General features: G+C 58.8%; 103 protein-coding genes and 3 pseudogenes (1 of these 106 cut by a window edge). 54 read left to right on the plus strand and 52 right to left on the minus strand.

What is annotated here, in order from left to right:
* Positions 1-401 precede the first annotated feature (401 nt).
* Both ACZ3HH_RS21370 and ACZ3HH_RS21375 read left to right on the plus strand, forming a co-directional pair.
* Positions 402-2,339, plus strand: coding sequence for an alkaline phosphatase D family protein (locus tag ACZ3HH_RS21370; protein ID WP_465807436.1), 1,938 nt, complete (start codon positions 402-404; stop codon positions 2,337-2,339).
* A 16-nt stretch (positions 2,340-2,355) separates the two neighbouring features.
* On the plus strand, positions 2,356-2,883 hold the full coding sequence (locus ACZ3HH_RS21375) for a P-loop NTPase family protein (protein WP_465807438.1): 528 nt from the start codon (positions 2,356-2,358) through the stop codon (positions 2,881-2,883).
* Between the two features lie 88 nt (positions 2,884-2,971).
* Here the strand turns inward: ACZ3HH_RS21375 and ACZ3HH_RS21380 are convergent, their stop codons facing one another.
* Positions 2,972-4,147, minus strand: a complete 1,176-nt coding sequence (locus ACZ3HH_RS21380; RefSeq protein ID WP_465807440.1) for an acetylornithine/succinylornithine family transaminase — start codon at positions 4,145-4,147, stop codon at positions 2,972-2,974.
* Between the two features lie 102 nt (positions 4,148-4,249).
* Here ACZ3HH_RS21380 and ACZ3HH_RS21385 point away from each other — a divergent pair, with 102 nt between their 5' ends.
* The 3 genes from ACZ3HH_RS21385 (at position 4,250) to ACZ3HH_RS21395 (ending at position 6,645) form a co-directional block, all read left to right on the plus strand.
* The gene (locus ACZ3HH_RS21385) at positions 4,250-5,155 is read left to right on the plus strand and encodes a LysR family transcriptional regulator (protein ID WP_465807442.1); all 906 of its coding nucleotides are present in this window, start codon (positions 4,250-4,252) and stop codon (positions 5,153-5,155) included.
* Between the two features lie 75 nt (positions 5,156-5,230).
* Positions 5,231-6,241, plus strand: coding sequence for a sensor domain-containing diguanylate cyclase (locus ACZ3HH_RS21390; protein ID WP_465807444.1), 1,011 nt, complete (start codon positions 5,231-5,233; stop codon positions 6,239-6,241).
* Complete coding sequence (locus tag ACZ3HH_RS21395; protein WP_465807867.1) at positions 6,241-6,645, plus strand: GNAT family N-acetyltransferase; 405 nt, start codon at positions 6,241-6,243, stop codon at positions 6,643-6,645. Before ACZ3HH_RS21390 ends, ACZ3HH_RS21395 begins: the two co-directional genes overlap by 1 nt.
* Before the next feature lie 8 nt (positions 6,646-6,653).
* On the opposite strand, the gene msrA is transcribed toward ACZ3HH_RS21395, so the two are convergent.
* From msrA to msrB, 3 genes are read right to left on the minus strand one after another with little or no spacing between them, the layout of a single operon-like run.
* Entirely contained in the window at positions 6,654-7,361 is a 708-nt protein-coding gene (gene msrA, locus ACZ3HH_RS21400) for a peptide-methionine (S)-S-oxide reductase MsrA (RefSeq protein WP_465807446.1), read from the minus strand.
* Between the two features lie 27 nt (positions 7,362-7,388).
* Positions 7,389-9,176: a cytochrome c biogenesis protein DipZ gene (locus ACZ3HH_RS21405; protein ID WP_465807448.1), complete on the minus strand. Its 1,788-nt coding sequence runs from the start codon at positions 9,174-9,176 to the stop codon at positions 7,389-7,391.
* A 43-nt stretch (positions 9,177-9,219) separates the two neighbouring features.
* A complete protein-coding gene (gene msrB / locus ACZ3HH_RS21410) occupies positions 9,220-9,735 on the minus strand; it encodes a peptide-methionine (R)-S-oxide reductase MsrB (RefSeq protein WP_465807450.1) in 516 nt (171 codons plus the stop codon).
* Between the two features lie 153 nt (positions 9,736-9,888).
* On the opposite strand from msrB, the gene ACZ3HH_RS21415 reads away from it, so the two are divergent.
* The 3 genes from ACZ3HH_RS21415 (at position 9,889) to ACZ3HH_RS21425 (ending at position 12,970) form a co-directional block, all read left to right on the plus strand.
* On the plus strand, positions 9,889-10,605 hold the full coding sequence (locus tag ACZ3HH_RS21415) for a response regulator transcription factor (RefSeq protein WP_367374266.1): 717 nt from the start codon (positions 9,889-9,891) through the stop codon (positions 10,603-10,605).
* Positions 10,602-12,128, plus strand: a complete 1,527-nt coding sequence (locus tag ACZ3HH_RS21420) for a sensor histidine kinase (protein WP_465807453.1) — start codon at positions 10,602-10,604, stop codon at positions 12,126-12,128. The genes ACZ3HH_RS21415 and ACZ3HH_RS21420 overlap by 4 nt, the downstream gene beginning before the upstream one ends.
* Before the next feature lie 137 nt (positions 12,129-12,265).
* Entirely contained in the window at positions 12,266-12,970 is a 705-nt protein-coding gene (locus ACZ3HH_RS21425; protein ID WP_465807455.1) for a hypothetical protein, read from the plus strand.
* A 277-nt stretch (positions 12,971-13,247) separates the two neighbouring features.
* Here the strand turns inward: ACZ3HH_RS21425 and cyoE are convergent, their stop codons facing one another.
* The 12 genes and pseudogenes from cyoE to ACZ3HH_RS21485 all read right to left on the minus strand — a co-directional run bounded on the left by cyoE (position 13,248) and on the right by ACZ3HH_RS21485 (position 24,115).
* Positions 13,248-14,135 carry a heme o synthase gene (cyoE, locus tag ACZ3HH_RS21430; RefSeq protein ID WP_465807457.1) on the minus strand — a complete coding sequence of 296 codons (888 nt, stop codon included), beginning with the start codon at positions 14,133-14,135 and terminating at the stop codon, positions 13,248-13,250.
* Positions 14,136-14,146: 11 nt separating this feature from the next.
* Entirely contained in the window at positions 14,147-14,482 is a 336-nt protein-coding gene (cyoD, locus tag ACZ3HH_RS21435; protein ID WP_008025399.1) for a cytochrome o ubiquinol oxidase subunit IV, read from the minus strand.
* Complete coding sequence (locus tag ACZ3HH_RS21440) at positions 14,483-15,109, minus strand: cytochrome o ubiquinol oxidase subunit III (protein ID WP_192346092.1); 627 nt, start codon at positions 15,107-15,109, stop codon at positions 14,483-14,485.
* Positions 15,110-15,112: 3 nt separating this feature from the next.
* Positions 15,113-17,143: a cytochrome o ubiquinol oxidase subunit I gene (gene cyoB, locus ACZ3HH_RS21445; RefSeq protein WP_465807460.1), complete on the minus strand. Its 2,031-nt coding sequence runs from the start codon at positions 17,141-17,143 to the stop codon at positions 15,113-15,115.
* A gap of 3 nt (positions 17,144-17,146) precedes the next feature.
* The gene (gene cyoA, locus ACZ3HH_RS21450) at positions 17,147-18,091 is read right to left on the minus strand and encodes a ubiquinol oxidase subunit II (RefSeq protein ID WP_367374262.1); all 945 of its coding nucleotides are present in this window, start codon (positions 18,089-18,091) and stop codon (positions 17,147-17,149) included.
* A gap of 830 nt (positions 18,092-18,921) precedes the next feature.
* A complete protein-coding gene (locus ACZ3HH_RS21455) occupies positions 18,922-19,431 on the minus strand; it encodes a disulfide bond formation protein B (RefSeq protein WP_367374261.1) in 510 nt (169 codons plus the stop codon).
* A gap of 25 nt (positions 19,432-19,456) precedes the next feature.
* Positions 19,457-19,614, minus strand: a pseudogene (locus ACZ3HH_RS21460) (ester cyclase); the annotation flags it as partial.
* 243 nt (positions 19,615-19,857) lie between these two features.
* Entirely contained in the window at positions 19,858-20,310 is a 453-nt protein-coding gene (moaE, locus tag ACZ3HH_RS21465; RefSeq protein ID WP_367374260.1) for a molybdopterin synthase catalytic subunit MoaE, read from the minus strand.
* A gap of 3 nt (positions 20,311-20,313) precedes the next feature.
* Positions 20,314-20,556 (minus strand): molybdopterin converting factor subunit 1, encoded by a 243-nt coding sequence (gene moaD / locus ACZ3HH_RS21470; protein ID WP_465807462.1) that lies wholly within the window; start codon positions 20,554-20,556, stop codon positions 20,314-20,316.
* Complete coding sequence (gene moaC / locus ACZ3HH_RS21475) at positions 20,553-21,026, minus strand: cyclic pyranopterin monophosphate synthase MoaC (protein ID WP_123358543.1); 474 nt, start codon at positions 21,024-21,026, stop codon at positions 20,553-20,555. Before moaC ends, moaD begins: the two co-directional genes overlap by 4 nt.
* Before the next feature lie 232 nt (positions 21,027-21,258).
* The gene (locus ACZ3HH_RS21480) at positions 21,259-22,653 is read right to left on the minus strand and encodes a PhoH family protein (RefSeq protein ID WP_465807464.1); all 1,395 of its coding nucleotides are present in this window, start codon (positions 22,651-22,653) and stop codon (positions 21,259-21,261) included.
* A 337-nt stretch (positions 22,654-22,990) separates the two neighbouring features.
* Positions 22,991-24,115: a polysaccharide deacetylase family protein gene (locus tag ACZ3HH_RS21485; protein ID WP_465807466.1), complete on the minus strand. Its 1,125-nt coding sequence runs from the start codon at positions 24,113-24,115 to the stop codon at positions 22,991-22,993.
* A gap of 339 nt (positions 24,116-24,454) precedes the next feature.
* Between ACZ3HH_RS21485 and yaaA the strand changes: the two genes are divergently transcribed.
* The 13 genes from yaaA to ACZ3HH_RS21550 all read left to right on the plus strand — a co-directional run bounded on the left by yaaA (position 24,455) and on the right by ACZ3HH_RS21550 (position 42,779).
* Positions 24,455-25,234 carry a peroxide stress protein YaaA gene (gene yaaA / locus ACZ3HH_RS21490; RefSeq protein WP_465807468.1) on the plus strand — a complete coding sequence of 260 codons (780 nt, stop codon included), beginning with the start codon at positions 24,455-24,457 and terminating at the stop codon, positions 25,232-25,234.
* 820 nt (positions 25,235-26,054) lie between these two features.
* Positions 26,055-27,371, plus strand: coding sequence for a nucleotide sugar dehydrogenase (locus ACZ3HH_RS21495; protein ID WP_465807470.1), 1,317 nt, complete (start codon positions 26,055-26,057; stop codon positions 27,369-27,371).
* Between the two features lie 194 nt (positions 27,372-27,565).
* Positions 27,566-29,056 carry a mannuronan synthase gene (gene alg8 / locus ACZ3HH_RS21500; RefSeq protein ID WP_465807472.1) on the plus strand — a complete coding sequence of 497 codons (1,491 nt, stop codon included), beginning with the start codon at positions 27,566-27,568 and terminating at the stop codon, positions 29,054-29,056.
* 35 nt (positions 29,057-29,091) lie between these two features.
* The gene (locus ACZ3HH_RS21505) at positions 29,092-30,261 is read left to right on the plus strand and encodes a PilZ domain-containing protein (protein ID WP_465807474.1); all 1,170 of its coding nucleotides are present in this window, start codon (positions 29,092-29,094) and stop codon (positions 30,259-30,261) included.
* Positions 30,262-30,270: 9 nt separating this feature from the next.
* Positions 30,271-31,782 (plus strand): alginate biosynthesis TPR repeat lipoprotein AlgK, encoded by a 1,512-nt coding sequence (algK, locus tag ACZ3HH_RS21510; RefSeq protein WP_465807476.1) that lies wholly within the window; start codon positions 30,271-30,273, stop codon positions 31,780-31,782.
* Positions 31,779-33,266, plus strand: a complete 1,488-nt coding sequence (locus ACZ3HH_RS21515) for an alginate export family protein (protein ID WP_465807478.1) — start codon at positions 31,779-31,781, stop codon at positions 33,264-33,266. Before algK ends, ACZ3HH_RS21515 begins: the two co-directional genes overlap by 4 nt.
* Before the next feature lie 26 nt (positions 33,267-33,292).
* On the plus strand, positions 33,293-34,882 hold the full coding sequence (gene algG, locus ACZ3HH_RS21520) for a mannuronan 5-epimerase AlgG (RefSeq protein WP_465807480.1): 1,590 nt from the start codon (positions 33,293-33,295) through the stop codon (positions 34,880-34,882).
* Positions 34,883-34,892: 10 nt separating this feature from the next.
* A complete protein-coding gene (locus ACZ3HH_RS21525; protein ID WP_460147866.1) occupies positions 34,893-36,344 on the plus strand; it encodes an alginate O-acetyltransferase in 1,452 nt (483 codons plus the stop codon).
* Positions 36,345-36,355: 11 nt separating this feature from the next.
* Complete coding sequence (locus tag ACZ3HH_RS21530) at positions 36,356-37,486, plus strand: mannuronate-specific alginate lyase (RefSeq protein ID WP_465807482.1); 1,131 nt, start codon at positions 36,356-36,358, stop codon at positions 37,484-37,486.
* Between the two features lie 212 nt (positions 37,487-37,698).
* A complete protein-coding gene (locus tag ACZ3HH_RS21535) occupies positions 37,699-39,264 on the plus strand; it encodes an MBOAT family O-acyltransferase (protein ID WP_123358533.1) in 1,566 nt (521 codons plus the stop codon).
* 11 nt (positions 39,265-39,275) lie between these two features.
* Positions 39,276-40,451 carry an alginate O-acetyltransferase gene (locus ACZ3HH_RS21540; protein WP_465807485.1) on the plus strand — a complete coding sequence of 392 codons (1,176 nt, stop codon included), beginning with the start codon at positions 39,276-39,278 and terminating at the stop codon, positions 40,449-40,451.
* A gap of 14 nt (positions 40,452-40,465) precedes the next feature.
* Positions 40,466-41,119, plus strand: coding sequence for an alginate O-acetyltransferase AlgF (locus tag ACZ3HH_RS21545; RefSeq protein WP_465807487.1), 654 nt, complete (start codon positions 40,466-40,468; stop codon positions 41,117-41,119).
* 208 nt (positions 41,120-41,327) lie between these two features.
* Positions 41,328-42,779: a mannose-1-phosphate guanylyltransferase/mannose-6-phosphate isomerase gene (locus tag ACZ3HH_RS21550; protein ID WP_223486113.1), complete on the plus strand. Its 1,452-nt coding sequence runs from the start codon at positions 41,328-41,330 to the stop codon at positions 42,777-42,779.
* Between the two features lie 81 nt (positions 42,780-42,860).
* On the opposite strand, the gene ACZ3HH_RS21555 is transcribed toward ACZ3HH_RS21550, so the two are convergent.
* Positions 42,861-45,593, minus strand: coding sequence for an RHS repeat domain-containing protein (locus tag ACZ3HH_RS21555; protein ID WP_465807489.1), 2,733 nt, complete (start codon positions 45,591-45,593; stop codon positions 42,861-42,863).
* 178 nt (positions 45,594-45,771) lie between these two features.
* Here ACZ3HH_RS21555 and ACZ3HH_RS21560 point away from each other — a divergent pair, with 178 nt between their 5' ends.
* From ACZ3HH_RS21560 to ACZ3HH_RS21570, 3 genes are all read left to right on the plus strand, one after another.
* The gene (locus ACZ3HH_RS21560; RefSeq protein ID WP_465807491.1) at positions 45,772-46,236 is read left to right on the plus strand and encodes a multidrug transporter; all 465 of its coding nucleotides are present in this window, start codon (positions 45,772-45,774) and stop codon (positions 46,234-46,236) included.
* A gap of 29 nt (positions 46,237-46,265) precedes the next feature.
* Positions 46,266-47,090 carry an SDR family oxidoreductase gene (locus tag ACZ3HH_RS21565; protein WP_465807493.1) on the plus strand — a complete coding sequence of 275 codons (825 nt, stop codon included), beginning with the start codon at positions 46,266-46,268 and terminating at the stop codon, positions 47,088-47,090.
* A gap of 160 nt (positions 47,091-47,250) precedes the next feature.
* Positions 47,251-47,649, plus strand: coding sequence for a DUF4440 domain-containing protein (locus ACZ3HH_RS21570; RefSeq protein ID WP_465807495.1), 399 nt, complete (start codon positions 47,251-47,253; stop codon positions 47,647-47,649).
* A gap of 162 nt (positions 47,650-47,811) precedes the next feature.
* On the opposite strand, the gene ACZ3HH_RS21575 is transcribed toward ACZ3HH_RS21570, so the two are convergent.
* The 4 genes from ACZ3HH_RS21575 to ACZ3HH_RS21590 all read right to left on the minus strand — a co-directional run bounded on the left by ACZ3HH_RS21575 (position 47,812) and on the right by ACZ3HH_RS21590 (position 52,784).
* Positions 47,812-48,675, minus strand: coding sequence for an efflux RND transporter periplasmic adaptor subunit (locus tag ACZ3HH_RS21575; RefSeq protein WP_123501014.1), 864 nt, complete (start codon positions 48,673-48,675; stop codon positions 47,812-47,814).
* 39 nt (positions 48,676-48,714) lie between these two features.
* Positions 48,715-48,915: a DUF1656 domain-containing protein gene (locus tag ACZ3HH_RS21580; protein WP_465807497.1), complete on the minus strand. Its 201-nt coding sequence runs from the start codon at positions 48,913-48,915 to the stop codon at positions 48,715-48,717.
* Complete coding sequence (locus ACZ3HH_RS21585; RefSeq protein WP_465807499.1) at positions 48,905-51,109, minus strand: FUSC family protein; 2,205 nt, start codon at positions 51,107-51,109, stop codon at positions 48,905-48,907. Before ACZ3HH_RS21585 ends, ACZ3HH_RS21580 begins: the two co-directional genes overlap by 11 nt.
* A gap of 175 nt (positions 51,110-51,284) precedes the next feature.
* Entirely contained in the window at positions 51,285-52,784 is a 1,500-nt protein-coding gene (locus ACZ3HH_RS21590) for an efflux transporter outer membrane subunit (RefSeq protein WP_465807501.1), read from the minus strand.
* Positions 52,785-53,143: 359 nt separating this feature from the next.
* Between ACZ3HH_RS21590 and ACZ3HH_RS21595 the strand changes: the two genes are divergently transcribed.
* The gene (locus ACZ3HH_RS21595; RefSeq protein WP_465807503.1) at positions 53,144-54,112 is read left to right on the plus strand and encodes a LysR family transcriptional regulator; all 969 of its coding nucleotides are present in this window, start codon (positions 53,144-53,146) and stop codon (positions 54,110-54,112) included.
* A gap of 17 nt (positions 54,113-54,129) precedes the next feature.
* Here the strand turns inward: ACZ3HH_RS21595 and ACZ3HH_RS21600 are convergent, their stop codons facing one another.
* The gene (locus tag ACZ3HH_RS21600; RefSeq protein ID WP_465807505.1) at positions 54,130-54,918 is read right to left on the minus strand and encodes a hypothetical protein; all 789 of its coding nucleotides are present in this window, start codon (positions 54,916-54,918) and stop codon (positions 54,130-54,132) included.
* Positions 54,915-56,258: a hypothetical protein gene (locus tag ACZ3HH_RS21605; RefSeq protein WP_465807507.1), complete on the minus strand. Its 1,344-nt coding sequence runs from the start codon at positions 56,256-56,258 to the stop codon at positions 54,915-54,917. The genes ACZ3HH_RS21600 and ACZ3HH_RS21605 overlap by 4 nt, the downstream gene beginning before the upstream one ends.
* A 520-nt stretch (positions 56,259-56,778) precedes the next feature.
* Between ACZ3HH_RS21605 and ACZ3HH_RS21610 the strand changes: the two genes are divergently transcribed.
* The 3 genes from ACZ3HH_RS21610 to ACZ3HH_RS21620 all read left to right on the plus strand — a co-directional run bounded on the left by ACZ3HH_RS21610 (position 56,779) and on the right by ACZ3HH_RS21620 (position 58,969).
* Positions 56,779-57,156: a DUF6124 family protein gene (locus ACZ3HH_RS21610; RefSeq protein ID WP_448723047.1), complete on the plus strand. Its 378-nt coding sequence runs from the start codon at positions 56,779-56,781 to the stop codon at positions 57,154-57,156.
* A 186-nt stretch (positions 57,157-57,342) separates the two neighbouring features.
* A complete protein-coding gene (locus ACZ3HH_RS21615) occupies positions 57,343-58,317 on the plus strand; it encodes a 2-hydroxyacid dehydrogenase (protein WP_465807509.1) in 975 nt (324 codons plus the stop codon).
* Between the two features lie 142 nt (positions 58,318-58,459).
* On the plus strand, positions 58,460-58,969 hold the full coding sequence (locus ACZ3HH_RS21620; protein WP_465807511.1) for a DUF2165 family protein: 510 nt from the start codon (positions 58,460-58,462) through the stop codon (positions 58,967-58,969).
* Between the two features lie 27 nt (positions 58,970-58,996).
* Here the strand turns inward: ACZ3HH_RS21620 and ACZ3HH_RS21625 are convergent, their stop codons facing one another.
* A complete protein-coding gene (locus ACZ3HH_RS21625) occupies positions 58,997-59,899 on the minus strand; it encodes a DMT family transporter (protein ID WP_465807513.1) in 903 nt (300 codons plus the stop codon).
* Positions 59,900-60,182: 283 nt separating this feature from the next.
* Between ACZ3HH_RS21625 and ACZ3HH_RS21630 the strand changes: the two genes are divergently transcribed.
* A complete protein-coding gene (locus ACZ3HH_RS21630; protein ID WP_465807515.1) occupies positions 60,183-61,058 on the plus strand; it encodes a helix-turn-helix domain-containing protein in 876 nt (291 codons plus the stop codon).
* A gap of 152 nt (positions 61,059-61,210) precedes the next feature.
* Here ACZ3HH_RS21630 and ACZ3HH_RS21635 read toward each other — a convergent pair whose 3' ends face one another.
* Entirely contained in the window at positions 61,211-61,618 is a 408-nt protein-coding gene (locus ACZ3HH_RS21635; RefSeq protein ID WP_008070486.1) for an HPF/RaiA family ribosome-associated protein, read from the minus strand.
* Positions 61,619-61,832: 214 nt separating this feature from the next.
* On the minus strand, positions 61,833-62,780 hold the full coding sequence (locus tag ACZ3HH_RS21640; RefSeq protein ID WP_007903267.1) for a LysR substrate-binding domain-containing protein: 948 nt from the start codon (positions 62,778-62,780) through the stop codon (positions 61,833-61,835).
* Between the two features lie 135 nt (positions 62,781-62,915).
* Here ACZ3HH_RS21640 and ACZ3HH_RS21645 point away from each other — a divergent pair, with 135 nt between their 5' ends.
* From ACZ3HH_RS21645 to ACZ3HH_RS21655, 3 genes are all read left to right on the plus strand, one after another.
* Positions 62,916-64,292, plus strand: a complete 1,377-nt coding sequence (locus ACZ3HH_RS21645) for an L-serine ammonia-lyase (protein WP_465807518.1) — start codon at positions 62,916-62,918, stop codon at positions 64,290-64,292.
* Positions 64,293-64,355: 63 nt separating this feature from the next.
* Positions 64,356-65,657 carry a serine/threonine transporter gene (locus ACZ3HH_RS21650; RefSeq protein ID WP_465807520.1) on the plus strand — a complete coding sequence of 434 codons (1,302 nt, stop codon included), beginning with the start codon at positions 64,356-64,358 and terminating at the stop codon, positions 65,655-65,657.
* Positions 65,658-65,946: 289 nt separating this feature from the next.
* A complete protein-coding gene (locus ACZ3HH_RS21655) occupies positions 65,947-66,264 on the plus strand; it encodes a DUF3509 domain-containing protein (RefSeq protein ID WP_465807522.1) in 318 nt (105 codons plus the stop codon).
* Here ACZ3HH_RS21655 and ACZ3HH_RS21660 read toward each other — a convergent pair.
* Positions 66,261-66,761, minus strand: coding sequence for a phosphate-starvation-inducible protein PsiE (locus tag ACZ3HH_RS21660; RefSeq protein ID WP_465807525.1), 501 nt, complete (start codon positions 66,759-66,761; stop codon positions 66,261-66,263). The two genes, ACZ3HH_RS21655 and ACZ3HH_RS21660, sit on opposite strands and share 4 nt — an antisense overlap.
* Positions 66,762-67,120: 359 nt before the next feature.
* On the opposite strand from ACZ3HH_RS21660, the pseudogene ACZ3HH_RS21665 reads away from it, so the two are divergent.
* Positions 67,121-67,375: pseudogene (locus ACZ3HH_RS21665) on the plus strand (YebG family protein); the annotation flags it as partial.
* Between the two features lie 164 nt (positions 67,376-67,539).
* Here ACZ3HH_RS21665 and ACZ3HH_RS21670 read toward each other — a convergent pair.
* The 4 genes from ACZ3HH_RS21670 to ACZ3HH_RS21685 all read right to left on the minus strand — a co-directional run bounded on the left by ACZ3HH_RS21670 (position 67,540) and on the right by ACZ3HH_RS21685 (position 71,887).
* Positions 67,540-68,643: a dihydrolipoamide acetyltransferase family protein gene (locus ACZ3HH_RS21670; protein ID WP_465807527.1), complete on the minus strand. Its 1,104-nt coding sequence runs from the start codon at positions 68,641-68,643 to the stop codon at positions 67,540-67,542.
* 28 nt (positions 68,644-68,671) lie between these two features.
* Positions 68,672-69,658 (minus strand): alpha-ketoacid dehydrogenase subunit beta, encoded by a 987-nt coding sequence (locus ACZ3HH_RS21675; RefSeq protein WP_465807529.1) that lies wholly within the window; start codon positions 69,656-69,658, stop codon positions 68,672-68,674.
* On the minus strand, positions 69,651-70,745 hold the full coding sequence (gene pdhA, locus ACZ3HH_RS21680) for a pyruvate dehydrogenase (acetyl-transferring) E1 component subunit alpha (protein WP_465807531.1): 1,095 nt from the start codon (positions 70,743-70,745) through the stop codon (positions 69,651-69,653). The genes ACZ3HH_RS21675 and pdhA overlap by 8 nt, the downstream gene beginning before the upstream one ends.
* Positions 70,746-70,867: 122 nt before the next feature.
* Positions 70,868-71,887, minus strand: coding sequence for a Glu/Leu/Phe/Val dehydrogenase family protein (locus ACZ3HH_RS21685; RefSeq protein ID WP_460147886.1), 1,020 nt, complete (start codon positions 71,885-71,887; stop codon positions 70,868-70,870).
* A 183-nt stretch (positions 71,888-72,070) separates the two neighbouring features.
* Here ACZ3HH_RS21685 and ACZ3HH_RS21690 point away from each other — a divergent pair, with 183 nt between their 5' ends.
* Entirely contained in the window at positions 72,071-72,874 is an 804-nt protein-coding gene (locus tag ACZ3HH_RS21690) for a SirB1 family protein (RefSeq protein ID WP_465807534.1), read from the plus strand.
* Between the two features lie 181 nt (positions 72,875-73,055).
* On the opposite strand, the gene maiA is transcribed toward ACZ3HH_RS21690, so the two are convergent.
* The 3 genes from maiA to hmgA are packed head-to-tail and all read right to left on the minus strand — an operon-like array spanning position 73,056 to position 76,316.
* On the minus strand, positions 73,056-73,691 hold the full coding sequence (gene maiA, locus ACZ3HH_RS21695; RefSeq protein WP_050681494.1) for a maleylacetoacetate isomerase: 636 nt from the start codon (positions 73,689-73,691) through the stop codon (positions 73,056-73,058).
* A gap of 12 nt (positions 73,692-73,703) precedes the next feature.
* Positions 73,704-75,008 carry a fumarylacetoacetase gene (gene fahA / locus ACZ3HH_RS21700; RefSeq protein WP_465807536.1) on the minus strand — a complete coding sequence of 435 codons (1,305 nt, stop codon included), beginning with the start codon at positions 75,006-75,008 and terminating at the stop codon, positions 73,704-73,706.
* Between the two features lie 3 nt (positions 75,009-75,011).
* Positions 75,012-76,316 (minus strand): homogentisate 1,2-dioxygenase, encoded by a 1,305-nt coding sequence (hmgA, locus tag ACZ3HH_RS21705; protein ID WP_465807538.1) that lies wholly within the window; start codon positions 76,314-76,316, stop codon positions 75,012-75,014.
* 163 nt (positions 76,317-76,479) lie between these two features.
* On the opposite strand from hmgA, the gene ACZ3HH_RS21710 reads away from it, so the two are divergent.
* A complete protein-coding gene (locus ACZ3HH_RS21710) occupies positions 76,480-77,268 on the plus strand; it encodes an IclR family transcriptional regulator (protein ID WP_460147890.1) in 789 nt (262 codons plus the stop codon).
* Between the two features lie 45 nt (positions 77,269-77,313).
* Here the strand turns inward: ACZ3HH_RS21710 and ACZ3HH_RS21715 are convergent, their stop codons facing one another.
* From ACZ3HH_RS21715 to ACZ3HH_RS21730, 4 genes are all read right to left on the minus strand, one after another.
* The gene (locus tag ACZ3HH_RS21715; protein WP_465807541.1) at positions 77,314-77,637 is read right to left on the minus strand and encodes a hypothetical protein; all 324 of its coding nucleotides are present in this window, start codon (positions 77,635-77,637) and stop codon (positions 77,314-77,316) included.
* A 128-nt stretch (positions 77,638-77,765) separates the two neighbouring features.
* Positions 77,766-80,318, minus strand: coding sequence for a LuxR C-terminal-related transcriptional regulator (locus ACZ3HH_RS21720; RefSeq protein WP_465807543.1), 2,553 nt, complete (start codon positions 80,316-80,318; stop codon positions 77,766-77,768).
* A gap of 140 nt (positions 80,319-80,458) precedes the next feature.
* A complete protein-coding gene (locus ACZ3HH_RS21725; RefSeq protein WP_465807545.1) occupies positions 80,459-81,826 on the minus strand; it encodes a DUF1329 domain-containing protein in 1,368 nt (455 codons plus the stop codon).
* A gap of 23 nt (positions 81,827-81,849) precedes the next feature.
* Complete coding sequence (locus ACZ3HH_RS21730; RefSeq protein WP_465807547.1) at positions 81,850-83,643, minus strand: DUF1302 domain-containing protein; 1,794 nt, start codon at positions 83,641-83,643, stop codon at positions 81,850-81,852.
* 723 nt (positions 83,644-84,366) lie between these two features.
* On the opposite strand from ACZ3HH_RS21730, the gene ACZ3HH_RS21735 reads away from it, so the two are divergent.
* Both ACZ3HH_RS21735 and ACZ3HH_RS21740 read left to right on the plus strand, forming a co-directional pair.
* Positions 84,367-86,391: an S-type pyocin domain-containing protein gene (locus ACZ3HH_RS21735; protein WP_465807549.1), complete on the plus strand. Its 2,025-nt coding sequence runs from the start codon at positions 84,367-84,369 to the stop codon at positions 86,389-86,391.
* Positions 86,388-86,648 (plus strand): hypothetical protein, encoded by a 261-nt coding sequence (locus ACZ3HH_RS21740; RefSeq protein ID WP_465807551.1) that lies wholly within the window; start codon positions 86,388-86,390, stop codon positions 86,646-86,648. Before ACZ3HH_RS21735 ends, ACZ3HH_RS21740 begins: the two co-directional genes overlap by 4 nt.
* Positions 86,649-86,699: 51 nt before the next feature.
* Here ACZ3HH_RS21740 and ACZ3HH_RS21745 read toward each other — a convergent pair whose 3' ends face one another.
* The 4 genes from ACZ3HH_RS21745 to ACZ3HH_RS21760 all read right to left on the minus strand — a co-directional run bounded on the left by ACZ3HH_RS21745 (position 86,700) and on the right by ACZ3HH_RS21760 (position 90,048).
* Entirely contained in the window at positions 86,700-87,611 is a 912-nt protein-coding gene (locus ACZ3HH_RS21745; RefSeq protein ID WP_465807553.1) for an SDR family oxidoreductase, read from the minus strand.
* A 110-nt stretch (positions 87,612-87,721) separates the two neighbouring features.
* Positions 87,722-88,624, minus strand: coding sequence for an alpha/beta fold hydrolase (locus tag ACZ3HH_RS21750; RefSeq protein ID WP_465807555.1), 903 nt, complete (start codon positions 88,622-88,624; stop codon positions 87,722-87,724).
* Positions 88,625-89,407 carry a class II aldolase/adducin family protein gene (locus tag ACZ3HH_RS21755; protein WP_465807557.1) on the minus strand — a complete coding sequence of 261 codons (783 nt, stop codon included), beginning with the start codon at positions 89,405-89,407 and terminating at the stop codon, positions 88,625-88,627.
* A gap of 185 nt (positions 89,408-89,592) precedes the next feature.
* Complete coding sequence (locus tag ACZ3HH_RS21760) at positions 89,593-90,048, minus strand: flavodoxin (RefSeq protein ID WP_465807559.1); 456 nt, start codon at positions 90,046-90,048, stop codon at positions 89,593-89,595.
* 103 nt (positions 90,049-90,151) lie between these two features.
* Here ACZ3HH_RS21760 and ACZ3HH_RS21765 point away from each other — a divergent pair, with 103 nt between their 5' ends.
* Entirely contained in the window at positions 90,152-90,628 is a 477-nt protein-coding gene (locus tag ACZ3HH_RS21765; RefSeq protein WP_465807869.1) for a PAS domain-containing protein, read from the plus strand.
* A gap of 54 nt (positions 90,629-90,682) precedes the next feature.
* Complete coding sequence (locus ACZ3HH_RS21770) at positions 90,683-91,288, plus strand: hypothetical protein (protein WP_038978999.1); 606 nt, start codon at positions 90,683-90,685, stop codon at positions 91,286-91,288.
* A gap of 3 nt (positions 91,289-91,291) precedes the next feature.
* Here the strand turns inward: ACZ3HH_RS21770 and ACZ3HH_RS21775 are convergent, their stop codons facing one another.
* Entirely contained in the window at positions 91,292-92,251 is a 960-nt protein-coding gene (locus ACZ3HH_RS21775; RefSeq protein WP_465807561.1) for a MerR family transcriptional regulator, read from the minus strand.
* Between the two features lie 206 nt (positions 92,252-92,457).
* Here ACZ3HH_RS21775 and ACZ3HH_RS21780 point away from each other — a divergent pair, with 206 nt between their 5' ends.
* From ACZ3HH_RS21780 to ACZ3HH_RS21810, 7 genes are all read left to right on the plus strand, one after another.
* Positions 92,458-93,027 (plus strand): antibiotic biosynthesis monooxygenase, encoded by a 570-nt coding sequence (locus tag ACZ3HH_RS21780; protein WP_465807563.1) that lies wholly within the window; start codon positions 92,458-92,460, stop codon positions 93,025-93,027.
* 156 nt (positions 93,028-93,183) lie between these two features.
* The gene (gene folM / locus ACZ3HH_RS21785) at positions 93,184-93,894 is read left to right on the plus strand and encodes a dihydromonapterin reductase (protein ID WP_465807565.1); all 711 of its coding nucleotides are present in this window, start codon (positions 93,184-93,186) and stop codon (positions 93,892-93,894) included.
* A 22-nt stretch (positions 93,895-93,916) separates the two neighbouring features.
* On the plus strand, positions 93,917-94,477 hold the full coding sequence (gene folE, locus ACZ3HH_RS21790) for a GTP cyclohydrolase I FolE (RefSeq protein WP_465807567.1): 561 nt from the start codon (positions 93,917-93,919) through the stop codon (positions 94,475-94,477).
* A gap of 2 nt (positions 94,478-94,479) precedes the next feature.
* Entirely contained in the window at positions 94,480-94,851 is a 372-nt protein-coding gene (gene folX, locus ACZ3HH_RS21795) for a dihydroneopterin triphosphate 2'-epimerase (RefSeq protein WP_367374202.1), read from the plus strand.
* Between the two features lie 68 nt (positions 94,852-94,919).
* Entirely contained in the window at positions 94,920-95,216 is a 297-nt protein-coding gene (locus tag ACZ3HH_RS21800) for a DUF1244 domain-containing protein (protein ID WP_018927179.1), read from the plus strand.
* Positions 95,209-95,547 (plus strand): HopJ type III effector protein, encoded by a 339-nt coding sequence (locus ACZ3HH_RS21805; RefSeq protein WP_465807571.1) that lies wholly within the window; start codon positions 95,209-95,211, stop codon positions 95,545-95,547. The genes ACZ3HH_RS21800 and ACZ3HH_RS21805 overlap by 8 nt, the downstream gene beginning before the upstream one ends.
* Positions 95,548-95,796: 249 nt before the next feature.
* Positions 95,797-97,047 (plus strand): 2-aminoadipate transaminase, encoded by a 1,251-nt coding sequence (locus tag ACZ3HH_RS21810; RefSeq protein WP_465807573.1) that lies wholly within the window; start codon positions 95,797-95,799, stop codon positions 97,045-97,047.
* A gap of 208 nt (positions 97,048-97,255) precedes the next feature.
* Here the strand turns inward: ACZ3HH_RS21810 and trxB are convergent, their stop codons facing one another.
* On the minus strand, positions 97,256-98,218 hold the full coding sequence (gene trxB / locus ACZ3HH_RS21815) for a thioredoxin-disulfide reductase (protein ID WP_465807575.1): 963 nt from the start codon (positions 98,216-98,218) through the stop codon (positions 97,256-97,258).
* 314 nt (positions 98,219-98,532) lie between these two features.
* On the opposite strand from trxB, the gene cysZ reads away from it, so the two are divergent.
* Together cysZ and ACZ3HH_RS21825 are read left to right on the plus strand one after the other, a co-directional pair.
* On the plus strand, positions 98,533-99,288 hold the full coding sequence (cysZ, locus tag ACZ3HH_RS21820; protein ID WP_465807577.1) for a sulfate transporter CysZ: 756 nt from the start codon (positions 98,533-98,535) through the stop codon (positions 99,286-99,288).
* A gap of 40 nt (positions 99,289-99,328) precedes the next feature.
* The gene (locus ACZ3HH_RS21825; protein ID WP_465807579.1) at positions 99,329-100,528 is read left to right on the plus strand and encodes a glycosyltransferase family 4 protein; all 1,200 of its coding nucleotides are present in this window, start codon (positions 99,329-99,331) and stop codon (positions 100,526-100,528) included.
* Positions 100,529-100,644: 116 nt separating this feature from the next.
* Here ACZ3HH_RS21825 and ACZ3HH_RS21830 read toward each other — a convergent pair whose 3' ends face one another.
* The 3 genes from ACZ3HH_RS21830 to ACZ3HH_RS21840 all read right to left on the minus strand — a co-directional run bounded on the left by ACZ3HH_RS21830 (position 100,645) and on the right by ACZ3HH_RS21840 (position 103,036).
* Positions 100,645-101,748: an NADH:flavin oxidoreductase gene (locus ACZ3HH_RS21830; protein WP_465807581.1), complete on the minus strand. Its 1,104-nt coding sequence runs from the start codon at positions 101,746-101,748 to the stop codon at positions 100,645-100,647.
* Positions 101,749-101,944: 196 nt separating this feature from the next.
* The gene (locus ACZ3HH_RS21835; protein WP_465807583.1) at positions 101,945-102,427 is read right to left on the minus strand and encodes a glutathione peroxidase; all 483 of its coding nucleotides are present in this window, start codon (positions 102,425-102,427) and stop codon (positions 101,945-101,947) included.
* Positions 102,428-102,550: 123 nt separating this feature from the next.
* Positions 102,551-103,036, minus strand: coding sequence for an FKBP-type peptidyl-prolyl cis-trans isomerase (locus tag ACZ3HH_RS21840; protein ID WP_007901600.1), 486 nt, complete (start codon positions 103,034-103,036; stop codon positions 102,551-102,553).
* Here ACZ3HH_RS21840 and ACZ3HH_RS21845 point away from each other — a divergent pair.
* From ACZ3HH_RS21845 to ACZ3HH_RS21855, 3 genes are all read left to right on the plus strand, one after another.
* Complete coding sequence (locus ACZ3HH_RS21845) at positions 103,005-103,343, plus strand: DUF3565 domain-containing protein (RefSeq protein ID WP_465807586.1); 339 nt, start codon at positions 103,005-103,007, stop codon at positions 103,341-103,343. The genes ACZ3HH_RS21840 and ACZ3HH_RS21845 overlap by 32 nt on opposite strands.
* Positions 103,344-103,417: 74 nt before the next feature.
* Positions 103,418-105,517 carry a phosphate acetyltransferase gene (gene pta / locus ACZ3HH_RS21850; protein WP_465807588.1) on the plus strand — a complete coding sequence of 700 codons (2,100 nt, stop codon included), beginning with the start codon at positions 103,418-103,420 and terminating at the stop codon, positions 105,515-105,517.
* On the plus strand, positions 105,518-106,426 hold the full coding sequence (locus tag ACZ3HH_RS21855) for an acyltransferase (protein WP_465807590.1): 909 nt from the start codon (positions 105,518-105,520) through the stop codon (positions 106,424-106,426).
* Between the two features lie 181 nt (positions 106,427-106,607).
* Here the strand turns inward: ACZ3HH_RS21855 and cysN are convergent, their stop codons facing one another.
* From cysN to ACZ3HH_RS21870, 3 genes are all read right to left on the minus strand, one after another.
* Positions 106,608-108,506, minus strand: a complete 1,899-nt coding sequence (cysN, locus tag ACZ3HH_RS21860) for a sulfate adenylyltransferase subunit CysN (protein WP_465807592.1) — start codon at positions 108,504-108,506, stop codon at positions 106,608-106,610.
* 9 nt (positions 108,507-108,515) lie between these two features.
* Positions 108,516-109,433 carry a sulfate adenylyltransferase subunit CysD gene (gene cysD / locus ACZ3HH_RS21865; RefSeq protein WP_008008639.1) on the minus strand — a complete coding sequence of 306 codons (918 nt, stop codon included), beginning with the start codon at positions 109,431-109,433 and terminating at the stop codon, positions 108,516-108,518.
* Between the two features lie 264 nt (positions 109,434-109,697).
* Positions 109,698-110,456 carry a Nif3-like dinuclear metal center hexameric protein gene (locus ACZ3HH_RS21870; protein WP_367374192.1) on the minus strand — a complete coding sequence of 253 codons (759 nt, stop codon included), beginning with the start codon at positions 110,454-110,456 and terminating at the stop codon, positions 109,698-109,700.
* Between the two features lie 103 nt (positions 110,457-110,559).
* On the opposite strand from ACZ3HH_RS21870, the gene algW reads away from it, so the two are divergent.
* From algW to ACZ3HH_RS21885, 3 genes and pseudogenes are all read left to right on the plus strand, one after another.
* The gene (gene algW / locus ACZ3HH_RS21875) at positions 110,560-111,720 is read left to right on the plus strand and encodes a Do family serine endopeptidase AlgW (protein ID WP_192346210.1); all 1,161 of its coding nucleotides are present in this window, start codon (positions 110,560-110,562) and stop codon (positions 111,718-111,720) included.
* 132 nt (positions 111,721-111,852) lie between these two features.
* Positions 111,853-112,167, plus strand: a pseudogene (locus tag ACZ3HH_RS21880) (TonB-dependent siderophore receptor); the annotation flags it as partial.
* Positions 112,168-112,292: 125 nt separating this feature from the next.
* Entirely contained in the window at positions 112,293-113,024 is a 732-nt protein-coding gene (locus tag ACZ3HH_RS21885) for a DUF4198 domain-containing protein (protein ID WP_465807596.1), read from the plus strand.
* A 74-nt stretch (positions 113,025-113,098) separates the two neighbouring features.
* On the opposite strand, the gene hisC is transcribed toward ACZ3HH_RS21885, so the two are convergent.
* Together hisC and hisD are read right to left on the minus strand one after the other, a co-directional pair.
* Entirely contained in the window at positions 113,099-114,151 is a 1,053-nt protein-coding gene (gene hisC / locus ACZ3HH_RS21890) for a histidinol-phosphate transaminase (protein WP_465807598.1), read from the minus strand.
* Positions 114,152-114,153: 2 nt separating this feature from the next.
* Positions 114,154-114,307: the final stretch of a histidinol dehydrogenase gene (gene hisD / locus ACZ3HH_RS21895; RefSeq protein WP_007901571.1), read on the minus strand. It continues 1,172 nt past the right edge of the window; only the last 154 of its 1,326 coding nucleotides appear in the window; the start codon falls outside the window, past its right edge — the gene reads right to left on this strand; it ends in the stop codon at positions 114,154-114,156.

Here is a 114,307-nt window from a genome sequence, read left to right on the forward strand (position 1 = left end):
AGCAGCCTCTGTTGCTGTCAAGCGGTTATTTTCAGAAGTTTTCAAAGTTTCCTTTGCAACTTCAACCACTTGCGCTTTCGATCTCTCGTTAGCGGGAGGCGAATAGTACAGCATTTTATTTCGTGGTCAACCGTCTGTTGCGATTAATTTTCCCCTTAGCAAAGCCCCTCAAGGCGAGTACTGATTTCTGCTTCTATAAGCAGCCCTTGCTTTTACTCATCGACACACCCAGATCTGGACAGGGTGAAACCAGCATGCGTCACCATTTCCCTGGCAGATGTATTGTGCGAGCGATCATCGCTTGTTACAGATTGAGGCATAAGTCATTGGCTATCAGACAATCCTCGCCACCAGCCGCGCTATCATCGCCCGCCTCTCTGCACCAAGAGCCTTGAACCCGGATGCCCGTATCTTTGCCATTGCCCGCCGATCACTCTCCTTTGCCACCGGTCCTCGTCGGCCCGCTATTACGGCGCCTGGAACCCACGAGGCTGGTGCTGTGGCTGGTGGGGTCGCGTGCGCTGCCGCTAACGCTGTGCCTGCAAGGAATCGACATCCGTCTCGACGCAGGGCAATGCACGATCATCCCGGTCGGTACTCATGCCTTCATTCATTTGATAGATGTGCCACTGGATGCCGCTCTGCCCTGCGACACATTGATCGAGTACGACCTGCTGATCACCGAAGCGGATGGCACGCCGTCGGGCATCGCCGAGTGGGCGCCGCATCTGCTGTACGGCGAAGCGCATTGCCCCAATTTCGTGCTGCGCTCGCGCATCGATCAATTGCTGCATGGTTCTTGTCGTAAACCTCACCATCCGGCGGCCGATGGTTTGCTGTGCGTCGATCGGTTGCTGGAGTCCGAGCCGGACGCTTGCAAGCGCCCCGCACTATTAATGATGAGCGGCGACCAGGTGTATGCGGATGATGTCGCGGGGCCGATGTTGCGGGCTATTCATGCCTTGATCGAGCGTCTGGGGCTGTTCGACGAACACCTCGACGGTGCGGTGGTCAGCGATAGCGCCAAACTCTACGAACACCCAGCCAGCTACTACCATCGTGCGGATTTGTTACCGGCGCTTGAGAGCAACGAAACCCTGCGCGAACGATTTTTCGGGGGAGCGCGTAAGCCGATTTTCACCAGTAGCAGCGCCGACAACCATCTGGTGACCTTCGCCGAGGTCATGGCCATGTACCTATTAGTATGGTCGCCAACGTCCTGGACACTGATCGCGCCACAACCACCGACGCTCACGCCCGAACGACGCAAGCGCTATGCCCTGGAGCAGACGCGCATCGATGCGTTCAAGAAAGGACTGAGTGGTGTGGGGCGAGCGATGGCGCATCTGCCGTGCCTGATGATTTTCGATGACCACGATATTACCGATGACTGGAATCTTTCCGCGCAATGGGAGGAAACGGCCTACGGCCATCCGTTCTCCAAGCGCATCATCGGTAACGCGCTGCTCGCTTATATGTTGTGCCAGGGTTGGGGCAACAACCCGGACGCATTTGGCAGCATGCTGGAAAAAACCCGTCTATTGAGTGACACGGGGCAAGACCATTACCTCGACAGCAACGTTCAGGATGATTTGATCGATGAGCTGCTGAGTTTTCAGAAGTGGCATTACGTGCTGTCCACTCGCCCGGCGCTGGTGGTGCTCGACACCCGAACCCGGCGCTGGCGCAGCGAGATGACTCTCAAGCAGCCGTCGGGTCTGCTGGACTGGGAAGCCCTCAGTGAACTGCAGCAGGAATTGCTCGATCATCCCTCGGCAATCATTGTTTCGCCCGCGCCGATCTTCGGGGTCAAACTGATCGAAACCGTGCAGCGTGTGTTCAGCTGGTGCGGTTATCCATTGATGGTGGACGCCGAAAACTGGATGGCCCATCGCGGCGCGGCCCAAGTGATCCTGAACATTTTCCGACACTCCCGTACTCCCGGAAACTACGTGGTGCTGTCCGGCGATGTGCATTATTCCTTCGTCTACGAAGTATTGATCCGACACCGCAAGGCCGGCCCGCGCATCTGGCAGATCACCAGCAGCGGCATCAAAAACGAATTCCCGCCCGCTCTGCTCGAATGGTTCGACCGCCTCAACCGCTGGCTCTACTCGCCCCGCTCGCCCCTCAATTGGCTGACCAAACGCCGGCGCATGCGCATTGTCCCGCACATTCCCGAACACGCCGAAGCCGGGGAACGGCTGTGGAACTCAGCAGGAATCGGCCAAGTGTTCTTCAATGAAAAGGGACAGCCGCAGGATATTTATCAATTCAATGCGGATGGATCGCCGAAGACGCGGATGATTGCGCCTGAAATTTCCGAAGCGGTTGAATGACTTTGCCCGAGTTGCCATGAGCAATTATTACCTGCACAGCATGAAGCTCACCCGAACCCTGATCATCGGCAACTCCGGCTCGGGCAAGAGTTGGCTGGCCAAACGACTGGCCGAGCACCTGCAAGTGCCCTGGATCGATCTCGACCTTATTCACTGGATATCCGATGAACACAGCATCGCTCGTCCCCGCGCCGAGGCATTGGGAATGGCACGTGTGGCGGCGAGCAAAAATCGTTGGGTTATCGAGGGTGTGTATGGCTGGATGGTCAGCGAACTTGTGGAACAGGCGACGGCGCTGATCTGGCTATGCCTGATGGACGAAGACTGCGTCAGTCATATTCGCCAGCGAGAGGCAAAGAGCGATGAGCATGACGAGTTACTGATAGCGTTACTGGAATGGGCCGGCAGCTATCGTACTCGTGAAGAGTCCAGTGGATTTGCCGCGCATCAGCGTTTGTTCGAAGGGTTTAGCGGTTCGAAACTTCAACTGATGAATCGGGATGAAGTCACGATTTTCGTCAGTACGATGCAACAAACCGACTGATCGTTCCTGATTTCACTGACGCAGATACCGATTCTGTAGGAGCTGCCGAAGGCTGCTCCTACAGGGGAATGCATTCATCCAAGAAAGGTCAGGCTGCGCTCACCGCCCGACTAACGCCTCTGACAATCATCTCCACTTCCCGCTCATCGATCGTCAGCGGTGGCAGCAGGCGAATGGTTTTTCCCCGTGTCACGTTGATCAGCAAGCCGTGATCGCGGGCTGCTATCAGGGTCAGGTCGCGAATCGGTTGTTTGAGTTCAATGCCGATCATCAAACCCTGGCCGCGAATCGCCAGAACGTTGGGGTCATCGGCCAATTCGATGCGCAATCTGGCGAGCAAGCGTTCTCCCTGCAGTTTGGCATTCTCCAGCAGCCCTTGTTCTTCAATGATCTCCAGCACGGTGCAACCGACGCGGCACGCCAGCGGATTGCCGCCGAACGTGCTGCCGTGGCTGCCGGGGGTAAACAGGTCGGCTGCTTTGCCCCGGGCCAGACAGGCACCAATAGGGATGCCGTTGCCCAGGCCTTTGGCCAGGCTCATGACGTCTGGAATGATGCCTTCGTGCTGGAACGCAAACCAGTGGCCGGTGCGGCCGATGCCAGTCTGGATTTCATCGAGCATCAGAAGCCAGGCGTGCCGGTTGCAAAGTTCACGCACCCCCTTGAGATAACCGGACGGCGCCATTTGCACACCGCTTTCGCCCTGAATCGGCTCCATCAGGATCGCCACGATGCGCCGCCCGTGGGCTTGTTGCACCGCCTCCAACGCCGCGAGGTCGCCGAACGGCACTTTAATGAAATCCCCCGGCAACTCGTTAAAGCCCAGGCGCACCGCCGGGCCGTCACTGGCGGACAAAGTGCCAAGAGTACGACCGTGAAAGGCGTTTTCCATGACCACCACCAGCGGCTGCTCGATGCCTTTGTGCCAGCCGTAAAGCCGCGCGAGTTTCAGCGCGGTTTCATTGGCTTCGGCGCCAGAGTTGCTGAAGAACGCCCGGTCCATGCCAGACAACCGAACCAGTTTCTGTGCCAGTCGCTGTTGCCAGTCGATGCTGTACAGGTTGGATGTATGCAACAGCAGACCGGCCTGTTCGCTGATGGCCGCCACAATTCGTGGATGGGAATGGCCGACGTTGGTCACCGCCACGCCCGCCACCGCGTCCAGATATTCGCGACCGGCCTGATCCCACAAGCGCGTGCCCAGGCCTTTGCTGAAACTCAGGGCCAAGGGTTGGTAGGTGCTCATCAGGCAGGCGGCGGTCATGACATCAAACTCCATTAATAGTCGGTGTTTTTGCAGTATGGTTAGCCACCTGAGCTGGATAAACACTGCAACACTTCAATCATTTTAAAGCAGAGCTTGATAATGGATTTGTTCCAGGCAATGACCGTTTACGTAAGAGTGGTGGAAGCCGGCAGCATGACCGCCGCCGCTTTGCAGTGCGAAATGTCGACGACCATGGTCGGCAATCATCTTCGGGCCCTGGAGCAACGTCTGGGTGTGCGCCTGCTCAACCGTACGACACGACGCCAGCGGCTGACGGAATTCGGCACGGCGTACTATCAGCGTTGTCTCGAGGTATTGGGGCTGGTGGCCGATTCCGAACGCCTGGCCGAACAGACCCTGGACGAACCGAGCGGCACTCTGCGCATCACTGCCCCGCTGACCTTCGGCACCGAACGACTGGCACCAGCCTTGAGCGAATTCACGCTGCGCTGTCCACAGGTCAAACTCGACGTCGTGTTGACCAACCAGCGCCTGGATCTGCTCGACAACGGTTTCGATGTGGCGATTCGCTTGGGCACTACCGAGATGTCCAACATGATCGCCCGCCCGCTCATCGACTACACAATGACTCTGTGCGCTTCGAAGGACTATCTGGTGCGCCGAGGCACTCCGGAAAAACCTACCGACCTGCAACACCATGACTGCCTGGCCTTCGCCTACCCGGCCGGAGATGACTGGCACTCGGTAGCAAAACTATGGCGCCTGAGGGGACCCGAAGGCGAAGTCATGGTGGAGGTCAGCGGACCGATGCTGATCAACAGCTCCGCGGGGCTGCATCAAGCGGCGCGAACCGGGATGGGCATCGTGATGGTGCCCGATGCCTTGGTGGAGCAGGACCTTCAGGACGGAAAACTGGTGGCCTTGATGCAGGACTACCAATTGCCAAGTAGGCCAATGAACCTGGTGTACGCCCAAGACCGCTACCGTTTGCCGAAATTGCGCAGCTTCGTCGACTTTGCGCTGCAGAGGTGGGGCAAGCACTAGCCGTGGCAATACCCCATGAACTAATCTCCTCGACTGGCGAGTCACGTTGATATCAGTTCGGCAGGGAGACCGATGATGGGTGAGGCATCGAATATCGAGCCGTTGAAGTTCAATCTGTCAGATTTTAACGAAGGCATGTTACACACCATTCTGGAACTGGTCAGCGATGGCATCTGGGACTGGAATGCCAACACTGGGTTCGTCTACCGCAACCCCGGGTGGTACGAGATGCTCGGCTATCCGCCTCATTCCCTGGATAACAACGTGCTGACCTGGGAAAACGTGATCCATCCCGACGATTATTCACGAGTCATGGCGCTGTTTGATGACTACCTGAAGCAGCGTGCACCCGGCTATCAGGCCGAGTATCGCTGCCGCATGCGGGATGGCACTTACACCTGGATCGAAGATCGCGGCTACGTGCTGGCACGTAATGCTGACGGCTCGGTGGCACGAATGGTCGGCGCGCACCGCAGTATCGAAGACAAGAAACGCTTGTTCGAAGAAATGGAACGGCGCAATCAATCCCTCGAAGCTATCGTCGAAGAACGCACCCGGGAATTGTCTCGGGTTAATCAACAGTTGCAGATTCAACTCGAAGAGAATCGCAAACTGGCGGAAACCGATGTGCTCACCTCCATCGCCAATCGCTATCGGCTGGAAAAAGCCCTGCCCCAGGAATGCGACCGCGCCCAACGCTTTCGTCAGCCCCTATCGCTGATCGCCATGGACATCGATGATTTCAAGAACATCAACGATCACTACGGCCATGCCCTGGGTGATGCGGCGTTGGTGCAGGTGATCGAGAGCGTTAAGTACTACGTGCGTGAAGGTGATTTGTTGGCCCGTTGGGGAGGCGACGAATTCATCATGATCCTGCCTAATACCTTGTTGGCCGACGCCAGGGCGCTCGCTGAAAGAATCCGCCATGGCCTTTCGAGCCTGCTGCCGGTCGGGGACTATCAAGTGACCATGAGTTTTGGCGTGGTGCAACGCTTTGAAGAAGAACAACAGACCGGGCTGCTGGCAAGAGCTGATCAGGCGCTGTATCGGTCGAAGATTGCGGGCAAGAATGTGATTTCATGATGAATGCTCCCGTGCTTATCCGTAATGTGCAGCCCTCGGACGTGGGGTCCGTGCGACTTTTTCTTGGCGAGAATGGGTGGGCTCACCGCACCGGCTCATTTGAATATTTCGCTCAGTTGATCGCTAATTCCCAATGTACAGCTCTTGCGATAAAGGACTCCCACATCGTCGGGTTTGCCCGAGGTATCACCGACGGTTTATCCAACGGTTATCTTTCGATGGTTGTCGTGTGCAGGCAAACTCGACGTGAAGGCATCGGTCGCGCGCTGGTTGAGCATGTCATGGGCGACAACACCGCCATTACCTGGGTTCTGCGAACAGGCCGTGAAGGCGCTTCGGATTTCTTTTCAAAGCTGGGCTTTGAAACGTCGACCATTACCATGGAACGCTCACGCTTGAAGTAGCCAATGCGCTATTGACCAGTCTTCACCAACACCGGTTTCGCCTGATACCTATCCGGATACAGCTGCTTCAACTGCGCCACCTTCGGCAGGTCATTGATCACGATGTAGGGATACGTCGGGTGCTCGGTCAGGAAGTCCTGATGTTCCTCCTCCGCCGGGTAGAAGCCGTTGTAGGTTTCCAGTTTGGTGACGATGGGTTTGTTGAACGAATGGGTGGCGTCGAGTTGTGCGATGTAGGCCTGGGCGACGCGTTGCTGTTCAGCGCTTTTCAGGAAAAGCGCCGATCGATACTGGGTGCCGCGATCCGGCCCCTGGCGGTTGAGTTCGGTGGGGTTGTGGGCAACCGAGAAATATATCTGCAACAGACTGCCATAGCTGACTTGAGCGGGATCGAAGGTGACTTCGACGGCCTCCGCATGACCGGTATCGCCATTGCTGACCCGCTCATACTGAGCGGTGTCGGCTGAGCCGCCCGCGTAACCGGAGACGGCGTTCTTCACCCCTTTGACGTGTTGAAACACCCCTTGGACGCCCCAGAAGCAACCGCCGGCAAAAACCGCCGTCTCGCTGTGAGCTTGAGTGTTCGCGTCGAGGGTTGGTGGCGGAATGACGACTGCCTCTTCGGTGCCTCCGAACGAGAACGCTGCGCACTGACCGATAACACTGGCGGCGGCCAATCCCAGCAGGGTGCGATGCCAGTTGAATGAGGTTTTCATGGGCTGTCTCCAGAATGAATGAGGCTATCAACCGAACGTAAACGCATACGCCGACACACCGGGATCGAGAAACTCAATGCTGAACGTCCGGTCCGTTACGCCTGCGGTCTGGCGTACCAGTTGATACAACCGCTGCTCGGTAACGCTGCCGCTGCCATCGGGCGCCACGTCGACACCGTGGGCATCACCTGGGGGCTTGCCGTCAATCAACACTTTGAAACGCACCGGTTTACCGTCAGCACCGGGGCCCAGTACCAGATGCAAATCGCGAGCGTGGAAGCGGTAGACGATACGACTGGCCGGCGCGTTTGAAACGGCCCGCTCCGGACCGACAGTCCATTGACCGTCCAGACTCCAATCATTGAGGGCCAATTGTGACGGCGGGCTGTAGACCCCCACCTTGTCCGGCACCAAATCGGTTTCAGCGGCGAAATGCTCCGCCCGTCGGTAACCGACATAGGTTTCCGGCGATTGCACTTCACTCATGTCCGGGGCGAGCTGAACACCCTCGGCGCGAGCATTGATCAGCCCGTCCGCGACCTTCGCGGCGCCCGCTTCACGCAGCAGTTGCTGAATCACTCGCTCCGATTCGGCGTATTTGCCTTCACCAAAGTGGTGATAACGAATGCGCCCCTGAGCATCGGCAAAATAGTGGGCTGGCCAGTATTGGTTGTTGAAAGCACGCCAGACCCTATAGTCGTTATCGATTGCCACCGGATAAGTGATGCCCAGGTCTTTCATGGCTTTGGTGACGTTGCCTACATCACGTTCGAAGGCAAACTCGGGCGTATGAACACCGATCACCACCAAGCCCTGATCGCGATACTTCTCGGCCCAGGCCTTCACATACGGCAGGGTGCGCAGGCAGTTGATGCAGGAGTAAGTCCAAAAATCCACCAGCACAACCTTGCCCTTCAAGGCTTGGGCAGTGAGAGGGGGTGAATTGAGCCATTGCACAGCGCCGTCCAGCGATGGAAGGTTGCCTTCAATCGGCAGTTCGCCCGGTATCTTGGCGGTCATTTTCATGCTGCCGGCGGGTTGATCGCCGCCCCGTGGAATCTGCGACATCATTGCCCCACTGTCGGTCGGCAACTTATCGACCAACCGGCTGACCAACGCCTGCTCGATGCCGCCGGTGGAGGCTGTCGAGACCCGCGCCAGAATCCCCGTATCCAGCCCCAAAGCGATCGCCGCCACACCGGCCAGCATCGCGACTCCCAAACCTCGACGCAGCCACTCGCCTGCGCCTATCGAGCGTTTCATCGCGGCGAAGACTTTACCGCCCAGCAGCAGTGCCGCGGCGAGAGAGGTGGCGGCACCGGCCGCGTAAGCCAGTAACAACAGTGTGGTGGCGATGTTTGCCCCTTGCAGCGCCGCGCCAGTCAACAGCAGGCCCAGAATCGGCCCGGCGCAGGGCGCCCAGAGCAGGCCCGTGGCGACACCGATCAGCAACGAAGCGCCGGGACGCGGCCGGGTACCGGCAGCGGCGGCTTCCGACAGCCGACCGCCGGCCGCCACCAGTGGACGCGTCAGGCGCTCGGCCAACCGAGGCAGCAACAGCGTCAGCCCGAACAGTGCAACGAACAGCAACGCGAGCCAGCGACCGTACTGATTGACTTGCACCACCCAGCCGCCGCCCACCGCCGCCAACGAGGCGACGAGCGCGAAGGTCAGCGCCATCCCCGCCAGCAGCGGCAAGCCACTCTTCATAAACGGCTGCCCGGTGCGAGCGAAGACAAAGGGCAATACCGGCAGAATGCACGGGCTGACGATCGTCAGCACACCACCGAGATAAGCGAGGACCAGAAGCCACATAACGACGACCTGCGTGAAGTGAGTGAAAGGAAGTGCCCATGGATTACGCCTGTGGCTTGAAAGTCAGCGCCAGGCCATTCATGCAATAGCGCAGACCGGTGGGCTTTGGCCCATCCTCGAAAACATGCCCCAAGTGACCGCCGCAACGGCGACAGTGGACCTCTTCGCGCAGCACGCCGAAGGAGCGGTCCTGACGGGTGGCCACCGCGTTGCCGAGCGGCGCCCAGAAACTCGGCCATCCAGTGCGGCTGTCGAACTTGGTGTCGGAAGAAAACAACGGCAGATCACAACCGGCGCAGGCGAAAACGCCTTTCCGATGCTCATTGTTCAGCGGGCTGCTGTAGGCCCGTTCGGTGCCCTCTTCGCGCAGGATCTCGTACTGCTCGAAGCTAAGCAGTGCGCGCCATTCGCTATCGCTGTGAGTCACTTCAAAAACCTCGACCGCGCGGGCCTCGTCGACCAATGCAACGCTTGCGGAAAATTTTGGCAATACACCGATCACCAGGGCTGCAGCCCCCAGCCCGCCGCTTGCTACAAGAAACTGTCGCCGTGAAAACATGGGCCTTCTCCAAAATTCCAGGTGCCTTGCATGGAACACAGCCTAGGCTTGAGTTGATCGCCAAATCCTCACGAGGAGTTAAACAATTCGTGATAACTCAGCCTCAGGAAAACCCGCACAATGTGTTCATTGCGTCACAAAGGATTGAGCTCCATGGAACAGACCAAACGCGTCCTGGTGGTCGAGGACGACCTGCATATCGCCGACCTTATCTGTCTGCATCTTCGTGATGAGCAGTTCGAGGTGGTGCACTGCGCCGACGGCGATGAGGGCATGCGACTGCTGCAGCAAGGAAGCTGGGATGCACTGATCCTCGACCTGATGTTGCCCGGCGTCGACGGCCTGGAAATCTGCCGCCGCGCCCGGGCCATGGCTCGCTACACACCGATCATCATCACCAGTGCACGCTCCAGCGAGGTCCATCGAATTCTGGGGCTGGAACTCGGTGCCGACGACTACTTGGCCAAACCCTTTTCCATTCTAGAACTGGTGGCACGGGTCAAGGCATTACTGCGACGGGTCGACGCCATGGCCCGTAACCTGAAAATGGACGCTGGCAGCCTGATCAGCGATGGCCTGTCCATCGACCCGATCACACGTGAAGTATCCCTCGATGGCCGTCGTCTTGACCTCACGCCCCGAGAGTTCGACCTGCTGTACTTTTTCGTCCGCCAGCCCGGCAAGGTCTTCTCGCGCATGGACCTGCTCAACGCTGTGTGGGGCTATAGCCATGAAGGCTACGAGCACACGGTCAACACCCACATCAACCGCCTGCGGGCCAAGATCGAGACCGATCCGGCGCAACCGGCGCGCATCCTCACGGTGTGGGGTCGTGGTTACAAATTCGCGACGAGCGGAGAGCAGCCATGAGATTGACCCTGACCCAACGCCTGTCCCTGGTGTTCGCCGTGCTGTTGCTGGTGTGCTGCGGTACCTCGGCATGGATGCAGGTGCGCTCCAACCACATGCATGAACTGGAAGTGGTGCAGGGGTTGTCGCGGGATCTGGCGCAACACATTGCCCACGACACCGTGCTGATGGACCGCAATGGCCCGATGCCCAATGCCGTGCGCGAATTGTTCAGCCAGCTGATGCTGGTCAACCCAAGTGTCGAGGTCTATCTGCTGGACACCGGGGGGCGAATTGTCGGCAGCGCCGCGCCCGAAGGCCGAATACGCCGGGAACGAGTCGATCTGGCGCCGATCCAGCGTTTGCTCAAAGGCGAGGCCCTTCCGATTCTCGGCGACGATCCGCGCAGCGTCGATGGCAGCAAGGTTTTCAGCGCCGCGCCATTGCGGGTCAATGGTCAATCGGCCGGTTATCTCTATGTGGTGTTGCTGAGCGAAGAGCGCGACCGCTTCGCCGAACGCGGCGCCACCAGCGCAGCGCTCAATACCGCATTGTTATCCATTGGGCTGGTAGCGTTGCTCTGCCTGATTGCCGGCCTCACGGCATTTGGCCTGATCACCCGGCCATTGCGCCGCTTGACCGAGAAAGTCAGTCAGTTCGATATCAATGGCGTTCCGTCGGAGCAGCCCGTCTCGCCCGAGCCAGAGCCGGTAGAAAAGGCCGCCAGCCACGATGAAATTGCCGTACTCGACGCCGCCTTCCGACAGATGCAAGCGCGCCTCGGCGAACAATGGCGCTCGCTGACCCGCCAGGATCAGGAGCGTCGCGAACTGGTGGCGAACATCTCCCACGACCTGCGCACACCGCTGGCCTCGTTGCACGGTTACCTGGAAACCCTGTCGCTCAAGGACGCCACGTTGTCCCCCGCCGACCGCCGCCGCTATCTGGGGATCGCCCTGGATCAAAGCCGCAAGGTTGGCGGCCTGGCGCAATCATTGTTGGAACTGGTGCGACTGGAGCACGGTTTCGTGCAACCGGTGCCGGAGCGCTTCTCCCTGACCGATCTGGTGCAGGACATCTTTCAGAAATTCGAGCTCAGCGCCGAAGCGCGCCAGATTGAACTCAAGGCCAGCTTCGCCCCCAACGTCGCGGTGGCCTGTGCCGACCTGGGGCTGATCGAGCGGGTGCTGACCAATCTGGTCGACAACGCCCTGCGCCATACTCCCCCGGGCGGAGAAATCGAACTCAGCCTGCGCCCTCAAGGGCCTTTCATCGAAGTAACCGTCAGCGACACCGGCCCCGGCATCGCCCCCGAGTTACGCGAAGGTCTGTTCCTGCGTCCGTTCAACATTGGCGGCGCACGACGCGATGGAGGACTGGGGCTGCGGATCGTGCACCGGATCCTGCAATTGCACGGTCGCGAGATCGAATTGATCGATGTGCCCGGACGCGGCGCGACCTTTCGCTTCTCCTTGCCGGTAGATGAGCAAACGGCGGAACAATGGGTGGTTCGCTCGATGAATATAAATTCGATGGGGCAATAGTCGACAGCGTTGGCAAAAATGCTGACCAGCCGCCTGTTCATCCGTGACAACACAGCCTCGGTCCAATAGATTAGGCGGCCTGAAAAGGCCTCGTGCTTTCTCGCCTCAATCCAAGTTAAAGAAGTAGTGAAATTTCAATGTCCGATTCCAATACCGCTGAATCCGTAGTCACCTTGTCGTCCAAAGCGGAATACGAAAACTCCATCAATCTTTCACAGCATGTGCCTCAGGCCAAGACGATCAGCGAGATGGTCCTGGACGCTTTTCAATCCACCCGGGAAAGCGACCAGATCCGCGAGCTGCGCGCCGCGATTCGCCAGGCTCATGACAGCTTCGACGACGACAAAGCCTACGATTTGATGGGCGAACTCAAGCAACTGAAAGACGCCGAAGCAGCCGACATCGCCGCCCTGGAAGATCTGAGCAGCAAATTCTCGATCAGCCGCATTCTGTCCAGCTTCAAGGACGACCCGGCATTTCAGGAAATCGTTTATGGCCTGGCGCTGAAGGTACTGAACCAGACCCACCAAGCCATCAGCAACCCAAGCAGCGGCAAGAGCAAAGCGGCTCGCACCAAAAAAGAAGTCGAAGTGTTCACCATCAGCAAAGACGGCATCAGCGTCACCCTGCCCCTGCGCACCCCGCGCTCGCGCCTGAACGTTGACCGTGAAGCCCTGGAATTCCTGGGCTTCACTTTCGTCGGCGAAGGCGAAGAAGCGGAGCTGGAAAGCGAAACGTTCCTGGACAATGCCGGAGCCGAACAAGCGGTCAACCGCAAGAACATCATCACCGCGCTTCAGCAACAAACCGCGTTCGACGGCTACAGCATCGCCGCGCAGTAACGCTCAACGCTGCACATAAAAATCCCCGCCATCAGAGCGGGGATTTTTATTACCTGTTCGCCTGATTAACATTTTTTCTGATGCACTGCGGAGCACCCATCGCGAGCAGGCTCGCTCCCACAGGGGTTCAGCGTCGAGCACAAAAGTGGCGACAACACCGATCCAGTGTGGGAGCGAGCCTGCTCGCGATAGGGACGACACGGTCCGTCAAATAGAACCCAACAAAAAGCCCCGCCATTCTCTCGAAGGCGGGGCTGTTCTTTACAGCATCCGAAGCTTAAGGCGCGTAAGTCAGCAACAGCTCACTCGGCACTTTAAAATCCAGCGACATCATCACGCTCAACGCAGTAATGGTGAAGATCGAGAACACGAACAGCTTGCGTGCCCAGACCGTGTCATCCACTGCCTTGTAACCGGTCCAGGCCATGTACAACCAGTACATGCCCATGGCAGCGGCGACGGCGAGGTAGCTCATGCCGGCGTAGCCGCTGAAGGTCAGCATCAAGGTCGCCACGAGGAACGCCAGGATGTAGAGCAGGATGTGCTTCTTGGCCACTTGAATCCCGCGCTTCACCGGCAACACCGGAATCGATGCGGCCAGGTAATCGTTGAAGCGGAAGATTGCGATGGCGTAGGAATGCGGCATCTGCCACAGACTGAACATCACCAACAGCGTCAGTGCGGCCATGTCGAAGCTGTTAGTCACAGCGACGTAGCCAATCACCGGCGGCATCGCTCCCGACAGACTGCCCACTAGCGTGCCGTGAACCGACTTGCGCTTGAGGTACAGGCTGTAGAAGCCGACGTAGATGACAAAACCGATCACCGCGAACAGTGCAGCCAACGGGTTGGCCACCTTGTACAACAGTGCAACGCCGAAAACACCAAGGATGGTCGCAAAAACCAGGGCCAGTTTCAGGGAGATCAAACCCTGGACCAGCACCCGGTTCTTGGTGCGTTCCATCTTCAGGTCGATGTCGCGGTCGATGCAATTGTTGAACACGCAACCGGAAGCCACCACCAGGGACGTGCCGATCATGGCGGCCAGGAAGATGGCCAGATCGACATGCCCTTTGGAGGCCAGGAAAAATCCGCCTGCCACTGAAAGCACGTTACCGAAAATGATCCCCGGTTTGGTGATTTGGATAAAGTGCTTCAAGGACATCCGGACTTACCTCAGTGCGCCATCATGTTGGTGTGGATGCTGAACATGATCCACAGCGACAAGCCTACCAACAGGACGATTACGATCGCGGCGAAAACAAACGCAATGACGTTGTTACGCTGCGCCGCCGAACGGTCCAGGTGGAGGAAGTACACCAGGTGCACCAGCACCTGGATGACTGCGAAGGCCAGTACGATCCACAGGGTCAGGGCTTTCGGCAGCGACGGGTACATCACCAGGCCGAAAGGAATGACGGTCAGGATCACCGACAGGATGAAACCGATAGCATAGGATTTGACGCTGCCGTGGCCGGCGTCGTGGCTATCATGGGAATGAGCGTTAGCCATTTACATAGTCCCCATCAGATAAACAACGGTGAATACGCAGATCCACACCACGTCCAGGAAGTGCCAGAACAGACTCAGGCAGCTCAGACGGGTCTTGTTGGTCGCCGTCAGGCCGTTTTTCTGCACCTGGTACATCATGATCGCCATCCAGATCAGACCGCTGGTCACGTGCAGACCGTGGGTGCCGACCAGGGTGAAGAACCCGGACAGGAAGCCGCTGCGGCTAGGACCGAAGCCCTCGGAGATCAGCATGTGGAACTCGTTGATCTCCATGCCGATGAAGCCGGCACCGAACATGAAGGTCAGGGCCAGCCAGCCCAGGACCTGGTTCTTCTTGCCCTTGAACAACGCCAGCATGGCGAAGCCGTAGGTGATCGAACTGAACAGCAGCAGAGCGGTTTCGCCCAGTACGTATGGCAGTTCGAAGATGTCGTGGCCCGACGGGCCACCCGCTACGTTGTTAACCAGTACCGCGTACGCCGCGAAGATCGACGCAAACAGGATGCAGTCGGTCATCAGGTAGAGCCAGAAACCGAATACGGTCATCTCGCCCGAGTCGTGGTGATGGTCATCATGCCCATGTCCATCGACATGGGTGTGTCCAGCATTGGTCACTAAGTTCGACATGGTTTAAGCCTGTTCCAACGAGGTTTCAACACGGGTGGCGGTGGCTGGAACTTTCCCGGCCGCTACCAGACGCTTGTGCTGCTCGGCTTCGATGCGCTCGATCACGTCGACCGGCACCATATAGCCTTGATCATCACGGGCCGCGTGGATCACGAAGTAGATCACGGTGCCGGCCAGGCCAGCGATTGCCAGCCACCAGATGTGCCAGATCATCGCGAAACCGAACACGGTCAACAGAGCCCCCATGACCACACCGGTCGCGGTGTTGTTTGGCATGTGGATCGGCTCGTACCGGGCCGGGGCCTTGTACGCGGTGCCGTTTTCCTTGGCTTCGGTGAACGGGTCGATGCTGTCTGCTTTCGGCAGCACGGCAAAGTTGTAGAACGGTGGTGGCGACGAGGTCGACCACTCCAGCGTGTGGGCATTCCACGGGTCGCCGTGTTCGCACATGTTCTCTGGCTTGTTGCGATCACGCACGCTGACGTACAGCTGGATCAGCTGGCAGGCGATACCGAAGGCAATCATCACCGCACCGAACATGGCAACGTACAGGTACGGTACCCACTCAGGGTTGGTGGTGGCGTTCAGACGACGGGTCATGCCCATGAAGCCCAGTACGTAGAGCGGCATGAATGCGACGAAGAAGCCGGTGATCCAGAACCAGAACGCTGCCTTGCCCCAGCCTTCGTGCAGCTTGAAGCCGAACGCTTTCGGGAAGTAGAAGGCGAAACCTGCGATGTAACCGAATACCGCGCCGCCGATGATCACGTTATGGAAGTGCGCGATCACGAACAGGCTATTGTGCAGGACGAAGTCAGCACCCGGGATGGCCAGCAGTACGCCGGTCATGCCGCCGATAGCGAAGGTCACCATGAAGCCCAGGGTCCACAGCACCTGGCTGGTGAAACGCAGACGGCCCTGGTAGATGGTGAACAGCCAGTTGAATAGCTTCACCCCCGTCGGGATCGAAATCAGCATCGTCGCCAGACCGAAGAAGGCGTTGACGCTGGCACCCGAACCCATGGTGAAGAAGTGGTGCAGCCAAACCATGAAGCCCAGGATCGAGATCGCGCCCGATGCGTAGACCATCGAGTGGTGGCCGAACAGACGCTTGCCGGTGAAGGTCGAGATGACTTCGGAGAAGATCCCGAACGCCGGCAGAATCAGGATGTAAACCTCGGGGTGACCCCAAGCCCAGAACAGGTTGACGTACATCATTGGATTGCCACCAAGTTCATTGGTGAAAATGTGGAAATCCATGTAACGGTCAAGCGTCAGCAGTGCCAGGGTAGCGGTCAGGATCGGGAACGAAGCCACGATCAGGACGTTGGCCCAGGTGCAGGTCCAGGTGAAGATCGGCATGTCCATCAGCTTCATGCCAGGGGTACGCATTTTCAGAACGGTGGCCAGGAAGTTGACCCCCGTCAGCGTCGTACCTAACCCGGATAGCTGTAGCGCCCAGATGTAGTAATCCATCCCCACGCCCGGGCTGTATTGCAGGCCCGACAGCGGCGGATAAGCAACCCAACCGGTCTTGGCGAATTCGCCAACGCCCAGGGACAGGTTGATCAGCACTACGCCGGAAACCAGCAGCCAGAAGCTCAGGGAGTTCAGGAACGGGTAGGCAACGTCACGCGCGCCGATCTGCAACGGCACTGCAAGGTTCATCAGGCCGGTGAAGAATGGCATCGCCATGAAGATGATCATGATCACACCGTGAGCGGTGAAGATCTGGTCATAGTGTTCAGGTGGCAGGTAGCCAGGCGAACCCTCGGTGGCCATGGCCAACTGGGTACGCATCATGATGGCGTCGGCAAAACCGCGCAGCAGCATGACCATGGCGACGATGATGTACATCACGCCGATTTTCTTGTGGTCGACCGAGGTCAACCACTCGGTCCACAAATAAGTCCACTTCTTGAAGTAGGTGATTGCAGCGAACAGCGCCAGACCACCGAGCGCGATCATGGCGATGGTTATCATCACGATCGGTTCGTGGAACGGGACCGCTTCCCAACTTAATTTACCAAACATCGTTTACTCCTCTGCCCCGGCAGCTGAATGCGAACTCATGTCCATCCCTTCCATATGGGCCACTTCTTTGTCTTTCTTCTCGTGATGCATCGGCTTGCCTGGTTTCATGCCTTCGTACTTGTCGACGATGGTCTGGAACAGGTTCGGCGTGAACGAGGAGTAGAGCTCGACTGGGTTGTTCTGGCTTTGCTTGGCAAGGGCTTCGTATTCAGCTTTTTCAAGCTGTTTAGGTGCCTTTTTGACTTCGCTTACCCAGGCATCGAAATCTTCCTGAGAGGTGGCGATAGCTTTGAACTTCATACCGGTGAAACCCGCGCCGCTGTAGTTGGCGGAGATACCGTCCATCTCAGCGTTCTGGTTGGCGATCAGGTGCAGTTTGGTCTGCATGCCCGCCATCGCGTAGATCTGGCCGCCCAGAGCTGGGATGAAGAACGAGTTCATCACAGCGTCGGAAGTGATCTTGAAGTTGATCGGGGTGTGCGCCGGGAACACGATCTTGTTGACCGTGGCGATGCCTTGTTCCGGGTAGATGAACAGCCACTTCCAGTCCAGCGCGACCACTTCAATGGTGATTGGCTTGACGTCGGATTCCAGTGGCTTGTAAGGATCCAGTGCGTGGGTCGATTTGTAGGTGACGTAACCCAGGGCAATGATGATCAGTACCGGAATAGTCCACACCGCGATTTCGATCTTGGTGGAGTGCGACCATTTTGGCGTGTAGACGGCGTCCTTGTTGGAAGCGCGGTATTTCCAGGCGAACGCGAAGGTCATGAAGATAACCGGCACGACGACCAACAGCATCAGCAGCGTTGCGGTGATGATCAGGTTTCGCTCATCCAGGCCGACCTGGCCCTTGGGATCGAGCAAGGTCATGTTGCAGCCTCCCAGCAACAACGTGCCGAGCAGCGGCAATAAGCCTAGTAGTCTGGGGTACCTGTTTTTACTCATCTCACGACCTCTAAAGCAGCTTGCGCAATGCAGTTGGGTTTTGATCGCCAACACTTCACCCTGCCAAGGGTTGGCATTTTTCTTGGATTGAATAAGGGCCTGCCCGTCGCGCGTCAGACGCTGTTCGACAATTGCTGGGCCTGCGGTGAGTTCTTATTCGAATTCGTGGTCAAGGGCCTTGTTACAGACCAATTCCATTTGGTGCGGATAGTCGGAAGGCACCGACACCTGGGAGTCGCATGAAGCCATCAGGCCTCTCGACACCCTAGTTCTGCTCATGCACCTGAGTAAGGGTGAGCAGTGCCGGGAATTCAGTGCGGGCGATTGTAGATATGTAACGATTCATAAACCATGTCTCATCCCGAAATAATTTTTATCCGATCCAGCAACAATCATTAACGGCTTTTGCAAAAGTGCGCCATGGTATCGAAATCCATTCTCAACAAAAACACCAAAAAATGTAGGTCTACCACACGAAGTTCAGACAGTTTCCAAGGCTCTGTGCTCGCCTTAGACCCAGCTCTACCCCCTATGTGACAAGGGCTTTGGCAATTCGCCAGGCCCTGTTAAAACTGCCTGTTTCGACTGACGAGCGCTGAAACCGGCAGCGCCTGGAAGAGCTGGTTTTTAGTGCGAAGCGATGCCCTGAATCAGCGATTTGAAATGCCTTGCGACACTCAAGCTGTGACAACATGTCGCACACGTGTCACACCCTTTCTTGTCGAGCATCAAGGTCTTTTTACCTGACCTGCGAATATGCAAAACGCCCCGGCCTCTCAACGAGAACCGGGGCGTTTTTTTTGTTTCCTGCAACGGTACGGCGTAAAGCCTCAGCGCAGCGCTTTGCGGTTGCGCGAAGTGAGCAGCGGCACCAGCACCACGATCAGCACGAACGACAGCAGCGCCCACTGTGCCAGGGACAAGCCCAGGATCGGCGGGTACGGCGTGGAGCAAAAACCGTCGACCTGGAAGCCCAGCGGGAAGATCTTCGCCAGCGGCAGACCATCGACGATGGGTTGCAGCACATCAATGCCGCAACTGACCGCCGGGTAAAACTGGGTATAGACGTGATGCCCGGCCACCCCGGCGCCTGCAATGGCGCAGATCACCACCAACACCTCGAACAGCGTGACGCTGCGGCGGGTGCGCATCGCCGCGCCGATAAAGGCAAACAGCGCAACCAGCAACAATGCGTAGCGTTGCAGGATGCACAGCGGGCATGGCGCCTCGCCCAGAGCCACTTGCATGTACAGCGCGCCACCGATCAGCGCCAGGCAAATTATGCCCAGCAACACCAGATAGCGCCGTTCACGTCCCAACCGCATCGTTTCCTCGCTCATCGCGTTTCCCTTTTGTGTCCGTGGATCAGCTCGTCGGCGGCTGCGCTTGCAGCTGCTGCATCAAGCTGATGTTGTCTTCTTCGATATGCCAACTGGCGGCAATGCGACCGTTGTCGATCTGATATCGGTTGCCCGGAAGTCTACACGCAGGCCCTGACCTTTGAGAGCCTTGGCCGCCCCTGAAACCGGCCTTCGGGTGGCAATGCTGCGCACTTACGAGAGTCTTGAGCCAGTGAGAAACCTGTGGCGAGGGAGCTTGCTCCCGCTTGAGTGCGTAGCACTCAGATATTTGGGGCCGCTACGCAGCCCAACGCGAGCAAGCTCGCTCGCCACAAACCAACATCGGGAATAAACGATAAACCGGTTAAGAACGGATTAACTTTCTAGTGTTTTTCAAGAATCGAACCCGTGAAGACGGATCGGTTGCTACTGCTTCCACCGATCTGCCGCCGCATGATCGCTGTCACGCCCTTCCACCCAACGCGGCCCATCACCGGTGTTTTCTTTCTTCCAGAACGGCGCGCGGGTTTTCAGGTAGTCCATGACAAAGGCACAGGCATCGAACGCCGCCTGACGGTGAGCGCTGGCGGCGCCGACGAAGACGATCGGCTCGCCCGGCTCCAGCGCGCCGATGCGGTGCAACACTTCCAGTTTCAACAGCGGCCAGCGCTGCTCGGCCTCCACGGCAATCTTGCCCAGGGCTTTTTCGGTCATGCCCGGGTAGTGCTCAAGGAACATCCCGGCGACGTCGAGGCCGTCATTGAAGTCGCGCACGTAGCCGACAAAACTCACCACCGCGCCGACGCCCACATTAGCCGCGTGCATGGCGTTGACTTCAGCGCCCGGGTCGAACGGCGTGGGCTGCACACGAATCGCCATGGTTCAGCCCCCGGTCACGGTCGGAAAAAAAGCCACTTCATCGCCATCGCTCACCGGTTCGTCAAGCTGGCAGAGGTCTTCGTTGCGGGCGCACATCAGGTTCTGTTCGCTCAGCACCTCGGCACCGTCGCGTTGAGCCAGCAGCGCGCGCACATCATCGACCGTGGAAAATTCACCTTCGACCTTCACCGAGTCCACGCCGAGCGCTTCACGGTAACGGGCAAAAAACTTCACAGTAACGTTCATGGCTGATCCGCCTGGAAATGGCCGCTCTTGCCGCCGAGTTTCTCCAGCAGCCGCACGCTCTCGATGGTCATGCCACGATCCACGGCCTTGCACATGTCATAGATGGTCAGCGCCGCAACGCTGGCGGCGGTCAGCGCTTCCATTTCGACGCCGGTCTGCCCGGACAACTTGCAGCACGCCACGATGCGCACGGTGTCGTCGCCTTCGGCACTGAGTTCGACCTTGACGCCGGTAAGCATCAACGGGTGGCACAGAGGAATCAGATCGCTGGTTTTCTTCGCCGCCTGGATGCCGGCGATCCGCGCCACGGCGAACACGTCGCCCTTGGGATGGCCGCCAGTGACGATCATCTGCAGGGTTTCGGGCAGCATGCGCACCAGCGCTTGGGCCGTCGCTTCACGGAACGTCACGGTTTTTTCAGTGACATCGACCATATGGGCGCGACCTTGGGAATCGAGATGAGTCAGCACAGGGATACTCCTGATCAGGAGCACCGATTGTAAACCCGTGGGTCAATTGTCCGCACGTTTGATTATGCGTTTACACCGAACCCTGTGGGAGCGTGGCTTGCCCGCGATGCAGACACTGCGGTTCAACAGGAACATCTCGGTGAGGCCATCGCGGGCAAGCCCGCTCCCACAGGGTTATTCGTCGGGCATAAAAAAACCGGGCGGCCATCAGGCCGCCCGGTTCTGGTGAGGGTTACAGATGCGATTCGGCGTATTCGGCCAGAATCGAACGTGGCACCCCTTGCAGGGTGATGTGCACACCGTTGGGGAAGTCCTTGAAGCGTTCGGTCAAGTACGTCAGCCCGGAGCTGGTCGCGGACAGGTAAGGGGTATCGATCTGCGCCAGGTTGCCCAGGCACACCACTTTGGAACCGGCGCCGGCACGGGTGATGATGGTTTTCATCTGGTGCGGCGTGAGGTTCTGGCATTCATCGATCAGGATCAGACTCTGCTGGAAGCTGCGGCCTCGAATGTAGTTGAGGGATTTGAACTGCAACGGCACTTTGCTGAGGATGTAGTCGACGCTGCCATGGGTGTTTTCGTCATCCATGTGCAAGGCTTCGAGGTTGTCGGTGATGGCGCCCAGCCAAGGCTCCATTTTTTCCGCTTCAGTGCCGGGCAGGAAACCGATCTCCTGGTCCAGGCCCTGCACGCTACGGGTCGCGATGATCCGGCGATAGCGTTTGCTGACCATGGTCTGCTCGATCGCCGCCGCCAGTGCGAGGATGGTTTTACCGGAACCTGCTGCCCCGGTCAGGTTGACCAGGTGGATATCCGGATCGAGCAAGGCGTACAGCGCCAGGCTTTGATAGATGTCACGCGGTTTCAGGCCCCAGGCTTCCTGGTGCAACAGGGGTTCCTGATGCAGGTCGAGAATCAGCAGCTTGTCTTCCTCGATCTCCTTGATCCAGCCGACAAAGCCCTGTTCATCGATGATGAACTCGTTGACGTGTACCGCTGGCAGGTTGTCGATCAACTGCACCTGGTGCCAGGTGCGGCCATGGTCCTGACGGGTGTCGACATTCCTCACACGGTCCCAGAAGGAGCCGGTCATGTTGTGATAACCGTTGGGCAGCAGCGACACGTCGTCAACCAGTTGATCGGTGCTGTAGTCCTCGGCCGCAATCCCGCAAGCCCGGGCCTTGAGGCGCATGTTGATGTCTTTGGTGACCAACACCACGGGCAGCTTTGGTTCACGCGCGTGCAGATCGATCAACTGGTTGATGATGATGTTGTCGTTCAGGTGCTCGGGCAGAATGATGTTCGGCTCAGTGCGCTTGCTCATCAGAATTGACAGCAAACCCTTGGGCCCACTCTTGCCGCGCTGGATCGGTACGCCGAGTTCGACGTCTTCGGGGCTGGCATCGCCCAAAGTCTTGTCGATCAGGCGAATCGCCTGACGGCATTCCGCGGCAACGCTGTGATGCCCGCTCTTGAGCTTGTCCAGCTCTTCAAGCACGGTCATCGGGATGGCGACGTGGTGTTCTTCGAAATTAAGCAGGGCGTTTGGATCGTGAATCAATACGTTGGTATCGAGTACATAAAGGATTGGCTGGTTGGAAGAAGGGCTACGTCCGTGATCATCCATACTCGGTCACCTTTGTGGGAGCCAGTCGACGCAGTACCATGACAGTGCTGCGCCTCGAAGTGGCCGCCGAATTCACCTGCGAGGAGTCAAGTGAACTGCACACAAACTGGGGTCTTGGGAGACGCCACCTGTGTTGCAGGTTTCGGCGGTCTGTCTTCGTAATACTCCAAAACACATGACAGAAAAAAGCACTTTGACGTTTTTTTGAAGTTTATTTTTCAGAGTGACGAATAGCCCTTGGCGTGCAGGCAATGTGCCGTTAAAGTCGGAAGTCCGCCTGCACCGATTTCTCTCTGGAAATCGCCCTTCCCCCAATGTTTACGGCCTTTTGCAGTTTTCAGCGAAACGCGTCCTGACAGTCTGCCCAACCGATCCCGCTTGGCGCCGTTTGCGTGATGAGCCAGGGCATCGCCGTTTTCAGCGCATCCTGCTTCACATTGAAATTGATCACCCCGTGCCGCCACAGCAGCATCAGGGTTAACACCCGTTGTGCGCTCTGGCTGCCCTTGAGCTTGCCGGCGCCGTCCTGGGCATCGATGTCCCACAACGCCACCTGCAAGCCTTGGGACGTGAAGAAGCCTTCAGCATCGGATCGACGTTGACCATCGGGCGGGCGAAACAACGGCACGTAATTCTCCGGCAGCTTGCCTTTAACCAGCTCGACGCTGCGTTGCACCGAGTCCTGCCAGTCTTGCCAATGGCTGTGGGAGCGGAACTCCCAGCCTTGCACGCCAACGCATTGCTGCGAATAAGTCCCTTGCAGGCTGGCCACCGAACGCTCGGCCAGACGGGCCTGAATATCCTTGCCGAGGACGAAAAACGTAGCGCTCATGTTCGATTTGCGCAGGTACTCGGTGACCCAGGCCGTGTTATCTGGCGTGGCATTGGCGGCGCTGTCGAAGGTCAGCAGGAACAGCCGGTCATTCATGGCATCGCCATTGCGCTCATAGTCGCCAAAACGATCGACTTCGCTGCTGGTCTGCGGAAACAGCGCGGCCTTGCGCAACTGCTCGTCCAGGTATTGCGCGTGGAACAACCGGCTCGGCTCGGCCCACTTGATGTAATAGCTGTCGTCGCTCACCTGAAACTTGGCCGCTTGTTCACGCAAGGTAGCCATGTCCTCGACCAGGAAACAGAAGGAGGCATCCTGATCGCAACTCTGCTGGGCGAAGTTGTAATTGGTCAGCAGACGCTGCCACATGCGTTGGCGCATCTGGTTGATCGACTCCAGATTGAGGGTGCGCAGGCCCAGGCGTTGAGCCAGGCTCGCTTCATCCAGCGATTCACTGGCCAGCAGAACGCGGGCAAACATGAGGATTTCGGCCCGCGAGGCGACGTCGAACAACGTCGGGCTGCTGAGCTGCTCAGGCCAGGCGCTGCGATCCAGCGTCGCCACATCGCCCGGCGCCGCCATGGCGCCAAAGCTCAAGAGCCAGGCCGAGAATAGAAAAACGATACGCAATGGGATGTCTCCATAACAAAACCCGCGCGGCACTATAGCCGATCGCGCTCACATTCCCGCAGCAACACCGAACTCATTGTGGCGAGGGAGCTTGTCGGAACGCCGCACCGTCCCGTTGGGCTGTGAAGCAGCCCTCAAACCAACAAATACATTCCCTCAGAAAAACAAATGCGCCTGTATTGCGACCGCTTCGCGCTCGAGCGGGAGCAAGCTCCCTCGCCACAGGATCTCCCTCTGCCACAAAACCTGGTTACACCACCGATCACCTATGGGCTTGATAGCTGGAGTCAACACAGACAACCCCCTAGAATCGCCGCCACGATTAAAGGAGACGACTTCATGCTGATGGTGATTTCCCCCGCCAAGACCCTCGATTACGAAACACCGCCGGCGACCCAGCGTTTCACTCAGCCGCAATACCTTGACCATTCCCAGGAGCTGATCCTGCAACTGCGCGACCTGACGCCGGCACAGATCAGTGAGCTGATGCACGTCTCCGACAAGATCGGCGGTCTGAATGCCGCGCGTTTCGGCAGCTGGACTCCGGCCTTCACCCCAACCAACGCCAAGCAGGCCTTGCTGGCATTCAAGGGCGATGTGTACACCGGCCTGAATGCACAAACCTTCAACGAAGCCGACTTCGATTACGCCCAACAGCACCTGCGCATGCTCTCCGGCCTGTACGGCCTTCTGCGCCCTCTGGACCTGATGCAGCCCTATCGGCTGGAAATGGGCACCAAACTGGCCAATGCCCGGGGCAAGGACCTATACGCTTTCTGGGGCACGCGGATCAGCGAATGGCTGAACGAAGCGTTAGCCGATCAGGGCGACGACGTGCTGCTGAACCTGGCCTCCAACGAGTACTTCTCGGCGGTCAAACGCAGTGCTTTGAACGCGCGCATCATCAATACCGAGTTCAAGGATCTGAAGAACGGCCAGTACAAAATCATCAGCTTCTACGCGAAAAAGGCCCGCGGGATGATGAGTCGCTTCGTCATTGAAGAACGTATCAATGACCCGGTCGCTCTCAAGCAGTTCGACGTTCAGGGTTATCGCTACAGCAGCGAGCAGTCTAAACCGGACAATCTGGTGTTCTTGCGCGATCACGCACCGGAGTAATGGAGCCTGCACTAAGTCAGCGCACGACACCCATTACTTCGTCGTGCGCGTTCCCCTTTGATCGTCGAACAATCCTCTCCTTTTCGCCGTTTTATTGGCGCCAATATTCAAGCACTTCATTTCCTAACTTTAGTTTCACTCGACATTGATCATTTTTTTCAGTAGTGGCACTGAAAATTTTTACTCGTAGTGGCAAAAAAGTATCCAACGCAATAATCCCCCCATATATAAAGGGCCAAACGGCAAGTGCTATCAATATGAAAGCAGTGCCATCTTTTTCAATATTTCAAGAAATTTCAGCATTCGCGATGGGCGGACAGGAACTATGTCCAAATGCGCCGCTCATACCACCGGTAACGATTCTCTCGGTGATTGTGCGAGATAACTTACACAGACAAGAGATCCATGTAGCGAAGTTGTCACACTTACTTGGGCTTACTGATCACTTATTTGGGCAACACATGAAGGACAGGAGATAACGCACCATTACTATCCCCTACAAGGCCACGGCTGCGCCCCTATAAACGTGCTCACCTGAGCACCCAACCGCTTGATTTACGGGCTTTCGGGCCTGGCATTGAGCGCGCAAGACCTTTGCACGGAAGTCTTCAGAAAAGAGGATCGGCTGCATAACAGGGCACGTCATAAGAATAAGGCCTGGCTGCGCACATCTTGAGTGCACTTATTTAGACACTCGCAACTTAGCATGCCTGTACACGGCACTGTGGCGCCTTTAAGTCGCACTTGCGAGTGCACTATGACCGCTGAACACCATTAACTCCGGCCATGTAATGGCTTGATAAATACAGAGGTAATTGCGATGCGCATCAGCATATTTGGTTTGGGTTACGTCGGCGCAGTATGTGCCGGTTGCCTGTCTGCACGGGGCCATGACGTCGTTGGCGTCGATGTTGCCAAAGACAAAATCGATATGATCAACGCCGGTAAATCGCCGATCGTTGAACCGGGTCTGGGCGAGCTTCTGCAGAAGGGTATCGAGACGGGCAAATTGCGCGGCACGACCAACTTCGCCGAGGCGATTCGCGACACCGACCTGTCGATGATCTGCGTCGGCACGCCGAGCAAGAAGAACGGCGACCTGGAACTGAACTACATCGAAGCCGTGTGCCGCGAGATCGGTTTTGTCCTGCGTGACAAGACCACCCGCCACACCATCGTGGTTCGCAGCACCGTCCTGCCGGGCACCGTGGCAAACGTGGTGATCCCGATCCTCGAAGACTGCTCCGGCAAAAAGGCAGGCACAGACTTCGGCGTGGCGGTCAACCCTGAGTTCCTGCGTGAAAGCACCGCGATCGCCGATTACGACCTGCCGCCAATGACCGTTATCGGTGAGTTCGACAAGGCCTCGGGTGACGTTCTGCAATCGCTGTACGAAGAGCTCGACGCGCCGATCATCCGCAAGGACATCGCCGTTGCCGAGATGATCAAGTACACCTGCAACGTGTGGCACGCCACCAAGGTGACCTTCGCCAACGAGATCGGCAACATCGCCAAAGCCGTCGGTGTCGACGGTCGTGAAGTGATGGAAGTGGTCTGCCAGGACAAGACACTGAACCTGTCCCAGTACTACATGCGCCCAGGCTTTGCGTTCGGCGGCTCTTGCCTGCCTAAAGACGTCCGCGCCCTGACCTACCGCGCCGGTTCCCTGGACGTGGAAGCACCACTGCTCAACTCGCTGATGCGCAGTAACGTGTCCCAGGTGCAAAACGCGTTCGACATCGTCTCCAGCCACGACAAACGCAAAGTCGCCCTGCTGGGTCTGAGCTTCAAGGCCGGCACCGACGACCTGCGCGAAAGCCCGCTGGTTGATCTGGCGGAAATGCTGATCGGCAAGGGCTACGACCTGAGCATCTACGACAGCAACGTCGAATACGCCCGCGTTCACGGTGCGAACAAGGATTACATCGAGTCGAAGATCCCTCACGTCTCGTCCTTGCTCAACTCCGACTTCGACGACGTGATCGCAAACTCCGACGTGATCATCCTCGGCAACCGTGACGAGAAATTCCGCGCCCTGGCGCAGGAAGCTCCACACGGCAAGCAAGTGGTCGACCTGGTTGGCTTCATGTCCAAAGCCACCAGCGTGAGTGGCCGGACTGAAGGTATCTGCTGGTAACGCTGCATCCGTGTAGGAGCTGGCGAAGCCTGCGATCTTTTGATCTTCAGCGATCTCACTGACGCCAAAAGATCGCAGCCTGCGGCAGCTCCTACCGGGATTTCTGGCGTCATCCAGAGCGGGTGTCGCCAGTTTTCACAGGCCTGCCTTAACCCCATCGGGCCACCCCACAGGCTCGCCCGAGATCGAGACGGATGCAGATTATGCACAGGCTAAAGAACGGCCTACTTCAGGCCGCCGGTTGGCTGTTTTACCTAAGTTTACTGATGGGCATCGCCACGGCACTGCCTACGTCCACGTTCGACTCCGAGTCGAAGGACTTCATCTTCCTGATCGGTATCGTCGGTATCTGGCGTTACTCGATGGGTGCCACGCACTTTCTGCGCGGCATGCTGTTTCTGTACGTGGTCTACCCGCACCTGCGGCGCAAAGTGCGCAAGCTGGGTAAAGCGTCAGACCCGTCCCATGTATTTCTGATGGTCACCAGCTTTCGTATCGACGCGCTGACCACCGCACAGGTCTACAGCTCGGTAATCCGCGAGGCCATCGACTGCGGCCTGCCGACCACCGTGGTGTGCTCCATCGTGGAAATGTCCGATGAGCTGCTGGTCAAGAGCCTCTGGAAACGCATGAACCCACCGCCACGGGTCAAGCTCGACTTCGTGCGCATTCCCGGCACCGGCAAGCGCGATGGCCTGGCCTACGGTTTCCGCGCCATCTCGCGCCACCTGCCGGACGACCGCGCCGTGGTTGCCGTGATCGATGGCGACACCGTGCTGGCCGAAGGCGTTGTGCTCAAGACCGTGCCGTGGTTCCAGCTGTTCGGCAATGTCGGCGGCCTGACCACCAACGAGTTCTGCGAAGTGCGCGGCGGCTACATCATGAGCGAATGGCACAAACTGCGATTCGCCCAACGCCACATCAACATGTGCTCCATGGCCTTGTCCAAGCGCGTGTTGACCATGACCGGGCGCATGTCGGTATTCCGCGCCACCGTGGTCACCAACCCGGACTTCATCGCCGATGTGGAAAGTGACTCGCTGCAACACTGGCGCCTGGGTCGCTTCAAGTTCCTGACCGGTGACGACAAGTCGAGCTGGTTCAGCTTGATGCGTCTGGGCTACGACACGTTCTACGTGCCGGATGCCGCGATCCATACCGTGGAACACCCGCCGGAAAAGAGCTTCATCAAGGCCAGTCGCAAACTGATGTTCCGCTGGTACGGCAACAACCTGCGGCAGAACTCTCGCGCCCTGGGCTTGGGGATGAAACGTCTCGGCCTGTTCACTTCGGTGGTGCTGTTCGATCAGCGTGTATCGATGTGGACGTCCTTGCTGGGCCTGACCGTGGCAATCCTCGCCACCTTCAAGTACGGCAGCGCGTTCATCCTGGTTTACCTGCTGTGGATCGGCATCACCCGCCTGATCCTGACCGTGCTGCTGTCCTGCTCCGGTCACCGGATCGGCCCGGCTTACCCAGCGATTCTCTATTACAACCAGATCGTCGGCGCGCTGGTGAAGATCTACGTGTTCTTCCGCCTCGATCAACAGTCCTGGACTCGCCAGCCCACTTCTCTGACCCGTGATCTCGCCAGCTTTCAACGTTGGTTCAACACTTGGTCGTCTCGGACCATGACCTTCTCCGCCGGCAGCATTTTTGTCGCCGTGCTGCTGCTGATGGTCTGACCGAACTCGCCTGAATTAACTAGGAAATCGCCCATATGAATACCGCCGTCAACTCCAACGTAGTGCACGAATCCGAAGCCCAGCGCCAACACGCTCGCGTGAAAATCCCGGCCAAGCTGCGTTTCTTCGGTCCTGACCGGACCCCGGTCGAAGCCCGGCTCATCGACCTTTCCGCTGGCGGCCTGGCGTTCAACGCCGGTCAGCTGCCGCTGAAGGTCGGCGATGTGCACAAGGCCCGCCTGCAATTCGTGATCGATAACCTCGGCCTGGCCATGGACGTGGAATTGCAAATCCGCTCCGTCGATCGCCAGACAGGTCGTATCGGTTGCCAGTTCCAGAACCTGGAGCCCCGGGACATTTCCACCCTGCGCCACCTGATCACCTCGCACCTGGCCGGCGACATCGTCAGCGTGGGTGAGATGCTGGCGACCCTGCAGCGCGACAACTTCACCAAGGCGCGCAAGGTCAAGGATGGCGGCCACGGCATGACCCCGCTCGGCCGTCTGAAAGCGGTGACCTTCAGCGCCGGTATCTTCGTGGTCGGCCTGGTGGCGTTCGGTTTCATTTTCAAATCGGTGTACGGCATGTACTTCGTCAGCCACGCCCAGGCTGGCCTGGTCAGCGTGCAGGGCATGAACATCACCATGCCGCGCGACGGCACCGTGCAGAGCCTGATCAAGGCTGACGGCGTTGCCGCCAAAGGCGCTCCGTTGGCGACTTTCAGCACCAGCATGCTCGACGTACTCAAGGGCCATCTGGACGAAGACCAGCTGCAACCGTCCAAGGTTGAAGAGCTGTTCGGCAAGCAAATGACCGGCACCCTGACTTCGCCTTGCGATTGCACCGTGTCTCAGCAACTGGTGGCTAACGGTCAGTACGCCAGCAAAGGCGACGTGATTTTCCAACTGGTGCCGCGCAATACCGAAGCCAACGTTGAAGCACGCTTCTCCTATCGCCAGTTCGGCGACGTGCGTCCAGGCACTTCGGTCAGCTTCCAGATCGCCGGCGAAGACCAAACCCGTACCGGCAAGATCGTCAGCAGCACCAGCCTGAAAAGCGCCGACCTGTCATCCGACATCCGTGTGCAGATCAAACCTGACGAGCCACTGGACAGCGCCTTCGCCGGTCGCCCAGTGGAAGTGAACAGCACTCGTGGCCCGAACCTGAACTGGCTGATCAACAAAGCCATGGCCGCCGGTCTTTAAACAGAGGACATGCCCGTGACGATCATCAGTCTCCTGAAAACACCGCGAATCCTGTGGGAGCGGGCTTGCCCGCGATTGGATAAACGCGGTCTTTCTGAAGCACCGAGCCGCCTGAATCGCGGGCAAGCCCGCTCCCACAGTGGTTATGTGGTGTGCTCGCTGGCTTTGGCCGTGAGCCTGGCCGGCTGCGCCGGCCTGCCCGACCAGCGTCTGGCCAATGAAGCCCTCAAGCGTGGCGACACCACGCTGGCGGCGCAGAACTACCAGCAACTGGCAGACCTGGGTTACAGCGAAGCCCAGGTTGGCCTGGCCGATCTGCAGGTCGACAGCCGTGACCCGGCGCAAATCAAAAAGGCCGAGGCGACTTACCGCGCCGCGGCCAGCGTCTCGCCGCGAGCTCAGGCTCGCCTGGGTCGTCTGCTGGTGGCCAAACCCGGCGCCACCGAAGCCGAACACCACGAAGCCGAAGCGCTGTTGAAGAAAGCCTCGGCCAATGGCGAAGGCAACACCCTGATCCCGCTGGCGATGCTGTACCTGCAATACCCGCACAGTTTCCCGAACGTCAACGCACAGCAGCAGATCAGCCAATGGCGCACCGAAGGCAAACCGGAAGCCGGTCTGGCGCAAGTGCTGCTCTATCGCACCCAGGGCACTTACGACCAACACCTGGATGACGTAGAAAAGATCTGCAAAGCGGCGCTGAACACCACCGACATCTGCTACGTCGAACTGGCCACGGTCTATCAGAAACGCGGCCAGCCAGAGCAACAGGCAGAACTGATCAAGCAGATGCAGGCGGGTCACAGCCGTGGCGTCGTTTCTGCGCAACGTGTGGACAGCGTGGCTCGCGTACTGGGCGATGCAAGCCTGGGCAAGACCGACGAGAAAACCGCTCAGTCGCTGCTCGAAGGCATCGCACCTGGCTACCCGGCGTCCTGGGTCAGCCTCGCGCAACTGCTCTACGACTTCCCTGAACTGGGCGACGTCGACACCATGATGAAGTACCTGGACAACGGCCGCGCCGCTGATCAGCCCCGCGCCGAACTGTTGCTGGGCAAGCTCTACTTCGAAGGAAAAATGGTGCCGGCCGACGCCAAGGTCGCCGAAGAGCACTTCAAGAAAGCCGTCGGCCGGGAAGTCGCCGCCGATTACTACCTCGGCCAGATTTACCGTCGTGGTTACCTGGGCAAAGTCTATCCGCAGAAAGCCCTGGATCACCTGTTGACCGCTGCGCGTAACGGCCAGAACAGCGCCGATTTCGCCATTGCCCAACTGTTCTCCCAAGGCAAGGGCACCCGGCCCGACCCGGTCAACGCTTATGTCTTCAGCCAATTGGCGAAGGCTCAAAACACCCCACAAGCCAATGAGCTTGCGCAAACAATCGAAACGCAACTGCCGCCTGACCGGCTGGCCGAGGCCCAACGCCTGCTGAAACAAGAGCAGGCCATTCGTAGCGCCGTGAGTTCGGACACGCTGGAACTGCACGCCCTGCAAGAAGAAGACGGCGAGGAATCCCTATGAAGCTTAATCCATTCGTGCAGGCCGGTATTGGCCTGACATTCGCCCTGCTGTGGTCGTGCCCGACCCTGGCGGCCCTGACCGAAGACAAGAACTTCGGCCTCGAAGTCAAAGTTACCGGCCAGTCCGAAGACGACCGTGACCTGGGCACTGCCAGTGGCGGCGACGTTAACGGCGTTGGCCTCGACCTGCGTCCATGGGTATATGGCGAAAGCGGCGCGTGGAGCGCCTACGCCATGGGCCAGGCCGTGACGTCCACCGACATCATCGAAACGGACACCCTGCAACAGTCCGACAGCGACGGTACCCAGACCACCGACAACGGTGATCGCAAAACCAAGAAGAACTACTTGGCGATGCGCGAGTTCTGGGTCGGCTACAGCGGCCTCACGCCCTACCCTGGCGAGATCCTCAAGCTCGGTCGCCAACGCCTGCGCAACGACGACGGCCAATGGCGCGACACCAACATCGAAGCCCTGAACTGGACTTTCGACACCACCCTGTTGCGCGCCAACGTCGGTGTCGCCGAACGCTTCAGCGAATACCGCACCGACTTGAAAGAGCTGGCGCCCAAGGACAAGGATCGCCTGCACGTTTTCGGCGACGTTGCCACTCAATGGTCGCCGGGCAACTGGGTCGGCATTCGCGGTCATCACACCCACGATGACGGCAAGCTCGACTACCCGGAGCCGGGCGTGGCCGGCGATTCGCTGGATAAAAAACAGAACGGCGACATCAGCTGGCTTGGCCTTACCGCCGATAGCGATGCCTACAACTGGCGCAACACCAACACCGTCAATTACTGGGGCAGCATCACCGGCATGAGCGGCGACACCGACACGGTCAACCCGCTGAACGCCGATGGCACGCGTCCGACCGAAGCCAAACGCGGTGAAGACCTCAATGGCTGGGCCACCGACATTGGCGTGCGTCTGCGCCTCGACCCGCAGTGGCAAGTCGGTGCGGCGTATGCCCGTGCCAGCGCCGAGTACGAACAGACCGGCCTGGAAAGCAACCGCTCGAACTACACCGGTACACGCTCGCGGGTTCACCGTTTCGGCGAAGCCTTCCGTGGCGAAATGAACAACATGCAGACCGCTACCTTGTTCGGCTCGTGGATGCTCAACGACGAATACGATGCCAGTGTGATCTACCACAAGTTCTGGCGCGTGGACGGCAACAAGCCGGTGGGCAGCAATGGCATCAACGCCGTCGAAAACAACACCGACGACGTGACCGGCGCGATCCTCTCCAGCACCTCGCTGCCGCTGGAGGATGGCAACAAAGACCTCGGTCAGGAAATGGACGTAGTCGTCACCAAGTACTTCAAGCAAGGCCTGCTGCCGGCTTCGTTGAGCCAGTCGGTCGATGAGCCTTCGGCTCTGGTGCGGTTCCGTGGCGGCGTGTTCAAGCCTGGCGATGCGTATGGCAAAGGCGTCGACTCCTACATGCACCGCGCGTTTGTCGACGTGGTCTGGCGCTTCTGATGCAAACCGCGAAGGGAGTGCCCGACATGAACAGTGCCAAGAAAGGCTCGATCAGCCTGCTGGCCGGCGCGCTGCTGCTCGCCAGCGCAGCCGCCTTCGCCACCGTCGAACCGGCCAAGCCTGTGCAACAGGGCAAATCGGCGACCATAGCCAAAGGGCTGCAACAGGCCAAGACCTACACCGTCAGCAGCGCGCCAACCGCGCCGCTGGAGCTGGCCAAGCCGAAACTGCCGGACACCTCTGGCTACACCGCCGAAGCCATCGCCGCGAAAATCGTGCGCAGCAAGCCCGGCAAAATCAGCGTGCGCCGGATGATGCAGGAAGACGCCCTGAAGGACTTCATCGGCGGTGACAACAAGATGGCCGAGTGGGTGGTGCGTCAGCATGGCATCCCGCAGGCGATCTTCGTCGACGACGGCTACATGAACCTCAAGGACCTGGCGAAGAAGCTGCCCAAGCAGTACTTCAGCGAAACCTCACCGGGCGTGTTCCTGGCGAAGTTGCCGATCGTGGTGGGTAACAAGGGCATTCTGGAAATCGACAAGCAGACCCAGGAATTGCGTCTGTCCCAAGAGGCCGGTTCGTTCCTGGTCAACGACGGCCAGCTGTTCGTGCGTGATACCAGAATCACTGGCTGGAGCGAGAAGGCAAACGGCCCGGCGGCCTTCAAGTCGCCCAAGGAGTTCCGTCCGTTCCTGCTGTCCTGGGGTGGCACCGAGACCTACATTGCCAACAGCAAGATCGCCAGTTTCGGTTACGCCAACAGTAAGTCCTATGGCGTGAGTATTTCCCAATACACGCCGAACATGGCCAAGGTGCTCAAGCGCCCTGAACCGTCCGGCTGGATCGTCGGCTCCGAGTTCTCGGACATGTGGTACGGCTTCTACTGCTACGAAACCCGTGACTTCGTGGTCAAGGGCAACACCTACAAAGACAACATCGTCTACGGCATCGACCCGCATGACCGGTCGCATGGCCTGATCATCGCCGACAACACGGTGTTCGGTACGAAGAAGAAGCACGGGATCATTATTTCCCGTGAGGTCAACGACAGCTTCATCTTCAACAACCGCAGCTACGACAACAAGTTGTCGGGCCTGGTGATCGACCGTAACAGTGTGAACAACCTGATCGCCTACAACGAGATCTACAAGAACCACACCGACGGCATCACCCTCTACGAGAGTGCCGACAACCTGTTGTGGGGCAACAAGGTAATCAGCAACCGACGCCACGGCATCCGTATTCGTAACAGCGTGAACATTCGCCTGTATGAAAACGTCGCGATGGCCAACGGCCTGACCGGTGTCTACGGCCACATCAAAGACCTGACCGACACCGACCGGGACATCAAGCTCGACCCGTTCGACGCCCAGGTGTCGCTGATTGTGGTCGGCGGTGAACTGGCCGCCAATGGCAGCGGACCGCTGTCGATCGACTCGCCGCTGAGTGTGGAGCTGTATCGCGTGTCGATGCTCGCGCCGACCAAATCCAGCGGCATCAGCTTCTCGGGGATCCTCGGCGAGCGCCAGGATGAAATTCTCGACCTGCTGGTGCGCCAGCAGAAAGCCGTGCTGATCGACCCAGTCGAACGCCAGACCAAAATGCAGGACTGAGGATAATTTTATGCACCCACACTTGATCAAATTACTCAGCCTGTCGGCCCTGACCGCGGGTATTCTCGCGGCCAGCACTGGCGTACGTGCCGAAGACGCCAAAGCACCCAGCTTCAAGGCCGAGGATTGCTGCAGCCTGTGCCCCGCCGCCCATGACGCGAAGAACTACACCACCCGCTATCAGCAGAACTTCACCACGCTGGTGCAGGCGCAGGGCGATTGGCTGTTCCGTACGCAAGAAGACTTGCGCACCGAGTTCGACACCACACCCGCTGGCTACAAACGCATGAAGCAACTGCACGATGCGTTCAAGAGCAAAGGCGTGGAACTGGTCATCGTTTACCAGCCGACCCGTGGCCTGGTGAACCGCAACAAGCTGAACCCGGCAGAGAAGGCGAGCTACGATTTCGACAAGGCGCTGAAGAATTACAAAACCATGCTCGGGCGTTTCGCGCAGATGGGCTACGTGGTTCCGGACCTGTCGCCACTGACCAACGAATCGCTGCCCGACACCCTGCCAGCCCACGATTTCTACTTCCGCGGCGACCAACACTGGACGCCGTATGGCGCCCAACGCACAGCGAAAATTGTCGCCGAGAAGGTCAAGCAATTGCCGGCCTTCGCCGACGTTCCCAAGCGTGAATTCGAGACCCATAAGTCGGGTCGCATGGGCAAGACCGGAACGTTACACAACATGGCTGGTCAACTCTGTGGCACCAGCTACGCGATCCAGTACATGGATCAGTTCACCACCGAGCCAAAAGGCGAAGCGGGCGATGGCGATCTGTTCAGTGATTCCGGCAATCCGGAAATCACCCTGGTCGGCACCAGCCACAGTGGCAAGAACTACAACTTCGCCGGTTTCCTCGAAGAGGCCATCGGCGCCGACATCCTCAACGTGGCATTCCCCGGTGGTGGCCTGGAAGGTTCGATGCTGCAGTACCTGGGCAGCGAAGAGTTCCAGACCAAACCGCCGAAAATCCTCATCTGGGAATTCTCGCCGCTTTATCGCCTCGATCAGGAAACCATCTACCGCCAAATGATGGCGCTGTTGGACAACGGTTGCGAAGGCAAAGATGCACAGATGAGCGCCAGCGCCACGCTGAAACCGGGCAAAAACGAATTGATGGTCAACAGCAAGAACCTGGACCTGCGCAACAGCAGTCACCAGGTCGATATCCGCTTCGCCGACACCTCGGTGAAAACCTTGCAAGCCACCCTCTGGTACATGAATGGGCGCCACGAGGACATCAAGATCGACAAACCGGAAACCTCCGATACCGACGGGCGTTTCGCCTTTGAGTTGCGCACGGACGAAGACTGGGCCTCGCAGAATCTGCTGGCCGTCGAAGTCCAGGGACCTGAACAAGCAGGTACCACGCCTCAGAAAGTCGAAGCGAAAATCTGCAAACGCAACGTGTTCTCCGGCGCCGAGCAGCGTACCGCTCAAGCCGGGCAATGAGGCTACCTCTTATGAACTGCATGCAAACCCGAACGCTGAAAAAGTTACTCGCGCCCTCCCTGCTGACGCTGGCGATGTTCGCCGGCGCCACCCAGGCCGCCGCGCCACTGCGCCCGCCCCAGGGTTACTTCGCGCCCATTGAAAAAGTCAAAACCGGCGACAAGAGCGAAGGCTGCGACGCGATGCCGACGCCCTACACCGGTGCCCTGCAATTTCGCAGCAAATACGAAGGCTCCGACAAGGCCCGTTCGACCCTGAACGAGGCATCGGAAAAAGCCTTCCGCGAGACCACCGCCGACATCACCAAGATCGAGCGCGGCACCAGCAAGCGGGTGATGCAGTTCATGCGTGATGGCCGCCCGGAACAACTGGAATGCACCCTCAACTGGTTGACTGCCTGGGCCAAGGCCGACGCGTTGATGTCCAAGGACTTCAACCACACCGGCAAGTCCATGCGCAAATGGGCATTGGGCAGCATGGCTTCGTCCTATGTTCGCTTGAAATTCTCTGACTCGCATCCGCTGGCTACCCACCAGGAAGAAGCGCAAGTGATTGAAGCCTGGTTCAGCAAAATGGCTGATCAGGTGGTCAGCGACTGGGACAACCTGCCGCTCGAACAAACCAACAACCACTCGTACTGGGCAGCCTGGTCGGTAATGGCCACGTCGGTCGCCACCAACCGTCGCGACCTGTTCGATTGGGCCGTCAAGGAATACAAGGTCGGCGTCAATCAGGTCGACGCCCAAGGCTTCCTGCCCAACGAGCTCAAGCGCCAGCAACGTGCCCTCGCCTATCACAACTATGCCCTGCCGCCACTGGCGATGATCGCCAGTTTCGCTCAGGTCAACGGTGTCGATTTGCGCCAGGAAAACAACGGCGCCTTGAAACGCCTGGGCGATCGCGTGCTCGCGGGGGTGAAAGACCCGGATGAATTCGAGGAGAAGAACGGCAAGGATCAGGACATGACCGACCTCAAGGTCGACTCGAAATTCGCCTGGCTCGAACCGTTCTGCTCGCTCTACACCTGCACGCCGGATGTGCTGGCGCAGAAACACAAAATGCAGCCGTTCAAGACCTTCCGCCTCGGCGGGGATTTGACCAAGGTCTACGACCCGGCCAGCGAGAAAGGCAAAGGTTCCTAGGAACAATACAAAACCCTGTGGGAGCGGGCTTGCCCGCGATTGCAATCTGACATTCAGCATTGATGTCGACTGACCCACCGCTATCGCGGGCAAGCCCGCTCCCACAGGGTCGGTGTCGAGTTTGAGTTTTGTGAGTTAGCCCTCCGGTTTTCGGTGGGGGGTTTGGGGGGGCCGTTGGCCCTTGACTGTTGGTTAAACATGGAGAGATCGGGATGGTATTTTCATCCAACGTGTTCCTGTTTCTGTTCTTGCCGATCTTTCTCGGCATGTACTACTTGAGCGGAATACGCTATCGCAACTTGCTGCTGCTGATCGCCAGCTACGTGTTCTACGCCTGGTGGCGTGTGGACTTCCTTGCGCTGTTCGCAGCCGTCACGCTGTGGAACTACTGGATCGGCCTGAAAGTCGGCGCCGCAGGCGTTCGGACCAAACCGGCACAACGCTGGTTGCTCCTGGGCGTGGCCGTCGACCTGTGCATTCTCGGCTACTTCAAGTACGCCAACTTCGGCGTGGACAGCATCAACGCGATGATGACCTCGGTCGGTCTTTCGCCGTTCATCCTGACCCACGTGCTGTTGCCGATCGGGATCTCGTTCTACATCTTCGAGTCCATCAGCTACATCATCGACGTCTACCGCGGTGATACCCCGGCGACCCGTAACCTGATCGACTTTGCCGCATTCGTGGCGATCTTCCCGCACTTGATCGCAGGCCCCGTGTTGCGTTTCCGTGACCTGGCCGACCAGTTCAACAACCGCACCCACACCCTCGACAAGTTCTCCGAAGGTGCCACGCGGTTCATGCAGGGCTTCATCAAGAAGGTCTTCATCGCCGACACCCTGGCGGTCGTGGCCGATCATTGCTTCGCCTTGCAGAACCCGACCACGGGCGATGCCTGGCTCGGCGCCCTGGCCTACACCGCGCAGCTGTACTTCGACTTCTCCGGCTACAGCGACATGGCGATTGGTCTGGGCTTGATGATGGGTTTCCGTTTCATGGAAAACTTCAAACAGCCGTACATCAGCCAGTCGATCACCGAGTTCTGGCGTCGCTGGCACATCAGCCTGTCGACCTGGTTGCGTGACTATCTGTACATCACCCTCGGCGGTAACCGTAAAGGCACGCTGATGACCTATCGCAACCTGTTCCTGACCATGCTGCTCGGTGGTCTGTGGCACGGCGCGAACATCACCTACATCGTCTGGGGTGCCTGGCACGGCATGTGGTTGGCGATCGAAAAAGCCCTCGGTCTGAACACCTCGCCGCGCAGCATCAACCCGATCCGTTGGGCGCTGACCTTCCTGCTTGTTGTCATGGGCTGGGTGATCTTCCGCTCGGAAAACCTGCACGTTGCCGGTCGCATGTATGGCGCGATGTTCAGCTTCGGCGAATGGTCGCTGTCGGAACTCAACCAGGCCAGCCTCACCGGTCTGCAAGTGGCAACCCTGGTGGTGGCGTACGTCACTCTGGCGTTCTTCGGCATCCGTGATTTCTACACCAACCGGCCGCCGGTCAAGACCAAGCCTGCCGTCAACGTCGAGGCCGATGGCCCTGCCGCGGCTACGCCTGGAATGATCAAAGCCGTACCGGGTGAAAACCCGGCCAGCATCCACGAACCGGGTTACACCGTCGGCGTTGAAGCGACTGTGCAACCGGCCTACTGGACCGCTGACTGGTCCCGTTACGTGATGCGCGCCCTGGTACTGCTGCTGTTCATCGCCTCGATTCTCAAACTCTCGGCGCAAAGCTTCTCGCCGTTCCTTTACTTCCAGTTCTGAGGGATCTGACTATGACCCGCTCATTACGCATCTTCTACATCGCCCTGTTCCTGGTGACCTTGCTGGTCCTGGGCGTGTGGTCGGTACGCAGCTTCTTCGGCTTCAGCACCAACGCCGATGCAACCGTGCTCAACGGTCGCTGGACCAAAGCCGTCGAGACGCACTACGACGACGAGTTCCCGATCAAGCGCCTGGGCACCAACCTTTGGGCCGCACTGGATTTCAAACTGTTCAACGAAGGTCGTCCGGGCGTGGTGCTCGGTCGCGATCAGTGGCTCTACAGCGATGAAGAGTTCCACCCGATCGTCAACGAAGAGTTGAACCTGCAAGGCAACTACGCGCTGGTCGAAGGCGTGCGCCAGACCCTGAAAAAGCAAGGCGTGCAACTGGTGATGGCGATTGTCCCGGCCAAGACACGTCTGTACCCGGAACACCTGGGTGAAGTGAAGCCGGCGAGTATCCACGCCAATCTGTACCAGGACTTCCACGCTCGTGTGGCGGCCGACAAGATCCTCGCCCCTGACCTGCTCGGCCCGCTGCAAAAAGCCAAGCAAGACGGTCAGCAAGTGTTCCTGCGCACCGACACCCACTGGACCCCGGAAGGCGCGCAAATCGCTGCCCAGACCCTGGCCAAAACCATCGCCGACAAGGCTCCGCTGAGCGGCGAACCGCAAAACTTCGTCACCGAACCTGCGGAGAAAGTGACGCACAAGGGCGACCTGCGGTTGTTCCTGCCGCTGGACCCGCTGTTCGAAAACCTGATGCCGGCGCCAGAACCTTTGCAAAAGCGCAACACTGTGGCTGCCCAGGATCAGCCCGCCGGTGACGACGCCCTGTTCGCCAACACAGAAGTGCCAGTGGCCCTGATCGGCACCAGCTACAGCGCCAACCCAAACTGGAACTTCGTCGGTGCGCTGAAAGAAGCGCTGCACAGCGACGTGGTCAATTACGCCGAAGACGGCCATGGCCCGATTCTGCCGATGCTCAGCTACCTGAAAAGCGATGCTTTCAAGAACAGCCCGCCACAAGTGCTGATCTGGGAGTTCCCTGAACGATATCTGCCTGTGAACAACGAAATCGGTGACGCCGACCCGCAGTGGGTCGCAGAGCTTAAACAAGCCGGCGCGCGCCAACAAAACGTAGCTGCAAACACTAAATCCGAGACGCCCGACCGGGCGCAAAACTGAAAGAGAGGTACACCATGACTTTCACTACTACTCCTCGCCGTCTCGCCAAGACCTTCGCTCTCGTTGCTGGCATGAGCGTGTTGTCGATGTCCGCCTTCGCTGGCGACGCCGCACTCTACGGCCCGACCGCACCGAAAGGCTCCAGCTTCGTGCGTGTCTACAACGCCGGTAACGCTGAAGTCAGCGCCACCGTCGGTACCACCAACCTGAGCGAAGTCGCGCCGCTGTCCAGCACAGACTTCAGCTTCATGCCGGGCGGTGACTACAGCGCCAAGGTCGGCAGCCAGACCCTGCCGGTGAAATTGGCCGGCGACCACTATTACACCCTGGTCAACAACGCCAGCGGCGCGCCACAACTGATCGAAGAGCCGCCGTTCAAGAACAAGCAGAAATCCCTGGTTCGCGTACAGAACCTCAGCGACAAGGCCCTGACCCTGAAAACCGCCGACGGCAAGACCGAAGTGATCCCGACCGTGGCGGCCAAGGGCCGTGGCGAGCGTGAAATCAACCCGGTGAAAGTCAGCCTGGCGCTGTACGACGGCGCCACCAAAGTCGGCGACGTAAAACCGGTTGCCCTGGAACGTGGTGAAGCCGCGGTGCTGTACGTCACCGGCAGCGGCAGCAGCCTGTCGCCAGTGTGGGTCAAGCGCCCGGTGTCGACGCGCTGATTAATTCTCTGAATTGACGCTCCCCTGTGGGAGCGGGCTTGCCCGCGATGCAGACAACTCGGAGTAACAGACACTCCGAGGTGATGCCATCGCAGGCAAGCCAGCTCCCACAGAGGACCGAGGCGTCGATTCGGACACGGAACAAGAACAAGAGTGAAACGACAGAACGTTCGTGGCTCTAACCAATCGATTTTGAAGGAGTAACAACATGATTCCGGTGATCTTGTCAGGTGGTAGCGGCTCACGTCTTTGGCCGCTTTCGCGTAAGCAATTCCCCAAGCAATTCCTCGCCCTGACCGGCGAACAAACGCTGTTCCAGCAAACCCTGGAACGCCTGGTGTTCGAAGGCATGGACACCCCGATCGTGGTCTGCAACAAGGAACACCGTTTCATCGTCAACGAGCAGCTGAGCGCCCGCAACCTGGACGTGCAGCGCGTGCTGATGGAACCCTTCGGCCGCAACACCTCGCCAGCAGTGGCCCTGACCGCGATGATGCTGGTCAATGAAGGTCGCGACGAGTTGATGCTGGTGCTGCCGGCCGACCACGTGCTGGAAGACCAGAAAGCCCTGCAACGCGCCCTGGCCCTGGCCACTGTGGCGGCCGAGCGTGGCGAGATGGTGCTGTTCGGCGTACCGGCGACCAAACCGGAAACCGGTTACGGCTACATCAAATCCACCAACGATGCCCTGCTGCCGGAAGGCGTCAGCCGTGTCTCGCACTTCGTCGAAAAACCGGATGTGAAACGCGCCACTGAGTTCGTCCAGTCCGGTGGTTACTTCTGGAACAGCGGCATGTTCCTGTTCCGCGCCAGCCGTTTCCTTGAAGAACTGAAAAAGCACGATCCGGACATCTACGACACCTGCGTACTGACGCTGGAACGTAGCGCACAGGATGCCGACACCGTCGACATCGACCCTGCCACCTTCGCTTGCTGCCCGGACAATTCCATCGACTACTCGGTGATGGAAAAAACCCAGCGCGCTTGCGTAGTGCCGCTGACCGCCGGCTGGAGTGATGTCGGTTGCTGGTCGTCGCTGTGGGAAGTCAATGAAAAAGACGCCAACGGTAACGTCACCAAAGGCGACGTGGTCATCCAGGACAGCAAAAACTGCATGATCCACGGCAACGGCAAACTGGTGTCGGTGATCGGCCTGGAAAACATCGTGGTCGTCGAAACCAAGGACGCCATGATGATCGCCCACAAGGACAAGGTCCAAGGCGTGAAACAGATGGTCAACACCCTCAACGAGCAGGGTCGCAGCGAAACCCAGACCCACTGCGAAGTCTATCGTCCGTGGGGTTCCTACGACTCGGTCGACATGGGCGGCCGCTTCCAGGTCAAGCGCATCTCGGTCAAGCCGGGCGCGTGCCTGTCGCTGCAAATGCACCACCACCGCGCCGAACACTGGATCGTGGTCAGCGGCACCGCTGAAGTGACCTGCGACGAAAACGTGTTCCTGCTGACTGAAAACCAGTCGACCTACATCCCGATCGCCTCGGTTCACCGTCTGCGCAACCCGGGCAAGATTCCACTCGAGATCATCGAAGTGCAATCGGGCAGCTACCTGGGTGAAGACGATATCGAGCGGTTCGAAGATATCTACGGTCGCTCTACCCCGATCGAACGCGGCGTGTCGGTGAAAACCATCGCGCAGTAAACGATCAGTAAAACAAGAAGCCCCCGTCCAGCCCGCTGCGTCCCTATCCGCAGTGGGTTGGGCGGGGGCTTTTTTACACGATCATGCTGCCTTTTTTCCCATTGATGGCATTGTTGCTTTTTTATGCCACGTTTTGACTTTTATCGAGCCTGGTATCTTGATCTCGAGGCTTCCCCCAAATGCCCCATCGATGCTATTGAGCAGCGAGCGCGAATCCATTCTTCCCACTTGTACCGGGGAGATTCCTGAATTACCCAAAAGCAGCGCCTTCAAATCTTTCAAGCGACCTTTCACCATCGGAACAGAGGCCAGGTTCGAGGAATGTTTGGGGTCCAGTACATCAGGGGAAGCAAAAAAATCCACGGTCTCGAAGCCCGCACCCAGCGCAGCTTCCAGCGCCTTGTTATCTTCAAGATCGTATTCGGCGAAATGGGTCATTGATTGAAGGAATTTGCGTTCGTTTACCTCTCCATCCACTGCAAGTAGAAAGAAAGTGAAAGCGCTATTTCCTGCCTTCGTCCAATCTTTTTCGTTTGTATTCCCACCCTTTCCGCCCAACGTTTTCACGTTTTTATGGACCAGCGAAAAGTTTGACGCTATCTCCATGAACGGTGGTGTATCACCTCGACTTCCGGAAACTGTGTAGTGCCTCAAAGTGAAGCGCTTGGTTTGGGTCTTTTCGAGCATTCCAGAGGGTGCTTTATTTACTTTGAAGTTCAATTTGTTGCCGGTGATATCGGCCATCATTTTGAAGGGAAGCTGTCTATCAGTATCGCTGTAACCTTCCTTGTACGCTTCAAAAATACCTATTGCGGTGGTTAATGAAGTTTTCGACTCAGACTCCTCGCCCTGCTCGTCAAAAAACGTCAGGGGGTTGTTACGAACCATTCGATAAAGATTGAACCCATCCACATGGCCTGCTGGATCAGGATTGGCCCAGCGCTGTAGCCATGGCAGGTAGAAACGAAACCCATAGTAATAAAGTCCCGTCGCATCCCGTTCCTTGCCCGAGTAACGAATGGTTTTGTAACTCACTTCAACGACGTCCGTGCCGGCAAACCACGCCGTATCGCCAAACGGGTAATAGATTTCCCGGCTGATAATTCGCGCATCGTCAGCGAGTTCCAGGGTGCAGGAGTTCAGGTGATCAACAAGGCCGTAGCGGTACTGATCGTTGCTGATACCGGACGGTGGAGTTGTTTCCCAATGCAGCACACGCACGCTATTGAGTTCCGCCTGGGCGGTGATGACCTGCAGCACCTCCCCGGTGCCGCTGTCGGTGCGCAGCTCCAGCCCCGGCAAGTAACGCACTTCAGCCATCACGGTGCGAGCATTGGTCTGCAACGAGCGAATCTTGCGCACGCGCTGACCACCGCCATCGTAGACATAGGACTCCCGATCATTGCGCCCGGAGACGCGTTCCACCGGGCTGACCGATTGCATTTGGTTACGTAGATCCCACGTCAGAAACCGTCCCTGATCCAGCTCCAGCAAATTGCCCCTGCCGTCGAACGCGGCAGCGATTTCTTCTTCGGTGGGTGGCACGCCGTTGCGCCAGGGCAGGCAACGATTGCTGTAGCGGGAAGCTTTCAGGTCGCGCCCGTGGTTTTGTGCGCCGACATGGGTCAGCTTCAACAAATTGCCGCCCGCGTCATAACGGTAGGTCTGCCGGTAGTTGCTGACCGCCGCCGGATCAGTGCGGCCGACCGACTCCGGCCCTTGATTGGGACCGCCCGCCTCCCAACCAGAAGCCTCGATCAACTGGTAGAGGCTGTCGTAGCTAAAGCGACTGACCGGATCGACACGCTGGTTGGCGAAGTAACGCACCGGCAGCGCCTTGTCTTCGATGCTCAAGACATTACCCATCCGGTCATAGTCGTAGATCAGATGCTGCAACAATCGAACACTGGCATCCTGCGCCCGCCGCTCCATCAATAAACCGTCTTCAGCTCGGTAGACCAGGGTAGTTTGCACAGCGTTACCGGCAGTTTCGTGTTCGACCTGTCCCTGCGCGTTGTAGCGAATATCGCTGACCAGCGTTTGCCAGGTGGGAAGTCCCTGAAGTTGCAGACGCGCCTCACGCAAGCGACCCTCAAGGGTCAGGCTAAAGGCCTGACTATTTCCCTTGGCATCGATCTGTTTCAGCACATCACCCAGCGGGCCGAAACTCCACGTCGAGACAGCCCCCTCCCCCGGTTCAAGCAGCCGCTGGCGATCGGCTTCCAACTCCGGCCAGTCAGGGGCTACAGGGTCCAGGGTGAAGTGGCGGACTTGCTTCATGCATTGGCCGGTTATTGAAAATGACTCGAACAACACCGTCCCGGCGGGATCGTCATGACGGGTCAACTGCCCGCATTGATTCTGGTCACCCTGATCGGGACCGCCATAGGTCATGCGTTCAACGGACCTTCGTGGCTCAGTTGTGCCCTGCTCGAACACCGCTACGGGACGAAGCAGGTCGTCATATTCAACCTCGCGTCGCGTGCCGCGGCTGTCCCATCCCGATAAAACTTCATGACCCAGACCTGGCAGGTTGAGCTGCCAACCGGCATCGACACTGTCTGTGAACAGCGTGTTGCCCGACAACGAAAACGCTGTCGCGAGATTGGCGGGTGTCAGCGGCTCTTCTTGTGACAGCGTCCAAAGCCTCGGATCCCACTGTTGAACCGCACGCCCTGCGGCATCGTAAGCGATGCGGTTGATGCGTGCCTCAGCAGGGACGTTTTCGACGGTGCGCCAATAATCGACCGAACGGATCGTCAAGCCGCGCGGATCGACGATCGTCAGTTTGGGTGTTTTGTGGTGCATTTCCATTGCCATCGCCCGCCGAAATACAGCCCTGTTGACCCATGTCTTCTAACGTATCGAGCGCACTACGGACTACTGTCAGAAATTACAGTACCGACCAGCGGTAAATTGCCTTGATCACCGAATGTCCATTCCCGCGCCCCTTCGGTAGGATGGTGCTTACAAGTTCAAGGAGCGTTCACACATGTTCATCGGCGTCCTGCTGGTCATCACCTGGCTGATCCTGCTGCTGCGCTACCCGGCCAAGGCCGTGCCGGTTTCCATGGCCGCCGCTGTCGGATTGGGTCTGGTGGCGACGTGGGTGTTCTGGCTGGACAACCGCGAGGTCAAGCAACTGGCACGCCTTGAGCTGCGCATCGTCTATGCCCCGGAGCACTGCCCGGCGGATCGCCCCTTGAAGCTGACGATGAACAACGGCAACGACGTGCCGCTGACCGAACTGCGCTGGCGCATCGCCGCTTATGCACCGGGCGATACGGTCAATCTGGCTGACAATCAATACGCCGCTCCACGCTATCGCGGCCCCGGCGAACTGCAGGCCGGCGGCAATTGGGAAGACTGCTTGCCAATGCCGCCCCTGCGCCCCGGTTATCGCCCGCAAACCCTGGAGTTTCGCGCCGAGCGCTTGCAGGGTAGTTTCTCCGACTGATCCTCCTTTTTTTGCACAAGGACCGCGCCATGCCCGTTGCGTTGATTACCGGTTGTTCCAGCGGCATTGGCCGCGCCCTCGCCGACACTTTCAAGAGTGTCGGTTACGAAGTCTGGGCCAGCGCCCGCAAGGCTGAAGACGTAGCCGCTCTAACCGCCGCCGGATTCACCGCCGTGCAACTGGACGTGAACGATGGCCCGGCCCTCGAACAACTGAGTGAGCGGATCAATCAGCAGTCCGGCGGTCTTGATGTGCTGGTCAACAATGCCGGTTATGGCGCCATGGGGCCGCTGCTCGATGGCGGTGTGCCGGCCATGCAACGGCAATTCGAAACCAACGTATTTGCGATCGTCGGCGTCACTCGCGCGATGTTCCCGGTGCTGCGTCGCGCCAGGGGCCTGGTGGTGAACATCGGCAGCGTGTCCGGGGTTTTAGTCACGCCGTTTGCCGGCGCCTACTGCGCCTCGAAAGCTGCGGTGCATGCCTTGAGCGATGCGTTGCGCATGGAACTGGCACCGTTCGGTGTGCGGGTCATGGAAGTTCAGCCGGGGGCGATAGCGTCCAGCTTCGCGAAAAATGCCGGCAACGAAGCTGAGCAACTGATCACCGAACAATCTCCGTGGTGGCCGCTGCGTGAAGGCATTCGTGCGCGGGCCAAGGCGTCTCAGGACAAACCGACGCCGGCCAGTGAATTTGCCGCCGGTTTGTTGAAGGCCGTGCAGCAGAATAAACCGCCGCGTCTGGTGCGTTTGGGTAATGGCAGCCGGGCGTTGCCGTTGATGGCGGGGTTGTTGCCCAAGGGGCTGCTGGAGTCGGGGTTGATGAAGCGGTTCGGGTTGAAGGGGCAACTCTAAGACTGAGTCGACATCATCGCGGGCAAGTCGAATCGTCGCACCGCCGCTCCCACAGTGATCTTTGGTGTGAATGCTATCTATGCTACCCAGTAGAACCTTGTGGGAGCGGGCTTGCCCGCGATGATGTCAGGACAGACGCTGCAAAATTTCAGGAAACAACATGACTGACTACACCGAATACTTTGACGAAGTGATCCAGGCTCACATAGCCATCGAGCAATGGTTGGCCGAGGAGCGAGACGCGTCCGAGCTTGAGCAATTGCTGATGCGTTTTTCACCGCAGTTTTCCATGATCTCGCCGTTGGGCCGGGTGCTGGATTTCGAGGCGTTGAATGAATTGTTTCTGCTGGCGGGCGGGAAGAAGCTCGGGTTCAGGATTGAGCTCAGCGAGTTGCGAGGTGTCGCGCTGTACGACGGTGGCGCAGTGGTGAGTTACCGCGAGCAACAGACCGATGCGACGGGCCTGCATTCTGATCGGCGATCCTCGGTTGTGTTCGAGAAACAGGCCGATGGCAAGGTGATTTGGCGGCATTTGCATGAGACGTTTTGTCAGGGCTGAAACCGTTCCCTTGTGGCGAGGGGGCTTGTCGGAACGCCGCACCGCCCCGTTGGGCTGCGCAGCAGCCCCAAAACCTGCAACCCCGTTCTTCCAGATGCACCGCATGCTCTGGTTTTGCGCCGGCTTCGCCGCCGAACGGGGGCAAGCCCCCTCGCCACAGGGTTATTCGCCACTTTCTTGTTTCACCACAACGGTACAAGTAATCCCCGCCGCCAACAGCACTCCCTCTGGCACTTCATCAATGTGAATCCGCACCGGCACCCGCTGCGCCAGGCGCACCCAGTTGAAGGTCGGGTTCACATCGGCGATCAGCTCGCGGCTTTCCGGGTTGTCGCGGTCATAGATGCCGCGAGAAATGCTTTCCACATGACCCTTGAGCACTTCGCCGCTCATCAGTTGCATGTCGGCTTTATCGCCCACGCGCACATGGGGCAGTTTGGTTTCTTCGAAGAAGCCATAAACCCAGAACGAGTTCATGTCGACCACGGCCATTTTCGCTTCGCCGATGCGTGCGTAGTCGCCGCGATGGACGTTGAGGTTGGTGACGTAGCCGTCCACCGCCGCGCGCACTTCGGTGCGTTTGAGGTTCAGTTCGGCCGCTTCCAGTTGCGCCTGGGCGTGCTGGTAATCGGCCAGGGCCGAGTCGGCGATGTTGGTGGCGTCGTCGCGGTTTTCCCTGGAGATCACCAGGTTGTCGAGGTCGGCGCGGCGATGGGCGTTGACCTTGCGCATCTCCCACGTGGCTTTGCGCGAGGCCACCAGCGACTGCGCCTGTTTCACCGCGATGCGGTAATGCTCGGGATCGATGCGCATCAGCAAATCGCCCTTCTTCACTAACTGGTTGTCGCGCACCGGCACGTCCACTACTTCACCGGTAACGTCGGCGGCAACGTTGATGATGTCGGCGCGCACCCGGCCGTCGCGGGTCCAGGGCGTGTTCATGTAATGCACCCACAGGGTCCGGCCGATCCACAGGGCAAGGGCCAACACCAGCAGGGTCGCGAGCAGGCTGAAAAGCTTTTTCATCAGGGCCTTCTTCAGAAATAGAGAGTCAGTGATAGAGAGTCAACGGTAAACAGTCAGCGCCAGGGCGCCGAACAGACAGGTAAACAGACTCAGGCGCAGCAGCGCCGGGTGCCAGAAAAAACGGTACAGGTCGAACCCGGACAGGAACCGATCCAGCGCCCAGGCCAGCGCCGCCGCAATGAAAAACATCAGGGTCATGGTCGGCAGGTACACGCCGTGGAAGGCGATTTCACGAGGCATGTTCAAGTCCTTGGGGCTTGGTGATGGCACTGGCTTTTATGTAGCCGGCGAGTGGCGATTGCGGGTCGAGCAGCGAGGTGCGGATGAAGTGCAGGTAGCTTTTCACCCGGCGCAAGGCAGAGGTATCGAAGTGCGGCGCGAACGGTTCATCGGTGGCTTGCACCCGGCCGATCGCATGGTCGACCGCGACCAGAGCACGCTCCAGATTGCTCTGGCTCGGTTGCAGAAACAGCCGCACCAGCGAACGCCCCATCCCCCGGATTGACTGACGCCACGGTTGGAATTCGGCATACGCCGGATGCACCGGCAAAATCGCCTGTTCCTTGCGCAACTCGATAATCGCGTGGCCGACTTCCAGCACCACGAACATCCAGCGCAGCAAGTCCCGTTGCACCTGCGGCTGTCCCGCAGCGAGGCCGTAGGCCTGATGCAAAAGATCGCGAGTGCGGCTTTCGAAACTCGATGCCAGGCCCTTGAGTTTGCCGCTGATGGCGTACACCACTTGCCCGCGCAAATCCTGCTCCAACCGCCGCCATAACCAGCGGCTGTTGGGCGGCAGAATGATCGCTCCGGCCGCCGCGCACACCAGCATGCCCATGATCATGGCGATGTAGTCGTTGATGAAGGCGTATGGGTTGTAAACCGTGAGGTTGTCCGGCACCGAACCGGTGCTGAAGAAGATCAGCAATCCCAGGCCAACCCCGGCGTATTGCGGCCGTGAAGTCAGGAACGCCCCGACCACGATCACCGGCGCCAGCATCACGCACAGCAACGGAAAACCGTCGATCTTGGGGAAGATGAAAAACATCTCGACGAAGCCGATCAGCGCCCCGAACAACGTCCCGCAGGCCATCTGAAACGCCATGCGTTTGGGGTTCGGTGTCGCCGCTGAAAGGCCGACGGTGGCGGCGGCGATCAGGGTCATGGTCGCGCCACTCGGCCACGCGGTGGCCACCCAATAACCGCCGAGCACCACGAGTATGAATGCAGCGCGAATACCCGACGCCGCCGAGGCCAGCCAGTTGGTTTGCGGGGTGAAGGGCTCGTCCCAGCGTTCACGTTCGTGGCTGTGATCGGCCAGCGACGCGTGGGTCTGTGCATAACTGTGCAGGTCATCGACGAAGCGATAAAGCAGCTCGTAGGCGGTGTGAAAATCCAGCTGCTCGGCGTCGCTCGGATCACTTTCCTGGAACGTCGCCCGCAGGCTGCGGACTCGCGCCGGCAAGTTTTGCTTATAGGCCGCCAAAGCAGTGGCCAGGCGTGCAGCGTCGGGGCTGGTCAAGGCGCGCCCGCTGAAACCGTCGAGCACTTCGGCCAGCTCCTGTAACCCCGGTTTGATCGCTGCGACAACATGATTGGTGCCGCTGCTGCGCAGGCGTTCGAGCAATTGATGCAGGGCATTGAAGCGCGTGGTAATGCCCATGAACTCGCTGTTCAAGCGGCTGAGCCGCCCGTTGCGCCGGCGCATGTGCGGGTCTTCGAACACCGTGACGCTGCGCAGCCCTTCCAGGCCTACCGCTTCGGCGATAAACCGCACGTTGTTCGCTTCAAACGCCTCGCGCTGGCTGCGACCGCGCAAGCCATCGGTGACGAACAAGGCAAATACGCCGAAGCGCTGATACAAGGCATTGCGCATCGCGGCGCTGGCGGTTTGCGGCAGGATCGCGGCGCTGACCAGTGTCGAGCAGAGAATCCCCAAGGAGATTTCCAATACACGCCAGACTGCCGCCATGAACGCACCGTCGGGATGAGCCAATGCAGGCAGCCCGACCATCGCCGCCGTATAACCGGCGAGCACAAATCCGTAGGCGCGGAAGTTGCGATAACGCGCCGCGCCAGCCGAGCAGAGGCCGACCCAGATCGCCAGCGAGCCGAGGAACAGTTCGGTGTTCTGCGCAAACAAGGCAATCAACGCGACCATCACCGCCGAGCCCGCCAAGGTGCCGAGGAAGCGATAGAAGCTCTTGGCAAAGACCTGGCCGCTTTGCGGTTGCATGACGATGAACACGGTGATCATCGCGGTGCGCGGTTGCGGCAACTCCAGACGCATGGCCAGCCACAGGGTCAGGAACGCCGCGAACAACACCTTGAAAATGTACACCCAGGTCACGCCATCGCTGCGTGCCCAGTCGAAGAAACCCCGGCGCCATTCAAGGGAATACAGCCAGCGCAAAGGTGCGGGCAAGGGAGTCATTAGCATCCTGGAAGAACTTGAGGCAAAAGAAATCCTGTGGCGAGCGAGCTTGCTCGCGCTGGGCTGCGTAGCGGCCCCAAAATTAGGGCAGCCACCACCCATTTTGTGAGTGCTGCGCACTCAAGCGGGAGCAAGCTCCCTCGCCACAAATGTTGGCTTGCCTGATACATAGTGGTCACTTCAAAAGAATCGGAGTTTTCGGTGCAGCTGTCTGGCTGTCGGTCGGGACGTCATTCCCCGCCCCAAGCCCACCGCCAAGCGCCGTCACCAGCTCAGCATGAGCACTCAACCGTGCGGCCTGAACCTGCTGTTGCACCTGTTGCTGCTTGAACAACAAGGTCTGCGCATTGAGCACGTTGAGGTAATCGGTGAGCCCGCGCTGATAGGCGATCATCGCGATGTCGTAGGTCTTCTGCGCCGTGGCCACCGACTCGGTGGCGAAGGCCTGCTGCTTGTCCATCGACTCGCGGCGAATCAGCTGGTCGGAGATGTTCTTCAGCGCGTTGACCAGCGTCTGGTTGTACTTCGCCACCGCGATGTCATAACCCGCCGAGGCCTCGCCCAGCTCCGAGCGCAAGCGGCCGCCATCGAAGATCGGCAACGAAATCGCCGGGCCGACGCTGTAGTTGAGTTTCTTGCCGGTCAAAAACTCCAGCGCCCCGCCGCCGGTGGCCATGTAGCCGAGACTGCCGACCAGATCGACGTTGGGGTAGAAACCGGCGTGGGCGACATCGATACCCCGCGCCTGCGCCGCCACTTGCCAGCGACTGGCGACCACGTCCGGGCGTTGGCCGAGCAATTGCGCAGGCAAAGACGACGGCAACTTCAGCGCCGCGCCCAACGACAGCGTTGGCCGTTGCTGCTGCGCGCCCTCCCCCGGTCCCTTTCCGGCCAAGGCTGCGAGTTGGTTACGGCTGAGGGCGATTTCCTCGTCCAGCGCATCGATTTGCCGATGGGTTTCCGGCAATGGTGTTTCGGCCTGGCTGACGTCGAAATGGGTGCCGATGCCGCCGTCCAGACGTTTCTGTGCCAGGTCGAGAATTTGCTGTTGCTGCTTCAAGGTCGCCGCGACGATGTCCCGTTGCGCGTAATGCAAAGAGAGCTCGATGTAGGCGCGCACGATGTTGTTCTGCAATTCAAGCTGCGCCTGCCGTGCTTCGGCGACGCTCACATGGGCCATGTCCACGGCGCGTTCGGTGGCATTGCTTTCGCGGCCCCAGAGGTCGAGGGCATAGCTGAAGCCCAGCGCGGCGTTGTTGTCCCAGGTGGTGGTGTTGGCCAACTCGCCGGGGCCGTAGAACTGATCGGTGGGCCAGTTGTGGCGCTTGAGGGTGGATTGGCCATTGATCTGCAACGACTCGGCAGACTCGGCAATGCCAGCCATGGACCGCGCCTGACGCACTCGCGCGGCGGCCATGGCCATGCTCGGGCTGCCTTGCAGGGCGAGGTCGATCCAGCGGTTCAGTTGCGGGTCGCCGTAGGCTTGCCACCATTGGGTGGTGGGCCAATGAGCGTCTTGCGCGGCGCTCTGAATAGCTTCATCGGTGGCCAATGAACTGGCCTCCAGTGCCTTGCCTTGTGGGGCAATACTGCCGGTTCCGATGCAGCCGCTGATTGCCAGGGTTAAAGCCAAAACACTGAGCGTCTTGAGCGCTCTGTTGATGCGACGCGGCACTGCTGCGATTTCCTGAGATGGGAGAGGTACGGGGAACTTGTGGGAACGGGCTTTTGTGGCGAGGGGGCTTGCCCCCGTTGGGGCGCAAAGCGACCCTAAAACCAGTCGCCGCGATCTTCAATCAGAATGCCGTGACCGGTTTACGACTGCTCCGCAGCCGAACGGGGGCAAGCCCCCTCGCCACACAAGCCCATGCCTACCGAGGCGCAATTCTAGGGGTGGGCCTTGTTGGCGATAAGCCGGGATTCTTGTGAATCTTTGTTACCGTTAACGCGATAATCCCTTGGTCGCGTCTTTAGTCGCCTGTAAAGAATCAGCAACTTCGTGTCACAATTTGCCATTCGCCAAGAGAGCACCCCATGGACACTTTGCAAAACATGCGCGCCTTCAGTTACGTGGCCGAGGCCGGCAGCTTCACCGCCGCCGCCGTGCAACTCGACACCACCACGGCCAACGTCTCGCGCGCGGTCTCCAACCTGGAAGCCCACCTGCAAACCCGTCTGCTCAACCGCACCACCCGTCGCATCGCCCTGACCGAGGCCGGTAAGCGCTATCTATTGCGTTGCGAGCAGATCCTGGCCTACGTCGAAGAAGCCGAAGCCGAGGCCAGCGACGCCCACGCGCGCCCGGCCGGGCAACTCAAGGTGCACACCATGACCGGCATCGGTCAGCACTTCGTGATCGACGCCATCGCCCGCTACCGCAAAACCCACCCGGACGTGACCTTCGACCTGACCATGGCCAACCGCGTGCCGGATTTGCTCGACGAGGGCTACGACGTGTCCATCGTGCTCGCCAGCGAACTGCCAGACTCGGGCTTCGTCTCCCAACGCCTGGGCATCACCTACAGCATCGTTTGCGCATCGCCCGCCTATGTGAAAGCCAACGGCTGCGCGCACAAACCCAGCGATTTGCTGAACCATATGTGCTTGCGCCTGGTAAGCCCGGTGATCCCGCTGGAGAAATGGGCCTTCGACGGCCCTGAAGGCCAGGAAATGGTCACCATCAACAGCTCGCCGTTTTTGGTGAACTCCGCTGATGCGATGAAAACCGCGATCAGCAGCGGCATGGGCGTTGGCGTTTTGCCGGTATATGCGGCGATTGAAGGGCTGCGCAACGGCACGCTGGTGCGGGTAATGCCGAACTATCGTTCGCAGGAACTGAATCTGTATGCGATTTATCCGTCGCGGCAATATCTGGATGCGAAGATCAAGACGTGGGTCGAGTACTTGCGCGGGTCGTTGCCGGAGATATTGGCGGCGCATCAGGCGGAATTGGCGGCGTATGAATTGAGTGGGAGTTTGGGTGGGGTTCGGGTGGCGAATTGAGGTGTATGGACTGCGGGTTAGCCCAGCAGTCCAGCGTACGTTCCGTAGAGCCAATACGCACAAAGGCCAACAATTGAATAGGCAAACATCAGGTTGGGAATGACGACCCAGCGTCGTAGGTGTAAAGGGAAGTGCTTTATTTCATCGATACAGTGCGGGTCACTGCTCAGCAGGAATGCATCATCCTCGCGAAGCATGGTCGATAGATGAGTCAAGCGGTAATGACGCCCGTACAGACCATCACCCATGACCCGACGGTTGCGACCAACGAAGTAAGAGTCGTTGAGGTGAGATTCGAGTTCTTCGAGTTTAAAAAAACTGATGTACACCCGCATAAGTGAAACGATGATAACCAGGGTAATAAAGCCGATCAGGATAGCTGTGTAGAGTAGTTTCAGGTCGCTCATCGGGTTTGAAATTGTCGTACGCAAAGACACAAAACCACTCCAAAGCAACAGTAGTCCAGCGCTGACGACCGCAATCCGCATCAGTTTTTTTGGAGTTTCAGCCCATTTTTTCAGGCGCTCCGGCAAGATTTCAGCCTCCATAAACGCATACGAATCCAACATCTGATGTTGATAGAAACTCCCCGTTAAAGCGCCAATCAACCTAAGTCTGTTCATCCGTCCAAACGGGCCGTTACCCGCCGTGTTTCGATTGATACTCACCAGATGAGACGCGTTGAAGTGATTTTCAATTTGGTCGAGTTTGAAATAGGCGCCAAATAACAAGAGGGTCTGGCTGAGTAAAATCATCAGGAAAATAAGTACCCAACCAATCAAGTGCACATTCTCAGCGCCACTCATGGTTGCGTGAACTCATATATTTTTTCACCTATTTCCCCGCCAATTTCTGAGCCTTTGGTTCCCGTCGCACTGGCGACAGCACCCGACACCCCCAGCGCACAAACAATTCCACCAACACCCAATGTCTCCACACCTATTGCCGCACACGCTCCATATTTCAGTGCGCTACTCGCTACGTATCCGGCGGCAACACCTCCGCCAATACTTCCTGCCAACTTGCCTCCCTCCACGAATCTGGCTTGGGAGCATTCATCCTTGCTTCCACCGCGACATGCTTCATCAACTCTCATCGCCGCCGCCCCCATCGCCAATCCAATGCCAACATAGCCTCCTGCCTTCAAGTACTTCACAGCTCTGGATACGCCTTGAATATTTGTCGCATAGCCCGGCAGTTGGGTAGGGGCGCCAGCCTTGTTCCAATGGTGAATTGTTCTGCGAGTAGAAAGACCCAATGCGCGTTTAAGCCTGGGATGATCAGGAATGCCTGTGCCTTTACGTACCAGCGGGCCAAGGCTGGCATTGATCTTTGCCATCATCCGTTTGCGATGGGTAAAGAAATCCCTGGATCGCAAGTGGCCATGCTGACGGTATTGTTGCTGATGCAGTTTCTCTAACTCGATGAGCGTGCCTTTGAGGTTTTCCAGGTGTTGGCCGACCATGAAGGAGGCCACACCCAACGACCCCGCCGACACCTCCAAAAACGGCTCAATCACTTCATGATTTTCGACCATGAACGAAGCCTCTTCTTCGCTCAGGTCCTTAAGCGCTTCGTTGACCTTCTCCGCTGCGATCATCATTTGCGCCTCTTCGCGACGGCACATGTAATGCCGTGAATCGCTGAAGATCACCATTTGCCCCGGTTTCACCCGCTCACCGAGATGGCGATTGAGCGAGCGGAATTCCCGGCGCAGTGCATCGCTTGGCGGGTTTTCGTACAGCGAGCGCTCAAGGGCTTCGAGGGTCATGGGCTGCTGAATGATGTAGAAGCCCGACTCCACGGGTTTAGGCAGGGCGAAGGCGTGTTCTTCGACCAGATGTTGCGCCGGTGGTGGTTCGGGTTTGGGTTTGAAGGCATTCCATGAAGCACCGCCGTTATCGGGATCGATGCGAGGCGTCACCATGACCCAATCACCGTGGCTAACGGCGTTGATGAGTTTCTGCTGGTTGGCGGCCTGCATGTAGTTGGAGCGGTTGGCGCCGATCGCGCTAAGCAGATCGTCGAAGCCCTGCAGGTCGTAGGGATAGCTCAGGGCCTGGCGCAAGTCGGCGACGGCTTGATGGCTGTCTAGCACCTGGCCGTTTGGGCCGGCGAGTTGGTTTTGGGGAATGAGTCTGGTCACGCTCGTGTCCCGTTCCTTGGAAATGGGAGACTTTGGCGAGTGGGCTCAAAGGGGGATGCCGGGCGAATCGTTTTTGCGTGTAGGGGAAGTCCGAGTTTTTTTGATGGCGACACTGGAGCTACCGAAGGCTGCGATCTTTTGATCTTTACGTCATTGATCGCGCCGCAAGGTCAAAAGATCGCAGCCTTCGGCAGCTCCTACAGACGGGGTGATTTTTGAGGACGTTTCCCACAGGTTGTAACGGTTGTTGCGTCGGAAGCGAAGTGGGTAGGCTTTGTGTGTCGCTGCCAAATCAGCGGCCAGGCCTGGAAACCTGATACCCCTTACTGCAATCGCTCATGGCATACTGCGGCGCGTTTTTCTGCTTGCAATGCTCAGTTATGGCGGCTGTGTGCGGGAGACCTTCGGGTCTGCCGGGTTTGGGGTTGACCGGTTTTCCAGCCTGCGCACGGCTGCCACCCTTTCGCCTGGAAACGAAAATGGCAGTCTCAATTACAACCTTTAATTGAGTAAGTTTCCTATGTTCAAGCCGACACCAAATCCGCCCGAAGCGGACGACACTTCTCCCTACGAATCCCTCGATTCCAAAAAACTCCACGAGGCCGCCGAGCGGGCGTTAAATCACTACCTCAATCCAGCGGCCCTCAAATCCCCTGCAGTCCGCAAACCAAGCACGATGTTTTTGGTTGCACCAGATATCAAAGACGAAGACCTGTTAGCCCATACCTGTGAGTCGTTGGCCCAGGCGAGTGTGATGGCCAGCGATTTTGCGGGCTATCTGGAAGGGCCGCACCGGCACACAGCGATGGCGATTCAACAGATCGTCATGTTGGCCGAGCTGGCAGTGAACCGGATGCTGGATAACATCGCCTTACCCAAACCTTCGCCACACAGCTGATCCATTGTGGGAGCGCGCTTGCTCGCGAAGGCGTTGTGACATTCACCATTGATGTCGTCTGACACTCCGCTTTCGCGAGCAAGCCCGCTCCCACAGTTAGACGGCGTACATCCGCAGGCACTCGCACCCAACCCTCGAAGAATGTTAGCGTGCTTGGCATTCTCCAAGCCCGACGAGCCGCTTCCAATGAAAAAAACCGTCCTCGCCTTCAGCCGTATCACCCCACCGATGATCGAACGTCTGCAACAAGACTTCGACGTGATCGTGCCGAACCCGAAAAACGGCGACATCAACGCCCAATTCAACGAAGCCCTGCCCCACGCCCACGGCCTGGTCGGCGTCGGCCGCAAACTCGGTCGCACGCAACTGGAAAATGCCGCCAAACTGGAAGTGGTCTCCAGCGTCTCCGTTGGCTACGACAACTACGATCTCGCCTACTTCAACGAACGCGGGATCATGCTCACCAACACCCCCGACGTGCTCACCGAAAGCACCGCCGACCTGGCCTTTGCCTTGCTCATGAGCAGCGCCCGCCGCGTCGCCGAGCTGGACGCCTGGACCAAGGCCGGCCAATGGCAAGCCACCGTCGGCGCGCCGTTGTTTGGCAGCGATGTGCATGGCAAAACGTTGGGCATCGTCGGTATGGGCAACATCGGCGCGGCCATCGCCCGTCGCGGGCGGCTGGGCTTCAACATGCCGATTATCTACAGTGGCAACAGCCGCAAGACCGAACTGGAACAGGAGCTCGGTGCGCAGTTCCGCAGCCTCGACCAGCTGCTGGCCGAAGCCGATTTCGTCTGCCTGGTGGTGCCGCTCAGCGAAAAAACCAGACACCTGATCAGCCACCGTGAACTGGCGCTGATGAAACCGAGCGCCATTCTGGTGAACATCGCCCGCGGCCCGGTCGTGGACGAACCGGCGCTGATCGAGGCGCTGCAAAACAACCGCATTCGCGGTGCCGGGCTGGACGTCTACGAGAAAGAACCCCTGGCCGAGTCGCCATTGTTCCAACTGAAAAACGCCGTGACCCTGCCGCACATCGGCTCCGCGACTCACGAAACCCGTGAAGCCATGGCCAACCGTGCCTTGGCCAACTTGCGTAGCGCCTTGTTGGGTGAGCGGCCGCAAGATCTGGTGAATCCGCAAGTGTGGAAAGGCTAACTTAAAACGGGCAGGCGTTTTTAACGGCTGCCCGCTCGCTACACAACTTGCAATTCAGTCCACCGACGAAAAAAAATCAAGCGCTATAGACTCTCCATTACTTACTCGATCCTACGAATAATTTTTATGGAGCGCGCTAAATTTGAACAGCCTTACAACCGCTAAAACCATCAGAATCAGCAAAATACTACTGATGGCTTACATAAGTTTTTTCGGCTTGCTAGTGATGTATAGCAACTTTACAGATTACGCTACCAACTACGAATATGTCGGCCACGTTCTGAGCATGGACACGGCCAATAATAGCGAAAAAACCGACTATCGGGCCATCACCTCGCCCATGCTTCACCACCGGATTTACTGGCTTATCATCACCCTGGAAGTAACTTATACCGTTTATTGCCTGATGGGCACTTACCACCTCTATCGAAAACTGAATGCTTCAGCCAAAGAGTTTCACGAAGCAAAAAAATTCTCGATTATCGGTTTAATGATCGGCCTGTTCATCTATTACGTCTGCCTGCAGGTTATCGGCGTCGAATGGTTCAACATGGATAAATCACAGACATGGAATGCCAAGGACTGGGCCCGGCATATTGTTGATTTTATGCTGCCACTATTGATGTATGTGGCATTGAGGATTGAGCGCTGAGTAATACGCGCTCAATCTTTAAAAACGTCAGGCCAATTTGCCATTCCCCTGCACCATCGACGCTTTGGGCTTACGGAACACCAACACATTCCCCAACATCACCAGCACCAGCCCCACCAGTGCCGGCGCAGTCCATTGATAGCCTTCGACAAACGCCGACACATTCAGCGCCACCACCGGAAACAGTACGGTGCAATACGCCGCCCGCTCCGGCCCCATGCGCCCGACCAGCGTCAGGTAGGCGGTGAAGCCGATCACTGAGCCTGGAATCACCAGGTACAGCAACGACCCGATGTAGCGGGCATTCCATTCCATGTCGAACGGGATGCCTTTGACCAGGCACCACGCCGACAACATCGCCGCACCGTAAGCCATGCCCCAGGCATTGGTGGTCAGGGGTTTCAGGCCCGCCTTCTGTTGCAGACTCGACAGCATGTTGCCGGCCGAGAAACACAAGGTGCCGAGCAATGCCAGACCCAACCCGAGCAAGGTTTCGGGGCTGGCGGTATGACCGGCCAGCTCCGGCCAGAACAGCAGGCCAAGCCCGAGTAAGCCCAACGCGCCGCCCATCAGCACGTTACGGGCAATTTTCTGGCCGAAGAACACCCGCGCATTGAAGGCGTTCCACAGGGTGGCGGTGGAAAACACCACGGCGACCAGACCGCTGGGGATCCACTGGCTGGCGGTGAGGAAGCACATGAAGTTGATGCAAAACAGGCACAGCCCCTGCGCCAGGCAAATCAGATGCCCGCGACGGTTCATCGGTTGCAGGCGCCGGCTGAGCAGCAACAGCGCGAACAGCACCAATGCGGCAAGGCCGAAGCGATAGACGATCGACACCGGAATCGCCACCACACCCAATTGCCATTTCAAGGCGATCCAGGTGGTGCCCCAGATCAGCACGGTCAGTAGATACAAACAAAGGTTCATGGCGACAGCTCCGGGATGGGCAATGCTGTTCACTTTGTGGCGAGCGAGCTTGCTCGCGCTGGGCTGCGTAGCGGCCCCAAGTCCTGGCAAATTTCGCCAGTTTTGTGAGCGCTGTGCACTCAAGCGGGAGCAAGCTCCCTCGCCACAGTGCATTGCCTGATTAGGGGTCCAGTGTGCTGCGCCAATCGTGGGCGCACTTGCATAAACTTGCGCTTTTGTCGGCCGGCGGGCTGGCAGGCCAACGTCTACGGAGTAGGATGCAAAGCGTTGGAGAGAACCGATCATGGCCGCACTGGAAACGTTGCAAGTCTTTCAAGCGCTTAACCGCTCGCCCAATGCTCGCCTGGAGCACAGCGCAGAGCTCGGTGACGGCATGGCTGCAGCTTTGTGGAACAACCACCATGACGCCCAGGACTACGAAGCGCCGAGCCATCACACCTTGTCCTGCTACATCGCCGGCGGCACGGGCACCTTTCGCCGCGATCAGCCCGGCACCAAGGGCGGCCCGGACAAGCTGTGCATTCTGCCGGCCGACCATCAGTCAGGCTGGGTGATCAATGGCGATATTCGCCTGGCCCACCTGTATTTCAGCCCCGAACAATTTGCCCTTGGCTGCGTCACGCTGCTGGATCGCGAACCGCGGGAATTGCAGTTGCGCGAGCGCACGTTCCTCGAAGACCCGCCGCAAGCCCGGCGCTTTCGGCAGCTGATCGCTCTCAACTGGGATGAACCCGGCGAACGCCTTCTCACCAGCAGCCTGGCCCACGAAATGCTCAGCCATGCCCTGCTCAGCCAGGTCGGCGTGCGTGAGGGCCTGCGCCTCAAGGGTGGGTTGGCGGCACATCAACGGCGGCAGTTGGTGGAGTTCATCGATCATCAATTGGCGGAAGCGATCAGCCTTGGGCAGTTGGCGGCATTGTGTGCGTTGTCGGAATACCACTTTGCGCGGATGTTTCGTGTGAGCTTCGGTTTGCCGCCGCATCAGTATGTGTTGGCTAGACGACTGAGCCGGGCGCAGGAGTTGTTGCGCGGGACGTCGCAGCCATTGGGGGAGATTGCATTGGCCTGTGGGTTTGCCAGCGCGAGCCATTTCACCAACCGGTTTCGTCAGGCTTTGGGTGGGACGCCCGGGGAATATCGGCAGGCGTTCTGGCGGTAAAGCAAAATCAAAAGATCGCAGCCTTCGGCAGCTGGCCCGGTTGACTAGCCTGGTGGTTGGCACCGATGGATGCTGAAACAAGAACGGGCCTGCATAAGCAGGCCCGTTTTTCAGGTGGAGAGAACGTGGGAAGGTAAAAAGTGAATCAGGCCTCAGCCGTTTTGTGCAGCCTGTTCGTTCTCGAGAAACTCGTCTTCCAGCAGCGCATCGGCCGTAGGCCTTTCGAACGGCACCACAGCGGCACGTGGTTTGCCCCGCAGTTTGCCGAACAGATGTTCAAGCGCATGTTCGAGTTTTTCGGCCGCACCGTCGATCGCCAGTTCCAGGTTAGCGGCTTTATGAGTGACAGAAATCGGTTGGTGGCCTTTTGGCCGCGCTTCCAGCTGGCAGCGCATATCGTGGGGACCGGGTTTGTCGCCGTTCTCGTCCCGCAGGTGGACCTCGACGCGGGTCAGGTCCTCTTCATAACGTTCGAGCGTGCTCTCAATGGTCGTACGTACCCACTCCTCCAGTCGGATGCTGCTTTGAATATGGTTATCGCTATTGACTTGGATTTGCATAGTTCATCCCTTATTTCAGCTAGCTCGCGAGAGGCCGGTCAGCTAGCCCCTTGGGCGTCATCACCGTGACCTCTTGGTTACACAATCGGTGTGTACGCTGGATAATTCAACCCCTAAAAAAAGATAAATATTCATACGTAAAAAAAGCCGGACAACGGGCAAAAGCGCTGTTAATGTCGGGAGTTCGGTCGCCCCTGTTTGATGTCCTAGCTGCTCACATCTGCCGCTCCGCCAGCGGATGCAGACTACGAAATATCCCCGCCTCTTCCACCAGCCAGTCATGCACCGCACGCACGCCCGGATGGCTCAGCGCTCCCGGCGCATAGAGCAACACGTAACGCTTGTGATTAGGCACCGCCAGGCCAAATGGCACGATCAACGTCCCGCGTTCCAGTTCATCGTTGAGCAGCGTTCGCCGTGCAATGGCTACGCCCATGCCGGCGATCGCCGCTTCGATGGTCAGGTGATTGCGATTGAAGGTATGCCCGCGCCGCACATCCGCGCCCTCGAAGCCGATGGCGTTGAGATAAAACTCCCATTCCGCGTACTCGTAACTTCCTCGCCAGGCGGTGATGTCGTGCAGCAACGGAAAATGCACCAGGTCTGCCGGGCCGTGCAGTGGCGGCCGGCCGCGAAGCAGGCTCGGGGCACACACCGGAAAGATCTGCTCATCCAACAAGGCTGTGGATAACAATCCGGGATAACTGCCGTCGTTCAGGTCAATCGCCAGATCGAAATCGCCTTCATGCAACGGAACACTGCTGTCCTCGGCCACCAGCCGCAGCTGAATATCCGGAAAGCGCTGTTGCAAACGCGGCAGGCGCGGGGTCAGCCATTTGCTCAGGAACGATGGAATCGAGCGCAACCGTAAAATCCCGCTGATCATTCCCGCGTCCAGTCGTCGCAATTCCGCATCGATGCTGCCGTAGGCTTCGTTGACGGTGATAGCCAATCGCTGGCCTTCGGCGCTCAATTCCACGCCCCGGGCGCGACGATGAAACAGGCGAAAACCCAGCCGCTCTTCCAGTTGGCGAATTTGCTGACTGACCGCCCCCGGCGTGATGTGCAGTTCTTCGGCACAACGGGTGAAGGACAAGTGCCGCGCGGCACACGAAAACACGTGCAGCCAGACGTAGGTCTGGGCGTGCAATTGGCGACTCATTGTTTAGTCCTGCTAAAGGCTGTCTTAGGAAGTTTCGTTGGTCACGTAGGACCGAGGTTGGCAGTATCGCCGACATTGCGCTTGTCCTACAGAAATGGCGGCGATTTCTCTTCCATTGCTTGTATAGGCTTTAGCATGGCTATCAGTGTTTTCGATCTCTTCAAAGTCGGCATCGGTCCGTCCAGTTCCCACACCGTCGGCCCGATGCGCGCCGCCGCGACCTTCGCCCAGGCACTGATTGACCAGGATTTACTGGCCGACGTACGTCGGGTAGAAATCCGCCTCTACGGCTCCCTTTCGGCCACTGGCGTCGGCCACGCAACCGACCGTGCCTGCGTCATGGGCCTGATGGGTGAATGGCCAGACAGCATTGATCCGACCAGCATCGACAGCCGAATTCACACCTTGCGTGAAACCGGCGAACTGAGTCTGGCCGGTAAATCGCCCATTGCCTTCAACTGGCAGCGCGATCTCCTGCTGCTCGACGAGAGCCTGCCCTACCACCCCAACGCCATGTCTCTGACAGCCTTCGGCGAAACCAGTGAACTGTTCGAGCAAACGTACTACTCGGTGGGCGGTGGTTTCATCATCGAAGCAGCCGAAGCCGAGTCCGGCATTGCGCCGGCCAGCGATGTAGTCCTGCCGTACGATTTCTCCAGTGCCGCCGAATTGCTCAAGCTCTGCAACCAGCACGGTCTGCGGGTTTCCGAGCTGATGATGGCCAACGAACGGGCCTGGCGTAGCGATGTCGAGATCCGCCAGGGCTTGCTGCATATCTGGTCGGTAATGCGTGAATGCGTCGAGCAAGGTTTGCGTCACGAAGGCATCCTGCCCGGCGGTTTGAATGTTCCCCGCCGCGCCGCGAAATTGCACCGCAGCCTGTTGGAAATCGGCAAACCGAATGTCATCAGTTCCACCCTGTCAGCCATGGAGTGGGTCAACCTGTTCGCCCTCGCCGTGAACGAAGAAAACGCGGCCGGCGGACGCATGGTTACCGCGCCTACAAACGGGGCGGCGGGGATCATTCCCGCCGTGCTGCACTACTACATGAAATTCAACCCGGACGCGTCGGACGATGACGTCGTGGCGTTCTTTTTGGGCGCTGCCGCTGTAGGCATTCTCTGCAAGAAAAACGCCTCGATTTCCGGCGCCGAAGTCGGCTGCCAGGGCGAAGTCGGTTCGGCGTGCGCCATGGCCGCCGCCGGCTTGGCCGACATACTCGGAGCGACTCCCGAGCAACTGGAAAACGCCGCCGAAATCGGCCTTGAACACAACCTCGGCCTGACCTGCGATCCGGTCGGCGGTCTGGTACAGGTGCCGTGCATCGAGCGCAACGCAATCGCTGCCGTGAAGGCGATCAACGCCACGCAAATGGCCCTGCGCGGCGACGGCAAACACTTCATTTCCCTGGACCGGGTGATCCGCACCATGCGCGATACCGGCGCCGACATGCACGACAAATACAAAGAAACTTCACGGGGCGGCCTGGCTGTCAGCTGGGTGGAGTGCTGAGGAGCACTCCCTGACCGTCCGCAATACGTGAGCCCGAGCAAGAATAATAACGAGGCAAAAACGATGACCGATGTACGTACACCTGTTGCCGATAATCCCGCTGTAGACCTGACACGCAATAGCGAAACAACCCACAAAGGCTGGAGTAAACACGACACCACCTGGATGCTTGGCCTCTATGGCACGGCAATTGGCGCCGGCACGTTGTTCCTGCCGATCAACGCCGGTGTCGGTGGTTTCTGGCCGCTGCTACTCCTGGCGGTACTGGCCTTTCCGATGACCTTCTTCGCCCACCGCGGCCTGACGCGTTTCGTATTGTCCGGCCGTTCCGGGGACATTACCGAAGTGGTGGAAGAACACTTCGGCATCGGCGCCGGCAAGCTGATCACGCTGCTGTATTTCTTCGCGATCTTCCCGATTTTGCTGGTGTACAGCGTGGCGCTGACCAACACCCTGAGCAGCCTCATGGAGCACCAGTTGCACATGACACCGCCACCTCGGGCGATCCTGTCGCTGGGGTTGATTCTCGGCTTGATGGCCATCGTCCGTTGCGGTCAGAGCGTCATCGTCAAATGCATGAGCGTGCTGGTTTACCCGTTCGTCGCGGCGTTGCTGCTGCTCGGCGTCAGCCTGATCCCGAACTGGAACGGCGCGTTCTTCGCCAATGCCAGCGAAGGCATGCCACTGCCGCTGTTCTTCAAGACCTTGTGGCTGGCGATTCCGGTGATGGTGTTCTCGTTCAACCATTCGCCGATCATCTCCGCCTTCGCCGTCGATCAAAAACAGCGTTACGGCGAGCAAGCCGAACGCAAGAGCAGCGGCATTCTCGCGATCGCTCACGCCATGATGGTCGTCACGGTGATGTTCTTTTGCTTCAGCTGCGTGCTGGCGTTGTCCCCGGCTGATTTGGCTGCGGCGAAGGCGCAGAACATTTCGATCCTGTCGTACCTCGCCAACCACTTCCAGACACCGGTCATCGCTTATGCCGCGCCGTTGATTGCGCTGGTGGCGATCACCAAATCCTTCCTCGGCCATTACATCGGCGCCAGCGAAGGCTTTCAGGGCCTGATCGTGAAAAGCCTGCGTGGCCGTGGCCGCGTCATGTCCAGCAGTTGGCTGAACCGCGTCACCGCGCTGTTCATGATCCTCAGTTGCTGGGCCGTCGCGACCTTCAACCCGAGCATCCTGGGCATGATCGAAACTCTCGGCGGACCGATCATTGCGTGCCTGTTGTTCCTGATGCCGATGTACGCCATCCGCCGCGTGCCGGCCTTGCGCCAGTACTCGAATCAGGCGTCGAATGTGTTCGTGGTGTTGATCGGTTTGATTGCACTGTCTGCGATCATCTACTCGTTCATGCCCTGAAACGGGCAGGCAAAAAGAAGGCGGGCCAAGGTGCCCGCCTTCTTTTTGCCGTGTTCATTGTTCCATCGTTTTCCCGGCATGCCCTTTGCTATATCCCTGTAGGAGCTGCCGAAGGCTGCGATCTTTTGATCTTCAGCGAACATCAAAATCAAAAGATCGCAGCCTGCGGCAGCTCCTGCAAACGCGATGATGGCGATATGGCTATGGAATGGCCGATGGTCTGGTGTTGCGAACTAATCCCGATCATGGCCGGTCAACAACTGCACGTTCAATCAGGCGGTGACGCATCATGGACAACCCCTTTCAACTCATTACCGATGCCTTTGCACCGGATTATCAAGTCAACCTGAGCATTCAGGGGCTGGACGGCAGCATCATGCTGACCCTCTCTAAAAGCGGCCGCGTGGTGGCCAAACGGATGATCAGCGCCGAACAGCGCAATGACCCCAAGCGCCTCAAACGCTTGGTGCAAAGCATTCAATTCGGCATCGCCATCGAACAGGGCCACAGCGCCGTGGCCATCCTCGAAGCCATGACCGACGGCGACAGTCGCAACCCGCCACCGCCCTTGGTCAATTCCCGGCCTCGGCCTTCAATGGGGCTTTAAAGCTCGCCCTTCTCCACTTCGGGATGCTCACCGGAACCCGCACCGATCTTGCGTTGCGGGTGTTCGATCTTCACCGAAGGAAATTGCGACGAAGCGTAACGCACCACCAGAATCGCAAACGCCAGCAGCAGAATCCCGCCGCACAGGTAGATGATCCCCAGGTCTGGCGGATTGTGATGCGAGACGTTGGAGATCAGCAGCCGCGTCAGCGCAGTGATCGCCACGTAAATCAGGAAGCGCACCGGCATGTGGTTGGTCTTGAAATAAATCCCGACCATCGCCCCCAGTTCCAGGTAGATGAACAGCAGCAAGATGTCATCGATCTTGATGTACCCCGCCTCGATCATCTGCAAGAATTCCATCACCGCCGCCCACGCGGTCACGGCACCAATGGCGAAAAGTGCCAGGTAGTGGAAGGTCTCGACGAACAGGTTGCCCAGGGACTCGGCCAGTTGGTGCACGTTCTGCCGCAGGTTCTCGGCCCAGTTGATTTTCACGATGATGGTTCCTTAGCTCGGTTCGAGCGGATGATGCGGGTTGGACGTGACGGTTGTTCTGCATGCAGAAAAAAGGCCAGATGCTGTTGGGTGAGATGATGGCTGGGTGATATGAGACACGTTGGCGGTGGTTGGACGGACGCCATCGCGGGCAAGCCCGCTCCCACAGGGTTCAGCGGTGATCCTTGTGGGAGCGGGCTTGCCCGCGAATGGAGCGACACGGTTCACCTGACAAACCCTGAATTCGGTCTACATTAAAAAGCCACTACCCAAAGCGCAGGGATTCGCTTATCCTTTTCGCTGTATATAAATACAGTAGTCGAAACAGACAACTAATGTGAAGGCATGTGAGGTGGTGAATGGCCGTCGAAGTGGTATACCGCAGCAGCCGAGATCTGGAGCGCTTGTTCATGGATAAAGCCGAAGCTGACCGTCATGACAAAATGCTCGAACTGGCCGAATTGCTGGCTGAAGTGTTGCAAAAAGCCGTTCCGTCCCTGACCGAACAGCAAGTGGAAGAAGCCGGGATCTACATGGCGAAGAACCGTGATGTATTCGCCAAGGCATTCAAGAGCCAGCCGGACGCACTGTCCGAACTGCTGAATGCACCCGCCGAAGCCACTGAACCTGTTGAAGTAGCTGCACCAGTTGAAGCGACAGGCGCTGAGCCGACCAAGCCAGCCAAAGCCGCCAAGACACCAAAGTAAGCAATGCCCGAATTGAATAGGCCCTGAGTCAAATGACTCAGGGCCTTTTTCATGCCTGCGGGAAACCTGGACTAGGGTTGTTCCAGCGCCTCGACCAACGCCTTGAAGAACCGCGCCGCCTCGCCACCGGTGACCACGCGGTGATCGAAGGTCAGGGACAGCGGCAGAATCGGATGCACCACCACCGCTCCGTCGACCGCCACCGGTTCATCGCGGATCGCCCCGGCGGCGAGGATCGCCACTTGCGGCGGCACCACCACCGGGTTGGCGTAACGGCCGAACAAGGTGCCGAAGTTCGACAGGGTCAGGGTCGCACCCATCATTTCCTGGGGCGGGATCGAGCGCGCCTGCACGTCGGCCCGCAGACGCATCACACCTTCTTTCAAATCCGCCGCCGTGCGCTGACCGACATCGCGCAGCACCGGCACGAACAAGCCGTCCGGGGTATCCACGGCAATGCCCAGGTCAAGCCGTTCGTGTTGCTTGAGCGCCAGGGTTTTACCATCGAAGGCACTATTGAGCACCGGTTCTACGGCGCAGGCTGCCGCCATCGCCTTGGCCAGACGAATCAGCGGTTCTCGTGCCTGGCCCCAGCGATGCAGGTCGGCATCACCAAAAATCGTCACTGGCACCACTTCGGCATGGGACCTGGCCATGTTCAACGCCATGCTGCGTCGCACACCGCGCAGTTTCTCGCCGCCGAAGCGTTCGCGTTCCGTCTGGGCCGAGCTTTCTACGTCGCTGCGGGTGATCTGGCCGTCCTGACCGGAGCCGACCAAGGCGCCCAGTTCAACACCGAGCTGCCGAGCCCGTTGACGCACTGCCGGCGTGGCACGGTTCGCCAGGTGCTCACGAGTCGAAGGCGCAGCGCCGATAAAAAATGCATCCTCCTGATTCGTCCCGCCGCCCTCAAGGCGTCCCACCACCGTACCCGCATCCGCTTCGCCTTCGTAACCGAGCAAAGGCTCACCCACATGAAGGATGTCGCCTTCGCCACCAAACGTTTTCGCCACCACGCCGTCGTAGGGCGCGGGAATGTCCACCAGCGCCTTGGCGGTTTCCACCGACACTAATAGTTGGTCGGCCTTGACGGTGTCGCCGACCTTGACGTGCCAGCGAACGATTTCCGCTTCCTGCAAGCCTTCGCCCAGATCCGGCAGTTTGAAATATTTCATCGCAATCTCCTCGACCTCAGGCACTTCGTCAGGCGTGGTGCAGCACAATGTCGCAAGCATGAAGAATGTCTTCGACGCTGGGCATGTACAGCGACTCCAGTCGATACAGCGGCGGCGGGATGTCGGGCGCGGTGACTCGCTGGATCGGTGCCTGCAATTCCAGAAATACCCGTTCGTAGAGGCTCGCGGCGATTTCCGCGCCAACCCCGCAGGAGCGCGGCGCCTCATGCACGATCACGCAGCGACCGGTCTTGCGCACCGAGGCTTCCATCGTATCGAGGTCCAGCGGTTTGATACTGGCGACATCGATTACTTCCGCCGAGACGCCCTGCTCGGCCAGTTGCATGGAGGCTTGCAGGGTTTCCATCACGCTGGCGCCCCAACTGATCAAGGTAAGGTCGCTGCCTTCACGCAGGGTGAAACAGCTGTCCAGCGGCAGGCGCTTGCCGTCATCCAGCAGTGGTTGCGGGTTCATTCGATAGAGTCGGGTTGGTTCGAGAAATATCACCGGATCCGGGTCGTCGATGGCCGCTAGCAACAAGCCATAGGCCCGGGCCGGCGAGGACGGGATTATCACCCGCAGCCCCGGAATATGCGCGAACAGGGCTTCGGTGCTTTCGCTGTGATGCTCCGGCGCGCGAATCCCGGCACCCATGGGCGTGCGCATCACCATCGGGCAGGTGATCCGCCCGCGCGTGCGGTTGCGCATGCGGCTGGCGTGAGACACCAAGTGCTCCATGGCGGCGTAGATGAAACCCATGAACTGGATTTCCACCACCGGTTTCAGGCCTTGGGCCGCCATGCCCACCACCAGCCCGCCAAGCATGGTTTCGGCCAGCGGCGAGTCGATCACCCGCTTGAAACCAAAACTGTCGCGCAGGCCCAGCGTGGCGCGGAACACGCCACCGTTCACCCCGACATCTTCACCGAGGACGATAACGTTTTCGTCTTCGCTCATGGCCCGATGCAACGCCAGATTCACCGCTTCCAGCAGCGTCACCTTACCGTTACTCATGGCCCGAACCTCCCGTCCGGCGCGCCACCCGTTCGAGAAACTCTTCGCGCTGCTCGGCCAAAGCTTGCGGCCACTGGGCGTAGACATGATCGATCACCGATTCCGGTGCCTGCAGGCCCGCCGCTTCGAAGTTATCCACAGCCCCCTGCACCAAGCCTTGGCATTCGCTGATCAGCGCCTGTTCGCGGCCTTCGTCCCACACGCCTTGCCCAGCCATGAAGCGTTGCAGCCGTTTGATCGGCTCTTCGAGCCAGGCCTGCTTGACCTCGTCCGCAGACCGGTAGCGCGTGGCATCGTCGGCCGTGGTGTGATCGCCGAGGCGATAGCTCAGGCATTCGAGTAACACCGGACCTTTCCCGTGGCGCGCCCGTTCGAGAGCCGCTTGCACGCGGTCGTAAACGGCGAGCATGTCATTGCCGTCGACTTGCTCACCGTGGAAGCCGGCGCCAATGGCTTTCTGCGCCAGGGTCGGGGCGCCACACTGGATTCGTCGCGGCACCGAGATCGCCCATTGATTGTTGTTGATCACAAACACCACCGGCAACTGCCAGGCACCAGCAACGTTGAGGGCTTCGAGGAAATCACCTTTGCTGGTTCCGCCGTCGCCGCAGGTGGTGACAGCGACCCGATGCTCGCCACGGATTTTGAAGGCGCTGGCGACGCCACAAGCATGCAGGGCCTGGGTGGCGATCGGCACACAGATCGGGAAATCCTGAGCGACCGCCGGGTCGGCAAAGTCGCTGCCACGCTCATCGCCGCCCCAATACAGGAGGATTTCTTCCATGCGCACGCCGCGCATCAACTGCACAGCGGTGTCGCGGTAATACGGGATCAGGACGTCTTCGGCGTGCATCAGGCTGCCGACCGCAACACCAATGGCTTCCTGGCCCAAGGTCGGCGCATAAGTGCCGATGCGCCCGGTGCGTTGCAAGGCGACAGCTTTCTGATCGAAAAGGCGGGTCAGGACCATCTGCCGATACAGGCGCGTCAGCAGATTGAAATCGTCGGCCCAGGTGGGAAGATTGCCGAGTAACTGGCCGTCAGGGGATAGAAATCGGGTGTAAGGCAGCTCAACCTTGTGAAGCATCACAGGGCTCCTGGCACGCGGAGTCGGCGTGCAATTGTCAGGCCCTACGTTTGTGGCGCAGGGCTTGGGGAGCAATGGCCGGATAGGCTTTCACTCCTTTCAAACTTTTCACCAGGACAGCGTCACCGGTACAACACTTTCTCCGCCAACTCATCCGCCACCCGGGCCGGAGAACGCTTTTCCGCCTGGGCATGGGCGAAGACTTCGGTCAGCCGTGAACTGATTTTCGACAGGTGCGCGGTGATGGTCGTCAGCTCTTCGCCTCGGTGTTTGAGCGACACGTAGATCAGCCCGCCGGCATTGATCACGTAATCGGGCGCATACAAAATGCCCCGGCGTTCCAGCTGATCGGCGATTTCCAGATGGATCAGTTGGTTGTTTGCCGAACCGGCGACCGCCGCGCAGCGCAGTTGCGACACACTGTTGCTGTTAAGCACACCGCCCAGGCCGCAAGGCGCGAGTATGTCGCACGGTGTGCTGAGCAGCGCATCGTTGGCGATTGGATGAGCGCCCAATTGCTCCATGGCCAGCTGCACTTTGCCGTGATCGATATCGCTGACCAGCAACTCGGCACCGGCCGCGTGCAGTTGTTCAGCCAAGGCATAACCGACGTTGCCCAGGCCTTGAATGGCGACGCGCAATCCTTCGAGATTATCGCTGCCCAAGCGGGCCATGGCGGTGCTGCGAATACCGGCGAATACGCCCATGGCGGCGTGCGGTGCAGGGTCGCCTGCGGCAGTGGTGCTGGTGACGAATTGCGTCTGTTGAGCGATGCAATCCATGTCCGCCACCGAGGTGCCGGCGTCGATGGCGGTGATGTAGCGACCGTCGAGTTCGTTGATGCAACGCCCGAAGGCTTCAAATAGCGCGGCGCGATTTTCCACATGGGCCGGGCGAACAATCACCGCAACGCCACCGCCTTGGGCCAGGCCGGCCAGGGCCGCCTTATAACTCATGCCTTGGGCAAGGCGCACGGCATCCTCGATCGCGGATTCATCGCTGGGGTAAGCAAGGTAACGACACCCGCCCAGGGCAGGTCCCAGACGGCTGTTGTGGATGGCAATCACCGCCTTCAACCCGGTGACCGGATCGACGCTCAGGTGCAGCGATTCAAGGCGAGTGCTTTGCATGAGAGCGAACATCGTAGGGCTCCCGAATCACTTCTTGTAGTCGCCAGTATAGGCTTGCGCACAAAAATTGCAGAAGCGCACCGGAATAAGCGGCGTCGCTTTGAACGCTTTCGGACATAACCTGTTACCGCCTGTGTGCAGCACTGGACGAAAGCGTGTGACGGGGCTAAAACGAGGCATTCCCCGGAGATTTTGATGACCCCGCGCCAACGTTTTTTCGACTGTCTGCAACGATCACCGCCCGCGCTGTTCGAGGCGGCGCTGTGGATGGTCGTCGAACACGATAAGGAGCTGAATCCCGAGGCCGTGCTGGCGGACTTCAAGGACCTGCAACAACGGGTCAGCTACGGGTTGCCGATGCTGCCGGTGAGTGAATTGGCCCAACCGTTGTTGCGGCGAATGAATGACCTGGGGTTCGCTCAGGACGACTCCACGCCCTTGCGCCCGCAAGTGGCGTTACTCAATAAAGTGCTGGAACGTCGGCGCGGCCAGCCGTTGGTACTGGGCCTGATTGCGCTGGAACTGGCCAGAAGGCTGGAGATACCCATGGTCGGGGTCAATTTTCCCGGGCATTTCCTGCTGCGGGTGCAAGGCGCCGATCATCTGCTCGACCCGTGCGGTGGGCGACGGCTGTACCCCAATGATTGTCGCGAACTGCTGCAGCGTCAGTACGGCCCGAACATGAAGCTTGGCGCCGAGCATTTGCTGACCGCCGAACCGGCGCAGATGCTGCAACGGCTGTCGCGCAACCTGCGCCAGTTGTACCTCACCAACGATGACTACATCGACGCCCTGATCGACGCCGAGCGCGTGCTTGAACTGGGCAACGCCAGCGCCTCGGACTATCTGGCCCGGGCCAGCCTCTACCAACGACTGGACTGCCCGAATGCCGAGCGCTTTGACCTGGAGCATGCGCTGCTGCTCAGTGACGATCCGATTCAGAGGATTCGCCTGACTGAACGACTCGGGCATTTGCCGCCCAACTCAGTGGTTCACTGATCTCATGTGGGAGCGGGCTATGTGGCGAGGGGGCTCGCCCCCGTTGGGTCGCGAAGCGGCCCCGGCACTTCAAAGTTAAACCGCATGTAAAGGGTTTACGACTGCTTCGCAGCCGAACGGGGCGATGCGGCGTTCCGACAAGCCCCCTCGCCACACAACCCACATTAGTCGGAGTGAAGCGTTAAGGCGTATCCGGCTGGTTCGCCGGATGGGCCAGGAAGAAGGCTGGATGTGTCGCCGCCAGCGCCGCCACTCGACGAATTCGCGGGTAGGCTTCCAGTGAAATATTGAAGCGCTCGGCCGCATACAACTGCGGGATCAAATAGACGTCCGCCAGCCCCGGTTGATCGCCGAAGCAGTAACCGGTGTCACCGATCAATTGCTCCACCGTCGCCAGTCCTTGGCTGATCCAGTGACCGATCCACTCCACCACCTGTGGCTCATCGTGTCCCAACTGCCGAAGCTTGTTGAGCACGCTGACGTTGTGCAGAGGGTGAACATCGCAACCGATCACTGCCGCCACGCCACGCTCATGAGCGCGGGCGGCGAAGTCTTTGGATAGCAGCGGCACCTGTGGATAACGTTCCTCCAGGTATTCGATGATCGCCGGTGACTGGATCAGCAACTCGCCTTCGTCGGTGCGCAAGGCGGGCACCCGGCCTTGTGGATTGATGCCCAGATACGTCGGCTGCCGATGTTCGCCACCTTGCGGCGCAATCAAATTGATTGGCAGCGCCTGGTAATCCAGCCCCTTCAACGCCAGCGCGATACGCACCCGGTAAGACGAGGTCGAACGGTAGTAGGTATAGAGTTCCATGACCCGATCCTCTTAGCGCGCTGGCAGCACTTTGCCGCGGCATTCGCCGAAACCGATGGAAGCAAAACCCTCGCGGCTGCAACGCGCGCGCAGAATGATTTCGTCGCCGTCCTCAAGGAATTTACGCACCTCGCCCGACGCCAGTTCGATCGGTTTTTTACCGCCCTCGGTGATTTCCAGCAGGCTGCCGAACTGGCCGTTTTCAGGACCGGACAGCGTGCCCGAACCGAACAGATCACCGGCCTGCAACTGGCAGCCGTTGACGCTGTGGTGCGCAACCAGTTGTGCAACGGTCCAGTACATGTGTTGGGTGTTGCTGAGGGTCAGGCGATGGGCTGGCAGATTTTGCTCGCGCATCGATTCGGTCAGCAGCAGCACTTCGAGTTCGATGTCGAAGGCACCGGCGGCCTGATCACGTTTGTCGAACAGATACGGCAACGGCTGCGGATCGCCTTCCGGGCGCGCAGGCTGCGCACGACGGAACGGCTCCAGCGCTTCGGTCGTCACCACCCACGGCGAAATGCTGGTGATGAAACTCTTGGACAGGAATGGACCCAGCGGCTGGTATTCCCAGGCCTGGATGTCCCGCGCCGACCAGTCGTTGAGCAGGCAGAAACCGGCGATGTGGTCGGCGGCATCACCGATGGCGATGGAGTCGCCCATCACGTTGCCCTGACCGATCCAGATACCCAATTCCAGTTCGTAGTCCAGACGGGCGCACGGACCAAACGTCGGCTCGGTCTGGCCGGCCGGCAGGGTCTGGCCTTTCGGACGGCGTACGTCAGTGCCGGACGGGCGAATGGTCGATGCACGGCCGTGGTAACCAATCGGCACGTACTTGTAGTTCGGCAGCAACGGGTTGTCCGGGCGGAACAGTTTGCCGACATTCTGCGCGTGCTCGATGCCGACGTAGAAGTCGGTGTAGTCGTTGATCTTCGCCGGCAGGTGCATTTCGCAATCCGCCGCCAGCGGCAGCAGTTTGGCACCTTGGGCTTCGATCTTGCCGTGCAGGGTGCTGCCTTCGGCAAACAGTTCCAGCAGACGTTCGCGCAAAGCGACACGAGCCTCGCGGCCCAATTCGAAGAACGCATTCAACTGGCCGCCACGGGTGGCTTCGACAGCTTTCTTCGCAATGCCATCGAACAGGCTGGCATCCAGTGCCGCTTCCAGATCAAAAATGTGATCACCGATCGCCACGCCACTGCGCGGCGCGGAGCCCTTCACGCTGAACACGCCCAACGGCAGGTTCTGCAGCGGAAAATCCGCGTGGCCATTGGCGGAGGCAACCCAGCTACGAGTGATGGAAGTCTGAGTCATGGGTTATCTCCGGGTCGGGTCGAAAGTGGCGGGCAACGTAGCCCAGCAAGCGTCGTAATTGTTTTGCAGTTGCGGGCAATCCAGGGCGAATCGGCTCGGACGCAACACTTGGCTGGTCTCGAACATGAAGGCCATGGTGTTATCGATTTTAGCCGGCGCCAGTTCAGCGCTGATCGCCTTGGTGCAGGTTTCGCCGTCAGGGCCGTGGGCGCTCATGCAACTGTGCAACGACGCACCGCCAGGCACGAAACCTTCGGCCTTGGCATCGTATTCGCCCTGGATCAGGCCCATGAATTCGTTCATCAGGTTGCGATGGAACCACGGCGGACGGAACGTTTTCTCGGCGACCATCCAGCGTGGCGGGAAGATCACGAAGTCGAGGTTGGCCAGACCGTGCACGCTGGTCGGCGAGGTCAGGACGGTAAAAATCGATGGATCCGGGTGATCGAAACTGACTGTGCCAATGGTGTTGAAACGGCGCAGGTCATATTTGTACGGCACGTTGTTACCGTGCCAGGCGACCACGTTCAGCGGCGAATGGTCGAGTTCACAACCCCACAACTGGCCGAGGAATTTCTGCACCAGGGTGGTCGGTTGCTTGAGGTTTTCGTAATGGGCCACCGGAGCCAGGAAATCTCGCGGGTTAGCCAGACCGTTGCTGCCGATCGGCCCAAGATCCGGCAGGCGCAGAGGGGCGCCGTGATTTTCCGCGATGTAGCCGCGGGCTTGCGGATCGAGCAGTTCGACGCGGAATTTCAGCCCGCGCGGCAGGACGGCTATTTCCAGTGGTTCCAGCTCCAGCACGCCCAGTTCGGTGGCGATACGCAAGCGGCCCAGTTGCGGCACCAGCAACAGTTCGCCATCGGCGTTAAAGAACACGCGCTCCATGGAACGGTTGGCGCGGTAGTTATAAATGCTGATCCCGGACGGTTTTTCCGCGCCCGAATTGGCGGCCATGCTCACCAGCCCATCGATGAAATCGGTGGGTTCGGTCGGCATGTCCAAGGGGTTCCAGCGCAGGCGATTGGGGGTTACTTCACCCAATGGGCCGCCGGCCAGTTGCCGATCCAGTTTGACGAATGCCGGGTGGTTGGCCGACGGCTGAATGCGGTACATCCAGGTCCGTCGTGCTTCGCTGCGAGCCATGGTAAAGGCCGTGCCGGAGAACAGTTCGGCGTACAGGCCGTAAGGGGCTTTTTGCGGGGAGTTCTGGCCGACGGGCAGTGCGCCGGGCAACGCTTCGCTGCTGAATTCATTGCCAAAGCCTGACTGATAAGCCAGCGCTGGCGCCGTTGAATCGAGGTTCATGGAGCCTCCTGAACGGAAGTAGGCAATGGCCTGTCACTCTGTTGAAGAGGTCTTGGCACGCCTGGGTTATTTTTATCGTAATTCGATTACGCATAACGTAATTTGATTGGTATTGACCGTCAAGCTATAAAGACGCCCATTCGTCCCGGGATCACACCGCCTCATGACCAGCGAAAGCAACGGTAAACAGAAAGTCCGTTCGGCCGAAGTCGGTACCGACATCCTCAAGGCGCTTGCCGAGCTGTCGCCGTCGACCTCGTTGTCACGCTTGGCCGAACACGTGCAGATGCCGGCGAGCAAGGTGCATCGCTATTTGCAGGCGCTGATCGCCAGCGGCTTTGCCGAGCAGAACCCCGCCACCAACCATTACGGCCTCGGCCGTGAGGCGCTTCGGGTCGGCCTGGCTGCTTTGAACAGTATGGACGTGCTGAAAGTCGCCGCCCTGCCCTTGGCCGAGTTGCGTGATGAGCTGAACGAAACCTGCTTTATAGCGGTGTGGGGCAATCAGGGTGCGACGGTGGTACACATCGAACCGGCGGTGCGGGCGGTGACGGTGGTCACGCAATTGGGCTCGGTTTTACCGTTGCTCAGCTCGTCGACAGGGCTGGTGTTCAGTGCCTATTTGCCCCACCGCGAAACAGATGAATTGCGCGAGCAGGAAATCGCCGTCGATGCCCATCCGCTGGCGGACGAAAAGGTTTATGCGAGCTTATGCGAACAGATCCGCGAACGCGGCCTGCACCATGTTCACGGTTTGCTGATGCCCGGCGTGGATGCGTTGTCGGCGCCGGTGTTCAATGCGGTCGGACAGGTGGCGGCGGTGATGACCATCGTCGGCCCGACCTCGTTGTTTCACGCCGATGAAAACGGCCCGGCGGCGCAGCGTTTGCTGGCGGCGACCCGGGCCGTAAGTTGGCGGATGGGGTTTGAGCCCACTGCGCCGACATCATAAAAAAAACGGTTGTGCATCAACATAAATTCGCACAACCGCTTTTCATTAAATCACCGATTCAGCCAGAAAAATCTGCTCCATGTCTGCGCCCAGCCCATTGACTTCGTCAAACTCCAGACCTTTAAAACGATACTGCGAATCGAACGTATAAGCTTCGGAAAAAAGCCCCAAATGCTCCCCTTCAAAATACGGCACTTCACCCTCCTGTAACTTCAGGAAAAATGCCCATACCAGTGTTTGAGAATACGTGACCAACGGATTCTCAAGGGCATTAACACCGTTGACATAGACTTTGTTTACATCAATTCCACGACCGCTGACTTTTGCATGCAAAATGGCACGCACGCGTTCAATATTCAGATCTTCCATGATTTAAAACTCCATAACTAACAGTTGATAGCGACTGACTTCAGACGCTGATCGACATCTTAACGACAACCGTAACCAATGCACGCGACAGTCTGTTTGCATTAGTTACAGTACTCGCTGCCCGACTATCAGGCTTGCGATATAAGCCCCAACTTCTTCGCTGTGGCCACGGCTTGGGTTCGACGCTCAACGCCCAACTTGCCATGTATTCGTCGCGCGTGGGTTTTCACCGTATGCAATGAAATAAACAACTGCTCGGCAATCTGCTGATTCGAGTTGCCTTGGGCAATCAGACCCAGCACCTCAAGCTCTCGCCCGCTCAGCGGGTTGGCCTCCATCGCCGTCGAGTTCAATTGTTCATCTTCACCCAGGCGACACAGCAGGCTCGGCTGGCGAAGGCGCAATTCGCGCAAGGCCTGCTGCAAGTTGCAGCGATTCACCAGTTCCAGGCCTGCCTCCAGTGCTGACCTGGCAAGCGTGGCTTCGCCGGTAAGATCCGCCACTTCGGCAATCGCAAAGTGCAGTTCGGTTTCCAGCGCCAGCATGGCATGGCGTTGCGCGTGATCGAGCAAGGCCTTGAGCTGATCCAGCGGTTTTTTTGCCTCCTGCAGATAGGTCTCTGCCAATACCAACTGGTACTCGACTCGCGCAATCAGCTCCAGCGTCGCCGGTGGTGCCTGACGCGCATGAGGTCCACGGTAGTGACGCAGCACTCGACTCAGCGCTTCACGGGCCAGTCCCGGGCGACGTTGCTGTAACCAGAACTGGCTGCTGACCTGCAGCAACACCCCGCGATAGACCGTATCGGGAATATGCCGCTGTTGCATCAGCCGCTCGGCATCGCGCAAGCGGACGAACGCGTGGGCGTAATCTCCCTGATTGGCCGCCACCTGCGCCTGCCCGAGAAAACCATGTAACGCACGCTTATCCTGACTGCGCAGACAGTCCTCAAGGCCGGACTGGAAGAATTCGGCGGCCTCCTTGTCTTGTCCCTGACACAGGGCCAACCGCCCACGACGCAATGCAATTCGTCCCAACAAGGGTGCAGGTCGATCCGAACGCTGGCGGAGCAATTCATCGATGTCGCAAAGCAGACTCTCGGCCCGCATCGCCGCACCCCGTTGCTCCAGCAATTGCGCATGATCGAGCTCCATCAAGCCCTCGAACACCAGCGAACCTTGCGCCCGCGCCAGGCACAGCGCCTCGCGGTTATGGGCTTGCGCCACGTTGAGTTCGCCCCTTAGCAAGGCTTGTTGCGTCAGACCGGACAAACACATCAGGCGCGCCGTCCAACACTGGGGATCGAGCGCGCTCAACGCTTCAAGAAAGTGCACGCGCGAAGTTTCCATTCGCCCTTGCAAATGCAGTAACCAACCCTGCAGGGACTGCCAGCGCGCAATCAATTGACGCTGAAGCACCGCCGAGGGTTGAGGCGTGAAATTCGCCAAATGAGCGATGCACAGAGTCGCTTGTTCAAAACGTCCGGCGAATAACAGCGCAGCTGTAATCAGTCCGACCAGTTGCGGGCTGCCAAGCGTCAACTCCTCGCCTTGCTGCTCATGCAAACGCAACAACAGGACCACCGTCTGCTCCTCGAACAAATGCTCGAAACTGAAATGCTGCAACAGGCTGACCGCCACTTCGTATTCCTCGGCGAGCAATGCCTGTTCAAAGGCCGACTTCCAGTCCTGTTCGGCACAGAACCACTGGCAGGCACGCCGATGCCAGGAGCGTCCCGCCGGCCATTGCTCATCGCGCAACAACTGGGTGAACGGGGTGAAAATCTGTAGCCAGTCGGTAGAGTCCTGCCAAGGCTCGATAAAACAGCCCAGCATTTGCAATGTCTTCAGGTACTGAGCGCCTTCCCCGGCCCCGAACAGGTGATCGCACAGTCGGGCGTTGAAGCGAGGCAAGTGGGCCAGCACGCGCCAAGCCTCGCTCAACTCAGGCTTCAGCGAGCTGAACAACTCATGCTCCAGGTAATCGAGCAAAGTGTCCGCCCGCCCCAGAGGTTTGTCCTGACGCGACCAATCGCACTTGTGCAGCAATGCAATCCGCACACCGGCACACCAGCCGCCGGTACGCTGGATGATCCGACTGGCCACCTTGCTGGCCTGCTCGGGTACCCAGGGCTGCAATATCTGTTCGACTTCGCCCGAGGTGAAAGCCAGCGAAGCGCTTTCGCACTCGTACAACTCATCGTCGAGCAGCAACCTTGGCCAGTTACATGACGGCCGACGACGAGCCCCCAGCCACCAGTTCAGCATCGGACTGCTGATCGCCAGCATACGGTCCAGTAACAGGTCCAACTCCGGGTTCGGCAGGCGGCAGTAGTCATCGAGAAACAGCCAGGTCGGCGCCTGCAATCGCGCCAGATTGTCCAGCAACCCGGTTTCATCCGATGAGGCCAGCCCCAGCATCTGCGCCAGACGATGACGAAAATCCGCCGCGCTCGACGCCACGCCAGACAATGGCAGCCAATGCACCCGGCACTGGGTTGGCGCCTGCAACAGGCATTCGGCGAGCAGCGCACTCTTGCCACTGCCGGCGGGTGCGCAGAGCAATTTCACCCGTGCCGTTGAGGCCAATAACGGCTCGCTCAAGCGGGCCCGCGACAGGTGATGAGAAGACAGGCGGGGAAGGAATCCAGAACGGTCCAGACACGGAGTCATGGCGGTCATTGCGGCGTGCCTTTTTATAATTGTCCGGCCACCCTAGCCCTCTCTAGCCCGCTTGTTGATAAGTATTCAGGACGCTGATTGGCGCCCATAAAAAAGGCGACCCGCAGGTCGCCTCTGGTGATGCCAATGTACCAAAACGCTTACCGAACGCCCTCGGCGCGCAGGGCTGACGGGGTGTAGTCCGCAGACTTGGCGTTGAAGCCGAATTCGAAGCTGTGCTTCTCTTCGTTCTTCATTCCCAGGGCAATGTATCGGCCGGCAATGATGTCGTAGAGCGCCTCCAGCGTGTAGGCCGGAGTCTGGTGATCGTAGTAATACTGAGCGTGACCTTCGGCCACTCGCCACAGTTGACCACGACCGTCATAGTGATCCACCAGCGCCACTTGCCAGCTGTCTTCGTCAAGGTACATGTGGCGCTTGGCGTAGATGTGCCGCTCGCTCGGCTTGACTGTACCGACCACTTCCCAGACCCGGTGCAGCTCGTAGCGGGTCAGGTCCTGGTTGATGTGCCCCGCCTTTACCACGTCATCGTACTTGAGGCTCGGCGAGTCGAGTTTGTAGCTGTTGTACGGGATGTACATTTCCTTTTTGCCGATCAGTTTCCAGTCGTAGCGATCCGGCGCGCCGGAAAACATGTCGAAGTTATCCGAGGTGCGCAGACCATCGGCGGCGGTACCCGGCCCGTCGTAGGCCACTTGCGGTGCGCGTCGTACTCGACGTTGACCGGCGTTGTAGATCCACGCCAGACGCGGTTCTTTCACCTGGTCCAGGGTTTCATGCACCAGCAATACGTTGCCCGCCAAGCGCGCCGGCGCGGTCACCGATTGTTTGAAGAAGGTCAGTACGTTGGCGCCTTTTTCCGGATCCAGATCCTTCATCAATTGCGGTACGGCGATCTCTTCCTCGAAACGGATCGGCGTGTAGCTGCCGTTGGTCTGCGGTGTCACCTGAGTGATGATGCGTCGCAGGTTGCCGCCGTGATAACGGGTGATGTGGTTCCACAGCACCTCGACACCGTTCTTCGGAATCGGGAATGCGTAATAGCGATTGCCGGTGAAATTGGCCAGGCCGTTACCGTCGTTGATGCTGTTCACATTCAGCGCGCTGCGCTTGGCCGACTCGTAGATTTCCGGCGGCAGGCCCACGGTGCGATGGGTCGGGTAGACCGGGATCCTGTACGTTTCCGGGTAGCGCTTGAACATCGCCACCTGGCCATCCGATAGTTTGTCCTTGTACTTATCAACGGTTGCAGCGGTGATGGTGAACAGCGGCTTTTCACTGGCGAACGGGTCAGCCAGGAAGCCTTTGCTGTCGACAGCGCCGGCGTTTTTCGGGATGCCACCGGTCCAGGCCGGGATCGAGCCATCGGCGTTGCCGGCCTTCTCGGCGCCCAGCGGCGTGAGTGTGGTGCCGAGCTTGTTGGCTTCTTCCGGCGAGACCGCCGCCATCACGTTGGCGGCCAACAGGCTCAGGGCCAGGGCGCCGCATTGCAGAATCATCTTGCGCATTTAAATCATCCTTCTCAGCCAGATCAGAAGTTCACACCGAAGCTCAGCGCCAGGAAGTCACGGTCTTCCAGGACGTTGTAGTCACCGCCGAAGAAGTCGGTGTAACTGAGGCTCGCGGTATAGGTGTTGCGGTAATCGGCATCGACACCGACGCTGACCGCCTTGGCGCCTTCGTTGAACAACCCGTTGGGGCCGTAGCCGGCGACGTCATGGGACCAGGACAGGTTGGGTTTGAGGTTGATCCCGCCGATCACGTTGGCGTAATCAAGGATCGCCCGGGCGCGGTAGCCCCAAGAGGTAGAAGTGACGAAGCCGTCGGTATCGCCGCCGAAACCGTACTGGCCGTAGACCGAATCACGGCCATAACGCAGCTTGCTCCGTGACTCCAGACCACCGACCCGTACCACCGCTGCTTCACCGACCAGGGTCAGGCGTTGGGCGCCCAACACTTGGTCGAAGAAGTGCGTCAGGGTGCTTTGGACCTGGGTCACTTCCTTGCGGCGATAACCCGTGTTGTCGGCACCTGGCCGGGTCGCGACAGGCGATGCGGCGCCGCCGGCGATCGGGTTAAGCAACGCCAGGGTCAAGTCGTTGGTGTTGACCTGCACAGGAGCGTTGGGCCGGTAACTGATTTCGCCGGTCCAGGCAGTACCGGTGGGCAAAGTGGTGGAGAAGCTCGCGCCGTACAGACGAATGTCTTCCGGGTATTCGAGGTAATACTGGCCGCGCCCGAGCATCACGCTTCGCGCCAGGCCGGAGCCGCTGCCCGGGGCCAGACGGTTGGCAATGCTGACCATGCCCGGCAGGCTGGCCAGTGTCGACAGCCCGGCGGTGGTGGTGCCAACGGTCGGTGTGCGACTGTGATAGTTCATGAAGTAGAGGCCGTATTCGGTGTCGTCACCGAGCCAGCGCAAGGCTGTGCCCCACTGCCCTGAATCCCGGGCATCGCGGTCGCCGCCACGGGGCACGATTACGCCCTCACGGGTGACCTGAATAGGTTGGCCAAAGGCTGCCGCGAGCGGCGCCAACGGGGCAATCGCCGGGCTGCCGACGGTGTAACCGTTGTTGCAACCGTCCGCCACCACGTCGACGCCAAAGAAGGTACCGCAGTTGTCGAGAACGGTCTGATCCCACTCCAGTTGGTAGAAGCCTTCCACCGTGAGCTGATCGGTCAGGCCCTGGGAGGCGAACAGCATGTTCACCGGAATCAGGCCTTCCTTGATCTCGGCGCCAGGACGACGGAACGCTGAAACGTCAACCGGGTTGATGCTGTTGATCGAGTTGCCGATGAAGGTGCTTTCACCCCAGCTGACCACCTGCTTGCCGGCGCGCACGGTGCCCGGCAGATCGGCAATGGAATAGTTGTGATAGACGAACGCATCGAGGATCTGCGCGCCCGACGACTTGGCGCCTTCCTTGCGACCGTTGTCACTGATCTGCTTGAACTCGCGGTCTTCGTCCTTCAGCTCGAAGTCGTACCAGTACTTGCCACGGACGAACACGCCCGTGTCGCCGTACTTCAATTCGAGGTCGTGGATACCTTTGAAGATCTTGGAGAAGGTCTCGCCTTTCTTGAAGTTCAGACGTCCGTCATCACCGGTCGAAGACTGGCCGGTCCCGCCATTGACGGTGCCCACCAGTGACTTGTCGGCATCGCGCATGCCCCAGCTCGCGCCGACCGACAACGAGGAATCGAACTGCCCCTCGATTTCGCCGATGTTGAATGAAACAGCCTGCGCCTGGGCGCAGCAGCCCAAGGCCACCGCAGCGGCCAGCGCTTGCGGTTTGAAGATGGCGCGCATTGTTGTTTTTGTCATGCGTCTTCCCCGGTGAGTGACAGAAGGCCCCACCCTACTGCCGCACGCCAGGAGCGATAAGCGCACCAAGGAGGTATTCGCGTTGTACCTCCAAAGGATGAATGGCCGCATGGGGCGGGGGTTTGCGCGGGGTATGGATGGGCTGGATGGAGGGTTATCAGGGGAATGGATGGGGACGTTTCGATGTGCAGCAGGACTGTTACGCGCTCCGTAACAGTGCATGTCTGGAATCGCTATTTTTCCTTTGCGCTCAGGGCCTTACTCTAGCCGGGCTTTCACGGAAAACCGGCGCAAAGCACGAAGCGAAGGCCTGTGATCAACCCAGGTCATTAGCGAAAGATTTCAGATGAGTTGAAGCGTATTTCGATTCATCACCCCGTGTTCACTGACGTTGATTTATTGCTCCTTGATCAAACGTCTTACTTTGGCCGCTGCGTTTGCAGCGGCCTTTTTTATGGGCGATGGATTTGCATCGACAGTGCTCTCTTTACTGTTGAAAACTTTCTTGAAGGATCTTTCCCGCAATAGCATAGGAAATGTCTTTTTATACGAAAGAACATCCTGATTTATTTATATACCACCGAAATCTCCTTCTTTTTTATATGTAAACACCTACACACCTCTCGGACTCACACCCGCCTTTTCTACTGTAACGTTAAATAACACGAAACAACCGACCCCTAGTACGTTCTTGAATACAACGCACATTCAAAGGATATGAACATGCAAAAACCTCCACCTTGGGAATTGGATGAAGACATACGTATCACAGCGCCGGCGCCTCAGGGTTTCACCCCCATACGCGCAACTTCATCACATTATGAGAACGGCCTTTTCGCATACGGGCCGGTCGTCGACAGAGTTCTGAACGTCCTAAAAACCACCATCAAGACTTCAGAACAGGAGTATCAAGTTCGATCCAGTCAATTACCGCAAACCATCGAGCAAGAACTGGCCGCCACCAGACTCGAAGGATCCACTCACCCGCTTCCCCCTGCCGAAGCAATCATTCGCGAACTGGGTGTGCGCAACACGCTACTGGCACGCAAGACAGTCGACTTTCACCACCAAACGGCACTCGCCAATCGTTTTTATGGCGTTGACCCCATTGGCCGGCGTTGGCAGGCGTTCTACCCCAAAGCCGTGACCCTGGAAAATCCGGTCCGCCCGGATGGTGTCGCAATGCAGGCCTGGCTCGCGTCGTACCAAGCGGCGTACGAAGCCCGGTTGCTGTCACAAACCATCCAGATGCTCAACCAGCAGCAAGTTAACGTACTCAACTGGCTGGCCGCCGTGCAAGTCAATGATCAGGCTCGAATGGCGGCGGAACAGGAAGCCCGTCGAGTCGCCGCCGAATTGGCACACCTCAATGAGCAAGCCGCGATCAAGGCGCGGGAACAGGCACGGCTCGCGGCGCTGGCTGAGGCCCAACGACTGGCTGTCGAACAAGCGCGCGTTGCCGCCGAAGCCGCCGTACGACAAGTGGCGGCCGAACAGGCACGGCTTGCGGCACTGGCAGAGGAGCTACGACAGGCGGAGCTGCTTCGGCTTGAAAGCGAACGGCAAGCCCAAGAGAAGCAGCAGGTGGATCTGGCGGTCCAGCATGTTTATCCCGCGTCAGGTGCGACGGCGGTCTCCAGCCCGGTATTTTTCTTCGCCTCGACCGCGGTCATCCTCGCTCCCGAAACATCGGCCGCGATACTCACCGCACTGCGTTCGGCATTGCAGGTGGTTACTGCGGCGGGCGCCGCGACACTGGGCTCTGTACTGATCGGTTTTGCCGCTCTGCTAATGCCTTCGCGCCTGGGAAACGGCGAGCGTTTTACGATGAGCGTACCGCTCGCGGAACTGACCCCGGAAAACGCACAGTCACTGCGAGCGATCGCGGACCGACAAGGAACACTGGATCTGCCAGTCGGGATTGGCTACAGACCCATCGGCTCAGGCGCAGAGGTGTTCGTCATCACGGCCGACGGGTTCGACATTCGCCCCAGCGTTCCGGTGAGGCACGCAACGTTCGATACGCAGAACAACGTTTATCGACTCAGCCTGCCTGACTCCACCAACACCCTGACCTGGACGCCCGCCGTCACGCCGGGTAACAGCTCGACCGAACGGCCGATTGTTCAGGCTGATACGCCGACGTATCCCGGAACCCAGATCGTGCCGGCCGAAGGACGTCTGGATCTGCATCCCATACTGGTGGAGGGTTGGGACAGGTTCATCATCGTCTTCCCGGATGATTCGGGTATTGCGCCGCTGTATGTCGTTATCAGCAGTCCCTACGAGGGTGCTGGGGTCAAAGGAGAACACAGCGGTCGCGACTTTAATCCAGAACAAACAGGTGGGCCGACAATGAATTTGGAGTGGAACCCCGCAACTGCCTCTCAAGAAGGAGTCGATTTGGTCAAGCTGCACACATCCAGATTTCCTTCTTCTGATGCCAACAAAGTGATGATCGATCGGTTGGAAAGAATTCTCAAAGGAGAACTCGACATAACCGATACCGACAAGCGTTACTACACTCATGAAATCAGAGAACTCGAAAGATTCAGAGCCTTGGGGTACAACGACTCTGAGATACCAGACGAGAATTCCCCTATATGGAACAACGTTCACACTGCGACGTTGGAAGACTACAAGTTAAAGGACGATGAAACACTTCTCTACACAGCAGAAGCTTTAGCTGCAGCAGAAGAACAGGACAAGTATTACTACCAAAGACTTCTGAAGGAGATGTGGCAATGAACACCATTGAGCAAATTATAAAAAATGAATCCCTGGACGATATCGTCACGGTTTTTGCACTGTTCAAACCAAACCCTCATTTGGACATGATGATCAGACGCTATAACCGCGAAGTTCTCGACAAATATGGAGAGCTTGAAAGCGCGTACACGCGACTCTTCGCAGCGGGTGTGCTGGCTAAAGGCGAGAAGGGGTTGGCAATCAAAGGCCCGAACTGGAAAGCGCCCCAGTTCGTCATAGAAAATAGATACGTTTGAAATCTGGGAGCCTCCAAGCCAAATCCTTACGGCTTGGAGGCCCAAAAGCCATTAAATCGAATACTTCTGCAAGTTCTCCATCATTTCTTTCAACGCCTCAATATTGTCCTTCGGATGCGCCGCGCCTTCGAAATCACAGATCTGCTGCCAATGCGCCGCCACATCTTCCGGTGAAAACCCCACCCGCGGATCGAACCCGGCGCCCAGGCTGCGCTCCCAGCGCACCTTGCCCATCCAGCCGCCACCCACTTCGAATAACCCCGAAGTTTCCTGGCAATGTTCGCTGGCCAGGTACACCACCAGCGGGCTCACCAGCTCCGGCTTGAGTTGTTCGAACACTTGTGGCGGGATCAGGCCTTCGGTCATGCGGGTGCCGCCGGTCGGGGCGATGGCATTGACCAGGATGTTGTTCTTGCGGCCTTCGATGGCCAGTGTGCGGGTCAGGCCATAGAGGCCGAGTTTGGCCATGCCGTAGTTGGACTGGCCGAAGTTGCCGTAGATGCCCGAAGTCGATGCCGTGAAGATCACGCGGCCATAGTTTTGCTCACGCATGTGTGGCCAGGCAGCGCGGGTGACTTTATAGGCGCCCTCGACGTGGACGCGGTAAACCAGGTCCCAGTCGCTGTCGTCCATTTTGTGAAAGGTCTTGTCTCGCAGGATGCCGGCGTTGTTCACCACTACATCAACACGGCCGAACGTATCGAGGGCGTGTTGCACGATTTTGTCACCGTCGGTGACGGAATCGTGGTTGGCCTCGGCGGTGCCGCCCGCCTCGCGAATTTGTGCGACCACTTGATCGGCTGCCGATGCATTGGCGCCTTCGCCTTGAGCCGAACCGCCGAGATCATTGACCAGCACTTTGGCGCCCTGTTTTGCGAACAGCAGCGCGTGCGCCCGGCCCAAGCCGCCGCCCGCACCGGTGACGATCACGACTTTATCTTCGAAGCGCACAGACTCATTCATGGGGAATTCCAGCAGACCAGGGGACAATGAATCCCAGTGTCAGGCACAAGGCGACTGGTCACAATAAACACGGAGAAAGCTGAATGGTGCGCAATAAGGCAGCGGGATAGTCAGGAACACGCCACTTTGCGCGGCGGTGAAACCAGTCGGTCGCGAAATTCCAGATAGTGCTTGAGCACCTGTGCCGGCGCTTCGATCTGCGGGTAATGGCCGATCTCAGGCAGCAGGACCGTGTCCGGGTCGGGAATCAGTTGCCGATAACGCGCCACCATGTGTGCGCCGGAAACCGGATCGACCTCGCCATCGATGACCCGCAACGGCACCTCGCCACGCTGCATGGCGCTGACCCAACGCTCACGCTGGACACGGCGCTGCGGGATGTAACTGATCAATTTGTGCATGATCCGTTGCCCGTGATTGCTATCGACCAGACTCCAGAAATCATCCAGTTCACTTTCGGTGGGCCGGGTCTGCGGACCGAAGACCTGCTGGAAACTCTTCACCAGCGCGTCACGGGTAAAGGCTCGCCCGATCATCCAGCCCAAGGGGCTGAGCAGGAGTTTTTGCATCAACACCGGGCGATGGGTTTCGGGAAACAGCCCGCCATTGAGAAACACGCAACTGGCGATATCAGCGCGCGTTTCATAGTGCCGGGCCAGCAGTTCCTGGGCCACGCTGTCGCCATAATCGTGTGCCAACACGTGAACGGGTTGTTCAACGTTCAGATGCGCCAGTAAGGCCTGTTGCAGATCGGCCTGTTCCAGCAGGCTGTAGTCGTGGTTCACCGGTTTGGCCGAATCGCCGAAGCCGAGCATGTCGCAGGCAATCACCCGATAGCGCTGCACCAGCGGCTGCCACAGGTAATGCCAGTCCCAGCTGGCGGTCGGGAAGCCATGAATCAGCAACAGCGGCTCACCCTGCCCAGCGGTCCAATAGCGCAGGGTCTGACCGCGGTACACGAACGTCTGGCTGCGCTTGCGCCAGACACACAGTGGAATCTCGGCGAGGGCCATTTAGAGTTTATAACCCGGGTCTTGTTTATCGAGTTTGCGCAGCAGCGCCGGCCAGGCCAGCGCGCCGCCCATCCCTTGAGCACTTTTGGTGACACCGGCGATCATCGCCTTGGCGCCCGCCAGAATCTGCGGTTCGATGGCGATCAGCTCCGCACCACCGTTCTGCGCCAGCACCTGAATCTCGCAGGCGCGCTGAAAGGTAAACATCATCAGGAACGTGTCCGCGATGGTGCCGCCACAGGTCAGCAGACCGTGGTTGTGCAGCATCAGGAAATTGTTTTCTCCGAGGTCAGCTTGCAGTCGCGCCTTTTCTTCATGGTTCAGCGCAACGCCTTCGTAGGCGTGATAAGCCAGGCTGGAAAGGACGAACAAGGATTGCTGACTGATCGGCAAGATGCCCTGTTTCTGTGCCGATACCGCCACCCCCGCCGCGGTGTGGGTGTGCAGTACACACGCGACGTCATGACGGACTTCATGCACGGCGCTGTGGATGGTGTATCCCGCCGGGTTGATCTCGTAAGGGCTGTCCATCAACTTGTTGCCGGCCTGATCGACCTTGACCAGGCTCGATGCAGTTATTTCATGGAACATCAGGCCGAACGGGTTGATCAGGAAGTCTTCAGTGCCCGGCACCTTGGCGGAGATATGCGTGAAAATCAGGTCATCCCAGCCATGCAGGGCAACCAGACGATAACAGGCAGCCAGATCGACGCGGGTCTGCCATTCGGCGGCACTGACTTTGTCTTTGATGCTGTGTGGCGATTGGACGGGGGCTACGCTCACGGCAAGAATTCCCTTTTTTATTTTTCTGGGTTTTTATTGTTTTTTGCTGCGTTACAGCAGTCTAGTCAGCCCCCGGACTTCGTGTAGTTGCATTGGCAGCCAGCTTGATGGCCGAGCGAGTCAGTGCGCGGGTGAGTCTGGATCCATGTCCAAGCACTGCCGCCAATAAAGGCGCGAGCGGCCGCTCAGCCCCGCAAAACGCTGACCAGTTCCGCCAACCAAGGCTCGGCGTCGGTTTCTGGCGTCACGGTTTCGCTGGCGTCCAGACGCAGCATCGGCAGGACTTCACGCACACCCAGTTCGCCGAACAATTCACGCATTTGCTCACCGCCGCCGCAGAACGTATCGCCATAACTGGCGTCGCCCAATCCGATCACCGCGCCCGGCAAGCCACGCCAGGCGGCGGGCAATTGATCGCGGATGGCGAAATACAACGGCTGCAGATTGTCCGGCAACTCGCCCATGCCGGTGGTCGAGGTCACCGCCAGAAACGCTTGAGGGCCAAACGCCTGAACATCGGCGAGTGTGGCGCGCGGGTTGTGCCAGGTTTCAAAACCGGCGGCGTTCAAAATGCTTGCAGCGTGGCGGGCGACTTCTTCAGCCGTGCCGTACACCGAGCCGGAAAGGATGGCGACTTTCATCAATCTGGTCCTGAATCTAAATAAAAGTACGAGATACTAACAGCACGGCCTTCATTGATCTTTTAGAATGCAGCGTATCAATCCATACGCAAAGGACTCTGCGATGATCAATGCCTCACTGCTGCAAATGGTGATCGACGCCTCCAACGACGGTATCGTGATTGCCGAAAAGGAAGGCGAACAGGACAACATCCTGATTTACGTCAACCCGGCGTTCGAACGCCTGACGGGCTATACCAGCGAAGAAATCCTCTATCAGGATTGCCGTTTTTTGCAGGCAGGAGACCGGGATCAAGCAGCCCTCACCTTGATTCGGCAGGCGTTGGGCAGTGGCGGCTCTTGCCGGGAAATCCTCAGAAATTACCGCAAGGACGGCACCCCGTTCTGGAACGAACTGTCGCTTTCCACGGTAAAAAACCCGCACGACGGACAGACCTATTTCGTTGGGGTGCAGAAAGACGTCACGGTTCAGGTCAAGGCACAGCAGCGAGTCGTGCAGCTGGAAACGCAATTGGCCGAGGCACAGGCAGAAATTGTTGCACTCAAAACGACGAACGGCTCAAACCAATCTGCGAATTAGTGGTCATTTACTACAATCACCGATGACTTTGTAATTATTTCTTTCGAGCAAATCATGCAGCGCGACGCACTCCTGACGCAGGATGAGCTGGATTTTATCCAGAACATGCAACACAACCCGCAACTCAATGTGCGGGATGCGACGTCGAGCTTGCTCGTCAACGGTGGTTCGCAGATTCGTGATTTGCTCACACGCCTGGCCGCTCATGAACAAGTCACCATCCAGGCCAATTTCGAAAATCAGCAAATGACCTTCCCCCTGCACTTGGTGGAAGATGAATTTCACGCAATGCATCTACGCCTCGGCGTCCCCAGCATCTATGAAGACGGGCCGATGATTCGGCCATGGCGTCTGGCGCTCGAAGAGCCAGTGGCGCTGGAAAATGCCAAGGGCCAACCCGGCACGATGTGGGTGCATGAAATATCGTTCAAAGGGGTTCTGCTGGAGGTTCGCAACAAGACCAAGGCGCCAAAGCACTTCGCGTTGTGGTTCAGCCCGTCAGGTTATGAGCGGATTGCGTTGCGCGGCACCTTCGAGCGTGAAACCGAGCAGGGTTTCTACGCCTATGAGTTGAGCCAGAGCGACACGGACGAAACCGAACGTCTGCGTCAGTACATCCTTCAGCAGCATCGTCTGACTCATCCTGCCCTGCATATCTGAATCTCAGGTATCGAGGTTTCCCGCCAGGAACTGTTTCAGACGCTGGCGCATCAACACCCCCTCGTTTCCCAGGCAACCGATCGAGGATCCGGCCAGGCTCTCCTGTGCCAGGTCCGATGCATCCCCGGCCAACAACACCTGGCAATCCAGGCTCATGGCCAAGCGTTTCAAACGTCGAGGCAATTCGCCGGCCGGCGCGTGATTGGAAACCAGCACCAATGCCTGGGGCTTGATCTTCTCGCAAACCAGGATCAATTCGTCGAAGGGCTGGCCAATCGCCAACAACTGAATAGCCGAATCGACACCGCTCAGATACAGCGCAGTGACCAGCACTTCGAGTTCATGACATTGGTCGGCCAAGGCGCAGACAATCACTCGTCGCGGTTGCATGACACGTACCAGCAGCAGGCGTTGCAACACTCGAGAACGCAGAAAACCATCCAGAAAAAGCCACTCGCTGGTCTGACCGAATGCTTCATGGCGTTGGACCAATAGCTTCCAGACCGGAATCAGAATGTCCTGAAACACCACCGTCAGCGGGTAACTGGAAAAAATCTGACCGTAGACTTGCTCCAGTTGAACTTCGTCAAAAGCACTCACCGCCGCCTTGACCTGCTGCTGCCATTGGCCGTAGTCGGCTTGAACGAGTTCGTTGGGAATGACCTGCGCCAGCACCTTGAGCGGTTCGGTCTTGGCCAGTATCTTGCCGACCTTGCTGACCGCGACACCGCGTTCTATCCAGCCAAGGATGCTGCGAACACGCTCGATATCGGTCATCGAATACAAACGGTGCCCACTTTCGGTGCGCGTGGGCTGTATCAGACCGTACCGCCGCTCCCATGCGCGTAGCGTGACCGGGTTGACCCCCGTCAGGCGCGCGACCTCACGAATCGGAAACAATTCTTCTCGAATCAAGGAGGTGATGGGGGGCAAGTCAGGTGCAAGGTCTGTCAGCACAGCCATCAGGATCTACGTCCATGTAATATTTGGACATATTCTAACGCTCCTGCCCCAGTTGTGATCAACACGTTGTTGAACTAATTGGAACAGACGTCCCAGACAGAATCAGGAATAATCCTTGCTTGTCCCAAGACGCAGCCCACTACCCCGGCGCTGTGTCTGGCGAAGCTCTTATCCGGAGCGACGCGTTTGCCCTATGGAGATACATAATGTCTACCTCACCCGTCACACTGATGGTTGCGCGCCGCGTTGCCGATGGGCGTTATCAGGACCTGATGGCCTGGTTGCGCGAAGGCGAACAACTGGCCACCGACTTCCCCGGTTACCTCGGCTCTGGTGTGCTCGCTCCACCGCCCGACGATGACGAATTCCAGATTATCTTTCGCTTCGCCGACGAGCAGACCATGCACGCCTGGGAGCATTCCGCGTCGCGCACTGCCTGGCTGGGACGCGGCAGTGATCTGTTTGCCCATCCTACGGAGCATCGAGTCAGTGGCATCGAAGGCTGGTTCGGCGCTGCCGGTCAACGTCCGCCACGCTGGAAACAGGCTGTGGCCATCTGGCTGGCGTTCTTTCCGGTGTCCCTGTTGTTCAACTTTGTCATCGGGCCGCTATTGGTTGAAACGAGTTTGCTGACCCGCGTGTTTGTCAGCACCCTGTGCCTGACGCCATTGATGGTGTATTTCTTCATTCCGCTGTCGACTCGTCTGCTGGCCGGGTGGCTGCACACCCCATCTGCGCGTCCGTTGCCCGCCGCCCCCTCAACCCAGCATCGCTGATCCCCCTTGTGGGAGCGGGCTTGCTCGCGAAGGTGGTGTAACAGTCGACATCGTTGCTGACTGTCAGTCCGCCTTCGCGAGCAAGCCCGCTCCCACAATAGGTGAACAACTCTCGTCGCTGGTATAGTTTTGCTCTTACCGCGACGCGAGCCGTTCATGACCTCTACCGCAGCCCCAATCCTCATCACCGGTGCCGGCCAGCGTGTCGGCCTGCACTGTGCGCAGCGTTTGCTCGAAGACGGCCATCCGGTCATTTTCAGCTACCGCAGCGAACGGCCTGGTGTGCAAGCCCTGCGCGATCTGGGAGCGATCGCGGTGTTTGCGGATTTTTCCAGCGAGACCGGAATCCTTGCGTTCATCGGCGAACTGAAAAACCACACCGACAGTTTGCGGGCGATTGTCCATAACGCCTCCGAATGGCTGACCGAAACCCCGGGCACCGAAGCCGCAGCCTTCACCCAAATGTTCAGCGTGCATATGCTGGCGCCTTACCTGATCAACCTGCACTGTGCCGATTTGCTCAAACGCTCGAGCCCCGCCGACATCGTGCACATTAGCGATGATGTGACCCGCAGAGGCAGCAGCAAGCACATCGGCTACTGCGCCAGCAAAGCCGGGCTCGACAGCCTGACCCTGTCCTTTGCCGCGAAATACGCGCCCGGCATCAAGGTCAACGGTATCGCGCCAGCCCTGCTACTGTTCAATCCCGACGATGACGCGGCGTACCGCGCCAGGGTTCTGGCCAAATCGGCACTGGGCATCGAGCCCGGCAGTGAAGTGATCTACCAGAGCCTGCGCTATTTGCTCGACAACCCTTATGTCACCGGCACGACCCTGACCGTCAACGGCGGACGGCACGTCAAATAAGCGGCCCCCGCGAGGATGTTCCATGACGTTATCCCTGTCCCAGAGCTATCGCGAAATCCTCATCGGTCTCGGTGAAAACCCCGACCGCGAAGGACTGCAAGACACCCCGGTGCGTGCCGCCAAGGCGATGCAATACCTGTGTCATGGTTACGAACAAAGTGTCGAAGAAATCGTCAACGGCGCGCTGTTTGCCTCAGACAACGATGAAATGATCATCGTCGACAACATCGAGCTGTACTCGCTCTGTGAACATCACATGCTGCCCTTCATCGGCAAGGCTCATGTGGCTTATATTCCAACGGGCAAGGTGCTGGGCCTGTCGAAGATTGCGCGGCTTGTGGATATGTTTGCCCGCCGACTGCAAATCCAGGAAAACCTCACCCGGCAAATCGCCGACGCCGTGCAGCAAGTGACCGACGCCGCCGGTGTCGCGGTGGTCATCGAAGCCCAGCACATGTGCATGATGATGCGCGGCGTCGAAAAACAGAATTCGACCATGAACACCTCGGTGATGCTCGGCGCCTTCCGCGAGTCGAGTAATACCCGCCAGGAGTTCCTGCAATTGATTGGACGGAGCAAGTAGCAATGCCACAACTTCAACCAGGAATGGCACGCATCCGGGTCAAGGACCTGTGTTTGCGAACTTTTATCGGGATCAACGAGGACGAAATCCTCAACAAGCAGGATGTGCTGATCAACCTGACCATTCTGTACGCCGCCCAGGATGCAGTGCGTGACAACGATATCGATCACGCGTTGAATTACCGCACCATCACCAAGGCGATCATTGCTCATGTGGAGGGCAATCGCTTTGCCCTGCTCGAACGCTTGACCCAGGAGGTGCTGGATCTGGTCATGGTCAACGAGTCGGTGCTGTACGCCGAAGTCGAAGTCGACAAGCCCCACGCCTTGCGTTTCGCCGAATCGGTATCGATTACCCTGGCCGCGAGCCGCTGATCGCGTCTGGCGCATCGGTCGCCAGGCTTTTATCATCCGCGCCACGATTTGATTGCACAGAGCCCATCATGAACGATCAACAACGCCTGGAACTTGAAGCCGCCGCCTTTCGCCGGCTGGTTGCCCACCTGGACAGCCGCAAGGACGTGCAGAACATCGACCTGATGAACCTCTCGGGTTTCTGCCGCAACTGCCTGTCCAAGTGGTACAAGGCCGCTGCCGACGAACGCCAGATCGACGTCAGCCTCGACGAAGCCCGCGAAGTGGTTTACGGCATGCCGTACGCCGAGTGGAAAGCCCAATACCAGAAAGAAGCCAGCGCCGACCAGCAAGCGGCGTTCGCCAAAGGAAAACCCAATGAGTGATTTGAACACCCTGCGCGCCAGCCTCAAGAGCGGCGAACACGCTTTCGCCGATACCTTGGCATTCATTGCCACCGGTTACGACTATCAGCCCCAGGCGTTCAATAACGGTGGTGTGGAAAACGCCGCCGGACAGAACGAAGGTTCGTGCAAGACCCTGGGTCTGGCATTGCTGGAAGGTCTGAGCGATGAAGAAGCGCTGTTGGCATTTGGCGAGCATTACCGCTCGGTAGTGGCCACGCCTGAAGGCAGCGACCACGGCAATATCCGCGCGTTGATCGCCCATGGCTTGGCCGGTGTGAAGTTCACTCAGCAGCCGCTGACTCGCCGCTGACTGAAGCCCGCCTATGGCGAGGGAGCTTGCTCCCGTTGGGTCGCGAAGCGACCCTGCTTATCTTAATAAAGAAGGGGACCGCTGCGCAGTCCAACGGGAGCAAGCTCCCTCGCCACAGATTATGCGTCGCCATCGATCGGGGCACATCCCGACTTTTAATATTGACCCGGTAACTTTATTTCGTTTGCCGGGCACCTCTGCTCGCGGCTTAGATAAAAAGAAGCATCCCTTCTTCTGAGTCCGGTATCCATGAGCAGCGAAAACATCAGTCGGTCAATCAACATCGTTCATCCCGTCACGCTCAGCTACGGTAAAAATGCCGAGGTCTGGGACACCGATGGCAAACGCTACATCGACTTCGTCGGCGGCATCGGCGTACTGAACCTCGGCCATTGCCATCCGCGCATCGTCGAGGCCATTCGCGAACAAGCCACCCGGCTGACCCACTACGCGTTCAACGCCGCCCCGCATGTGCCTTATCTCGAACTGATGGATCACCTGACGGCGTTTATTCCGGTGGATTACCCGGTCAGCGGCATGCTCACCAACAGCGGTGCGGAAGCGGCGGAAAACGCGCTGAAGATCGTCCGTGGCGCCACCGGTCGCACGGCAGTCATCGCCTTCGACGGCGCCTTCCACGGGCGCACACTCGCCACCCTCAACCTCAACGGCAAAGTCGCGCCGTACAAGCAGAAAGTCGGTGTGCTACCAGGGCCGGTGTTCCACCTGCCCTTCCCCAGCAAAGACAACGATGTGACCTGCGCCGAGGCCCTGAAGGCCATGGAGCGACTGTTCAGCGTTGAGATCGACGTTGATGACGTGGCCTGTTTTATCGTCGAACCGGTGCAGGGCGAAGCGGGCTTCCTGGCGATGGACGTGGAATTCGCCCAAGTGCTGCGACGTTTCTGTGATGACAAAGGCATCCTGCTGATCGCCGATGAAATCCAGTCCGGCTTCGGTCGTACCGGCCAGCGGTTTGCGTTCTCGCGATTGGGCATTGAACCGGACCTGATCCTGCTCGGCAAAAGCATTGCCGGCGGCGTGCCGCTGGGTGCGGTTGTCGGGCGTAAGTCGCTACTCGATAACTTGCCCAAGGGCGGATTGGGCGGCACCTACTCGGGCAACCCCATCGCCTGCTCCGCTGCGTTGGCGACCCTGGTCGAAATGACTGACGTGCATCTGCACACTTGGGGCGCGCAACAGGAAGAAGCGATTGTCAGCCGCTACGAATCCTGGCGAGCCCGTGAACTGTCACCGTATCTGGGTCGCTTGACCGGCGTCGGGGCAATGCGCGGCATCGAGCTGATTAATGCCGACGGCACACCGGCCTCGGCGCAACTGACACAACTGCTGGCTCTCGCGCGCGATTCGGGCTTGCTGCTGATGCCCAGCGGCAAGTCGCGACACATCATTCGTCTGCTGGCGCCATTGACCACTGAGGCCGCCGTGCTGGAGGAAGGGCTGGATATTCTTGAAGCGTGCCTGGCGAAATTGGTTTGAACAGTTAAGTCGACGCAGATCCTGTGGGAGCGGCGGTGCGGCGATCCGACTTGCCCGCGATAGCGATTTATCATTCAACATTAATGTCGCCTGATCCACCGCCATCGCGGGCAAGTCGGATCGCCGCACCGCCGCTCCCACAGGTTTACTGCATTTTTCTGAAGGCGAAAAAAAACCGGCCGAGGCCGGTTTTTTTATTTCAACGATCTCAGAACTTTGCGTTCTGCAGATCATCGAGGTAGCGCTCGGCATCCAGTGCCGCCATGCAGCCGGCGCCAGCCGAGGTGATGGCTTGACGGTAAACGTGGTCAGCCACGTCACCGGCGGCGAAGATGCCTTCAAGGTTGGTCGCAGTGGCGTTGCCATCACGGCCGCCCTGCACAACCAGGTAGCCGTCTTTCAACGTCAGCTGACCTTCGAACAACGAAGTGTTCGGGGTGTGGCCGATGGCGATGAACACGCCGTCGACTTTCAACTCGTCGAAGCTGCCGTCGTTGTTCTTCAGGCGGGCACCGGTCACGCCCATGTTGTCGCCCAGCACTTCGTCCAGGGTCGAGTTCAGCTTCAGGATGATCTTGCCTTCGGCAACCCGGGCATTCAGCTTGTCGATCAGGATCTTCTCGGCGCGGAAAGTTTCGCGACGATGGATCAAGGTTACGGTGCTGGCGATGTTGGCCAGGTACAGGGCTTCTTCCACAGCCGTATTACCGCCACCGACCACAGCTACTGGCTTGTTGCGATAGAAGAAACCGTCGCAGGTGGCGCAGGCCGAAACGCCTTTGCCCATGAACGTTTCTTCCGACGGCAGGCCCAGGTAGCGGGCGCTGGCGCCGGTAGCGATGATCAGTGCGTCGCAGGTGTAAGTCGCGCTGTCGCCAATCAAGGTGTATGGCTTGGCGGCGAAGTCCACGGCATTGATGTGATCGAATACGATCTCGGTTTCAAAGCGCTCGGCGTGCTCTTTCATCCGCTCCATCAGCGCCGGGCCGGTCAGGCCGTGGACGTCGCCCGGCCAGTTGTCGACTTCGGTGGTGGTGGTCAGTTGACCGCCAGCCTGCATGCCAGTGATCAGCAGTGGCTTGAGGTTGGCACGAGCCGCATAAACCGCGGCGCTGTAACCGGCAGGGCCGGAACCGAGAATAATCACTCGCGAATGACGAACTTCAGACATGACCTGCTCCTGTTGACCGGCCCGAAACACTGGGCGCGGAACGCCGGATTGCCGGCGGGAATAAAAAAGGACCGTTGAAAGCACTTGGGGAAGGCTTGGGCTCGACAGTCCTGTAAAAGAATGGGTGCAGCGTATCGAGGGGGCGAAGATTAAGGAAATACGGTTTAACAATCCAGCTCATAGGCGGTCTCTATCCCATTGCAGTGAATTTATAGACGCCTTTGTTACAGTTAATGTCGATGCCGCTACCGCGCTTTCGCCTGTCAGGCAAAGCCGGTAAGGTCGGCGCGTTTACCCTTTGCTCGGAGCACGTTATGCCCGCCCCCGTTCTGTCTGGCCCGCAATACCTGCGCGAGGGCCTCAAGCTGGTCCTGAGCCCCAGCCTGCGCTTGTTCGTGTTATTGCCGCTGGCAATCAACCTGGTGCTGTTCGTCGGATTGATCTATCTGGCCGGCCATCAGTTCAGTATGTGGGTCGATACGCTGATGCCGTCCCTGCCCGATTGGCTGAGCTTCCTCAGCTACATCCTCTGGCCGATATTCGTCGTGTTGGTGGTGTTGATGGTGTTCTTCACCTTCACCATGCTGGCCAACGTTATCGCCGCGCCATTCAATGGCTTCCTGGCGGAGAAAGTCGAAGTGGTGGTACGCGGCACCGACGACTTCCCGGCCTTCAGCTGGGGCGAACTGATCGCCATGATCCCGCGCACCCTGTCCCGGGAAATGCGCAAACTCGGCTACTTCCTGCCCAGGGCCATCGGGCTGTTCATCCTGTCGTTCATCCCGGTGGTCAACATCATCGCCGCGCCGCTATGGCTGTTGTTCGGGGTATGGATGATGGCGATCCAGTACATCGACTACCCGGCGGATAACCACAAACTCGGCTGGAACGAAATGCTCGCCTGGCTGCGCCAGAAGCGCTGGCAGAGCATGAGTTTTGGCGGAATGGTGTATCTGGTGTTGCTGATTCCGGTGGTCAATATTCTGATGATGCCGGCGGCAGTGGCTGGGGCGACGTTGTTCTGGGTGCGTGAACGTGGCGCGGAAAATCTGGTGCCGGAACGCCGCTGATCGCGTCACAAATCCATCATCCCACCGTCACAATGACGACATGGCCTCAGCCGACACTGAGGTCATGACGACAACTCTGCATATCACCCTGATCACCGAAACCTTCCCTCCGGAAATCAACGGCGTTGCCAATACCCTTGGCCGCTTGTTCGAGGGTTTGCGCGCGCGCGGGCATCAGGTCGAGCTGGTGCGGCCACGTCAGGGTGGCGACCCACTCATGGGTAACAACGATGAGTTGCTGTTGTGTCGAGGCTGGCCGCTGCCGGGTTATCCCGGCCTGCAATGGGGTCAGTCGTCGATGCACAAGTTGCTGCGGCGCTGGAAACGGCATCGCCCGGATGTGTTGTACATCGCCACCGAAGGACCGCTGGGGTTGTCGGCATTGCGCGCGGCACGGCGCTTGGGGATTTCGGTGGTCAGCGGCTTTCATACCAATTTTCAGCAGTACTCCAGCCAATACGGCCTCGGGCTGCTGACACGATTGCTGACTCACTACCTGCGCTGGTTTCACAATCGCTCGACCCTGACCCTGGTGCCCAGCGCCAGCCAGCGACTGGAACTGGAACGCCGCAGTTTCGAGCGCCTGGCGCTGCTCTCTCGAGGCGTCGACAGCCAGTTGTTTCATCCGGCCAAACGGCTGAAGCCGCTGCGCGAGCAATGGGGGCTGGCCGAGGATGATATTGCCTTCATCCACGTAGGACGTTTGGCCCAGGAGAAGAATCTTGGCTTGCTCAAGCGGTGCTTCGACACGCTGAAAATGACTTATCCACAGCGAAAAATGAAATTGATTGTGGTCGGTGACGGGCCGCAACGATCGATGCTGGAGAAGGAATTGCCCGAAGCGATTTTCTGCGGTTCACAACGCGGCGAAGCCTTGGCCAGTCACTATGCGTCGGGGGATGTGTTTCTGTTTCCGAGCCTGACCGAAACCTTCGGCAATGTGGTGCTTGAGGCATTGGCCTCGGGGCTTGGGGTGGTGGCGTACGATCAGGCCGCGGCGGCCCAGCATATTCGCCATGGCTACAACGGCGTACTGGCCATGCCTGGGGATGAAGAGGCGTTCTGCGATGCGGCACGTTGGCTGCTGGAGGAGCGCGAAACCTTGCGCTGCGTGCGCCTGAATGCGCGCCAGCATGCGAGTCGTCAGGGCTGGGCGGCGATTATCGAGCAGTTTGAGGGGCAGTTGCGCGGGGCTTGTGTGGGGGAGCAGGTGGTTCCTAATGCTCAGACATTACCCTGAATCTTTGCTGACCTTGAGGCCATCATCGCGGGCGAGCCCGCTCCCACAGGATTTGTGTGTGACGCAGAACACTGTGGGAGCGGGCTTGCCCGCGATGGGGCCCTTCCAGACGCTACTTAAACCAACGTCATCAACGCTTCACGGCTAAACGGCAGGATGTCTTCCTCACGTCCGTCCCGCACTTTCTGCGCCCAGTCCGGGTCCACCAGCAACGCACGACCCACTGCCACCAGATCGAACTCATCGTTGTTCAAACGCTCCAGCAACTTTTCCAGGCTGGCCGGTTGGGCGATCTTGTCGGTGTTGACCATGAATTGCAGGAACTCGCCGTCCAGGCCGACGCTGCCGACGGTGATAGTTGGCTTGCCGGTGAGCTTGCGAGTCCAGCCGGCCAGGTTCAGCTCGGAACCGTCAAACTCAGGCTCCCAGAAACGCCGCGTCGAGCAGTGGAAAATGTCCACGCCGGCGTCGGACAGTGGCTTGAGGAACTCACCCAAGGCTTCCGGAGTTTGTACCAAGCGCGCGGTGTAGTCCTGCTGCTTCCATTGGGAGAAACGGAAGATGATCGGAAAATCCTCACCGACCGCTGCACGCACCGCCTCAATCAATTCGATGGCAAAGCGCGAGCGATTGGCCAGGCTGCCACCGTATTCGTCAGTGCGCTGATTGCTGCCTTCCCAGAAGAACTGGTCCACCAGATAGCCGTGGGCACCGTGGATTTCCACACCGTCCATGCCGATGCTCTGAGCATCCTTGGCGGCTTGGGCGAACGCGGCAATCACGTCCTGGATATCTTCCTTGGTCATGCCGTGAACCACGACCTGACCGTCCTTCAATTTTTCCGACGGACCGTAACCCGGCACGCTGGCGTCCGGCTCGGTGCCGATGCGGCGCACGCTGCCCACATGCCAGAGTTGCGGAACGATCTTGCCGCCTTCGGCATGCACTGCGTCGACGACTTTCTTCCAGCCGGCCAATGCCGCTTCACCGTAGAAGTGCGGCACGTTCGGATAGCCGTTGGAGGCCTTGTGACCGACAGTGGTGCCTTCGGTGATGATCAGCCCAACCCCGGCGGCGGCGCGACGACGGTAGTACTCGATCACTTTGGAATTGGGCACGCCGCCCGGCGAAAACGAGCGGGTCATCGGCGCCATGACGACGCGGGTCGGCAATTGGAGAGCGCCGAGGTGAAAAGGCTTGAACAGGGCTTTGACAGGCATGGGACGCTCCACGGCATATAGACTTTATGACGGCGATAATATGGAGAGTACCAAGCCTTGAACAGCACTATTGATTTGGGTGATTAAGGATTAAAAGATTTAGAAACGAAAAGATCGCAGCCTTCGGCAGCTCCTGCAGGGGAATGTGTACACCCGTAGGAGCTGCCGAAGGCTGCGATCTTTTGATCTTTCTTTTTTAGCTCAGCGCTTTTTCGATCGCCTGGATGACAGCATGATCATCCGGCGCCGTTCGAGGCGAGAACCGCGCCAGCACGCGACCATCCTTGCCCAGCAGGAATTTTTCGAAGTTCCAGGTAATGTCACCGGGAAATTCAGCACCCTCGCCCGCCAGCAGACGGTACAGCTGATGACGATCGTGACCGTTGACTTCCAGCTTGCTGGACAACGGAAAGGTCACGCCATAGTTGAGGCTGCAGAATGCCTGGATCTCCTGCTCGGTGCCCGGTTCCTGCCCGGCAAACTGGTTGCATGGCAAGCCCAGCACACTGAAACCCTTGTCCTTGTATTGCTGGTAGAGGTTTTCCAGCGCCGCGTACTGTGGGGTCAAACCACATTTGGAGGCGACGTTGACCACCAGCACGACACGCCCCTTGAAGGGCGCCAGAGGTAGCTCCTGACCATCCAGGGCTGTCAGTTTAAGCTCGTGAAAAGCACTCATGACGAACTCCAAATTCCCGTGTTCTTCTCGAAACAGCCACTTGGCGGTGCCATCAAGGACAGCCGCGGACTAAAAAGGCGCCCTCGGGCGCCTCTCCAGATCTCGAAAGCTTAGCGCAGAAAATCAGTGGTGATGGCCACCTTCGCCATGGACGTGACCATGAGCGATTTCTTCCTGGCTGGCGTCACGGATGTCGATGATCTTGACCTGGAAATTCAGGCGCTGACCGGCCAACGGGTGGTTGCCATCAACGGTGACATCGTCGCCGTCCAGATCGCGAATGGTGACGATCTGCATCTGGCCGTCCGGAGCGGAAGCGTGGAACTGCATGCCCACTTCGAGCTCGTCGACGCCTTCGAACATGCTGCGGCTCAGGGTGCTGACCAGTTCGGCAGCGTATTCGCCGTAGGCATCTTCAGGTTCTACGGCGACAGTCAGTTCGTCACCGACTGCTTTACCTTCCAGTGCCTTTTCCAGGCCCGGGATGATGTTACCTGCGCCTTGCAGGTAGACCAGCGGCGCGCCGCCGGCGGAGCTGTCGATGACCTCACCGGCGTCGTTGGTCAGGGTATAGTCGATGGAGACAGCCTTATTGGCGGCGATCAGCATGGGGCGAGACCTTTTGCATAAGAATATAGAAAGACCAAGTTTAGCGAAGCAATCGCCCGAAAGCGAACACAACCCGGACAGACGGGGTGTGACGAAAGTTTCGCTCATCACCGGCTTTCATCAGGACGAGGAAGGGCACTGGGTAGCCGAGCTTTCCTGCGGCCATACCCAACACCTGCGGCACCAACCCCCGTGGCAATCCCGGGCCTGGGTGCTGGCCCCTTCGCTGCGCAATGAAAAAATAGGCCAACCCTTTGATTGTGGATGGTGCGCACAAGGCTCGGTTAGCGATAACCTTGACGACTGAATTTCGGTAGATCGTCAGATATAGATGATCACCTGGCGGCCACGGCTGCCCACATGCACTTCCAGAGAATCCGCATGCAAACTTTTTTTATCGCACCCACCGATTTTGGTGTGGGTCTGACCTCCATCAGCCTCGGGCTGGTGCGTACGCTTGAGCGGGCCGGTCTCAAAGTCGGCTTTTTCAAACCGATTGCCCAGCCGCATCCGGGTGACACAGGACCTGAACGCTCCACCGAACTGGTGGCCCGCACCCACGGTTTGAAACCGCCTCAGCCACTGGGCCTGGCCCACGTCGAGCGGATGCTCGGCGACGGTCAGCTGGACGAACTGCTCGAAGAAATCATCACCCTTTATCAGCAAGCCGCTGTCGGCAAGGACGTGCTGATCGTCGAAGGCATGGTCCCGACCCGCAGCGCCAGTTACGCAGCGCGGGTCAACCTGCATTTGGCCAAGAGCCTGGACGCCGACGTGATTCTGGTCTCGGCACCGGAAAACGAAGTGCTGACCGAATTGTCCGGCCGGGTGGAGTTGCAGGCGCAATTGTTCGGCGGGCCGAAAGACCCGAAAGTCCTGGGCGTGATCCTCAACAAGGTCAAGACCGACGAGAGCATGGAGGCCTTCGCCTCGCGCCTGAAGGAACACTCGCCGTTGCTGCGCAGTGGCGATTTCCGCTTACTCGGCTGCATCCCGTTCCAACCGGAACTGAACGCACCGCGCACCCGCGACGTGGCCGATCTGATGGGCGCTCAGGTGCTCAACGCCGGCGACTATGAAACCCGGCGCATGACCAACATCATCATCTGCGCCCGCACCGTGCGCAACACTGTGGAGCTGCTCAAACCCGGTGTGCTGGTGGTAACCCCCGGCGATCGCGACGACATCATCCTCGCGGTCAGCCTCGCGGCGATGAACGGCGTGCCTCTGGCCGGCCTGTTGCTGACCAGCGACACCCTGCCCGACCCGCGGATCATGGATCTGTGCCGTGGTGCCTTGCAGGCCGGCTTGCCGGTGTTGTCGGTGAGCACCGGTTCCTACGACACCGCCAACCAGTTAAACGGTTTGAACAAGGAAATCCCGATCGACGACCGCGAACGTGCGGAGATCATCACCGATTTCGTCGCCAGCCACCTCGACGCCAACTGGCTGCACCAGCGCTGCGGCACGCCACGGGAAATGCGCCTGTCGCCAGCGGTGTTCCGCTATCAACTGATCCAGCGCGCCCAGGCCGCCAACAAACGCATCGTGTTGCCCGAAGGCAGCGAGCCGTTGACCGTGCAGGCCGCGGCGATCTGTCAGGCGCGCGGCATTGCCCGTTGCGTGTTGCTGGCCAAACCGGCGGACGTTGAAGCCGTGGCCCGCGCCCAAGGCATCGAGTTGCCACCAGGGCTGGAAATCCTCGACCCGGACCTGATCCGTGAGCGTTACGTCGAGCCTATGGTTGCGCTGCGCAAGACTAAAAGCCTCAACGCACCGATGGCCGAGCAACAACTGGAAGACACCGTGGTGATCGGCACCATGATGCTGGCGCTGGATGAAGTCGACGGGCTGGTGTCCGGAGTTATTCACTCCACCGCCAACACCATCCGCCCGGCCCTGCAACTGATCAAGACCGCGCCGGGCTGCACGCTGGTGTCATCGGTGTTCTTCATGCTGTTTCCGGAAGAAGTGCTGGTTTACGGCGACTGCGTGATGAACCCGCACCCGAGCGCCAGCGAACTGGCCGAGATCGCCTTGCAAAGCGCCGATTCGGCGGCGGCGTTCGGCATCATTCCGCGCGTGGCGATGATCAGCTACTCCAGCGGTGAATCGGCCAGCGGTGAAGAAGTCGAGAAGGTTCGCGAGGCCACATTGCTCGCCCACGAACAGCAAAACTCGCTGTTGATCGACGGCCCGTTACAGTACGACGCCGCCGCCAACGAAACCGTGGCCAGGCAACTGGCGCCGAACAGTCAGGTGGCCGGGCGTGCCACGGTGTTCGTGTTCCCCGACCTGAACACCGGCAATACCACCCACAAAGCCGTGCAGCGCAGCGCCGACTGCGTCAGCCTCGGGCCGATGCTGCAAGGCCTGCGCAAACCGGTGAACGACCTGCCGCGCGGCGCGCAGGTTGACGACATCGTCTACACCATCGCGTTGACCGCGATTCAAGCTGCCAACCGACCTATGGATGTTTAAATGCTGGATTTTCTACCTGCCCCCCTGCGCGGCGTGATCGCCTCGCTGTTGTTGGCGCTGAACACGATTGTCTGCTGCACGCCGCTGTTCGTGGTGGCGATCTTCAAACTGCTGCTGCCCTTCCCCGCCGCCCAGCGTTTCACCGACTGGTTGATGAGCCATATCCACGAAACCTGGATCAGCAACAACAAGGCCTGGATGGACCTGCTTGGGCACACGCGCTGGCAGCTCAGCGGGCTGGAAGGCCTGGACTATCAACACTCGTACCTGATCACCAGCAACCACCAGAGCTGGGTCGACATCATGGTGTTGCAGTACGTGCTCAACCGTCGCATTCGTCCGCTGAAGTTCTTCCTCAAACAGCAACTGATCTGGGTACCGGTAATTGGTCTGGCGTGGTGGGCGCTCGGTTTTCCATTCATGAAGCGTTACTCCAAGGCCTATCTGGAAAAGCATCCAGAGAAGAAAGGCAAAGACCTGGAGACCACTCGGAAGACCTGCGACAAGTTCCGCAATAACCCGGTGGGGATTTTCAACTTCGTCGAAGGCACACGCTTCACCGAGGGCAAGCACGTACAGCAGAGTTCACCGTTCCGCTACCTGCTCAAGCCGAAAGCGGGTGGCATTGCCTTCGTGCTGGATGCCATGGGCGATCAGCTGGAAGCCATCGTCAACGTGACGATCCACTATCCGGCTGGGCGTCCGGGCTATTGGGATTTGCTCTGTGGGAACGTGAAGGATGTAGTGGTGCACTTTCAGGAGCTGAAGATTCCACCGCAGTTCGTCGGCAAAAACTACGACCAGGACGGTGTGTATCGGCTCGAGTTTCAGGGTTGGATCAATCAGCTGTGGAATGACAAGGATGCGCTGCTGGGGCAGATGCACCGCGAGTATCCCGCCAAGGTTTGAGTCGCCTGTACCGGCGCCATCGCGGGCAAGCCCGCTCCCACAGTGGTTCTCTGTGGAACGAAAAATCCGTGTTCACTAGAGATCCCTGTGGGAGCGGGCTTGCCCGCGATGACGATTTCAAGGACACAAAAAAACCCGCAGACGATCACTCGTCTGCGGGTTTTTTATTAACGGCTAACGCTTAGATCGCGCCACGCTTACGCAGCAGATCCAGCACTTGCTTGACGCTTTCTTCCAACGACAGCGACTGGGTGTCGATCACCAGATCGGCATTCAGCGGCACGTCGTACGGGAAGGATTCGCCCGGGATGTTGTCGCCACCCGCCGCGTACAGACCTTGCGGATCACGCTCGGCACAGACCGTCGGCGAGGCCTGGACGTAGACCGTCAGCAGACGCTCCTTGCCGATCAGTTCCCTGGCCTGTTCACGACCTTCAGCACTCGGCGCAACGAAGGCTGCCAAGGTCAACAGACCGGCTTCGTTGAACTGCCGCGCAACGTGCGCCGCACGACGCCAGTTTTCGGTACGCCCGGCGCGATCATTTGGCAGACCTTTGTTCAGGTCGTGACGCAGGTTCTGGCCATCGAGTACAAACACCGCACGGCCCAGGTCGAACAGCTTGCGTTCAACCGCGTAGGCCAGGGTGCTTTTGCCCGCGCCCGACAGGCCGCTGAACAACACGGTGGCCGGTTGCTGGCCGAAGCGCTGAGCGCGTTCTTCGGTAGCAACGTGCGCCAGTTTGCCGTGATGCGTGCTGGTGCCATGGCTCAACGGCTGGGCGATGATCATGCCGGCCGCGACCGTGCCGTTGGTCAGTCGATCGATGACGATGAACGAACCGGTGGTGCGGTTGCTGTCGTAACCGTCCAGCGCGATGGCCGCGTCGAGGCTGATCTTGACCCGACCGATCTCGTTCAACTGCAGCGAGCTCGCCGGCCCTTCGGCCAAGGTGTTCACGTCCACGCGATTGACGATGCTGGTGATCGAACCCGGCACGTAAGTGGTGGCGCGCTTGATGTCGTATTTCTTGCCCGGCAGCATCGGCTCTTCGGCCATCCACACCAGCATGGCGTCGAACGCGTCAGTCACTTGCGGCAGATTGTCGGCATGCACCAACAAGTCGCCACGGGAGATATCGATTTCGTCTTCCATGGTCAGCGTCACCGCTTGACCAGGACCTGCATGCTCCAGCTCACCTTCAAAGGTGACAATGGATTTCACGCGGCTGCTCTTGCCCGACGGCAACACAACGACTTCGTCGCCCTTGTGCACGATGCCGCTGGCCAGGGTGCCGGCGAAACCACGGAAGTTCAGGTTCGGACGGTTGACGTACTGCACCGGGAAACGCAGGTCGGTGTAGTTGCGGTCGCTGGCGATTTCGACGGTTTCCAGGATTTCCATCAGCGACTGGCCGGTGTACCACGGCGAGCGCTCGGACTTGTTCACCACGTTGTCGCCCTTGAGCGCGGACATCGGCACGAACGCCATGGTGGTCGGCTTGAACGCGATGCCTTCGGCGAACTTCAGGTAATCGGCCTTGATCGACTCGAACACGCTTTCGTCGAAGCCGTTGAGGTCCATCTTGTTGATGGCGACAACGATGTGCTTGATGCCCAGCAGCGAGGCGATAAAGCTGTGGCGACGGGTCTGGGTCTGCACGCCGTAACGGGCGTCGACCAGGATGATCGCCAGGTCACAGGTGGATGCACCGGTGGCCATGTTGCGGGTGTACTGCTCATGGCCGGGGGTATCGGCGATGATGAATTTGCGCTTGGCGGTGGAGAAATAGCGGTAGGCGACATCAATGGTGATGCCCTGCTCACGCTCGGCCTGCAAGCCGTCGACCAGCAACGCCAGGTCGATGTCTTCGCCAGTGGTGCCGACTTTTTTCGAGTCGCGGGTGATGGCTTCCAGGTGATCTTCGTAGATCATCTTGGAGTCGTGCAGCAGGCGCCCGATCAGGGTGCTCTTGCCGTCGTCGACGTTGCCACAGGTAAGAAAGCGCAGCATTTCCTTGCGTTCGTGCTGGCCCAGATAGGCGAGGATGTCCTCGCTGATCAAATCAGATGCGTGCGACATGACAACCCCTTAGAAATAACCCTGACGTTTCTTTTCTTCCATCGAACCTGCGCCATCGTGATCGATGACTCGGCCCTGGCGTTCGGAAGTTCGCGTCAGGAGCATTTCCTGAATGATGTCGGTCAGGCTGGTGGCCTCGGACTCGACCGCACCGGTCAACGGGTAGTCGCCCAGCGTACGGAAACGGACCTTCTTCTTGACGATGCGCGCCTTGTCTTCATCGCTCAAGTGATTGAGCAGGCGCTCGTCGTCGATCATGATCCAGGTGCCATTCATCTCGATAACGTCGCGCTCAGCGGCGAAATACAGCGGCACGATCGGGATGCCTTCGAGGTAGATGTACTGCCAGATATCCAGCTCGGTCCAGTTCGACAACGGGAATACGCGGATCGATTCGCCCTTGTTGACCTTGCCGTTGTAGACGTTCCACAACTCGGGACGCTGGTTTTTCGGGTCCCAACGGTGCTTGGTGTCACGGAAGGAATACACGCGCTCTTTGGCCCGGGATTTCTCTTCGTCGCGACGAGCGCCACCGAATGCAGCATCGAAGCCGTACTTGTCGAGGGCCTGTTTGAGGCCTTCGGTCTTCATGATGTCGGTGTGCTTGGCACTGCCGTGGGTGAGCGGGTTGATACCCTGCGCAACACCCTCGGGATTCACGTGCACCAGCAGGTCCAGGCCGAGTTCTTCGACCATGCGGTCGCGGAACGCGTACATTTCCTTGAACTTCCACTGGGTGTCGACGTGCATCACCGGAAACGGAAGTTTGCCCGGGAAGAATGCCTTGCGCGCGAGGTGCAGCATCACGGCGGAGTCTTTACCGACGGAGTACAGCATCACCGGGTTATCGAACTCGGCGGCGACCTCGCGGATGATGTGGATGCTTTCGGCCTCCAGCTGTTTCAGATGCGTCAGTTTGTCGACCATGGCTACTCACGAAAACGATCTTATGGACGGCCTGCGGGCCGTGTTCGAGCGGGGAATCCTAGCACAGCGCCCCCTTCTAATCAGGACGCTGGCTAGATCGAAAGGGTATATGAATATACCCCCTCGTTTGGGCGCTGCAGACCTTGTGGGAGCGAGCTTGCTCGCGATGACTGACTCACATTCAGCATTAATGTCGACTGATACACCGCCATCGCGAGCAAGCTCGCTCCCACAATTAACCGGGTGTCCCGCAGATCCACGTTATCAAATAGGGTTCGGGCAATCGATGAAGATGTGCTCGAGGGCGAAACGTCGCGCCAGGTAATCGCCCAAGGCCTGCACACCATAACGCTCGGTGGCGTGGTGGCCGGCGGCGATGAAGCTGATGTCGTTTTCCCGGGCGCTGTGGAACGTCTGCTCGGAGGCTTCGCCGCTGAGGTACAGATCGACGCCAGCCAACACCGCCTGATCAATGTAACCCTGGCCGCCACCGGTACACCAGCCGACCCGACGAATCATCTCGCTGCCTTCGATCAGCAATGGCTCACGCCCCATGACTTCCTGCACGCGACGGGCGAAATCGCGTGGGGTCATCGGTTCGCTCAACGAGCCGACCAGGCCCACGACTTTCAGATTGTCCGGATCCAGCGGGCCTTCGACGGTGATGTCCAGTTGCCGGGCAAGCTGCACGTTGTTGCCGACTTCCGGGTGCAGATCCAGCGGCAAGTGATAGGACAGCAGGCTGATATCGTGCTTGAGCAAGGTTTTCAACCGGCGCTGCTTCATGCCGGTAATGCACGGGTTCTCGCCTTTCCAGAAATAGCCGTGATGCACCAACACCAGATCGGCCTGGGCCTCCACCGCCGCGTCCAGCAACGCTTGGCTTGCAGTAACACCGCTGACGATGCGCATCACTTGCGGCCGACCTTCGACCTGCAAACCGTTGGGGCAGTAATCGGCGATCTTCGAACTGGCAAGATAGCGGTCGGCTTCTTCGACCAGGGTGCTCAGGGCGACGGCCATAAAAGACTCCTAAATATCCCGTTCAGAGGCGCGCTCGGCCTCGTATAATGCGCGACATTATGGGCGGTCTCACACCGCCTGCAACCTCTGTAGGACGTGCTTAATGCTCAAGGCGCTGCGTTTTTCCGGCTGGCCGCTGTTGGCCGGCGTGCTTATCGCTCTATTGATTATGCAGCGTTACCCGCAATGGGTCGGGCTACCGAGCCTGGACGTGAATCTGCAGCAAGCCCCGCAAACTCTCGGTCTGCAGCAGGGTCCGGTGTCCTATGCCGACGCGGTGACCACGGCCGCGCCGTCGGTGGTCAACCTGTACACCACCAAAGTGGTCAACAAGCCCAGCCATCCGCTGTTCGAAGATCCACAGTTCCGCCGTTTCTTCGGCGACAACTCGCCCAAGCAGAAGCGCATGGAGTCGAGCCTCGGTTCGGGCGTGATCATGAGCCCGGAAGGTTACCTGCTGACCAACAACCACGTGACCAGCGGTGCCGACCAGATCGTGGTGGCGCTCAAGGATGGTCGTGAAACTCTGGCCCGAGTCATCGGCAGCGACCCGGAAACCGACCTCGCGGTATTGAAGATTGACCTGAAAAACCTGCCATCGATCACCGTCGGCCGTTCCGACAATATCCGCATCGGCGACGTGGCCCTGGCCATCGGCAACCCGTTCGGCGTGGGCCAGACCGTGACCATGGGCATCATCAGCGCCACCGGGCGCAATCAGCTCGGGCTGAACAACTACGAAGATTTCATCCAGACCGACGCCGCGATCAATCCCGGCAACTCCGGCGGTGCGCTGGTGGATGCCAACGGCAACCTGACCGGCATCAACACGGCGATCTTCTCCAAGTCCGGCGGTTCTCAGGGCATCGGCTTCGCAATCCCGGTCAAACTGGCGATGGAAGTGATGAAGTCGATCATCGAACACGGCCAGGTGATTCGCGGCTGGCTCGGCATCGAAGTGCAACCGTTGAGCCAGGAGCTGGCGGAATCGTTTGGTCTGTCCGGACGTCCGGGGATTGTGGTCGCGGGGATTTTCCGTGACGGCCCGGCGCAGAAGGCCGGCCTGCAACTGGGCGACGTGATCCTCAGCATCGACGGTGAACCGGCCGGCGACGGTCGCCGCTCGATGAACCAGGTGGCGCGGATCAAACCGACCGACAAGGTCACCATTCAGGTGATGCGCAACGGTAAAGAGCTCAAGCTCACGGCAGAAATCGGTCTGCGTCCGCCACCCGCGCCGATCAAGGAAAAGGAAGAAGAGTAAGCGCTAGGAGCTGCCGAAGGCTGGGATCTTTTTGCGCCCTCAGCAGCTCCAAAACTCCCAAAGCCTCTTAACAGCAGACTTTCTCATTAGGCATGTTATATTGTTTCAATATTACTATTGGAACAACATAACATGTCGTCTCGAACAATGGCTTCCCTCGCGGGCCTGGCCCTCGGTTTACTGGAGGACCCGGTCTTCGCCGAAGAGTCGCAAACCGTTGAACTGGACGCCATCAGCGTCACCTCCGACTACGAATCCCCCACCGGCCCGCTCAAGGGTTACCGTGCGATGCGCTCTTCCAGCGCGACCAAAACCGACACGGCCATTCGCGATATCCCGCAATCGATCAGTGTGATTCCCGTCAGCGTGCTCAAGGACCTGGGCCGCACCAGCGTCGAACGCGCACTGGAATTTGCCGGTGGCGTGTCGAAAAACGTCACCGTGGGCCTGAACCTGAACAACCTTTTCGACGAGAAATACTTCGAGCGCTCTTACAGCAACTACTGGATCACCCCGGCAAGCCGCGCAATTTCACCGTCAGCCTGACACTCAATCTGTAAAAGGAAGTCACCATGCAATACCTCAAACCCTTGGCGCTGCCCGGCCTGCTGCTCGGCCTGCTGTGCGCCAGCCAAGTCTCGGCCCACGGTCTCTGGACCGAACAACGTCGCGGCAACATTGAAGTCATCTACGGCCATGGCCCCGAAGATAACGCCTTCAAGGCGCAGAAAATCAGCGGCGCGTGGGCCTATGACGTAGCTGGAAAAATGATCCCGGTGAACGTACAACGGCTGGCCGACCACGCCCGCCTGCAGCCGTTGAAACCACCGGCAGTGATGGCCGTGGCGCTGAACAATGGCATGTGGTCGCAGACGGCGGATAAGAAATGGATCAACGAAGGACGCAGCAAAGTACCGGGGGCCATTGAGTCGACCCAGACCTTCAAGTACAGCCTGGCGATATACCAGCCGGGGGCGAAACTGCCGAAGCTCGATCAGATGAAATTGCTGATTCTGCCGGAGGTTGATCCGCTGACCGTCGGGCCGGGTAAATCGTTGCCGGTTCGGGTGCTATTGGACGGCAAGCCGGCGGCGGGCGTGAAGCTGGTGGGCGACTATCGCAGCGCGCCGAATACCTTGAGCACCGAAACCGACGCAGAGGGTCGGGCGCAAGTATTGGTGCGTAATGAAGGGTTGAATGTGATTGCAGCGCAGATGGAGATTCCGCTGAAGGACAACCCGGATGTGGCGACGCGCGGGCTGTTCACGTCGCTGACCTTCCTTGGCGAACCGCATCACGAGTAACCCACCAAACCTTGTGGGAGCGAGCCTGCTCGCGATAGCGGTTTTGCGCTCGCTCCCACAGGATCGGGGAAGCCTTACAGGTCGCCGAGGCCATCGATCAGTGCCTGATTCTGCTCCGGCGTGCCGATGGAAATACGCAGGAACTGGGCAATCCGCTCCTGCTTGAAGTGCCGAACGATCACGCCCTGCTCGCGCAACTTCGCCGCCAGCCCTGCCGCATCGTGCTTCGGGTGACGGGCGAAAATGAAGTTCGCTGCCGACGGCAACACCTCAAACCCCTTCGCTTCCAGCTGCGCGACCACCTTCTCGCGACTCTCGATGACCAGCCGGCAGGTCTTGTCGAAATATTCGCGATCCTCGAACGCCGCCGCAGCCCCGACAATCGCCAGACGATCCAGCGGATAGGAATTGAAGCTGTTCTTGATCCGCTCCAGCGCCTCGATCAGATCCGGATGCCCCACCGCCAGACCAACCCGCAGGCCCGCCAGCGAACGGGACTTGGACAGGGTCTGAGTCACCAACAGGTTCGGATAACGGTCCACCAGCGTGATCGCCGTTTCACCGCCAAAATCAATGTAAGCCTCATCCACCACGACCACCGAATCCGGGTTGGCCTTGAGGATTTGCTCAACCGCGTCCAGCGCCAACAGGCAACCGGTCGGCGCGTTCGGGTTAGGGAAAATGATCCCGCCGTTCGGCTTGACGTAGTCCGCCGGGTTGATCTGGAACTGTTCATCCAGCGGCACCGCGTCGAATGCGATGCCGTACAGCCCGCAGTAAACCGGGTAGAAGCTGTAGCTGATGTCCGGGAACAACAACGGCTGATCGTGTTGCAGCAAACCGTGGAAAATGTGCGCCAGGACTTCATCGGAACCGTTGCCGAGGAACACCTGATTGCCCTGCACGCCGTAGTACTTGGCAACAGCCTGCTTGAGCAGGTCGCTGTTCGGGTCCGGGTACAGACGCAGGTTGTCGTTCAGTTCGATCTGCATCGCGGCCAACGCTTTGGGCGATGGACCGTACGGGTTTTCGTTGGTATTGAGCTTCACCAACTTCGTCAGCTTCGGCTGTTCGCCCGGTACGTAAGGCACCAGGCTCTTGACGAAGGGACTCCAGAATTTACTCATGCTCAGTTGCCCTTCTTATCGTCAACGATGCGGTATTCGGCGCTCCGCGCGTGAGCGGTCAGCGACTCGCCACGGGCCAGCACGGAAGCGGTTTTGCCCAGTTCGGAGGCACCCTGCTCGGAGCAGAAGATAATCGACGAGCGTTTCTGGAAGTCG

The organism is Pseudomonas sp. PME37.24/025, assembly GCF_055556615.1.

Coding starts and splice junctions, on each gene's coding strand:
- ACZ3HH_RS21370 (WP_465807436.1), top strand. CDS start 402: ATGCCCGTATCTTTGCCATTGCCCGCCGATCACTCTCCTTTGCCACCG.
- ACZ3HH_RS21375 (WP_465807438.1), top strand. CDS start 2,356: ATGAGCAATTATTACCTGCACAGCATGAAGCTCACCCGAACCCTGATC.
- ACZ3HH_RS21380 (WP_465807440.1), bottom strand. CDS start 4,147: ATGACCGCCGCCTGCCTGATGAGCACCTACCAACCCTTGGCCCTGAGT.
- ACZ3HH_RS21385 (WP_465807442.1), top strand. CDS start 4,250: ATGGATTTGTTCCAGGCAATGACCGTTTACGTAAGAGTGGTGGAAGCC.
- ACZ3HH_RS21390 (WP_465807444.1), top strand. CDS start 5,231: ATGGGTGAGGCATCGAATATCGAGCCGTTGAAGTTCAATCTGTCAGAT.
- ACZ3HH_RS21395 (WP_465807867.1), top strand. CDS start 6,241: ATGAATGCTCCCGTGCTTATCCGTAATGTGCAGCCCTCGGACGTGGGG.
- msrA (WP_465807446.1), bottom strand. CDS start 7,361: ATGAAAACCTCATTCAACTGGCATCGCACCCTGCTGGGATTGGCCGCC.
- ACZ3HH_RS21405 (WP_465807448.1), bottom strand. CDS start 9,176: ATGTGGCTTCTGGTCCTCGCTTATCTCGGTGGTGTGCTGACGATCGTC.
- msrB (WP_465807450.1), bottom strand. CDS start 9,735: ATGTTTTCACGGCGACAGTTTCTTGTAGCAAGCGGCGGGCTGGGGGCT.
- ACZ3HH_RS21415 (WP_367374266.1), top strand. CDS start 9,889: ATGGAACAGACCAAACGCGTCCTGGTGGTCGAGGACGACCTGCATATC.
- ACZ3HH_RS21420 (WP_465807453.1), top strand. CDS start 10,602: ATGAGATTGACCCTGACCCAACGCCTGTCCCTGGTGTTCGCCGTGCTG.
- ACZ3HH_RS21425 (WP_465807455.1), top strand. CDS start 12,266: ATGTCCGATTCCAATACCGCTGAATCCGTAGTCACCTTGTCGTCCAAA.
- cyoE (WP_465807457.1), bottom strand. CDS start 14,135: ATGTCCTTGAAGCACTTTATCCAAATCACCAAACCGGGGATCATTTTC.
- cyoD (WP_008025399.1), bottom strand. CDS start 14,482: ATGGCTAACGCTCATTCCCATGATAGCCACGACGCCGGCCACGGCAGC.
- ACZ3HH_RS21440 (WP_192346092.1), bottom strand. CDS start 15,109: ATGTCGAACTTAGTGACCAATGCTGGACACACCCATGTCGATGGACAT.
- cyoB (WP_465807460.1), bottom strand. CDS start 17,143: ATGTTTGGTAAATTAAGTTGGGAAGCGGTCCCGTTCCACGAACCGATC.
- cyoA (WP_367374262.1), bottom strand. CDS start 18,091: ATGAGTAAAAACAGGTACCCCAGACTACTAGGCTTATTGCCGCTGCTC.
- ACZ3HH_RS21455 (WP_367374261.1), bottom strand. CDS start 19,431: ATGAGCGAGGAAACGATGCGGTTGGGACGTGAACGGCGCTATCTGGTG.
- moaE (WP_367374260.1), bottom strand. CDS start 20,310: ATGGCGATTCGTGTGCAGCCCACGCCGTTCGACCCGGGCGCTGAAGTC.
- moaD (WP_465807462.1), bottom strand. CDS start 20,556: ATGAACGTTACTGTGAAGTTTTTTGCCCGTTACCGTGAAGCGCTCGGC.
- ACZ3HH_RS21480 (WP_465807464.1), bottom strand. CDS start 22,653: ATGGATGATCACGGACGTAGCCCTTCTTCCAACCAGCCAATCCTTTAT.
- yaaA (WP_465807468.1), top strand. CDS start 24,455: ATGCTGATGGTGATTTCCCCCGCCAAGACCCTCGATTACGAAACACCG.
- ACZ3HH_RS21495 (WP_465807470.1), top strand. CDS start 26,055: ATGCGCATCAGCATATTTGGTTTGGGTTACGTCGGCGCAGTATGTGCC.
- alg8 (WP_465807472.1), top strand. CDS start 27,566: ATGCAGATTATGCACAGGCTAAAGAACGGCCTACTTCAGGCCGCCGGT.
- ACZ3HH_RS21505 (WP_465807474.1), top strand. CDS start 29,092: ATGAATACCGCCGTCAACTCCAACGTAGTGCACGAATCCGAAGCCCAG.
- algK (WP_465807476.1), top strand. CDS start 30,271: ATGCCCGTGACGATCATCAGTCTCCTGAAAACACCGCGAATCCTGTGG.
- ACZ3HH_RS21515 (WP_465807478.1), top strand. CDS start 31,779: ATGAAGCTTAATCCATTCGTGCAGGCCGGTATTGGCCTGACATTCGCC.
- algG (WP_465807480.1), top strand. CDS start 33,293: ATGAACAGTGCCAAGAAAGGCTCGATCAGCCTGCTGGCCGGCGCGCTG.
- ACZ3HH_RS21525 (WP_460147866.1), top strand. CDS start 34,893: ATGCACCCACACTTGATCAAATTACTCAGCCTGTCGGCCCTGACCGCG.
- ACZ3HH_RS21530 (WP_465807482.1), top strand. CDS start 36,356: ATGAACTGCATGCAAACCCGAACGCTGAAAAAGTTACTCGCGCCCTCC.
- ACZ3HH_RS21535 (WP_123358533.1), top strand. CDS start 37,699: ATGGTATTTTCATCCAACGTGTTCCTGTTTCTGTTCTTGCCGATCTTT.
- ACZ3HH_RS21540 (WP_465807485.1), top strand. CDS start 39,276: ATGACCCGCTCATTACGCATCTTCTACATCGCCCTGTTCCTGGTGACC.
- ACZ3HH_RS21545 (WP_465807487.1), top strand. CDS start 40,466: ATGACTTTCACTACTACTCCTCGCCGTCTCGCCAAGACCTTCGCTCTC.
- ACZ3HH_RS21550 (WP_223486113.1), top strand. CDS start 41,328: ATGATTCCGGTGATCTTGTCAGGTGGTAGCGGCTCACGTCTTTGGCCG.
- ACZ3HH_RS21555 (WP_465807489.1), bottom strand. CDS start 45,593: ATGGAAATGCACCACAAAACACCCAAACTGACGATCGTCGATCCGCGC.
- ACZ3HH_RS21560 (WP_465807491.1), top strand. CDS start 45,772: ATGTTCATCGGCGTCCTGCTGGTCATCACCTGGCTGATCCTGCTGCTG.
- ACZ3HH_RS21565 (WP_465807493.1), top strand. CDS start 46,266: ATGCCCGTTGCGTTGATTACCGGTTGTTCCAGCGGCATTGGCCGCGCC.
- ACZ3HH_RS21570 (WP_465807495.1), top strand. CDS start 47,251: ATGACTGACTACACCGAATACTTTGACGAAGTGATCCAGGCTCACATA.
- ACZ3HH_RS21575 (WP_123501014.1), bottom strand. CDS start 48,675: ATGAAAAAGCTTTTCAGCCTGCTCGCGACCCTGCTGGTGTTGGCCCTT.
- ACZ3HH_RS21580 (WP_465807497.1), bottom strand. CDS start 48,915: ATGCCTCGTGAAATCGCCTTCCACGGCGTGTACCTGCCGACCATGACC.
- ACZ3HH_RS21585 (WP_465807499.1), bottom strand. CDS start 51,109: ATGACTCCCTTGCCCGCACCTTTGCGCTGGCTGTATTCCCTTGAATGG.
- ACZ3HH_RS21595 (WP_465807503.1), top strand. CDS start 53,144: ATGGACACTTTGCAAAACATGCGCGCCTTCAGTTACGTGGCCGAGGCC.
- ACZ3HH_RS21600 (WP_465807505.1), bottom strand. CDS start 54,918: ATGAGTGGCGCTGAGAATGTGCACTTGATTGGTTGGGTACTTATTTTC.
- ACZ3HH_RS21610 (WP_448723047.1), top strand. CDS start 56,779: ATGTTCAAGCCGACACCAAATCCGCCCGAAGCGGACGACACTTCTCCC.
- ACZ3HH_RS21615 (WP_465807509.1), top strand. CDS start 57,343: ATGAAAAAAACCGTCCTCGCCTTCAGCCGTATCACCCCACCGATGATC.
- ACZ3HH_RS21625 (WP_465807513.1), bottom strand. CDS start 59,899: ATGAACCTTTGTTTGTATCTACTGACCGTGCTGATCTGGGGCACCACC.
- ACZ3HH_RS21630 (WP_465807515.1), top strand. CDS start 60,183: ATGGCCGCACTGGAAACGTTGCAAGTCTTTCAAGCGCTTAACCGCTCG.
- ACZ3HH_RS21635 (WP_008070486.1), bottom strand. CDS start 61,618: ATGCAAATCCAAGTCAATAGCGATAACCATATTCAAAGCAGCATCCGA.
- ACZ3HH_RS21640 (WP_007903267.1), bottom strand. CDS start 62,780: ATGAGTCGCCAATTGCACGCCCAGACCTACGTCTGGCTGCACGTGTTT.
- ACZ3HH_RS21645 (WP_465807518.1), top strand. CDS start 62,916: ATGGCTATCAGTGTTTTCGATCTCTTCAAAGTCGGCATCGGTCCGTCC.
- ACZ3HH_RS21650 (WP_465807520.1), top strand. CDS start 64,356: ATGACCGATGTACGTACACCTGTTGCCGATAATCCCGCTGTAGACCTG.
- ACZ3HH_RS21655 (WP_465807522.1), top strand. CDS start 65,947: ATGGACAACCCCTTTCAACTCATTACCGATGCCTTTGCACCGGATTAT.
- ACZ3HH_RS21670 (WP_465807527.1), bottom strand. CDS start 68,643: ATGAAATATTTCAAACTGCCGGATCTGGGCGAAGGCTTGCAGGAAGCG.
- ACZ3HH_RS21675 (WP_465807529.1), bottom strand. CDS start 69,658: ATGAGTAACGGTAAGGTGACGCTGCTGGAAGCGGTGAATCTGGCGTTG.
- pdhA (WP_465807531.1), bottom strand. CDS start 70,745: ATGCTTCACAAGGTTGAGCTGCCTTACACCCGATTTCTATCCCCTGAC.
- ACZ3HH_RS21685 (WP_460147886.1), bottom strand. CDS start 71,887: ATGTTCGCTCTCATGCAAAGCACTCGCCTTGAATCGCTGCACCTGAGC.
- ACZ3HH_RS21690 (WP_465807534.1), top strand. CDS start 72,071: ATGACCCCGCGCCAACGTTTTTTCGACTGTCTGCAACGATCACCGCCC.
- maiA (WP_050681494.1), bottom strand. CDS start 73,691: ATGGAACTCTATACCTACTACCGTTCGACCTCGTCTTACCGGGTGCGT.
- fahA (WP_465807536.1), bottom strand. CDS start 75,008: ATGACTCAGACTTCCATCACTCGTAGCTGGGTTGCCTCCGCCAATGGC.
- hmgA (WP_465807538.1), bottom strand. CDS start 76,316: ATGAACCTCGATTCAACGGCGCCAGCGCTGGCTTATCAGTCAGGCTTT.
- ACZ3HH_RS21710 (WP_460147890.1), top strand. CDS start 76,480: ATGACCAGCGAAAGCAACGGTAAACAGAAAGTCCGTTCGGCCGAAGTC.
- ACZ3HH_RS21715 (WP_465807541.1), bottom strand. CDS start 77,637: ATGGAAGATCTGAATATTGAACGCGTGCGTGCCATTTTGCATGCAAAA.
- ACZ3HH_RS21720 (WP_465807543.1), bottom strand. CDS start 80,318: ATGACCGCCATGACTCCGTGTCTGGACCGTTCTGGATTCCTTCCCCGC.
- ACZ3HH_RS21725 (WP_465807545.1), bottom strand. CDS start 81,826: ATGCGCAAGATGATTCTGCAATGCGGCGCCCTGGCCCTGAGCCTGTTG.
- ACZ3HH_RS21730 (WP_465807547.1), bottom strand. CDS start 83,643: ATGACAAAAACAACAATGCGCGCCATCTTCAAACCGCAAGCGCTGGCC.
- ACZ3HH_RS21735 (WP_465807549.1), top strand. CDS start 84,367: ATGCAAAAACCTCCACCTTGGGAATTGGATGAAGACATACGTATCACA.
- ACZ3HH_RS21740 (WP_465807551.1), top strand. CDS start 86,388: ATGAACACCATTGAGCAAATTATAAAAAATGAATCCCTGGACGATATC.
- ACZ3HH_RS21745 (WP_465807553.1), bottom strand. CDS start 87,611: ATGAATGAGTCTGTGCGCTTCGAAGATAAAGTCGTGATCGTCACCGGT.
- ACZ3HH_RS21750 (WP_465807555.1), bottom strand. CDS start 88,624: ATGGCCCTCGCCGAGATTCCACTGTGTGTCTGGCGCAAGCGCAGCCAG.
- ACZ3HH_RS21760 (WP_465807559.1), bottom strand. CDS start 90,048: ATGAAAGTCGCCATCCTTTCCGGCTCGGTGTACGGCACGGCTGAAGAA.
- ACZ3HH_RS21765 (WP_465807869.1), top strand. CDS start 90,152: ATGATCAATGCCTCACTGCTGCAAATGGTGATCGACGCCTCCAACGAC.
- ACZ3HH_RS21770 (WP_038978999.1), top strand. CDS start 90,683: ATGCAGCGCGACGCACTCCTGACGCAGGATGAGCTGGATTTTATCCAG.
- ACZ3HH_RS21775 (WP_465807561.1), bottom strand. CDS start 92,251: ATGGCTGTGCTGACAGACCTTGCACCTGACTTGCCCCCCATCACCTCC.
- ACZ3HH_RS21780 (WP_465807563.1), top strand. CDS start 92,458: ATGTCTACCTCACCCGTCACACTGATGGTTGCGCGCCGCGTTGCCGAT.
- folM (WP_465807565.1), top strand. CDS start 93,184: ATGACCTCTACCGCAGCCCCAATCCTCATCACCGGTGCCGGCCAGCGT.
- folE (WP_465807567.1), top strand. CDS start 93,917: ATGACGTTATCCCTGTCCCAGAGCTATCGCGAAATCCTCATCGGTCTC.
- folX (WP_367374202.1), top strand. CDS start 94,480: ATGCCACAACTTCAACCAGGAATGGCACGCATCCGGGTCAAGGACCTG.
- ACZ3HH_RS21800 (WP_018927179.1), top strand. CDS start 94,920: ATGAACGATCAACAACGCCTGGAACTTGAAGCCGCCGCCTTTCGCCGG.
- ACZ3HH_RS21805 (WP_465807571.1), top strand. CDS start 95,209: ATGAGTGATTTGAACACCCTGCGCGCCAGCCTCAAGAGCGGCGAACAC.
- ACZ3HH_RS21810 (WP_465807573.1), top strand. CDS start 95,797: ATGAGCAGCGAAAACATCAGTCGGTCAATCAACATCGTTCATCCCGTC.
- trxB (WP_465807575.1), bottom strand. CDS start 98,218: ATGTCTGAAGTTCGTCATTCGCGAGTGATTATTCTCGGTTCCGGCCCT.
- cysZ (WP_465807577.1), top strand. CDS start 98,533: ATGCCCGCCCCCGTTCTGTCTGGCCCGCAATACCTGCGCGAGGGCCTC.
- ACZ3HH_RS21825 (WP_465807579.1), top strand. CDS start 99,329: ATGGCCTCAGCCGACACTGAGGTCATGACGACAACTCTGCATATCACC.
- ACZ3HH_RS21830 (WP_465807581.1), bottom strand. CDS start 101,748: ATGCCTGTCAAAGCCCTGTTCAAGCCTTTTCACCTCGGCGCTCTCCAA.
- ACZ3HH_RS21835 (WP_465807583.1), bottom strand. CDS start 102,427: ATGAGTGCTTTTCACGAGCTTAAACTGACAGCCCTGGATGGTCAGGAG.
- ACZ3HH_RS21845 (WP_465807586.1), top strand. CDS start 103,005: ATGGAGACAGCCTTATTGGCGGCGATCAGCATGGGGCGAGACCTTTTG.
- ACZ3HH_RS21840 (WP_007901600.1), bottom strand. CDS start 103,036: ATGCTGATCGCCGCCAATAAGGCTGTCTCCATCGACTATACCCTGACC.
- pta (WP_465807588.1), top strand. CDS start 103,418: ATGCAAACTTTTTTTATCGCACCCACCGATTTTGGTGTGGGTCTGACC.
- ACZ3HH_RS21855 (WP_465807590.1), top strand. CDS start 105,518: ATGCTGGATTTTCTACCTGCCCCCCTGCGCGGCGTGATCGCCTCGCTG.
- cysN (WP_465807592.1), bottom strand. CDS start 108,506: ATGTCGCACGCATCTGATTTGATCAGCGAGGACATCCTCGCCTATCTG.
- cysD (WP_008008639.1), bottom strand. CDS start 109,433: ATGGTCGACAAACTGACGCATCTGAAACAGCTGGAGGCCGAAAGCATC.
- ACZ3HH_RS21870 (WP_367374192.1), bottom strand. CDS start 110,456: ATGGCCGTCGCCCTGAGCACCCTGGTCGAAGAAGCCGACCGCTATCTT.
- algW (WP_192346210.1), top strand. CDS start 110,560: ATGCTCAAGGCGCTGCGTTTTTCCGGCTGGCCGCTGTTGGCCGGCGTG.
- ACZ3HH_RS21885 (WP_465807596.1), top strand. CDS start 112,293: ATGCAATACCTCAAACCCTTGGCGCTGCCCGGCCTGCTGCTCGGCCTG.
- hisC (WP_465807598.1), bottom strand. CDS start 114,151: ATGAGTAAATTCTGGAGTCCCTTCGTCAAGAGCCTGGTGCCTTACGTA.